89 protein-coding genes and 6 pseudogenes (1 of these 95 running past the window's edge) are annotated in these 115343 nt (G+C 71.0%); 58 read left to right on the top strand and 37 right to left on the bottom strand.

Annotated elements, in window-relative coordinates:
• Nucleotides 1–1005: 1005 nt before the first annotated feature.
• The 4 genes from OG764_RS37225 (at nucleotide 1006) to OG764_RS37210 (ending at nucleotide 2898) form a co-directional block, all read left to right on the top strand.
• A complete protein-coding gene (locus OG764_RS37225; protein ID WP_328972754.1) occupies nucleotides 1006–1197 on the top strand; it encodes a tyrosine-type recombinase/integrase in 192 nt (63 codons plus the stop codon).
• A complete protein-coding gene (locus OG764_RS37220) occupies nucleotides 1194–1523 on the top strand; it encodes a helix-turn-helix domain-containing protein (protein ID WP_328972753.1) in 330 nt (109 codons plus the stop codon). Before OG764_RS37225 ends, OG764_RS37220 begins: the two co-directional genes overlap by 4 nt.
• A 78-nt stretch (nucleotides 1524–1601) precedes the next feature.
• The gene (locus OG764_RS37215; protein ID WP_328972752.1) at nucleotides 1602–2150 is read left to right on the top strand and encodes a hypothetical protein; all 549 of its coding nucleotides are present in this window, start codon (nucleotides 1602–1604) and stop codon (nucleotides 2148–2150) included.
• Between the two features lie 10 nt (nucleotides 2151–2160).
• On the top strand, nucleotides 2161–2898 hold the full coding sequence (locus OG764_RS37210) for a hypothetical protein (RefSeq protein WP_328972751.1): 738 nt from the start codon (nucleotides 2161–2163) through the stop codon (nucleotides 2896–2898).
• An 82-nt stretch (nucleotides 2899–2980) separates the two neighbouring features.
• Here the strand turns inward: OG764_RS37210 and OG764_RS37205 are convergent, their stop codons facing one another.
• Entirely contained in the window at nucleotides 2981–3763 is a 783-nt protein-coding gene (locus OG764_RS37205) for a hypothetical protein (RefSeq protein WP_328972750.1), read from the bottom strand.
• A 646-nt stretch (nucleotides 3764–4409) separates the two neighbouring features.
• Here OG764_RS37205 and OG764_RS37200 point away from each other — a divergent pair.
• Nucleotides 4410–4994: pseudogene (locus OG764_RS37200) on the top strand (pectate lyase family protein); the annotation flags it as partial.
• Nucleotides 4995–5861: 867 nt separating this feature from the next.
• Here the strand turns inward: OG764_RS37200 and OG764_RS37195 are convergent.
• Entirely contained in the window at nucleotides 5862–6473 is a 612-nt protein-coding gene (locus tag OG764_RS37195) for a TetR/AcrR family transcriptional regulator (protein ID WP_328972749.1), read from the bottom strand.
• 125 nt (nucleotides 6474–6598) lie between these two features.
• Here OG764_RS37195 and OG764_RS37190 point away from each other — a divergent pair, with 125 nt between their 5' ends.
• From OG764_RS37190 to OG764_RS37180, 3 genes are all read left to right on the top strand, one after another.
• Nucleotides 6599–7291: an SDR family oxidoreductase gene (locus OG764_RS37190; protein ID WP_328972748.1), complete on the top strand. Its 693-nt coding sequence runs from the start codon at nucleotides 6599–6601 to the stop codon at nucleotides 7289–7291.
• A 60-nt stretch (nucleotides 7292–7351) separates the two neighbouring features.
• Nucleotides 7352–7675 (top strand): hypothetical protein, encoded by a 324-nt coding sequence (locus OG764_RS41865; RefSeq protein WP_443056167.1) that lies wholly within the window; start codon nucleotides 7352–7354, stop codon nucleotides 7673–7675.
• 170 nt (nucleotides 7676–7845) lie between these two features.
• Nucleotides 7846–8850 (top strand): NADP-dependent oxidoreductase, encoded by a 1005-nt coding sequence (locus tag OG764_RS37180; RefSeq protein ID WP_328973293.1) that lies wholly within the window; start codon nucleotides 7846–7848, stop codon nucleotides 8848–8850.
• 479 nt (nucleotides 8851–9329) lie between these two features.
• Here OG764_RS37180 and OG764_RS37175 read toward each other — a convergent pair whose 3' ends face one another.
• A complete protein-coding gene (locus OG764_RS37175; RefSeq protein ID WP_328972747.1) occupies nucleotides 9330–9464 on the bottom strand; it encodes a hypothetical protein in 135 nt (44 codons plus the stop codon).
• Nucleotides 9465–9600: 136 nt separating this feature from the next.
• Here OG764_RS37175 and OG764_RS37170 point away from each other — a divergent pair, with 136 nt between their 5' ends.
• Nucleotides 9601–10602, top strand: a complete 1002-nt coding sequence (locus OG764_RS37170) for a magnesium and cobalt transport protein CorA (protein WP_328972746.1) — start codon at nucleotides 9601–9603, stop codon at nucleotides 10600–10602.
• A gap of 165 nt (nucleotides 10603–10767) precedes the next feature.
• Here OG764_RS37170 and OG764_RS37165 read toward each other — a convergent pair whose 3' ends face one another.
• The 6 genes from OG764_RS37165 to OG764_RS37140 form a co-directional block, all read right to left on the bottom strand.
• Nucleotides 10768–11262, bottom strand: a complete 495-nt coding sequence (locus tag OG764_RS37165) for a GNAT family N-acetyltransferase (protein WP_328972745.1) — start codon at nucleotides 11260–11262, stop codon at nucleotides 10768–10770.
• Between the two features lie 127 nt (nucleotides 11263–11389).
• Nucleotides 11390–11701, bottom strand: a complete 312-nt coding sequence (locus OG764_RS37160; protein ID WP_328972744.1) for a hypothetical protein — start codon at nucleotides 11699–11701, stop codon at nucleotides 11390–11392.
• Between the two features lie 68 nt (nucleotides 11702–11769).
• Nucleotides 11770–12036 (bottom strand): DUF4235 domain-containing protein, encoded by a 267-nt coding sequence (locus OG764_RS37155; RefSeq protein ID WP_328972743.1) that lies wholly within the window; start codon nucleotides 12034–12036, stop codon nucleotides 11770–11772.
• On the bottom strand, nucleotides 12033–12500 hold the full coding sequence (locus tag OG764_RS37150; protein WP_328972742.1) for a DUF3618 domain-containing protein: 468 nt from the start codon (nucleotides 12498–12500) through the stop codon (nucleotides 12033–12035). Before OG764_RS37150 ends, OG764_RS37155 begins: the two co-directional genes overlap by 4 nt.
• Nucleotides 12497–12919 carry a phage holin family protein gene (locus OG764_RS37145; RefSeq protein ID WP_328972741.1) on the bottom strand — a complete coding sequence of 141 codons (423 nt, stop codon included), beginning with the start codon at nucleotides 12917–12919 and terminating at the stop codon, nucleotides 12497–12499. Before OG764_RS37145 ends, OG764_RS37150 begins: the two co-directional genes overlap by 4 nt.
• Before the next feature lie 101 nt (nucleotides 12920–13020).
• Nucleotides 13021–13206, bottom strand: a complete 186-nt coding sequence (locus OG764_RS37140) for a YegP family protein (RefSeq protein ID WP_328972740.1) — start codon at nucleotides 13204–13206, stop codon at nucleotides 13021–13023.
• 601 nt (nucleotides 13207–13807) lie between these two features.
• Between OG764_RS37140 and OG764_RS37135 the strand changes: the two are divergent.
• Together OG764_RS37135 and OG764_RS37130 are read left to right on the top strand one after the other, a co-directional pair.
• Nucleotides 13808–14452 (top strand): annotated as a pseudogene (locus tag OG764_RS37135) (zinc-binding dehydrogenase); the annotation flags it as partial.
• Nucleotides 14453–15820: 1368 nt separating this feature from the next.
• Nucleotides 15821–17023 carry an IS110 family transposase gene (locus OG764_RS37130; RefSeq protein WP_443056166.1) on the top strand — a complete coding sequence of 401 codons (1203 nt, stop codon included), beginning with the start codon at nucleotides 15821–15823 and terminating at the stop codon, nucleotides 17021–17023.
• A gap of 15 nt (nucleotides 17024–17038) precedes the next feature.
• Here the strand turns inward: OG764_RS37130 and OG764_RS37125 are convergent, their stop codons facing one another.
• The 5 genes from OG764_RS37125 to OG764_RS37105 all read right to left on the bottom strand — a co-directional run bounded on the left by OG764_RS37125 (nucleotide 17039) and on the right by OG764_RS37105 (nucleotide 21603).
• Nucleotides 17039–17374, bottom strand: coding sequence for an ankyrin repeat domain-containing protein (locus OG764_RS37125; protein ID WP_328973291.1), 336 nt, complete (start codon nucleotides 17372–17374; stop codon nucleotides 17039–17041).
• Between the two features lie 325 nt (nucleotides 17375–17699).
• Entirely contained in the window at nucleotides 17700–18977 is a 1278-nt protein-coding gene (locus OG764_RS37120; RefSeq protein ID WP_328972739.1) for a hypothetical protein, read from the bottom strand.
• A gap of 1 nt (nucleotide 18978) precedes the next feature.
• Nucleotides 18979–19797 carry a C39 family peptidase gene (locus tag OG764_RS37115; RefSeq protein ID WP_328972738.1) on the bottom strand — a complete coding sequence of 273 codons (819 nt, stop codon included), beginning with the start codon at nucleotides 19795–19797 and terminating at the stop codon, nucleotides 18979–18981.
• Between the two features lie 846 nt (nucleotides 19798–20643).
• Nucleotides 20644–21072 carry an ankyrin repeat domain-containing protein gene (locus tag OG764_RS37110; RefSeq protein WP_328973290.1) on the bottom strand — a complete coding sequence of 143 codons (429 nt, stop codon included), beginning with the start codon at nucleotides 21070–21072 and terminating at the stop codon, nucleotides 20644–20646.
• A 156-nt stretch (nucleotides 21073–21228) separates the two neighbouring features.
• Nucleotides 21229–21603: a carboxymuconolactone decarboxylase family protein gene (locus OG764_RS37105; protein ID WP_328972737.1), complete on the bottom strand. Its 375-nt coding sequence runs from the start codon at nucleotides 21601–21603 to the stop codon at nucleotides 21229–21231.
• A gap of 115 nt (nucleotides 21604–21718) precedes the next feature.
• Between OG764_RS37105 and OG764_RS37100 the strand changes: the two genes are divergently transcribed.
• Complete coding sequence (locus OG764_RS37100; protein ID WP_328972736.1) at nucleotides 21719–22666, top strand: LysR family transcriptional regulator; 948 nt, start codon at nucleotides 21719–21721, stop codon at nucleotides 22664–22666.
• 157 nt (nucleotides 22667–22823) lie between these two features.
• On the opposite strand, the gene OG764_RS37095 is transcribed toward OG764_RS37100, so the two are convergent.
• The 4 genes from OG764_RS37095 to OG764_RS37075 all read right to left on the bottom strand — a co-directional run bounded on the left by OG764_RS37095 (nucleotide 22824) and on the right by OG764_RS37075 (nucleotide 26328).
• Nucleotides 22824–23111 carry a hypothetical protein gene (locus OG764_RS37095; protein ID WP_328972735.1) on the bottom strand — a complete coding sequence of 96 codons (288 nt, stop codon included), beginning with the start codon at nucleotides 23109–23111 and terminating at the stop codon, nucleotides 22824–22826.
• Nucleotides 23112–24354: 1243 nt separating this feature from the next.
• A complete protein-coding gene (locus tag OG764_RS37085) occupies nucleotides 24355–24618 on the bottom strand; it encodes a DUF6087 family protein (RefSeq protein WP_328972734.1) in 264 nt (87 codons plus the stop codon).
• Between the two features lie 12 nt (nucleotides 24619–24630).
• Nucleotides 24631–25830 (bottom strand): protein-L-isoaspartate O-methyltransferase family protein, encoded by a 1200-nt coding sequence (locus tag OG764_RS37080; protein ID WP_328972733.1) that lies wholly within the window; start codon nucleotides 25828–25830, stop codon nucleotides 24631–24633.
• A gap of 249 nt (nucleotides 25831–26079) precedes the next feature.
• Nucleotides 26080–26328, bottom strand: coding sequence for a hypothetical protein (locus OG764_RS37075; RefSeq protein WP_328972732.1), 249 nt, complete (start codon nucleotides 26326–26328; stop codon nucleotides 26080–26082).
• A gap of 238 nt (nucleotides 26329–26566) precedes the next feature.
• Between OG764_RS37075 and OG764_RS37070 the strand changes: the two genes are divergently transcribed.
• From OG764_RS37070 to OG764_RS37055, 4 genes and pseudogenes are all read left to right on the top strand, one after another.
• Nucleotides 26567–27877: a hypothetical protein gene (locus OG764_RS37070; protein ID WP_328972731.1), complete on the top strand. Its 1311-nt coding sequence runs from the start codon at nucleotides 26567–26569 to the stop codon at nucleotides 27875–27877.
• A gap of 15 nt (nucleotides 27878–27892) precedes the next feature.
• A complete protein-coding gene (locus OG764_RS37065; protein ID WP_328972730.1) occupies nucleotides 27893–28429 on the top strand; it encodes a GNAT family N-acetyltransferase in 537 nt (178 codons plus the stop codon).
• Between the two features lie 855 nt (nucleotides 28430–29284).
• A complete protein-coding gene (locus OG764_RS37060; protein WP_443056164.1) occupies nucleotides 29285–29755 on the top strand; it encodes a hypothetical protein in 471 nt (156 codons plus the stop codon).
• Nucleotides 29731–30144: pseudogene (locus OG764_RS37055) on the top strand (ATP nucleotide 3'-pyrophosphokinase); the annotation flags it as partial. The gene OG764_RS37060 and the pseudogene OG764_RS37055, both read left to right, overlap by 25 nt.
• An 85-nt stretch (nucleotides 30145–30229) precedes the next feature.
• Here the strand turns inward: OG764_RS37055 and OG764_RS37050 are convergent.
• The 3 genes from OG764_RS37050 to OG764_RS37040 are packed head-to-tail and all read right to left on the bottom strand — an operon-like array spanning nucleotide 30230 to nucleotide 32855.
• Nucleotides 30230–30988, bottom strand: a complete 759-nt coding sequence (locus OG764_RS37050; protein WP_328972728.1) for a DUF4097 family beta strand repeat-containing protein — start codon at nucleotides 30986–30988, stop codon at nucleotides 30230–30232.
• Nucleotides 30989–30993: 5 nt separating this feature from the next.
• On the bottom strand, nucleotides 30994–31638 hold the full coding sequence (locus OG764_RS37045; RefSeq protein ID WP_328972727.1) for a response regulator transcription factor: 645 nt from the start codon (nucleotides 31636–31638) through the stop codon (nucleotides 30994–30996).
• Nucleotides 31629–32855, bottom strand: a complete 1227-nt coding sequence (locus OG764_RS37040; protein ID WP_328972726.1) for a sensor histidine kinase — start codon at nucleotides 32853–32855, stop codon at nucleotides 31629–31631. The genes OG764_RS37045 and OG764_RS37040 overlap by 10 nt, the downstream gene beginning before the upstream one ends.
• A gap of 299 nt (nucleotides 32856–33154) precedes the next feature.
• On the opposite strand from OG764_RS37040, the gene OG764_RS37035 reads away from it, so the two are divergent.
• A complete protein-coding gene (locus tag OG764_RS37035; protein ID WP_328972725.1) occupies nucleotides 33155–33484 on the top strand; it encodes a hypothetical protein in 330 nt (109 codons plus the stop codon).
• 918 nt (nucleotides 33485–34402) lie between these two features.
• Here OG764_RS37035 and OG764_RS37030 read toward each other — a convergent pair.
• The gene (locus OG764_RS37030; RefSeq protein ID WP_328972724.1) at nucleotides 34403–35437 is read right to left on the bottom strand and encodes a hypothetical protein; all 1035 of its coding nucleotides are present in this window, start codon (nucleotides 35435–35437) and stop codon (nucleotides 34403–34405) included.
• Between the two features lie 34 nt (nucleotides 35438–35471).
• Here OG764_RS37030 and OG764_RS37025 point away from each other — a divergent pair, with 34 nt between their 5' ends.
• Nucleotides 35472–35723: a hypothetical protein gene (locus OG764_RS37025; protein WP_328972723.1), complete on the top strand. Its 252-nt coding sequence runs from the start codon at nucleotides 35472–35474 to the stop codon at nucleotides 35721–35723.
• A gap of 102 nt (nucleotides 35724–35825) precedes the next feature.
• Here the strand turns inward: OG764_RS37025 and OG764_RS37020 are convergent, their stop codons facing one another.
• On the bottom strand, nucleotides 35826–41696 hold the full coding sequence (locus OG764_RS37020) for an RHS repeat domain-containing protein (protein ID WP_328972722.1): 5871 nt from the start codon (nucleotides 41694–41696) through the stop codon (nucleotides 35826–35828).
• A 944-nt stretch (nucleotides 41697–42640) separates the two neighbouring features.
• On the opposite strand from OG764_RS37020, the pseudogene OG764_RS41860 reads away from it, so the two are divergent.
• The 12 genes and pseudogenes from OG764_RS41860 to OG764_RS36960 form a co-directional block, all read left to right on the top strand.
• Nucleotides 42641–42843: pseudogene (locus tag OG764_RS41860) on the top strand (IS630 family transposase); the annotation flags it as partial.
• 561 nt (nucleotides 42844–43404) lie between these two features.
• On the top strand, nucleotides 43405–45102 hold the full coding sequence (locus OG764_RS37010; RefSeq protein ID WP_328972720.1) for a hypothetical protein: 1698 nt from the start codon (nucleotides 43405–43407) through the stop codon (nucleotides 45100–45102).
• A gap of 188 nt (nucleotides 45103–45290) precedes the next feature.
• The gene (locus OG764_RS37005; protein ID WP_328972719.1) at nucleotides 45291–45569 is read left to right on the top strand and encodes a hypothetical protein; all 279 of its coding nucleotides are present in this window, start codon (nucleotides 45291–45293) and stop codon (nucleotides 45567–45569) included.
• Between the two features lie 121 nt (nucleotides 45570–45690).
• Nucleotides 45691–46497 (top strand): hypothetical protein, encoded by an 807-nt coding sequence (locus OG764_RS37000; protein ID WP_328972718.1) that lies wholly within the window; start codon nucleotides 45691–45693, stop codon nucleotides 46495–46497.
• Between the two features lie 34 nt (nucleotides 46498–46531).
• Nucleotides 46532–46708, top strand: coding sequence for a hypothetical protein (locus OG764_RS36995; protein WP_328972717.1), 177 nt, complete (start codon nucleotides 46532–46534; stop codon nucleotides 46706–46708).
• A gap of 896 nt (nucleotides 46709–47604) precedes the next feature.
• A complete protein-coding gene (locus OG764_RS36990) occupies nucleotides 47605–48882 on the top strand; it encodes a M20 family metallo-hydrolase (protein ID WP_328972716.1) in 1278 nt (425 codons plus the stop codon).
• A 27-nt stretch (nucleotides 48883–48909) separates the two neighbouring features.
• The gene (locus OG764_RS36985) at nucleotides 48910–49764 is read left to right on the top strand and encodes a formyltransferase family protein (RefSeq protein ID WP_328972715.1); all 855 of its coding nucleotides are present in this window, start codon (nucleotides 48910–48912) and stop codon (nucleotides 49762–49764) included.
• Between the two features lie 287 nt (nucleotides 49765–50051).
• Nucleotides 50052–55733 carry an SDR family NAD(P)-dependent oxidoreductase gene (locus tag OG764_RS36980; protein WP_328972714.1) on the top strand — a complete coding sequence of 1894 codons (5682 nt, stop codon included), beginning with the start codon at nucleotides 50052–50054 and terminating at the stop codon, nucleotides 55731–55733.
• On the top strand, nucleotides 55730–60796 hold the full coding sequence (locus OG764_RS36975) for a non-ribosomal peptide synthetase (RefSeq protein WP_328972713.1): 5067 nt from the start codon (nucleotides 55730–55732) through the stop codon (nucleotides 60794–60796). Before OG764_RS36980 ends, OG764_RS36975 begins: the two co-directional genes overlap by 4 nt.
• Nucleotides 60793–62154 carry a hypothetical protein gene (locus OG764_RS36970; RefSeq protein WP_328972712.1) on the top strand — a complete coding sequence of 454 codons (1362 nt, stop codon included), beginning with the start codon at nucleotides 60793–60795 and terminating at the stop codon, nucleotides 62152–62154. Before OG764_RS36975 ends, OG764_RS36970 begins: the two co-directional genes overlap by 4 nt.
• A 177-nt stretch (nucleotides 62155–62331) precedes the next feature.
• The gene (locus OG764_RS36965; RefSeq protein ID WP_328972711.1) at nucleotides 62332–63306 is read left to right on the top strand and encodes a helix-turn-helix domain-containing protein; all 975 of its coding nucleotides are present in this window, start codon (nucleotides 62332–62334) and stop codon (nucleotides 63304–63306) included.
• Nucleotides 63307–63402: 96 nt separating this feature from the next.
• Nucleotides 63403–63717: a hypothetical protein gene (locus OG764_RS36960; protein ID WP_328972710.1), complete on the top strand. Its 315-nt coding sequence runs from the start codon at nucleotides 63403–63405 to the stop codon at nucleotides 63715–63717.
• Between the two features lie 114 nt (nucleotides 63718–63831).
• On the opposite strand, the gene OG764_RS36955 is transcribed toward OG764_RS36960, so the two are convergent.
• Nucleotides 63832–65394 carry an aldehyde dehydrogenase family protein gene (locus OG764_RS36955; protein ID WP_328972709.1) on the bottom strand — a complete coding sequence of 521 codons (1563 nt, stop codon included), beginning with the start codon at nucleotides 65392–65394 and terminating at the stop codon, nucleotides 63832–63834.
• Complete coding sequence (lat, locus tag OG764_RS36950) at nucleotides 65391–66770, bottom strand: L-lysine 6-transaminase (RefSeq protein WP_328972708.1); 1380 nt, start codon at nucleotides 66768–66770, stop codon at nucleotides 65391–65393. Before lat ends, OG764_RS36955 begins: the two co-directional genes overlap by 4 nt.
• Nucleotides 66771–67158: 388 nt before the next feature.
• Between lat and OG764_RS36945 the strand changes: the two genes are divergently transcribed.
• From OG764_RS36945 to OG764_RS36915, 7 genes are all read left to right on the top strand, one after another.
• Entirely contained in the window at nucleotides 67159–68187 is a 1029-nt protein-coding gene (locus OG764_RS36945; protein WP_328972707.1) for a TauD/TfdA family dioxygenase, read from the top strand.
• Nucleotides 68184–71174, top strand: coding sequence for an AMP-binding protein (locus OG764_RS36940; protein ID WP_328972706.1), 2991 nt, complete (start codon nucleotides 68184–68186; stop codon nucleotides 71172–71174). Before OG764_RS36945 ends, OG764_RS36940 begins: the two co-directional genes overlap by 4 nt.
• A gap of 60 nt (nucleotides 71175–71234) precedes the next feature.
• A complete protein-coding gene (locus OG764_RS36935; protein ID WP_328972705.1) occupies nucleotides 71235–72179 on the top strand; it encodes a thioesterase domain-containing protein in 945 nt (314 codons plus the stop codon).
• A complete protein-coding gene (locus OG764_RS36930) occupies nucleotides 72155–73378 on the top strand; it encodes an MFS transporter (protein WP_328972704.1) in 1224 nt (407 codons plus the stop codon). Before OG764_RS36935 ends, OG764_RS36930 begins: the two co-directional genes overlap by 25 nt.
• The gene (locus tag OG764_RS36925; RefSeq protein WP_328972703.1) at nucleotides 73365–74738 is read left to right on the top strand and encodes a hypothetical protein; all 1374 of its coding nucleotides are present in this window, start codon (nucleotides 73365–73367) and stop codon (nucleotides 74736–74738) included. The genes OG764_RS36930 and OG764_RS36925 overlap by 14 nt, the downstream gene beginning before the upstream one ends.
• 35 nt (nucleotides 74739–74773) lie before the next feature.
• The gene (locus OG764_RS36920; RefSeq protein WP_328972702.1) at nucleotides 74774–76096 is read left to right on the top strand and encodes a hypothetical protein; all 1323 of its coding nucleotides are present in this window, start codon (nucleotides 74774–74776) and stop codon (nucleotides 76094–76096) included.
• Nucleotides 76097–76161: 65 nt separating this feature from the next.
• Nucleotides 76162–77214, top strand: a complete 1053-nt coding sequence (locus OG764_RS36915; protein WP_328972701.1) for a hypothetical protein — start codon at nucleotides 76162–76164, stop codon at nucleotides 77212–77214.
• Here OG764_RS36915 and OG764_RS36910 read toward each other — a convergent pair.
• Nucleotides 77188–78234 carry a helix-turn-helix transcriptional regulator gene (locus tag OG764_RS36910; RefSeq protein WP_328972700.1) on the bottom strand — a complete coding sequence of 349 codons (1047 nt, stop codon included), beginning with the start codon at nucleotides 78232–78234 and terminating at the stop codon, nucleotides 77188–77190. The two genes, OG764_RS36915 and OG764_RS36910, sit on opposite strands and share 27 nt — an antisense overlap.
• 151 nt (nucleotides 78235–78385) lie before the next feature.
• Here OG764_RS36910 and OG764_RS36905 point away from each other — a divergent pair, with 151 nt between their 5' ends.
• The 3 genes from OG764_RS36905 (at nucleotide 78386) to sbnA (ending at nucleotide 80733) form a co-directional block, all read left to right on the top strand.
• Nucleotides 78386–78613 carry a hypothetical protein gene (locus tag OG764_RS36905; RefSeq protein ID WP_328972699.1) on the top strand — a complete coding sequence of 76 codons (228 nt, stop codon included), beginning with the start codon at nucleotides 78386–78388 and terminating at the stop codon, nucleotides 78611–78613.
• 82 nt (nucleotides 78614–78695) lie between these two features.
• Nucleotides 78696–79733 carry an ornithine cyclodeaminase gene (locus OG764_RS36900; protein ID WP_328972698.1) on the top strand — a complete coding sequence of 346 codons (1038 nt, stop codon included), beginning with the start codon at nucleotides 78696–78698 and terminating at the stop codon, nucleotides 79731–79733.
• Nucleotides 79734–79749: 16 nt separating this feature from the next.
• A complete protein-coding gene (sbnA, locus tag OG764_RS36895) occupies nucleotides 79750–80733 on the top strand; it encodes a 2,3-diaminopropionate biosynthesis protein SbnA (RefSeq protein ID WP_328972697.1) in 984 nt (327 codons plus the stop codon).
• Nucleotides 80734–80786: 53 nt separating this feature from the next.
• Here the strand turns inward: sbnA and OG764_RS36890 are convergent, their stop codons facing one another.
• On the bottom strand, nucleotides 80787–81341 hold the full coding sequence (locus OG764_RS36890) for a GNAT family N-acetyltransferase (RefSeq protein WP_328972696.1): 555 nt from the start codon (nucleotides 81339–81341) through the stop codon (nucleotides 80787–80789).
• 1019 nt (nucleotides 81342–82360) lie between these two features.
• Between OG764_RS36890 and OG764_RS36885 the strand changes: the two genes are divergently transcribed.
• The 3 genes and pseudogenes from OG764_RS36885 to OG764_RS36875 form a co-directional block, all read left to right on the top strand.
• Nucleotides 82361–83164 carry an SGNH/GDSL hydrolase family protein gene (locus tag OG764_RS36885; protein ID WP_328972695.1) on the top strand — a complete coding sequence of 268 codons (804 nt, stop codon included), beginning with the start codon at nucleotides 82361–82363 and terminating at the stop codon, nucleotides 83162–83164.
• A gap of 130 nt (nucleotides 83165–83294) precedes the next feature.
• Entirely contained in the window at nucleotides 83295–83870 is a 576-nt protein-coding gene (locus OG764_RS36880; protein ID WP_328972694.1) for a hypothetical protein, read from the top strand.
• 156 nt (nucleotides 83871–84026) lie between these two features.
• Nucleotides 84027–84122, top strand: a pseudogene (locus OG764_RS36875) (IS5/IS1182 family transposase); the annotation flags it as partial.
• 68 nt (nucleotides 84123–84190) lie between these two features.
• On the opposite strand, the gene OG764_RS36870 reads toward OG764_RS36875, so the two are convergent.
• Nucleotides 84191–85114, bottom strand: a complete 924-nt coding sequence (locus tag OG764_RS36870) for an RNA polymerase sigma-70 factor (protein ID WP_328972693.1) — start codon at nucleotides 85112–85114, stop codon at nucleotides 84191–84193.
• Between the two features lie 154 nt (nucleotides 85115–85268).
• Nucleotides 85269–85742, bottom strand: coding sequence for a carboxymuconolactone decarboxylase family protein (locus tag OG764_RS36865; protein ID WP_328972692.1), 474 nt, complete (start codon nucleotides 85740–85742; stop codon nucleotides 85269–85271).
• 514 nt (nucleotides 85743–86256) lie between these two features.
• On the opposite strand from OG764_RS36865, the gene OG764_RS36860 reads away from it, so the two are divergent.
• The 3 genes from OG764_RS36860 to OG764_RS36850 all read left to right on the top strand — a co-directional run bounded on the left by OG764_RS36860 (nucleotide 86257) and on the right by OG764_RS36850 (nucleotide 89181).
• Nucleotides 86257–87057 carry a maleylpyruvate isomerase family mycothiol-dependent enzyme gene (locus OG764_RS36860; RefSeq protein WP_328972691.1) on the top strand — a complete coding sequence of 267 codons (801 nt, stop codon included), beginning with the start codon at nucleotides 86257–86259 and terminating at the stop codon, nucleotides 87055–87057.
• 571 nt (nucleotides 87058–87628) lie between these two features.
• A complete protein-coding gene (locus tag OG764_RS36855; protein ID WP_328972690.1) occupies nucleotides 87629–88549 on the top strand; it encodes a hypothetical protein in 921 nt (306 codons plus the stop codon).
• On the top strand, nucleotides 88546–89181 hold the full coding sequence (locus tag OG764_RS36850) for a hypothetical protein (RefSeq protein WP_328972689.1): 636 nt from the start codon (nucleotides 88546–88548) through the stop codon (nucleotides 89179–89181). Before OG764_RS36855 ends, OG764_RS36850 begins: the two co-directional genes overlap by 4 nt.
• Before the next feature lie 197 nt (nucleotides 89182–89378).
• On the opposite strand, the gene OG764_RS36845 is transcribed toward OG764_RS36850, so the two are convergent.
• On the bottom strand, nucleotides 89379–93704 hold the full coding sequence (locus OG764_RS36845) for an AAA family ATPase (RefSeq protein ID WP_328972688.1): 4326 nt from the start codon (nucleotides 93702–93704) through the stop codon (nucleotides 89379–89381).
• Nucleotides 93705–94099: 395 nt separating this feature from the next.
• Nucleotides 94100–94963: a DNA/RNA non-specific endonuclease gene (locus tag OG764_RS36840; RefSeq protein ID WP_328972687.1), complete on the bottom strand. Its 864-nt coding sequence runs from the start codon at nucleotides 94961–94963 to the stop codon at nucleotides 94100–94102.
• A 174-nt stretch (nucleotides 94964–95137) separates the two neighbouring features.
• Between OG764_RS36840 and OG764_RS36835 the strand changes: the two genes are divergently transcribed.
• From OG764_RS36835 to OG764_RS36820, 4 genes and pseudogenes are all read left to right on the top strand, one after another.
• Nucleotides 95138–95893: a caspase family protein gene (locus OG764_RS36835; protein WP_328972686.1), complete on the top strand. Its 756-nt coding sequence runs from the start codon at nucleotides 95138–95140 to the stop codon at nucleotides 95891–95893.
• A gap of 107 nt (nucleotides 95894–96000) precedes the next feature.
• Entirely contained in the window at nucleotides 96001–96399 is a 399-nt protein-coding gene (locus OG764_RS36830; RefSeq protein ID WP_328972685.1) for a hypothetical protein, read from the top strand.
• A 455-nt stretch (nucleotides 96400–96854) separates the two neighbouring features.
• Nucleotides 96855–97812: pseudogene (locus tag OG764_RS36825) on the top strand (transposase).
• A 49-nt stretch (nucleotides 97813–97861) separates the two neighbouring features.
• Complete coding sequence (locus OG764_RS36820) at nucleotides 97862–98188, top strand: hypothetical protein (RefSeq protein WP_328972684.1); 327 nt, start codon at nucleotides 97862–97864, stop codon at nucleotides 98186–98188.
• A 390-nt stretch (nucleotides 98189–98578) separates the two neighbouring features.
• Here the strand turns inward: OG764_RS36820 and OG764_RS36815 are convergent, their stop codons facing one another.
• On the bottom strand, nucleotides 98579–99778 hold the full coding sequence (locus OG764_RS36815; protein ID WP_328972683.1) for an RCC1 domain-containing protein: 1200 nt from the start codon (nucleotides 99776–99778) through the stop codon (nucleotides 98579–98581).
• Nucleotides 99779–100200: 422 nt separating this feature from the next.
• Between OG764_RS36815 and OG764_RS36810 the strand changes: the two genes are divergently transcribed.
• Both OG764_RS36810 and OG764_RS36805 read left to right on the top strand, forming a co-directional pair.
• Nucleotides 100201–100413 (top strand): hypothetical protein, encoded by a 213-nt coding sequence (locus tag OG764_RS36810; RefSeq protein ID WP_328972682.1) that lies wholly within the window; start codon nucleotides 100201–100203, stop codon nucleotides 100411–100413.
• Nucleotides 100400–100864 (top strand): hypothetical protein, encoded by a 465-nt coding sequence (locus OG764_RS36805; protein ID WP_328972681.1) that lies wholly within the window; start codon nucleotides 100400–100402, stop codon nucleotides 100862–100864. Before OG764_RS36810 ends, OG764_RS36805 begins: the two co-directional genes overlap by 14 nt.
• A 354-nt stretch (nucleotides 100865–101218) precedes the next feature.
• On the opposite strand, the gene OG764_RS36800 is transcribed toward OG764_RS36805, so the two are convergent.
• Complete coding sequence (locus tag OG764_RS36800) at nucleotides 101219–102502, bottom strand: cation:proton antiporter (protein ID WP_328972680.1); 1284 nt, start codon at nucleotides 102500–102502, stop codon at nucleotides 101219–101221.
• Nucleotides 102503–103077: 575 nt separating this feature from the next.
• Between OG764_RS36800 and OG764_RS36795 the strand changes: the two genes are divergently transcribed.
• The 4 genes from OG764_RS36795 (at nucleotide 103078) to OG764_RS36780 (ending at nucleotide 109325) form a co-directional block, all read left to right on the top strand.
• Nucleotides 103078–105219 carry an MMPL family transporter gene (locus OG764_RS36795; protein ID WP_328972679.1) on the top strand — a complete coding sequence of 714 codons (2142 nt, stop codon included), beginning with the start codon at nucleotides 103078–103080 and terminating at the stop codon, nucleotides 105217–105219.
• Complete coding sequence (locus OG764_RS36790; protein WP_328972678.1) at nucleotides 105216–105383, top strand: hypothetical protein; 168 nt, start codon at nucleotides 105216–105218, stop codon at nucleotides 105381–105383. The genes OG764_RS36795 and OG764_RS36790 overlap by 4 nt, the downstream gene beginning before the upstream one ends.
• 58 nt (nucleotides 105384–105441) lie before the next feature.
• Nucleotides 105442–105726: a hypothetical protein gene (locus tag OG764_RS36785; RefSeq protein ID WP_328972677.1), complete on the top strand. Its 285-nt coding sequence runs from the start codon at nucleotides 105442–105444 to the stop codon at nucleotides 105724–105726.
• Nucleotides 105727–105998: 272 nt separating this feature from the next.
• On the top strand, nucleotides 105999–109325 hold the full coding sequence (locus OG764_RS36780; RefSeq protein ID WP_328972676.1) for a S8 family peptidase: 3327 nt from the start codon (nucleotides 105999–106001) through the stop codon (nucleotides 109323–109325).
• Between the two features lie 514 nt (nucleotides 109326–109839).
• Here OG764_RS36780 and OG764_RS36775 read toward each other — a convergent pair.
• Nucleotides 109840–110103: a hypothetical protein gene (locus tag OG764_RS36775; protein ID WP_328972675.1), complete on the bottom strand. Its 264-nt coding sequence runs from the start codon at nucleotides 110101–110103 to the stop codon at nucleotides 109840–109842.
• 11 nt (nucleotides 110104–110114) lie between these two features.
• On the bottom strand, nucleotides 110115–111365 hold the full coding sequence (locus OG764_RS36770; protein WP_328972674.1) for an MFS transporter: 1251 nt from the start codon (nucleotides 111363–111365) through the stop codon (nucleotides 110115–110117).
• 303 nt (nucleotides 111366–111668) lie between these two features.
• On the opposite strand from OG764_RS36770, the gene OG764_RS36765 reads away from it, so the two are divergent.
• A complete protein-coding gene (locus tag OG764_RS36765) occupies nucleotides 111669–112385 on the top strand; it encodes a hypothetical protein (RefSeq protein ID WP_328972673.1) in 717 nt (238 codons plus the stop codon).
• A gap of 717 nt (nucleotides 112386–113102) precedes the next feature.
• Here OG764_RS36765 and OG764_RS36760 read toward each other — a convergent pair.
• Together OG764_RS36760 and OG764_RS36755 are read right to left on the bottom strand one after the other, a co-directional pair.
• Nucleotides 113103–113765, bottom strand: coding sequence for a response regulator transcription factor (locus OG764_RS36760; protein WP_328972672.1), 663 nt, complete (start codon nucleotides 113763–113765; stop codon nucleotides 113103–113105).
• A complete protein-coding gene (locus OG764_RS36755) occupies nucleotides 113740–114912 on the bottom strand; it encodes a sensor histidine kinase (RefSeq protein WP_328972671.1) in 1173 nt (390 codons plus the stop codon). The genes OG764_RS36760 and OG764_RS36755 overlap by 26 nt, the downstream gene beginning before the upstream one ends.
• A 175-nt stretch (nucleotides 114913–115087) precedes the next feature.
• On the opposite strand from OG764_RS36755, the gene OG764_RS36750 reads away from it, so the two are divergent.
• A protein-coding gene (locus OG764_RS36750) for an MMPL family transporter (protein ID WP_328972670.1) crosses the window boundary here: on the top strand, nucleotides 115088–115343 show its start. Its footprint extends 2009 nt past the window's final position; only the first 256 of its 2265 coding nucleotides appear in the window; its start codon is at nucleotides 115088–115090; its stop codon lies off the right edge, out of view.

Raw genomic sequence — 115343 nt, 5'->3', positions numbered from 1 at the left:
CACTCTGCCGCGGGGAGCCACGGCACGGACGACGTCCCCCACAACGGCCGAGCCGCCCGCCCGTCACGGATGATGAGCCAAACCGGTGAGCTCGAGAAACGTCCGCTCAGCCTGACCCGGGCCGCGACCGCCCGAGCCGGCATCCGCGCCGCCACCGCCCTGCGGCCCTGGCTCCGCGGGCAGGGCGTCGACTCGCGCGATGCACCCACGGCCGGGCATCCATCCCGTCCAGTCCGGACCTCCGCCCTGATGGGACTCTCCACTCAACCGCATCAGCCTCCAGGAGCTGCGAACTCTCCTTCCCGCGAAGGGACAGAAGCACGACTCGGCCGTCCCGCCCACGGCTCGGCGAGGTGTTCACCCACGTTCAGAACGCTCGTCTGTGCGACATCCCGTGAGTTCCCCTGAGCCCCGCCGAGTCCTTGTCCCCGTGGTCAGGGTGTTCTATCTCCTTGGGGTGTTCTTCGAGCTGGTGACGTAACTTCAGGATTCTCGAAGCGTTCTCACTTTGTCCGGTTGATCTGCGATCGGGGTGAAGGGGAGGAGGCTCCGGTTGGCGCTGGCGGCCGTACGCGACCTGCGCGGGTTCCGTGGTCCGGTCTCGGCGGAGGAGTTGGAGCAGTTCGAAACCGACGTGCTCGCCGGGTTCGTTCTCGCGCGGGCCTCGGCGGGCCTGGCGGACGGCACCCTCCGCGGGGACGTCGGGCACCTGGAGCAGATGCGGGCCTGGTTCGGCCGACCGCTGTGGGATATGGAGCCGACTGACGCCGACGGGTACTTCGGGAAGGTGCTGCGGGGTTCGCCGAGTGGCACCCGGCTGGCTCGCGCGCAGGCACTGACCACGTACTTCCTGTTCCTGGAGCTGCGGCACAAGGTCGAGATCCACCGGATGACCGGGAGGGTCGTCGAGTGCCCGATCGACGAGATGAACCGGCCGCGGGGGGCCAAGGACGCGGCGCGGCGAGGACTCATCTGCCTGGCTGGGACGACACGCTCACGCCGCACGTGCTGCGGCACTTCTGCGCGTCCGAGCTCCACCTCGGTGGTCTTGATCTGCTCGGGATCCAGGAGGTCCTCGGTCACTCCTGGATCGCCACCACGATGCGGTACATCCACGTCCAGCAGACCCGGGTCGAGGACGCCTGGGTGTCCGGGCAGCAGCGGGCTGCGAAGCGGCTGGAAGGACCGATGGGATGAAGTGGAACCTGCGGCTGACCGCCGCCAACAAAGGCGTCTGGAAGGCGTCCGAACTCCAGCGGAGCCTGGCCGAACACGGCTTGGTGATCTCGGCCGGGAAAATGTCCGGTCTGTGGTCCGGCCAGCCGGTCTCCCTGAAACTGGAGGACCTGGACGTGATCTGTGTCGTGCTCGGCTGTGAGGTCGGCGATCTGCTGATTCCCGAGCCCGGGAAGGTCCGGCTCCCAGGTCAGCAGGCTGGCGTCCAGGAGGCCACGACTGGCTCGGTGGTGGTCCCGGCCGTCGTGCCCAAGCGCCGCGACGGCCGTTCCCTGCCGCCGATGTGACCTGGTCACCATCACCATGGGGAAAATCAGCGAGAACAAGCCGGCGGCTTCCTGCTCAGGCTGTTCGCCTGGGGGCAGTTGCCCGGCCGGTTCTGCCGCGGCTGCTACACCTACGGCCGGCAACACGCCGTCGGCGAATGCGTCGGCTGCCGGCGGCAGGTCCCGGTCGATGACAAGTACGGCTGCTGCCGTCTCTGCCGGGCTCAGGCGACCTGGGCGATCAAGGCAAGCGGCAAGGCTTCGGTGATCGAGCCGTACCTACGGCGGGTGACCCGCCAGCAGTTGTTCTTCGCGAACCTCGAGCGGCCCGAGAACGGCGGGCCGCGAGTCGGCAAGGCCGGACGGCGCGTGATGAAGCCAACGCCGTTTCCCGACCCGCCTCGCGTGACCACGACAGCAACGCAACTGACGCTGTTCACTGCCACTCGGGACTTCCGCCGGTTCGACCGGGAACTCCACGCCGACCTGGCCAATCCCTGGCCGGTCCGGGCCCAGCAGGCCGCCCGAGCGCTGGGAGAGGCGGCCCGCGGCTGGAGCCGCTCGATCACCAGCGACGTGAACCGAGCACTGGTGTGGCCCGCGGTCCGAGCCTCGCTCCCGGCATACGGCATGGGCCTACCTGGGTGAGCCCCAGCCGGTGCTGCTGGAGTGGTCCAGCCGCTACGACCACCTGCGAGAGGTCACCCGGGAGGACATCATCGCCGCCCGGGACGCTGTCACCGGCAAACAGCGCGAAAGCCGGATCGTCGCGCTGCGGTCGCTGTTCCGGCACGGGAAGAAGAACGGCCAGATCTTCCGCAACCCCACAATCCGCGTCCTTGTCCCCCGGCAGACCGGCGGCGTCCTCCAGGTCCTGGTCCAGGCGGACATCGACGAGGCCATCGCCACCGCCACCACCCCAGACATCGGGCTCATCATCGCCTTGGCCGCCGTCCACGCGGCACGGCCGGAGATGATCCGCACCATGCAGCTGGACGACGTCGACCTGGGCAACCGGCGCATCACCGTCGGCAGCCACGTCCGCCCACGCGACGAGCTCACCCGCCGTGCCGTCCTGGCCTGGCTCGACCACCGCCGCAGCCTCCGGTCGAACACGGCCAACCCCCACCTGCTGATCACCCAGAAGACCACAGTCGAACGGCCCGACCGGCAAGCTCTGGACCACCCGGGCCACCCGCAACCTCACCGCCACCCTCGAACGGCTCCGCGTCGACCGCCAGCTCGAAGAGGCCCTCACCCACGGTGCCGACCCGCTCCACCTCGCCCTCGTTTTCGGCATCGACGAGAAGACCGCCATCCGCTACGCGGACTCAGCACGGCGGCTTCTCCGGACCGACCCGACCGACCTCGAAACCGGTCCAGCGTGACTGTGTAACCGAAGGTGGGAGTCGTTCGACGTGGCTACGGGGGTCACCCTCTCACCATGTTGCGATGGCGGTTCCCTGCTCCGGCGGCGGTCATGCGACGCCGGTGATGATCTTCCAGCCCGCGCTGAGTTGTCCGTCGGCGAGTCCTGTGAAGATGCCGTTGGTGCCGATGCGGCCAGTGGCGATCTGGCCGTTGCCGGAGCGGTAGTACAAGAGTTCGCGGCCGAGGGCGTTGATGTGGGTCCAGCCCGCGCTGAGTTGTCCGTCGGCGAGCTGGGTGAAGATGCCGTTGGTGTCGATGCGGCCAGTGGCGATCTTGCCGTTGTCGGAGCGGTAGTACTGGAGCTCACGGCCGAGGGTGTCGATGTGGGTCCAGCCCGCGCTGAGCTGTCCGTCGGCGAGCTGGGTGAAGATGCCGTTGGTGTCGATGCGGCCAGTGGCGATCTTGCCGTTGCCGGAGCGGTAGAACTGGAGCTCACGGCCGAGGGCGTCGATGTGGGTCCAGCCCGCGCTGAGCTGTCCGTCGGCGAGCTGGGTGAAGATGCCGTTGCTGTTCAGTCGGCCGGTGGCGATGACACCGTTGTCGGCCCGGAAGAACAAGAGCTCGCGGCCGAGGGCGACGATGTGGGTCCAGCTGTCGCTGAGCTTCCCGTCGGCGAGGCCGGTGAAGATGCCGTCGCTGCCCAGCCGGCCGGTGGCGATGACGCCGTTGTCACTGCGGTAGAAGAGCAGTTCTCGTCCTATCGCCACGATATGGGTCCAGTCCTCGCTGAGCTGTCCGTCCGCGAGCTGGGTGAAGATGCCGTCGCTCTCCAGTCGGCCGGTGGCGATGACGCCGTTGTCACTGCGGTAGAAGAGCAGTTCCCCGGACACGGTGACTCCTCGGGTTGTCGGGAAGTGTCGCTCTCCCGCGCCCCCGGAATTCCGCCGACTCGGCTGCCGTCACGGGAGAAGGAGACGCCCGCTGCTGCCCACGGGTGGACAAATCAGCATGGATGCCTCATCCACGACGCTACTCTCCGGCCCCTGCGACGGCATTCCGGGGCCCCTTCGGCAGGGGGAAGGTTCCGCTTTCAACGGGGGAAGGTTCAACTGAAAGAGCAGGATCTTTTGGGCGGTCGTCATGACCCGAGGACGTCCAGGCCGACGTCACAGAGCCCTCCGGATCGCTCAGCATCCTCGCGTTTCGCCCGAACCCACGGATGCATCGGCCTAACGCACACCAGTGGACCCGTGGGTTCGCGCTGAAGGACCTTCGGTTTCCCTGAACCCACGGGGATCTTGGCCCTGTTCTCCCGAAGCTACGACGAAGTGGTACTCGGTCGGGGAAAGCGGGGCGGGGTCCGGGGACTTCTCCGAGCTGGGGTGCCCGGTAAGAACCGTGTCACCAGCCGCAAACGGCGGTGCTCGGGCGGCCCGGCCCCGCGCGTGTGGGAATCGGCGGGAGTGCGGCAACCTTTTCGCCTGCGGCGGCAACTGGCTCGTGTACACCCCCCAGCCATCCCCGAGGACAGTGAAAATGGACACCGCTCAGCCCAAAGCACGGCACCGCAGGCGCAGACTCGGCCTGACTGTCGGCATCCCGTTGGCCACGGCCACCGCAGTGGGCGTGTCGTACGGCGGAGCCTTCGGAGTGTTCGGCGAGGACGCCCGGCCGAAGGCCGCGGCCGCGACAACGGGGCCGGCCTGGGCCCGTGAGGTCGCGGACGGCTTCGCCTCGGTCAACGCGCTGGGACAGGAGGGCACCTACGGCGGCCGGGACGGCGCGATCGTCACCGTGAAGACCCTGGCCGACCTGGAGAAGTACGCGACCGCCCCGAAGCCGTACGTCATCGTCGTGGCGGGCACGATCACCATGAACCCCAAGGGCAAGGAGATCAAGGTCGCCTCGGACAAGACCATCGTCGGCGCAGGCACCTCGGGACACATCGTCGGCGGAGGGTTCTTCCTGGGTCAGGGTGTCCACAATGTGATCATCAGGAACCTGACGATCCGTGATTCCTACGCCGGCACGTGGAACGACAAGGACCACGACTGGGACGCCATCCAGATGGACGGCGCCCACCACGTGTGGATCGACCACAACAACCTGCGGACCCGGGCTGCCGCGCCCGCCCGGGCACCGGGGTGGTGGATCACTTCAGCACGCCCGCGCCCGCACTGCGGGCGAGGGACGCGGGCAGGCCCGCCGCGGAGGACTCCAGTCCCCTTCCGAGGTGGGATTCCAGTAACTTCAGCAGGACGGCGAAGCCCAGCCGAGTCGCACCGCGCTTGCCGGACACAAGCACCTGCTCGTCCTTCAACAACGGCCAGTCTCGACCAGCTCATCCAGGTCCAACGGGGTACGGGCCACGGTCGTGGACCGTCCTCGCGCGGGCTCACACACCGCAGCCGTACGGCCTCGGGCTCACCCGCACGAGGGACACCAGACAAGATCACCACCGTTTGCGGCTGGTGACAGCGGTTCTTACCGGCACCCCGAGCTGGAGGGCGGCGAAGTCGGCGTGGTCCTGGTCGACGGCTTCGGGGCTCGCCTGGCGCTTGGCGTGTTCGGCGAGCGCTCGGTACATGCCGGCGACGGAGGGGCATTAGCGCCAAGCACTTGATCAAGGTCGGGTTGGCTACATCTCGAACGTGAGCAGTCCGGAGGCTTCGAGCGCTGCAAGGCGGGCTTCGGCCCGGGTGCGGGGGTGGTGGTCCTGGTCGTAGCGCAGGTGGCAACCCTGGCACATCGCGCGGAGATTGTCGGGCTCACAGTCTTCGCGCGTGTGGTCGAGGTGAGCGATCGTCAGGATGACACGGGAGTGAGCCTGAGCACGATAGGTGTCGCATTTGCACGACAACTGCCGTAGGGAGCACGGAACCACGCCAGACCGATCGGGCCGCGAGCACGGAAGCCTCGGACCCCGCGTCACCTCGCGGGTGCGGCCGGTGCACACACACCGCGCGGCGCCCGATGCCGGGCCCCCGGTCAGCCGGCTTCCGTCAGGGCCGCGTGCGCGGCGGCGAGGATCTCCTCGGAGAGCGGGGAGCCCTGGGTGGCCCGGGACAGGACCAGAGCACCGACCAGGGTGCACAGCCGGGCGAGGCCGCCCCCGACGGCCTCGCCGCCCTCGGCGCCCCCGACGGCCTCGCCGCCCGCGACGGCCTCGGCGGGGGCAAGGAACGCGGCGAAGTCGGCCACGCCCTCCGCGTAGGTACGGCGCGCCTCGCGGCCTTCGGGTCCGCGCGCGATATCGGTGGCGAGAGCCGCGACCGGGCAGCCGTCCGCCGCGTTGTCACGGTGCTCGACGGAGAGGTAGGCGTCGATCAGGGCCCGCTGAGCGGCACCCCGCTGCCCGTCGTGCCGCTCGAGCCCGGCCGCATTGCGCCGTGCGATCTCATCGAAGACGTGGGCGGTGACCTCATCGACGAGCGATTCCTTGGAGGCGAACTGCTTGTAGAAGGCGCCGTGGGTGAGGCCGGCCGCCTTCATGAGATCGGCGACGCTGACGTGGGTGCCCTGCTCCCGGAACAGCCGCGACGCGGTGTCCACCACCCGCCTGCGATTTTCCTCCGCCTGCGCCTGCGATACGCGGCCCATGGCCACCTCCTGCACGATCCAGTTTGGATGTCGATTGGCATCTATCTTAGTCACGTGTTTAGATTGTGGTCGCAATCTAATTGACGCGGGTGCTCCGACGGCGCCTGCGAAGGACAGGAGCGAGCATGGAACTCAAGAACGCGGTCGCGGTGGTCACCGGCGCCAACCGGGGCCTCGGGCGGCACCTGGCCGCCCAGCTCGTGGAGCATGGCGCCAAGGTCTACGCGGCGGCCCGCCGTCCCGAAACGGTCGACCTGCCGGGCGTCCGCCCACTGCGCCTCGACGTGACGGACCAGGAGTCGATAAGGGAGGCCGCCCGCATCGCGTCGGACGCGACGCTTCTGATCAACAACGCGGGCATCTCCACCGGCGCGACGCTGGTCCGCGGCGACCTGGACGAGGTACGTCGCGAGATGGAGACCAACTTCTTCGGCCCGCTCGTCGCCACACGAGCCTTCGCTCCCGTCATCGAGGGCAACGGCGGCGGCGCCGTCCTCAACGTCCTGTCCGCCCTGTCCTGGTTCCACCCGGCAGGCCTCGGCTCCTACGCGGCTTCCAAGGCCGCCGCCTGGGCACTGAGCGACGCGAGTCGCGAGGAACTGGCGCCCCGCGGGATCACCGTCTCGGCGCTGCACGTCGGCTACATGGACACCGACATGGCCGCCGGCGTGCCCGCCGAGCAGAAGGTCGCCGCCGCCGACGTCGCCGCCCAGGCCCTGTACGGCATCGAGACCGGCCTGCTCGAGATCCTCGCCGACGAGACCAGCAGGTACGTCAAGCAGAGCCTGTCCGCGGCGCCCCAGCCGAACGCAGGCTGACGCTCACCCCCTCCACCACGGCACGACGGCCTTCCAGGCCCCCTTGCGCAAGGACTTCTCATGCGGTACACGGCCTTCGGCCACAGGACCGGACTGCGCGTCTCCGAGTACGCGCTCGGCACCGGCTGGGGCGCCGGCGCCGAGCCCGACGAGGCACGCCGGATCTTCGACCGGTTCGCCGAGGCCGGCAGCACCTTCCTCGACAGCGGCGACAGCTACCTCGCAGCCCTCGACGTCCAGCTCACCGACGAGCAGTACGCGCGCCTCGACAAGGTCAGCGCCATGCCGCTCGGCGTACCGCACGAGGGCGTCGCGGGCTCGCTGGGCCGCCTCCAGGGCGGCGACGCGGGCAGCGTCATCGCCCCGGTCGTGCCGGTGGCCTGAGCCCGGAAACACGGCCGCCGCAGGGCTCTCCGCGCAGGCACTGGCCACTGCCGTGCCGACGCGGAGCCCGCGGACCAGAAGGCACCACAAACGGTCTCGTAACGAGACAAACCCCTCACGGACAGAACACCCTCCCGCTTGGACGGGAGACCACACGAACGGAGATGACGATGAAGGCCTTCATGGTCGAGAAGTACGGTGGCGCGTCCAACATGCGTGCCGCCGAGATACCCGACCCCCAGGTGGGCACCGACGACGTCCTGGTCAGGATCGACGCGGCGAGTGTCAACCCACTGGACATGAAGATCCGCGACGGTGACCTCAAGCAGATCCTGTCCTACCGTCTCCCGCTCGTCCTGGGCAACGACCTCGCCGGGACCGTCGTCCGCGTCGGATCGTCCGTCACCCGCTTCGCGGTGGGCGACGAGGTCTGGGCGCGGCCCGACAAGGACCGCATCGGCACCTTCGCCGAACTCCTCGCCGTCCACCAGGACGACCTGGCGGCCAAGCCCGCCACGCTCACCATGACCGAGGCCGCCTCCCTCCCCCTGGTCGCGCTGACCGCCTGGCAGGCCCTGGTCGAGCGGGCGAACGTCCAGCCGGGCCAGAAGGTCCTCATCCACGCGGGCGCCGGCGGCCTGGGATCCATCACCATCCAACTGGCCAAGGCACTGGGTGCGCACGTGGCCGCCACCGCGAGCACCGCCAAGATCGACCTCGTCAAGGACCTCGGCGCGGACGAGGTCATCGACTACCGCACCCAGGACTTCTCCGAACTCCTCACCGGCTACGACCTCGTCCTGGACTCCCTCGGCGGCGAGAACCTCGCCAAGTCCCTGCGCATCCTCAAGCCCGGCGGCCTGGCCATCTCCGTCGCTGGCCCGCCCGACACGGCCACCGCCCGCGAACTCGGCTCGAACCTGGTGCTCCGCCTGGGCATCGCCGCGCTCAGCGCCAAGATCCGGCGCCAGGCCAAGCGTCTCGGTGTCACGTACTCCTTCCTGTTCATGAAGGCCAGTGGCGACCAGCTGCGCGAACTCACCCCCCTCATCGACGCCGGGAAGATCCGCCCCGTCGTCGACCAGGTATTCCCCTTCGACGAGACCCTTCAGGCCATGGAGTACGTCGAGAAAGGCCGCGCGAAGGCCGGCAAGGTCGTCGTCTCCATGACGTGAACCCAGGGCAACGGCTCCCTGGCGGGCGTATGAGGCGTCCAAGCTGGCCAACGCGGTCTTCGCGGTAGAGCTCGGCCGGCGTCTGGCGCTCACGGGTGCGGGCACGTTGAGTATTGGCGCGCATCCGGGTATCGCCGCCGCTGATTTGGGCACATCAGGGCCGACTCGGCGGGCGGAGCCTGCCCGCCGCGCCGACCGCATGGGGCCTGCGCCGGGCGGGTCAGAGCCCGGCAGTGGGCTGCGGCCCGATTCTGCGGGCGGCGACCGATCCAGACGCGGTCGGTGGAAGCTGCTACGGCCCGCAGGGCATTGCCGAGTTGCGGGGAGAGCCGGGCCCGGTGTCCTTCGGCGACTGGCGCATGACGAGCGGCTCGGACAGCAGCTGTGGTCGGAGTCGGAGCGGCTCACCGGCGTGACCTACCCCTGCTGAGGGCAGCCATCGGCTGGCTCGCAGCGCCGACTCAAGCACACGTTTCCCTTCAGGCGCACCAGGTCACGGACTGCACGGCTCCGGTGAAGATGACGAGTGCTCCGGCGGCTTCGATCGCGTGAACGAGCCCCCCGATCACGTCCCGCACCGTGGACTCGGACAGCAGTTCTCCCGGCAGTGTCATGCGGCCCGTCTACCCGCCCTGCGGCCGTCGTACCGGTGCGCCGCAGGCTGCGCAGGTGGGAGCAGCCAGGCGAAGCCAGTGGGATGCGTGACAGCCGGTGCTGCATGAAATCGGCATATCGAAGCATGCGCAGGGGATGGAATGTGTGATGTACGAGGAGCGGTCGGGCCGGTCGGAGTCGGTGGAATGCGGCATGGAAGAGGAAGCCTGCCAGCCGGTACTGAAGCGGCTGCGAGGGCTGGGTGAGGGCGAGTTCGCCTGGGTGCGCCTGTTCGACCCGGCCGAGGCGGAGCTGACGCGGCTTGCGGAGGAGCTGGGACTACATCCTCTGGCGGTCGAGGATGCGGTCCAGGCGCAGCAGCGCCCCAAGCGTGAGCGTTTCGGCGATGTCCTGGCCGTCGCGCTCAAGACGCTCTGGTACGTCGACGCCGAGATGTCGGTGGAGACCGGGGAGCTGATGGTCTTCGTCGGCCCCCGCTACGTCCTCACCGTGCGGCACGGGCCGGCCGACCCTGCCACTGAAGCCGCCCGCCGGTTCGAAGCCGACCCCGACATGCTGCGCTTCGGCCCGCTGTCCGTGCTGCACGCCGTCCTCGACGTCGTCGTGGACGCCTACACCGACGCCGCGGACAAGGTGCGAGCCGCGCTCACCAAACTGGAGGACCGCGTCTTCTCCACCTCCCGCGTCGACCACACCGAGCAGATCTACTCCCTCAAGCGCGAGGTGCGGGAGTTCCGTGACGCCGTACAGCCCCTCGTCCCCGTCCTGCAGTCGATCCTGACCGGGCCGGGCCGGGACGGGCAGGGGCATCCGCCGAAGGTACTGCCGTACTTCCGTGACGTGGCGGACCATCTGAACCGCACCGACACCGAGGTCCGGTCGCTGGACGAGCTTTTGAACTCGGTCCTGGACGCCCAGCAGGCACGGGTGGGGACCTGGCAGAACGACGACATGCGCCGTATCTCGGCCTGGGCGGCGATCTTCGCCATTCCCACCATGGTCGCCGGTGTCTACGGGATGAACTTCGAGCACATGCCCGAACTCGGCTGGAGTTACGGCTATCCGCTCGCGCTCGGGCTCATGGCGCTGGCGTCCGGGCTCCTCTACCGCGCCTTCCGCCGCAACGGCTGGCTCTAGGTCAGAACCGGCTTCAAGGTGCAGCCAGTGTTGTTGCTGCCAGTGCCCGAGGCCAGCCAGATAGGCACTTTCGAACGTGGTTGAACGATGGAGTGCGGCCGGGAGCCGACGGCAGCTTCTGTCGGAGGTGACAGAGCTGGCCTACGGGCGGAAGTCGCGGCGCTGTCAGCCGCTGGCGAGCGCCGGGTCCGGCAGCCCCGGCGTGTGGGGACAGTGCGTGTCAGCCGTGATCGTGGGAATGCGCATCCGGCGCAGGAGATCGCGGGTGGTGCGCATGCTCAGCGTGCTGCGCCAGGCGAGGCCCGGGTGGCGGGAGCGCAGGTGCGAAAGCGCCCGGGTGCCCAGCCCGGTGCTCTGGAAACGCTCGTCGATAGCGATGGCGGTGATGACGCCCTGGGTGCAGTGGGTGCAGATCCGGTAGTGGACCTGGCCGACCACCTGGCGGATGTGGACGAGGAGCAGGCATTCCTCGCCGGGTCCGGCGTGGTCCGGGATGTGTGTGGAGAGGAAGTCGATTGCGCGGTAGGCGAGGATCCGGCGGCGCAGGCGGCCGGTGATCCGGCCGCGGCGTGCGTGCTTGGCGCCGGCGGGCGGTGGCGTCTGTGCTGTGGGGGTCGGGCCGAACAGAGTGCTCGTGGGACGCGCATGTTGTCCGTGCATGCGTTTCGTCTGCCCCGAGCAGCGAGCGATACCCGCCCCAGCGGTCCGCGCTGTGGGTTGACCGTCCGTCGGCTGCGGTGAGGGGCTGCGGCGCGACTCGGTGACGGGACTGCGTGGGGCGCGGTTTCTACCTGTGCCGACGCTCGCCGTCGCGGTGCGGGTACAGGGCGGTGAGCTTGTTCCAGTACTGCTCGAGGTGGGCGTCGGTTTCCTTCAGGGCCGGGTCCAGGAAGGAGGCATGCAACTCGGCCACACGGTCGGAGACCGACTCTCCGGCCGGCGGGTGCACTGCGCGCCGCCACGGTGCTCTTGCAGCGCTGGCACCGTGGGCGTCGCGGACCGCGCGGGTTGCCCACCAGCGGGCGAGGAGCACGGCGGTGGTGAGAGCGGCGGCTGCCAGGGTGTGCAGCCCGGGGTGCGCGGCCACGACTTCCTCCATCGTTTTCGGGCTACAGGGGTCTGGCGGCGTCGGTCCTCAAGGCGAGGCCGACGCCGCCCTTGGGCGGTTCAGCCGGGCCACGTGCCGGTCAGGCGCCGGGTGGTGGCGGCTCCTCCTCGGTCGACGGCGGCCTTGACGACCGCGAAGATCGCGCCCTGCAAGGCTGCGGCGATCAGGACTTCCTGCCAGGTGCGGTGCTCGTCGGTGGCGTCGGGGGCGTCGTCGTCGTGACCGATCATCTTCCACGCCTGCTTGAACGCCGCGCCGGCGATCATGCCGCTCGTGGCGCCGAGCGCCAGACCGACCGGCTTGTAGGCGATCTTGGATGCCTTCACCGGCACCTCCGGTTGCGGCGCAGGAGCAGGAAGACGATGAACGCGACGGCCGCGGCGATCAAGGGGGTGCGGTTGGCCTTCGCCATGGTCGCGGCTTGCTCGGCCTTCTCACGGACCGGGTCCGGGGTCTTCTCGGCGGCGAGCTGCCCGGCCCGGCTCGCGGTGTCGCGTACCTGCGCTGCGGCGTGGGTGGCCTTGTCCAGGACCGGGTCGGGGGTCTTGTCCTTGACCAGCTGGGCTGCGTGGGCTGCCTTGTCCCGGATCTGGTCGCCGACGAGGGTGGCCTTCTCGGCGGCCTGTTCCTTGATCTCGGCCGCCTTCTCCTTGGCCTGCGCCTTGACGTCGGCCTTGGCCGCCAGCGCCTCCACGGTCTGGCCGAGCTCGTCGCGGGTGTGCTCGAGCTGCTCGCGCAGCTCCTCGGGAGTGGGCGCGGCGTCCTTGTCGCCGTGGGAAGGGGTGCTCATCGGTGTACTGCCTCCTTGATTTCGGCCACGTCGGCCTTGACGCTGTCGATGGCCTGCTCGGGTGCGGGTGTGCCGGCTTTGGCGATCTGCTTCTTCCCCGCCGCGGCCATTACTGCCGCGACGGCCGCCAGCAGGGCGGCGATGATCAGAGCCGAGGCCCAGACCGGCAGGAGCAGGGCGAGGGCCGCGATCATGGCGCCGACCAGGGCCTGTGCGGCGAGGATGCCGACCAGGCCAGCCCCGCCGAACAGGCCGCCGCCCACACCGAAGCGTTTGCCCTTCTGGGACATCTCAGCCCGGGCCAGCTGCAACTCTTCGCGGACCAGCTCCGAAATCTGCTGCGACGCCCGCGATACGAGCTCGCCCACAGATTCCTCGGTACGGCTGCCATGGTTCGGGTGCCGTTCAACGGCGCTCATCTGTTCTTCACCTTCTCCGCATGCTTGGTGCGTTATGGCGCGACGGCTGCACGATGGCCGCCACCTGTGTCGCCGGTGGGGTGCCGCGCCGGTCAGCGGCCCTAATTCGTACCGGTGGTGTCCTGGATGGGGGCGTCGGCATTGCGCTTGACGGAGTCGATGCCGTTCAAGCAGGACCGGTGGCTCTCGTAGTGCTCACTTGTCGCGATCACCTGCCCCTTCGTTGCGATCAGAACGAAGTGATAGCCCTTACCGGTCTGCCGGGCCTCGAAGCGAGCCGCCGCCATGGCGAGCCCCTCCCTGGTTGATGTGCACGCTGCTGTCACGGCGCGCCTACCCCGCGCCCCCGGCCGTCACTCGCCAGCCAGCCGGATCACCCCAAGCGGCGCAGAAGGAGGCGGGACGGCGTGGACCCCCGCGTCGCCATCGGTCACTCCACAGCCGGGCCCCCGCCGAAGCGGGGCACGTCGTCGACGGACGCGTCCGGGCGCAGGCGTACGTACCGGATCGGGTGCCGGTAGACGCCGCCGCGGTCGACGGAGGGGTCGGCGCCGACCTCCGCGACGAGGTCGGGCTGGACGAGGGTGGTGTCGAGGACGTCGCGGGTGCCCCAGGCAGAGGAGAACTTCGCACCGGTCCATGGATGGCCGGGACCGGCCGGGGTGAGGTGCTCGGCGAGCGAGCGGGCCGCATCGGGGCGCAGGAGGACGGTGCGGCCGACGGGGCGGAGGCATCCGGTCGCATCGTGGCGGCCGAGGACGAGGACGAGGAGTTGGGGGCGGGTGAGGGTGCCGGTACTGGCCCCGATGATCGCCGGCCTATTGCGGTGAACCCGCGCCTACGGGCCCCTGCCGGCAGCGGCAATCCCGCGCGGCAGAAGGCTCACCCGCCGTATCTCTGCCCGATCACCTCAGCGACGAGCTGGGGGCGAGCCTGGGCATCCCCGGCATCACCGCCCACCGCACCGTCTTCGCCGACGGCCCGGTCGACGGCCGACTGGTCCTGGTCCACGGAGTCCTCGGCGGCGTCGGCTCTCTGGCCGCCCAGCTCGCCCACTGGGCCGGCGCCACCGTAATCGCCACCGTCCGCCGCACCGCGGACCTCCACCACGTCGACCCGGCCGTCGTCTCCCACGCCGTCGCCCTGGACACTGGCGACCCCGCCGCGGCCATCCGCTCGTACGCGCCACGGGGCGTCGACCGGATCATCGAAGTCGCGCTGTCCGACAACGCCGATCTCGACAACGCCGTCGCCGCCAACAACGCCGTCATCGCCGCCTACGCCACCCGCACGGACCGCACCGAGATCCCCTTCTGGCCGCTGCTGTTCAACAACGTCACCCTGCGGCTGCTCGGCAGCGACGACTTCCCAGGCGAGGCCAAGGGCCAGGCCGCCCGCGACCTCACCTCCGCCGTCGGCGCCCTCACCGTCGCCGTCGGCGACCGTCACCCGCTGGACGACATCGCCAAGGCCCATGACCACGTCGACGCCGGCGGTGGCCACGGCCGCATCCTGGTCGCCATCCCCCAATAGCGCAGACTCGGAACACTGCCCTGCCCCACTGCCTAAATCTGCGGGGCGGCCCGTCGCGCTGCCGAGTCTTGGGACCCCGCCACGCTCCGGCCGGGGTGGGCAAGCCGCCCTAACGGGTGGCTTGCCCAGGCTCTCCTTGGGCTTGCCCAGCGTGCGTTGCGGTCAGCTGCGGCGGCGGAAGAGGCGGCGGCTGGGTCTGTCCGGCTCCTGGTCGGTGTCCGGGGGCGGCGGCACGGCAACGGTTTGGAGGCGGGCGGCTTCCTCGCGAACGAGGTCGTCGGTGTGGCAGGTGCCGCACACGGTCAGGCCCCCGGCCGTCCAGCCGCCGCCGCGCGCGGTGGTCTCCTCCCAGCGCTGGTCGGTGAACGCCGGACAGCTCCACTCGCGCGGTGAAGCCGATGTCGCCGGGCCGGGTGAGGGAGAGGAAGGCGTCGGGGCGGTTGAGGGGTACGAGGTGGCCGACGGGATCGACGTGGGTCCCGTGGAGGAAGGCGAGGGCGTGCCACATGTCCCCCGGGACGCTCGGTACGAGCCCGGCGTTGTTCTGCTGGTGTCGTCTCATGACTCCGTCGTACGACCGCCGAGGAGGCGTAGGGCGGCTCCGGGCCTCCGCATCCCGGACGGTGACGCCACGACTTCGGGAGCCGTCCCGCCACGTGATCCGGACGCTGGGCAAGCCCTCCGAGTCGAGGGTTTGCCCAGCAGACAGGTGACCGGTCGGCAGGCCGGCTGTGACCGATCCATCTCCCGCGATCGGTCAAACAGCACGTCAGCGCCGTGACCCGCCCATGCAACTCCCGACCGAGGCGACGACCGGTCATCGGTCACCCTGCACCGGCCAGGGGCCCTCGCCGGGAAGACCGGGGTGGCCGTGACCGATGGCCCGGCCGGAGCGCCTCCGGCCCGGGTGGGCAAGGCCGTCCCAGGCGGACGTCGGAGGCCGTGGACAGCAGTGTCACTCTGTTCTCGCGCCGCCGACCTCCACCTTGCGGTCGCTGTCGGTCGGCGCGGCCGGCAGGGGCCAGCCGGGCGAGGGGGGTCGTCTGCGCCTGGGCAGCCGAGGTCGGCACACACCGCCGAGCACGCCCTCTTCGGGCTGGATGCCTTTGAGAACGCCCTCTTCCCCCCCGTTACCTTCTTCGTGGCTCTGCAATGGGGCCTCCGGCCTTCGGGTCCGGCATGACTTCCCCCCCTTGTAGCGGTTGATGATCCGGGGGGTGGTGTCACCGGGCCCGGAGGCATCGACGGACCGCTAATGAGGGGCTTGAGCACCGGCTTCACCCGAGCCGGAAGAGCTCTCCGTAACGTGGATGTGGCAGCTCGGTGCCCTGGCAAGGCCGGACGAAAGCGTGATGGAGGGGCCTGCACGTGATCGACACCGGCGACATCGACGTCTTCCTCGGCCTGGACGTCGGCAAGGGCGAACACCACGCCACCGCCGTCACCACGGCCGGCAAGAAGGCCTTCGACAAGCGGTTACCCAACACCGAACCCAAGCTCCGCGAGCTGTTCTCCAAGCTGCAGGCCAAGCACGGAACGGTGCTGGTCGTGGTCGACCAGCCGGCCTCGATCGGCGCCCTGCCGCTGGCGGTCGCCAGGGACATGGGCTGCCCGGTCGCCTACCTGCCCGGGCTGACGATGCGGCGGATCGCCGACCTCTACCCCGGTGTGGCGAAGACCGACGCGAAGGACGCGTTCATCATCGCGGACGCGGCCCGCGCGATGCCCCACACGCTGCGGGCCATCGACGGCGAGGACGAGACGATCGCCGAACTGGAGATGATCGTCGGGTTCGACGACGACCTGGCCGCCGAGGCCACCCGGGTCGCCAACCGGCTGCACGGCCTGCTGACCCAGATCCATCCGTCGCTGGAACGGGTGCTGGGACCGCGGTTGCAGCACCCGGCCGTCCTCACGCTGCTGGAACGGTTCGGATCACCGGCTCAGATCCGCAAGGCGGGACGTCGGCGGCTGGTCACTCTGCTGCGGCCGAAGGCGCCGAGAATGGCCGAGCGGCTGGTCCAGGAGATATTCGCCGCGTTGGACGAGCAGACCGTGACGGTCCCGGGGACGGAGGCGGCCGCGCTGATCGTCCCCAGTCTGGTCGCTTCGCTGACGGCCGTGCTCGACCAGCGGAAACTGCTGGCCGGGCGGATCGAGGAACTGCTGGAGGGCCACCCTCTTTCGAAGGTCCTGACCTCGATGCCGGGGGTCGGCGTCAGGACCGGAGCCCGGATCCTGATCGAGGTCGGCGACGGCAGCACCTTCCCGACCGCCGGCCACCTCGCCGCCTACGCCGGACTCGCACCCGCGACCCGAAGCTCGGGCTCCTCGATCCGCGGCGAACAGCCCTCCCGGAGAGGAAACAAGCAGCTCAAACGGGCCTTCTTCCTCTCCGCGTTCGCCGCTCTGGGTGACCCGGCTTCCCGGGCCTACTACGACAAGAAGATCGCGCAGGGCAATCACCACACCCAAGCCCTGCTCTGCCTCGCCCGACGAAAGGCCGACGTCCTCTTCGCGATGCTCCGCGACGGAACCTTCTACGAACCCCAGGCCGCCAAGGCAGCATGACCTGCAGAAATTGCACTACAAGGAAGGACGTTCCCCGAGATGCATCACGACATCTGAACCAACACGCCAGCCGGCAAGACGCCGCGGGCTCACCCCATGAAGGTTGACCCTGTCCGGATCGGCACCGGCCTTGACCAGCAGCGACAACACCGCGCCATCGCCCCTATACGTGAACACGGCCTGCCACAACGGCGTATTGCCCTGCCCATCGGGTGCATCCACCTCCGCACCCTCCGCCAGGAGAGAGCCGACAGCCGCGGCATCCTGCTCATCCGCCGCGAAGTGCAGCTGCGTCCACCCCTGGCGGCTCTCACGACTCAAGCCCTGATCCTCATCCATGCCCATCATCATCACGATCACTTGACGAAGGAGATAGGGGCACCCCCCCGACGAGGGGCCGTGATTGGCAGAGGCGACGTCCGGTGAGCGCGGTACACCGACACCCCGGGATACACGCGAACGGAGTGAGACGGTGAAGGGGTGTCTCTCCGTGAGAGACACCCCTTCTGAACTGTCAGTTCTCTAACCTGGCGGTGGGTGTGGGATTTGAACCCACGGTGACATCGCTGGGCCAGTCGGCTTGTTCGGGGCGAGGGCGGTCCTGCGAGGCCCGGCGAAATATGCGTCCGCTACGTGGTCGCTGTGTTGCGGCCCGTCAGCGGGGCCAGGGTGTGTGCTACTTCAGGTCGGCGACTTCGTAGGTCGCCTTCGCGTCCGGGGCGGTGTCGGGGATTGCGGCCCAGGCGATGTGGTCGCCCTTGGCGTGGACGACGCTGTATCCCTCTTCGGATCCCAGGCGCCACAGCTTCCCGGTGTCGAGCGCGTACAGGTACTGGCCGGCGTCCCCGGCGGCGCTGCCGCTGCCCCAGATGAGGTGGGTGTCGGTGGACCGCAGGTGCATCGTTGACGGCCCAGGGTGGTGGAGCTTGACGGACACGGCCTTGTTCGCGGCCAGGTCCAGGGAGTAGAGGGTGGAGGTCTCACCGTCGGAGTTGGCGATCACCCACGTTGTCCTGGTGGCTGTGGCCGAGAGCGCGGAGACCGTCTGGCCCTCGGCCAGACGCCCGGACGCGACGACGCCGTCGCCTTGGGCGCTGCGCTTTCGGATCTCGAAACGGTGCGCGTCGAAGCCGGGTGCGATGTCGGCGGAGCGGACGTAGAAGAGGGTGTCGCCGACTGCTTGGGGCAGCTTGGCCCTGTCGACGGCCGTTTCGAGCTGCCCGCCTCCGTTGATCCCGCGTGCGACGATCTTGACTCCGAATTCCGGCTTCTTGCCGGGGGTGGGGTAGGCGGTCGCCCAGAACGCGTGGGAGGTGCCGACCGTGACGGCGGACGTGCCGGGCGGCTCCGGCATGCCTTCCTTCGGCCCGATGGTGGCCGAGTCGCCGAGCAGCGCGGAGGTCTTCGACTGCGGGTTGTAGGCGAAGACACACCAGTCGACGGCGAAAAGGTTGGTGCTGGCCGACTCAGTCCACACCACCGTGTCCTGCTGCTCATCGGCGTAGATCGCCTGGCGCCGTGTGTTCTGGCACTTGCCGTTGTGCGCCGGCGGGAAGGGCTTGAACGCGGTGGCGTCCTGGATGCCCACGCGGCTCTGTTCGATCTGGACCACCCCGTCCACGGACTTCGCGTCGGGGCTGCCGGCCACGACGAGCCGGCCGTCGCCGGTGATGTCCAGGACGTTGGCGGTCAGTCCCGAAGCCACGGTCGTGGCAGGGGTGTAGCGGTGGGTGTACTGCGTGCCGGCGCGGGCTTGGACGGCGGCGTCGGTGTCGAGGGCCGCCGATATCGTGAACGACGAGCCGTTGCCGGCGCCTGGCGCCGACGGTGCCGAGGCGCCGGGCTTTGCGGGCGGGGTGGCCCCCGCCGTGGAGCGGGGGCCACCTTCTGCGCTGGTGCAGGCGGTCAGCCCGACGAGCAGGATCGCGAATGGCAGTGCCGGGCTGATGCGCATGTTAGTAGGCGTATCCGTTCGTCTGGAGGAAGTAGCTGGCGAAGTTCCGGGTGTTGTAGGGGAACGTCTTGCTCACTCCGGACCACACGGTCGTGGACGGATCGGCCCACTTGCTGGTTGCGCCGCTGGACGAGTATCCGTACGCGGTGATCCAGTGGCCGATCGTCCTGTTGGTCGGGTGGCCGTTGTAGTGCCGGCCCTGGGCGAACTCGACTGTGTCGGCCGCGATGGGCATGCCGTTCTCGCCGATGCTGTGGAGCATCGTCTTCACTGCGAGCGTGGGCGTGGGCCTGGGCACCTGGACGTACCAGTTCTCGCCCCGCCACCGGTTGATACCGGTAACGAATTTCTTGGTGCCCCAGTCGGTCATGCCTTGGCGCGTGGTGTCCATGTGGGCGCTGTTGGCGAGGTTCTGCTGGGTGAACGCGTTGCCGTTGTACCGGCTCTTGATAGATCCGTTGACGCTCTTGATCATCATGGCGGCGGTGGCCGGACCGCAGTAGTAGCCGGTTGCCTGCCCGTAGTGCGTCAGACGCAGCGTACGGCTGGTGGGCGCCAACGCCGCGTTGGTGGAGAACGCACCCTTCTTCTGCAGCTTGTACTTCCGCAGGTACGACTTCTCCAGCGCGGTGTAGTCCGCCTGGCTGAGGCGTCCGTCCTGTGCACGGGCCCAGGCCTCGGTGAGCGCGATCTTGTCCTTGGCCTGCGCCGTGAGCGGCTCCGCCTCGGGTCCCGAGACGTTGGCTCCGGTGTAGTTGCCGAGGATCCCGCCACGGGGCCCTTCTTCAGCGTGGGCGGACGAGGCAAGGCCTGTGGCCATTCCAGCCACGGTCATGGTGCACACACTGGCGATAATGCCAGCCCGCACCCGATTGCTGATCTTCATTCGGAGTATCCCCCTCCTTGGATTTCCACAACTCCCACCTCTCCGGCGCAGGAAAGACCGATCCGGCACCAATGAACCCCCTGGCACCTCCTGCACCCCGAGGGGCTTCCGCAAAGCAAACACATTGCACGCGTGCACCGTCAACGGCTTTGAATGCTCAGGATGTCGCCCTCAGTGGGCAGCTGAGCAAATTTGCTGAAAATGATCGACTGAACGGAACGCCCCGTTCAGTCAAGATCCGCAGGACGTTATGGATGAATCACCCCTGGAACGCTCGAATCCGATTGACCGCGCATCGATATTCGGCCGCTCGGCCTGGTACTCAATATCGGACACTACTTGTCTCAAAGGCGCCCGGAGCCTAGCGGCTGAACTGATGGATCTGGCCTCCTCGCAGTGGCCCTGCTCCTGGAGCCGACCTACTGCAGATCGGCGATCTTCAGAAGTGGCATCGACGGCGACGACTTCCACGGCGAGCCGGCTTGCGTCCCTGACGTTGGACTGGCCGACCCAGTACGGCGTCGGCGCCAAGCCGGCGTGAGTGCGCGGCGGGTGCGCTTCGTGTCTGCAGGAGGCCGAGCGCGGGGCATCCGGGCCATTCATGCCAGCGGACTCGGCCAAGTGGTTGGTGTCCTGGCACGGTTGCGCTGTCTGGCCGAAGCTGGCCTGGGCACACAGGCGGCTGCTCTGCCTCGCCCGACGCCGGGCAGACGTCCTCTTCGCGATGCTCCGCGACGGAACCTTCTACGAGCCCCGTCCGGTCACGGCAGTCGGCGGAGCCTAGAAGGAGGTCCCGTCCCCGCCCGGAAAGTGGGCAGCCACGTCATACTTGGCGATCCGTCCCGCCAGTGCCCGCGGACTCACACCATGAGCGTTAACCCGGTCGGGGTCGGCACCGGCTTCCAGCAGCAGCCGGATCGCCGCCCCCTCGCCCTGCGAACAGAACACCGCCCGCCACAACGGTGTATTGCCGTGGCCATCCACGGCATCGACCGACGCACCCGCGGCCAGGAGAACCTCGATGACCGATGACGCTTGGGCCTGAGCCGCAAAATGCAGCGGCGTCCAGCCGGCGGCATCGGCTGCCTCATGGGCGGCGCCCCCGGCCAACAGCACCCTCAGGCCTTCAACGTCCCCGTCGATAGCCGCATAGTGCACTGCCGTCCGCCCCAACCGATCCCGATCCGTCATGTCGCCATCCTGACCCACGACCTTGACCAAAGAGATAGGGGCACCCCCCCCCGCGGGCGGAACACCCCGGCGGCTCCGACGCGGAAGACCTCTGACCCCTTACCTCCCGGCACCGGCCAGGGCTGCCTCGCCGGAATGCTGGTCCCGTTGCCGGAGCGCCGGACCGGTGGGCCGTCAGCCGGAGGGGGTGGTCTCGCTCGCGGAGGTGGCGGACGGGTGGTGGTGGCCGTGCTGTTCGTAGAGGCGGTCGGCGAGGAGGGCATGGGCGAGGGTTCCGCCGGCCCGGACCGAGGCGGTGACGAACGCGGTCTCGGCGAGTTCCTCGGCGGTGACGCCGTGCCTGCGGGCGGCCGCGGTGTGGACGTCGAGGCAGTACGCGCACTGGGTGACGAGGGCCACGGCCACGGAGATCAGCTCGCGGTAACGGCGGGGGACGGCGCCGTCCTCGCGGTCGACCGCGTTCTGGAAGGCGAGCCAGGCCGCGAACTCGGGCGCCGCGGCGGCGCCCACGGAGCGGGCGCGGTGGAGGTCGTCGGGGTGCGCGTACATGGTACTCCTCGGGAAGTCGATGGTGGTGGGACGTCTCCACCTCATCCCGGACCCCGCCCCCGCGTCCAAGACCGGTTCCGCAGGGGCGGTGCCGTTGTCGGTATCGTGGCCGGTCATGGACTTGAGGGCGTTGCGCTGTTTCGTCGCGGTCGCGGAGGAGGGCCACTTCGGCCGTGCCGCCGTGCGACTCCACCTCGCCCAGCCGCCCCTCAGTCGCCGGATCCGCGATCTGGAGGCGGACCTGGGGTGCCGTCTGTTCGACCGGATCCCGACCGGTGCGCGCCTGACGGCGGCAGGAAAGGTCCTGCTCCCGGAGGCCCGCGACCTGCTGGCCCGGGCCGAGCGCGCCCGCGAGCGGGTGCGGGCCGCGGAGTCCGTACGCGAGGTCGTCCTGGGCGCTGTCGCCGGCGCCGGCCTGGACTCCTGCCCCGCGGCGCTCGCGGTACTGCGCGACACCCGCCCCGGACTGCGTCTGAGGCTGCACGAGGCGCCCGTGACCGATCCGACGGGCGGGCTGCGCGAGCGTCGGGCCGACCTGGCACTGACCCGTCTCCCCTTCGACACTTCGGGACTGACGGTACGTCAGCTCGGCGTCGAGCCTCTGGTGGCGGCGCTGCCCGCGGACGACGCACTCGCCGCGCGGTCGCGGCTGCACGTGCGGGAACTCGCGGGGAGGCCGCGCTTCCGGCTGCCGGCCGGGACGGACGCGCGGTGGCGCGCGTACTGGCTCGCCGCTGACGAGGACACTCCCGGCCCGGTGGTGGCGTCCGTCGAGGAATGCCTGCACGCGGTGGTGTGGGACGGGGTAACCGGGATACTTCCGGCCGGCGCCGCGCGCCGGCACGCGCGCCCCGGCCTCGCGTTCGTCCCGGTCGACGGCCATCCGCCGAGCCGCCTGGTGCTGGCCCGCCGCGCGGACGCCCCCGACCCGCTGGTGGACGCGGTGGCCGCCGCCCTGGCGGACGCCCACGCTTCGGCGGACCCTCTGGTCGGTGTCCACCCCGTCGTTCCGGTCGCGCACCCGGCGGCCGTCGCCGGTGCCGAAGCCTCCCGCCCGGCCTGAGCGAAGAGCCGCACGGCATCCTCGGATTCCGGAGGGACGGCCTCCGGATGCCGCAGCACCGGCGCCTGGGTGGTGTGAAGGGGCCACCCGGGATGATCAGTTCCCTCGGACCGCGGTCCTCGGAAAGCCACGTGGTCGTGGCCCGGCTGCGGGGCTCTCAGCACCCCTTGACCAGGTCGGGCCCCGCTCCGGCTCGGGCTGCCGGGTGCTGCTGGCGTACGTCATGGTCGAGCTCCTCACGCGAGTGGCGCGGGACTCTGGACAGAGTCCCGCATTCACCTGCTCGATTCAGATCAGCGCCACCGGGGAGCTCGACGAGGGTGCGGGAGAAGTGCTCCAGCACGCGCTGGACCACGTGACCATGGACGAGCACGACCTCCTGCTGGACTTGCACGCTGTTGCGGCCATGAACGTCGACGGCCTGCTCCACCTCCTGAGCCTGCACCGCCGCGACGAGGCATGCGCCTACGGGTGCTGGTCACCGGCTGGCAACCCCAGCCCCCAGCCCCAGCAGTGCATGGCCACCGTGGCCGGCATCCCCGGGCCCAGAGCGGCCACCGGGGAGCGCTACGCCCTGGCAGGCTTCCGCCGACTCCTCGAAGAGAAGGCGCAGCGCGCACGGGAGCGCTCCGACTTCGCCGATGGCCGGCTGCCCCGCGTCCAGCAAAACCCTGGCGTCGCCGCCGCTCGGCGGGGAGCAGCATGTCCGCCGGTGCGGAGGGTGCTTCAGGGGGAGGGGTCCCACGCCTCGGGGCCGGCGCCTAGCCATTCCACGAAGTCGGGGTCGGTGAGGTCTACGTCCTCGGCGTTGTCCAGCCCGGCATCGGCGAGGAAGACCCGGATGTCGGACGGGGGTCTGCCGCTCGTCGTCGGTCGCCTCGACCGCCAGTGCCACCGTCTCCCAGTCGGTGGCATCGAACCCGTAGCCCACGTAGTGCGACAGCAACTCCAGGAACGACCGCAGGTTGCGCTCCCAGATCCAACCACCGACATCTGCCATTGCTCCCCCTCGGTGCTCAGAAGGGACAGCCTGTCATGGAGAGACCTCAGTGATCACCCTGCAGCAACAGGAGGGGGAACCGCGACCGCTTCATCGAAGGGGACGCGTGCCAGGAGCCAGTGGTGCAGCTGCCCGAGCATGCGGTTGAACAGGTGCCGCAGTGCCGGCATGTTCCAGTCCCCAGTGGTCCGTCGTCGCCGGAAGTGAGCGTCGGTGCCAGCGAGCCTCCGAGGGAAGCGAAGGCCCAGAGGCCGGCCCACACAACAACTTGGGCCAGACCCCGGAGCAACCCGTCGCGAAATGCTGCGATCCGTACAACACCACAAGCTGGCTGAGGGGCTGGGCATGAGTGAAGCCGTGGTGACGTCGTTAGCGCCACAGGGTCCTCAGCTGCGAGGTGAGAGGGCCTCAAGTACGGGTCCGGTCTGTGTAATCGCCACACGCGTGCGGCCATGTCGGGTACCCCTGCGGGGACACGGTCAGGCCCTCCAGCCAGTCTTCTTGTGCGGCGTGTACGTGGTCGCCGCAGGCGTAGACGATGCGGGCGAGGGCGCCGCGTGGCCCGTAACCCTCCACCACCCTTGTGGCCCTCTCCCCGCAGTCGCCATGCTTTCCGTACCGCATGATCAGCGGTTCCTTTCGTGGGGTCCGCGAACGGTGATTTCGGGGGCGTGCCCGCCGGTACCGGTCAGCCGGCCAGAAAGGCGGCGGCTTCACGGGCGTCTGCAGCGAGCCCGACAGGGATCCATTGACCCGTCGTGTCGTCCAGTTCGAGGAGCACGCGGGGGGCGTCGGGTGAGAGGTGGGCGGCGCGGCCGCGGGCTGCCGGGTCGAGTGGTTCGGCCCGGCGGCGGCCGGTGATCTGCCGGTCGGAGGCGCGTCGGCGGTCGCGCTTGCGTGCCCACTCCACCAGCGATTCCTCTGATTGCTCTGATTCCTCGCGGTCGCCCATGTGCATGTCCTCCTAGCGCCATTGCGCCCCGGCCACCGGGGTTCCCGGGTCGTCCAGCCACGGTGTCTCGCCGTCGGGAGTGACAGTGAGGCCGAATCGGCTGAGGGGTGGCCGGCCTTCGCCTTCCCACCACAGGCAGGCGGCTTCGACCGCGTCCCACAGGCGGCGTGGACCGCTCTGGTAGACGATGCCCGGCCCGTCCTCGTCCGGCCAGCGTACGGCGGCCCAGGACCGGTCCGTGAGGGAGTAGAACCACGCCACCGGGGCGCCGTCGTGGTCGGTGTGGGTGGTGTGCGCGAGGTGGGGAACGGCGAGGCGGACCGCGTGGTGTGCGTCGTCGAGGTGGTCGGGCCGGACGGCGGTCCCGGTGGAGCCGGGCCAGTCGGTGACGTACGCGGCATGGTCCGGCCACTCGGTCCGCTGCTGCCGCGCCTTCATGAACTCGACCTCGTGGAGGAACGGGCCCGATGCGGTGCCATCGCCGTGGGCGGTGAGGCGGAGTACGGCGTCACGGCTGCTGTAGTGGGTTCCGTAGGGGACGACGATCAGCCCGCCGCGGCGGACCTGCTGGAGCCACGCGCCGGGCACGGACCGGGCGCCAAACGTGCACAACAGGCGGTCGAACGACGTGCCCGGGCGACCGGCGAGGGCGTCACCGGTGACGGCGTCCGCGTACAGGCCGAGCGCGCACAGCCGTTCCCGGGCCGCGGCCGAGACGGCCGGGTCGACGTCGATGGTGACGACGTTCCCCCTCCCGCACCGGTGGGTGAGCAGTCCTGCGGTCTCGCCCGTGCCGGTGCCGGCGTCCAGGACGGTCATTCCCGTGTCCGCGTCCAGGGCGGCGAGCAGCCGGTAGACGACGGAGGGCTGCGAGCTCGACGACGTCGCCACCGTGCCGGGGTCGGTGCCGCGGTGCCGGCCGTCGTCCCATTGTGTGACGATCGAAAGGTCGGAGTCGGCGTACCCGTACCAACTGCGGGAGTCGGCCGCCCTGTCCACGGGAACGGACCGGGCGGCGGAGGGGGCGCCGTCGGCGTGCTCGTACTCCTGCCAGTCGGCCGGAATGAACGGCCACATGACCTGGGGGAGGAAGTGCGCGCGGTCGACGGCGGCGAAAGTGGGCGTCCAGTCGGAGGCGAGGGCGCCGGATTCGATGAGGCAGCGCCCCAGCTCGGTACGGCTGGGGCGCTCCTGGCGTGCGGTGGCGGTCATGACTTACCGGTGCTTCCCGCCGCCGGGGGGCGTGCTGGTGTCCGGGCTGGGCGGGGGCGGCGGGGGCGGGGTGCTGATGGGCGCGGATCCGCCGCCGTGGCTCCCTCCTCCGCCGCCGCTTCCGTCCTCGTTTCCGCTCCCGCTACCGCTTCCGCTGTTCGCCATGAGGTGCTCCTCCTTCGCTTCGGTGGTGCCGGGTTGACCGGTCGGGCAGGTGCCGGCCGGAGTCTCGGTGGTCGATCCGGACGCTCAGGGGTCGGTGATCCGGTCCGCGCGGCGCCGGACCACTGTGAGGCCGTCGGGCTGGTCGGTCTCCCAGCGGGAGGTTCCGCCGGCGACCGGGCGCAGGACCCACACGGTGCCGCCCCGGATGTCGGTGACGATGGCCCTGAACCCCTGGGCGTCGGTGACCTGATCACCGACACCCGCGAGGGCGCCGATCACCGGGGCCTCGGCCGCGGCGGATTGAGCTCGCCTGGATCGGTCGTCCCTGATCAAGTTCGTACCTCCTGCCTGGCCGCGACAGCTCGGGGCCGGAGTGCGTCCCGGCTGTTTCTCCGGGACGCACTCCCGTGGGGGTGTGCAGTGGGTAGTCAACCCCCAGCGGCCGGGACCGGTCGTGGGGTGTGCCGGACTTTCCGGCGGACTTTCCGGCCTCGGTCCGACTTAATATTCCGGGCGGTGTGGCTCTACCGTGCGGGAGGGGGCACAAGGCCGTGAGGCGAAGGGTATCCGGGTGTCCGAACAGGCAGAGATGACAACGCTGTTCGCCGAGCTCGTGGACGGCTTCGGGTGGCGTTCGCCCTCGATGTTCATCCGCGCGTACGCGGCGGTGGCGGCGCGGATCGGCGAGCGTGAGGACGTCACCGACCGGCAGGTGCGCCGATGGCGGGCGCCGTCCCCGCCGTGTCCGCAGCCCGGCCGCCAGCGAGTCTTGGAAGCGATGCTGGGGGTACCGCTCGAACAGGCCGGATTCCAGGTCCCCGAGCACCGTCGCAACCCGGTGGTGGCCCCGGTGCCGGTGCTGGATCCCATTCCCGAACTACGTGAGAGGAGGCCTGATCCTGTGGAACGCCGTACCTTCCTTGCCGCGGCGGGCGGCACGGCCCTCGGAATAGCCGGGGTGGCAGCGCCTGCGGCTGCGTTCGACGGGCCTCGTGTCGGCACGGACACCGTGACCGACCTCCGGGCGGGTCTTGGCTCGTTGTACGGGCTCGACGACCGGTTCGGCGGGGCGACGGTCGGACCCCTCGCGGCCGCACACCTCTCCCGCGTGCAGCGGCTCATCGACACCGGCACGTACCCGGAAACGATCGGCCGGCAGCTGCGACTCATCTCCGGGGAGACCGCCGAGCACGTCGGCTGGCTCGCCTTCGACGCCGGCGACCACGGCCGAGCCCGCCGCTTCTGGTCGCGGGCGCGGGACACCGCGACGGAACTGCGTGACGACTCCCTGGCGGTGCTGGTGCTGGCCTCGCTGTCGCTCCTGGAATTACGCGAGGACAGGCCGCGGGCCGGCCTGGACCACGCCCGGCAGGCGGCCTCACTCGCCGCCCCGTGGGCACCGCCGTCGCTGCTGTCCATCCTCGCCACCCGCGAGGCACGGGCGCTCGCGATGCTGGGCGACTCCGCTTCGGCACGCACCACTCTCGCGTCGGCGGCCCGTCTGTACGAGAAGGACCGCGGGAGCCGGCCCGCTCCGGAGTGGACGCAGTTCCACGGGCCGGCGGAGCTGGCGGCCGCGCAGGCCGAACTGTTCACGGCTGCCGGCCATCACAAGGCCGCCGTCCAGTGGCTCCGCCGCTCTCTGGAGCGGCAGGAGGCCACGTACGCCAGAAACGAAGCGTTACAACGCGCCGGCCTCGCCGGGGCCCTGGCCCGCTCCGGCGAGGTCGAGGAAGCCGTGCACCACATCGAACAGGGCGAGGCCCTGCTGACCGAGGTGTCGTCGGGCCGTGCGCGTGAGGGCCTGGCACTGGCCCGCCGCGAGCTGGACCGAATCCATCCCCAGCCGCACCCCCATCCTCATCCCCATCCCCCACGCTGAGCATCAAGGAGATACGTGGACTACACCCTGGTCACCGACCCGGCCGCCGCCCGGGCCGCGCTGGACGACATGGCGCCGGTGTACGAGGCCGTATTCGCGGAACCGCCCTACCTGGAGGGGCCGCGGGACGTCGCCGGGTTCCTGGAGGGGTACCAGCGTGAGCACAAGATCCCCGGCTTCCGGCTGGTCTTGGCCCGTGACGGTGATGAGCTGGTGGGGTTCGCGTACAGCCTGCCGCTGGCCTCCAACACCGGATGGTGGGGCGGGTTCTTGGATACGTCGGCGCTGAGCGAGGAGTTCACGAGGGAGGACGGCCACCGCACCGTCGTCATCAGAGAGCTCGCCGTCCTGGCCGCCTGGCGCGGAAAGGGCGTCGGCCGGAAGCTCCACACCACACTGCTGGACGGAGTCGCGGCGGAGCGAGTGACGCTCACCGTCCGCCCGGAGGCCGCGGCGTCCGCCTGGTACGACCGGCTCGGGTACGAGTGCGTCGGCCTCACCCAGCCGTGGGACGGCGCCCCGGTCTACCGGACCTTGGTCAAGGCGCTGTAGCCCTGAGGGCCGCCCGGCGTGCGGCCCTCTCGGTGCTACTGGGGATTCCTCGGCGGCGGTGCCGCGAACCAGGCGCTGTCGTGGGGGCCGTTCGTGGACGCCGGCGTCTCCATGGCCCCACGGAGATGGGCAACGGGGGCCACGGCGGCAGCGCGCAGCCCCTCGTCGTCGGATTCGCAGGCGGTCGCGCCGAGAAGGACGATGGCGGCTTGCAATGCACCGACACGGACGGGCACTGCGGAAAGCCCCGCAAGTGCGGCGGCGGCCTGTTCCGCGGGGGCAGCTGCTGCGGGCTGGGGGATCAGGTGGTATGGGCGAACCTGGAACAAGCCCGGTCCACATAGTGCTCAGCAACGGGTCCTGGCCGAGGTGCGGCTGTGGGCAGAAAGAGCGATCCCTGGGTGATGCGGCATCCGCAAAGTGCCCCGGCTGGCCATGAGCCCGTGGGCGTTGCCCGCTCGCCGTTCGCCGTGTCGGCGGACGTGGCAAAGTCCAGGTGTGCGGCCAGTTGCGTCCCGGGTGATGGCCACCAGAAATCCAGGTGGATGGCCCGTCCGGCCCTCGGTGTTCCTGATCGCTTCCTTGTCTGAAGGGGACCCCTCCGTCCGGTTTGCTGTTGTTTGCGAAGCATCAGCGAACTGGTCGAAAAGGCGGTGCCGGCGCCGGTGATCCCGCTCGACCCGGCGGGCGGTGAACACGGCGAAGACCCCGTGGAAGGCGGGCAAACGCCGGACCTACCGGCCCTGGATCCCGGAGCCGGGTCGATGGCTGCAGGTCGACTGGGGAGTAGGGCCCCGTATCGGCGGGCGTCGGGCCTGGCTGTTCTGCGCGTGGCTGGCGAGGTCGCGATTCAGAGTGGTCATTCCGGTCTGGGACTGCACCCTGGGCACGCTGGTGGCTTGCCTGGACACCGCCTTGCCCTGGATCGGCGGGGCGCCGCCCCACGTACTGACCGACAACGCGAGGACGGTCACCGTCGAGCACATCGCCGGGATGCCGGTCCGGCACCCGCAGATGGTCGCCGCAAGCCAGCACTACGGTTGCCAGGTGGTCAGGTGCGTCCCCTGCGGCCCCGAGTCCAAGGGTGGTGCGGAGGCCACGGTCCGTATCGCGAAGGGCGACTTGGTGCCCACGGACGCGAACCTGCTGCCCGCCTACGACACCTTCGCCGAGCTCGCGGACGCCTGCCTGACCCGGTGTGATGTGGTGAACTCCCGCCGCCACCGGGCGGCCGGACAGATACCCGCCGACCGTCTGGACATCGAACGCACCACGCTACACGTCCTCCCGCTGGAGCCGCTACCGACGACGTGCTGGCGCGCCTGAGTGACGCGGTGCGCTACACCCTCCTATGGCCTGACCACCGCTACGTCACCGGTGTCACCATCGCCTCGGAGGTTTTGTCCGCCTGGGGCAGCGACACCACGAAGTGGTCCAACACCTGGGGCCGCGAGAAGGGCTACAAGGGCCTCAACACGGGCTGGCGCGCGCCCGCTTCGCGGCAGCTGTTTGAGGTGCAGTTCCACACCCCGGCGAGCAAGTTCGCTCAGGAGGAGACGCACAAGCTGTACGAGGAGCAGCGGCTGCCGTCGACCAGTCCCGAGCGCAAGAAGGAGCTACAGGGCCAGCAGGACGCGATCTTCGCCGCAGTACCCGTCCCGGACGGCGCTCCCGCCCTGGCTTCACCCGCCACCCGTCTGGCGCCGGCAGCCTGACGCCACCGCGCAGCGCCGGCCGCCTGCCCGGGGCTGCCCTCAGCCCCCCGCGCCAACATTTCCGGTGTATTCCGGTTGGCTTCCATCAATGGTGGATGTCGATACCGCCGTTGTCCGTCTTCACCGTCACGGTGTGGTTGGCCTTGCGGTCGACCGGGATGTCGATCTGGGGGTTGCTGTTGGCACTGGTGGCCTGGATGTAGTAGCCGGAGGAAGGCAGGGTGAGGTCGACGCCGCCGTCGCCGGTGGTCACGTTCGCCATTGTGGGGGCAGTGCGGAATGCGGCCCTGACCTCGCCGTCCGTCGTCGTGGCCTCGAACCGGTCGGACGTGGCGCCGGCCACATGTATCTGGCCGGTGGTGCTGTTCAGGGCGAGCGCCCCGGAGAGGTCGGTGAGGTCGATGCCCCCCGAGCGCGTCCTGATGTCGAGACTGCCGGCGAGGCCTCGCGCGGTGGTCCCCCCGTCGACGGTGGTCACCTTCACCGCGAGCTTTTCCGGCAGCGAGATGTCGAGACGGAAATCGTCGCAGTCGCCGGAGCACGACTGGGACACGGTGATGGTCGCGCCGGCCGTGCTGGTCGTCAGCTTCGGCGGGGTGCTGCCGGTGTACTTGCCGGTGGCGGAGACATGCACGAAGGAGTCGCTGCTCGCCTTCAGTGAGACGCCCGCGTGCGCGGTGTCGATGCTCAGCAGGGTGGCGGCGGACGCGTCGGCCTGGTCGGTTGCGGAGAAGCTGTCGCGGGCTTTCATTACGTTGACCACGGACCAGGCGCCCACGGCGACGACGACGAGCAGGACGATCAGGCCGCTGCTGATGATGAACCGGCTCTTGACAGAGGACATTGTTTTCAAGCTCCCAAGTAGCGCAGGACTGCGCGGACCCGGCGGTTCTTGCCGTCCTCCGGGTGCAGTCCGAACTTCGCGAAAATGTTGCTGATGTGTTTTTCGACTGCGGCGGGACCGATGACCAGTTGTGCGGCGATCCCCGAGTTCGAACGGCCTTCGGCCATGCCTGACAGGACGTCCTTCTCCCGGGGGGACAGCGCGGCGAGCGGGTCCCGCTTGCGGGTGCGCGCCAGCACCTGCTTGACCACCTCGGGGTCGAGGACGGTGTCCCCCAGCGTGATCCGCTTCAGGGCCTCGACGAAGTCGTCGACGTCGGAGACCCGGTCCTTGAGCAGATAGCCGACCCCTCTGGTGTCGTCGGCGATCAAGTCGATGGCGTAGCTCTCCTCGACGTACTGGGAGAGGACGAGCACGCCGACCTCGGGCCAGCGGTTGCGGATGACCAATGCGGCGCGCAGACCCTCGTCGACGAAGGTCGGCGGCATGCGTACGTCGACAACGCACACGTCGGGATGGTGCTCGGCGACGGCTCTCAGCAAGGCTTCGCCGTCGCCGACCGCGTCCACCACCTCGATGCCCTGCTCCTCCAGGAGCAGCACGATCCCCTGCCGCAACAGCGTGGAATCCTCGGCGATCACTACGCGCATTTCATGTCCACTTCGATGAGGGTCGGCCCGCCGACCGGGCTGGAGACCGTCAGCTTGCCGTCGACCCCGGAGACCCGGTCAGCGAGGCCGCTCAGGCCACTGCCCCGCCCGAGGGTCGCCCCGCCGATACCGTTGTCGCCGATCGTCACCGTCAGCCGGTCGTCCATGCGGCGGATCGTCACCCAGGCGGTGCTCGCCGCGGCGTGCTTGGCCACGTTGGTCAGGGCCTCGCTCACCACGAAGTAGGCGATGCCCTCGACCGTGGTGGACGGCCTCGGTACGGCATCGAAGTCGATCGTGACCGGGATCGGGGAACGGGCGGCCACCGCGGACAGCGCGGCGTCCAGCCCCCGGTCGGTGAGGACCGGCGGGTGTAGTCCCCGGGTGAGGTCGCGCAGTTCGTTGATGGCCTGGCGGGCTTCACTGCGGGCACTCTCGATCAGCTCCACGGTTTCGGGGTGTCCCGCGCCCTTGAGCCGTGAGCTGGCCCGGCCCAGAGTCATCGCCATGGCGACGAGACGCTGCTGCGCACCGTCGTGCAGATCGCGCTCGATCCGCCGCCGCTCGGCCTCCGCGGCGTCGACCACCCGGGCCCGGCTGGCCGTCAGGTACGCGACCTGCTGGGTGAGTCGGGTGTCCCGGGAGGGGGCGAACAGAGTGCGGGCGAGGAAGATGTCCAGGGCCCGCAGGGTGCGTACCACCACCGGTGACACCGTCAGGCCGGCGAGCACTCCGACCGCCGCGACGGCCAGGGCCGTGCCCGTGTTGTCGATGTTCAGCGGACCGATAGCGGCCCGCCCCAGGGGCAGCTCCGCGTAGTAGAAGGGCAGCAGGGCCAGCATCGTCGGGCCGGCCCAGGCCAGGGCGACCGCGACCACGTTCAGGGCAGACACCGGGATCAGCAGCGCGAAGTAGCAGACCTGCCGCCACGTGGAGCGGCTGGTCAGCACGGTGAGCGTGGACCGCAGCAGGTTCACGGACAGTTCCGGAGCCGACTGTGCGGGAATCTCCAGCCCGCACAGGGTGGCGTACCGGTCGCGCTCGGCATCCGCGAGCCGGTGCAGCAGCCAGGCCGCCGCGATCACCAGGGGTGCGCCGATGAGGGCGGCCGGCAACAGGCAGATTCCGGTCACCAGCAGCATCAGCACGGCGAAGCCGGCGAGCGCGGATACGCCGTCGGCCGCCAAGTGCGCGGACGCCAACCACAGCTGGGGCAATTTCAGAGCCCGCACAGGATTGCGCGGCAGGACCTGGCCCGCGGTCCCCGTCTGCGAACTCGGTTTCCCAGTCACCTGATCCGGCCCGCACCACCTGTCGGGGCCGGCATCCCGGCTCCTGTACTCGTCCATCGTGGTCCCATGCTTCTCGATTCATCCCCTGACTCCTAAAACACTAGGCGGGTGGCCCGCGCCAGCGGCACGCGGACAACCCACGAGTTCGAGGTAGGGAAAACCCGCCGCCGGTCCGTGGGCAGGCAGGACTGGCAGCGGAGGCTTTGACGGACAGAGTTGTGGCCATGGCAGCGAACCAGTTGATGATGGAGGACAGGTCGATGACCACCACTCGGGTGTCCTGCGGCGATCCGCTTCTCTTCGAGGGCCGCTTCGGCGACCTCATCGACGACCGTGTGGCCGAGGCTCTCGACGAGCTCCTCGGCGAGAGCCTCGACGGGGAGCTCGCCGCGCGGCTCGGGCGGTACCGAAAGTGGGACTGGCCCTTGATGGTGTTGCTGGTCGCGGTGGTGTCCGGCCTGTCCGTGGTGCTGGTGGACCACCCCGGCGCTGTGGCGACGCTGTGGGTGGCCGCGGCAATCATCTGCGCCTGCCGGGCGCAGCCCGGCCGCTGACGACCTGCGTGCTGAGCTCGCCGCGATGGCCTCACGGGCCCGACCTGTCTACGACACATGGATCGGCCGGCCCGCAGCGGCGGACAAGGCCGGCCCGGGCCAGCCGTGAGCACCGCGGGCCCCGCGGGTGGGCAGGGTCCGCCGGGCAGCGCGCGGGCGCGACGGGACCGGTGCCCGCGGCGCAGCGCCGGGACGGGCCGGCGGCCGGCGGTGAACCAGGCTCCGGCCAGGGCCGGGTGGTACGGCGCCGGTCGCCCGCTGCAAGGCTGCGCGGCCCGCACGCCACTACAGGGACAACCCCATGGAGGTGATCACCTTCGATGGTGACAATCCCGCCGAACGACCGGGACCGAGCCCTGACGTCGTGTCCCGTCAGAATGACGGGTGGCCACCGTCAGATCGTCGGGGAGGTGAGCGTCGAAATGGCGGACAAACCCCCAGGGGAACCCTCACTGAACCCCCAAGGCCCCTGGCTGATGGCAGTCCTCGTCCACCGGCAGTAGAGGGCCGGTGAGCGTGAGCGACTCACCAGCGGGTGCCGACGGACCGGGCAAGGGCGCACTGCGCACGGAACTGCCGTCCGACACGCGGCCACCGCCCACGTACGCGCATCGATGCCTGGCGCCGAACCTGCAGCCGTCCACGCCGCGGTCGATGCCCGGATGCGCGCCCACCACCACGCCAGACACGCAGCACACGCAGCAGCAGGCACCTTCGGGGAACGCGCCGCGTGCACCGGATGCGGAGCCCGCTGGCCACATGGCACCCCCACCCCCGCCGACCGGCTCTGCCGGCCCTGCCGGGACGATGCCGACCGCTACGGACGGGCAGGCACACGGTCAGCATGAGGTCGGTCTCGGGCAGGAGCACGTGCAGGCCGAAGCCGCAGGCCAAGCGTACGGCTCATGTCACCAGCGACTATGCGTCGCGATACCTGCGCAGCCGGGGACCGCGTATGGCAGGCAGCTCGACCAGCGTGTTCGCGAAGGCGTAGCGGTGGGGGGACAGCGGGTACGGGGGGTGCTCCGGCAGAGGGTAGTCGTCGCGCAGGACGCCCTCCGGAAGCACCCCGGTGGCGGGCTGCGGCGAGGTCTCGCCCGGGTGGGCGAGGTACGCCCAGACACCGCTGTCCAGCGGCACCACGGCGCCCTCGTCGCCGGGCGGGCGCCAGGGCTCGCCCGTGAGGGGGTGGCGGGGGACGAGGAGGACGTCGGGTCGGGGCCGGGGCATGCGGATCCCCGGGCCGGCCAGCTCGACGGACCGGGCCCCAGGGCCAGCGGGGAGACACCGGCCGATGGCATGGCCGAGCAACTCGGCGACGGGACCGGCGGGGAGGGTCACCGAGCGGTCCTCGGTGACCGCCACGAGGTGAGCCAGCGCGACCCCGACCGCCGCCTCCCAGCGGCGGCTCCACGACCCGTCCGGTTCGACGGGCGGGACGCGGTGCTCGGCGCGCTCCAGGTCGTGCCAGTCAGGAGACGGACCGGCCGGGAGCCCCGAGGGACGGCGTACGACCGCATCGGGCTCCAGCCACACCGTCTGCCACAGTCCGCAGTCGTCCATGCGTGTCGCCACGGCCCGCCCGCACCCCTCGCACGCCAGGTTGGGGCCGGCCCGGCCGTCCACACCCCGGCAGTAGCCCTCGCACCTCTCGGGAATCAGGACCATGGACCGGGAGTCGCCGGGGGCGATGACGATCCTGTTCCGCGCACCGAAGGAGACCCGGTACACCGGGGCGTATACGCCCTGCCGGGCAGCCGCGTCCTCGCCGGTCTCCTCCCACAACCGCCAGGGAGGTCCGGTGGGCCGCGGGTCGACAGCGTACGTGGCAGCCTCCATCAGCGGTGGATGGAGTTCCTCCCACGCCCCGTGATGGGTGTGAACGGGCAGAGCGACCCGGGACACCGGCGCCGTCAGCTCCGTGCCGCAGCCGGCACACACGAACACGTCCAAACAAGCTCTCCCTCGCCCCGGTACCCCCGCCGGATTGTGCCTCGCCCTCAGCGGAGGATCCACCGGATTCCACACCGCGAACCCGGCCACTGCTGCCGCGGCGACCGGCAGCGAACTCACCAGGCTCGCCGCCCTGTACCACTCCTCCCTCGACTGGGACGACCCGGCCGGCCCCTCCCCCTGGCCCCGTGAACAGCAGGAAGCGTTCCGGCGGGAGGCCGACACCGCGCTGCGGACGCTGCGCCGCGAACTCGGGGACGGCTGGGCGGTCGAGGACCGGAGGTAGTGACCACCGGCCGGTGCGCCAGGCCGCGGGTGACCACCGCAGCGGCGGGCGCCGACGGCCAGGGGCCGCCGGCGCTCGCCGTCCCGCTGCGCGCAGCTCGCGTCAGTCGATGGTCACCCCCCGGTCCGTCACGGTGACCGTGAAGAAGTAGTGCTGGGCCACCGTGGCGCCGGGCGTCCCCGGGCTGACGTTGGGCAGGAAATGGGTCAGCGAGTTGATGCCGGTGGCGTTGTAGATGCCCACCGCCACTTGGACGTGGTCTTTGCTCTTGTCGATGGTCTGCACGACCATGTTGTAGGAGCCGAGGACGTCCTCCGGATGGGACGTGCCGATGGTGCCGTGGGTGAGCATGCCGAGCACGTCGCTGGCGAACGACTTCCAGTTCTTGCCGCCGTTGTGGTCCACGGGCCCGCCGATCGTGGCGCCGCCGCCGAACTGCTGGGTGACGTTGAAGACCTCCCGGAGGGCGTTGTTGGCTCCGCCCGTGCGCGCGATCTGCTTCACCACCTCGTCCTTCCCCGTGTAGACGAAGCTCCCGCCGTTCCCGGAGATCCACTGTGCGAGGAGTTCGTCCATGCCGTCCGCGGAGCCCGGCAGGTCCGACTTCTCCATGCAGCCCGCCCGCATGCCCGGGCCGGCGCCGCTCACTTCGCACGGCTTCAGGCCCGCGCGGACCTCGATGTACGTCTTCACCTCGATGGCGAGCTTGCTGTTCTTGTCCTTCGTGTGGTTCAGCAGGTCCTGGAGGCGGTCCTGGCACCAGCTGTTGCAGCCGTGCTTCGGCTTCCTGGGACCCGCGGTGGGCATCCCGGCCGGGGCGTCGCCCCCGCAGACGAAACCGTTGGCATCGCAGTCGGGCGTGGGGTTCACGCTGTTGGGGCCGCTGCCGCCATCGCCGATCGTGCCGCCCTTCGGATCCGCGCAGTCACCCGTCTCGTAGCAGGGGATCCCCCAGATCTTCCCGGTCGGGTCGCTGTACGTCACCGGGTTGGCGTTGGAGTACCCGTAGCCGTGCATCTGCTGCGGGTCGGCGAGGTCCATCAGCGGATCGGTGCTGATGAACCGGCCCAGCGCGGGGTCGTACTCGCGGGCGCCGATGTGGGTCAGGCCCGAGGCGTCCTGCGGCATGCCCAGGAAGCCCTTGTCGTCCTGCCACACCGCCGGTGCGGGTCCGCGGGCCTCTCCGTACGGCTTCTGCGCGCGGCGCGTGATGGCCAGGGTCCCGGTGTCCAGGGCGGTACCGGCCGTGCCGTGGTGGTCGTCGGCGACGTAGGACAGGGTGGTCGGCGTGCGGACGATCGAGGGGCCGCCGCCGAATCCGGGGTAGGTCCGGGTGGCGGTGAGCTTGCCCGTCGCCGTGGTGAGGGTCAGTTCGTCGGCGCCGAGGTAGAGGGTGACGCGGCCGCCCTCGCGACGCAGCATCCGGTTTCCCTGGGCGTCGTACAGGTATGTGCTCGCGCCGTTGGTGGCGAGTCGGCCTTCGGGATCCCAGGTGAGGTTCTGATTGCCGGGGCGGGTGAGGGTGTTGCCGGCAGGGTCGTAGGTGTAGGTGGCGTTGGTGGTGCCGGTGGGGCCGGTGGTGCGGGTGGAGGTGACGCTGTGGGGGCGGTCGGATCCGGTGGGGGGTGAGGTGTAGGTGGTGGTGGTGTCCTTGGTGCCGGTGGGGTCGGTGGGGTCGTGGTCGATGAGTTTGGTGCGGTTGCCGGTGGCGTCGAAGGTGTAGGTCTGCCAGTAGGGGGCGGGGCCGCCGATGTCGGTGGCTTTGGGGGTGGCGGCGCAGGTGGTGCCCTTGTCGGTCCAGGCCTCGGTCATGCGGCTGAGGTGGTCGTAGGCGAAGCACTGCCGGTCGGTGGTGAACTCGGCGGGCCCGTCGTCGCGGCGGGTGCTGATCGAGGTGATGTTGCCGGCCGGCTGGTAGCCGTGGCTGGTGGCGTCGACGGAGCCGGTGACCTGGGTGTCGCCGGGGGCGCGCTGCCGGTCGAGGGCGGTCGCGGTCAGGCGGCCGGTGGCCTCGTCGAACTGCGGCGTGTACGCGACCTGCCGGGGCACGTCCCCGTACACGGTCCGCCGTATCCGCCCGAACGGGTCGTAGGCGGTCCGGTTGATGTAGTTCGACTCCTCGCTCCACAGGCTGACCGGCAGGCCGTTGTCGGTGAGGCCGGTGGTGACGGTCTCGGCCGGCAGGCCGCCGATCGCGGGGAAGGCACTGGTGAGGGGCTTGCCGGTGACAGGGGTGTACGTGGTGCCGGTGGTGTAGGTGCCGGCCAGCTTCCCCTCCGCGGCCGGGATGGTCACCTTGACGCCGAGCGGCCGGTACGCACCGTCGAGAGCGGTGATCTGAGACGTGTACGCCGCTCCGGCCCTGCCCCCGGTGTACCGGGTCGAGCCGTCCGCCTGCCCGCGGGCCAGCCGGTCGTAGGACCAGGAGGCCAGCAGGTTCTCGTCCGCAACCGCGTCCTTGTACAGCCCGGTCTTGCGGGACAGCTTGTCGTAGGTGGTGTGCAGGATCCGGCCGCGCGCGTCCTTGGTCCACGCGACCCGGCCCACCGCGTCGTAGTGGGTTTCGGTACGCCCCTTGTCCGGGTCGGAGTCGACCGTCCGCCGTCCGAGCAGGTCGTAACCGTACGTCCAGACGTTGCCCGCCGCGTCCGTCACCTTCTGCAGCTGCCCGCGCGGGTCATACGCGTAACGGGTCGCGGTGTACGTGCCCGCGCCGTCGCTGCCCGCGTCACCACGGCTCGTGTACTGGCGCAGTTCCGCGGTCCTGCCCCGGGCGTCGTTGACCACCAGGGTGGCCGTGCCGCCCACCGGAGGCACCGTGGTCACCCGGTCCGCCCCGCCGTACGTCGTGGTGGTCCGCCACTGCTCCACGGCGTGCGAGGACAGGGTTTCGGCGGTCTTGCGGCCCTGGCCGTCGTAGAACACGCCGTTCTGGGCGGGGATTTCGGTGTCGTTGGCGAGGAACCGGCTGCCGGAAGGCCCGGCGCTCTTGTCCCAGTAGGCCTCGTTGGTCTTCACGACCCGGCCCAGCGAGTCGTAGAAGGTGTCGGTCAGGATCCGGCCCGGCGACTCGTCCACCGGGGCGGCTTGCGTCTGGCGGACCTGGAGGAACGCATCCAGGATCTGGTACGAGTTCCGGTACGTGCCGTCGTCGCGCAGGGTCCTCGTGGTCACCGTGCTCGGCCCGGTCTTGCTCGCGGCGTACACGAACTCCGAGTTCGGGCTCTGCGAGGCCCGGCTGCGTCCCGGCTGCCACACCCGGGTCAGGCGCCCCAGCGGATCGTAGGCCATCTCGGCCACCCGGTTGTTGACGTCGGTGGTCTTCACCGCCAGGTGCCGCGGCCCGGCGTAGTCGGTGCTGACGGTCCAGCCGGCACCCATCGGCCCGGTCACCGCCACCCGCGCGGGCAGCCCGCCCACATCCGGCGTGAACGCCGTCGTGGTGGTGCCCTCCGACGGGTCGGTAACCTTCACCGTGCGCCCGTAGCCGTCGTACTCGGTCACGGTGTCCAGCGTGTGCGAGGGCGCGGCCCCGTCGTACGCGTCCACCACCTGGGCCGTGGTCGGGGCGCCCACCGCGCCCACCTGGCCGAAAGGCAGCCCGTCGTACAGGGTGCGCGTGTGGGTGTAGGTGGTGGCCGCGCCGGGCGCGGTGCCGCAGCCGCCGACCACCGCGTACGTCTCGACCGGCACGGCCATGATGTTGGCGGCCGCGTTGGAGGCGTAGGAGGTCGTCGTGCAGTAGTCGGGCAGCCCCGCGGCACTGTCCAGCTCGGTGAGTACCGCGCCCGACACCGGATCGTACGTATTGGTCTTGGAGGTGGTGCGCCGGCTGCCGTCGGACAGCAGCACGCTCGTGGCGCTCTTCGCGGTACGCACCGACTGGGCGACCGCGTCCGGCAGCCCCGGGCCGCGGGTGTGCCGGGCGGTGACCGGCCCGCTCCAGGGGTCGTTGACGGTCGACGCCACCAGCGCCCCGCCGCTCTCTGCGAACACGCGGGTCTCACGGGCGAAGCCGGCGAACACCTCCGCGTCGGAGGCCGTGCCGCCCGGGATGGCGACCACGCGCTTCGACCCGTCGGCCTTGCGGTCGCCGTCCATGCCGCGCAGGTACACGGTGGAGGTCTGGGTGGTCTTGTCGGCGGCGTTGGCCTGGGTGTTGCCCTTGCGGACGACGACCTCGCCGTAGCCGCGGAACTGGTTCCACGTGCGGAACGCGGATTCGGTGAGCTCGCTGTCGTCGCGGTGCCAGGCGGCGCCGCCGACGTACTCGTAGCGGGTGGTGCGGGTCGGGGACGGGCCGGCTCCGGCGGAGGTGGCATCCACCTCGGAGATGCCGGCGACCACGTACTTGTGGAACCAGTCGAGGGTGGGATCCATGGAGGTCCCCGCGTCGGGGTTCCAGAACACCGGCTGGCAGCGTCGGGTGTTGGCGTCGGGCGCGGGGAACTGGCCGGCTGCGCAGTCGGGGGCCGCGTAGTCCACGGCGATGCGAAGGCCTGACTCGGTGGTGATGGCCGTCATGCGGCGGCGGTTGAGCGGCGGACGGTTGTCGGCGGCGGCGTCCACCCGGTTGGGCAGGAACTGCCCGGCGAAGTCGGTGGACGGCTGGTCGAGGGAGGCCGCCCCGTCATACGCCCTGCGGGCGATCGAGGCCATCCACAGGGAGGGAGTGGTGCCGTCCTGGGGGCTGGGGTACTGGTGGTTCAGGGTCCACTCGTCCACGGTGGCGGGGGTGCCGCCGGTGAGGACCTGGGTGGTGATCTTCGCGAGCCGCTTGGTGCTCCAGAAGGTCGGTGAGTAGTTCTTGCACTCCTTGACGGGGGCGCCGGCGTCACAGTTCTGATCGAACGGGACGTCGGGCCAGGCCGCCGCGGTCGCCTTGGTGGGCGGCTTGGAGCAGTCGGCCTGGGCGTTGACCGCCGGGTCGCAGCGCTCGGCGGAGGTGAACAGCACGCGGGCGGTCGGGCCGCCGGCGTCGGTGAGCCGGGAGCCGTAGCCGATCTCGGTGAGGACACCGCCGCGGGTGTAGGGGGTCAGGGTGCCGTCGGGGTGCGCGGCATCCGGATTGCGGGCGTACTGGTTGGACTCGCCCTCGTACGCGTACGAGACCAGCCCGCCGCGGGTGTCGACCACGTAGTCGAGGTTCCAGCGCCAGGCCTGCTGGCACCAGGCCCCCGCGAAGTCGGCCTGGTAGCAGGGCTCACCGGGATCATTTGCGAAGACCGGACGGGTCCAGGTCGCGTGGGAGAACGGCCCCGTGGTCGTGCCCGGCTTCGCCTCGGCCCCGAAGTAGTAGCGGGTGCCGTCCGCCGTGGTGATCTTCCAGTACTCGCCGTCGTTGTCGCCGTTGCCGACCCCCGCGGGCAGCTTGACCAGCTCGACACGGTTCTGGGAACCGTCGGCCGTGCGCCACGACTTGTCCGTGTCGTCCTGGACGAGCATCAGCGTGGAGCCGTTCAACGACATGACCACCTGCTGCTTCCCGCTCCAGCAGACCTCCCCCGTGCCCTCCTTCCCGTCCTGCTTGCAGCTCGGGAAGGTGCGCTCCACGTAGCCGGGGCTGTAGTCCCAGCCGTCCCCGATCCAGGACGACTGCGCATTGCGGCTCACCGTGCGCCCGTCGACACTCGCCGAGTCGTACGCCAGCGCCACCGAGGGCGCGGCATTGCCGAGGGCCGGGGGCAGCGTGAGCGGATACGACCAGTGGAAGGACCCCGCATTGCCGCCCGCCGACCAGGAGCCGGTCGGGGAGAGGGAAGTCGCCGTGAAGTCGCCGGCAGAACCGACGGGCCCGGCCGTGGCGGCGAGAACCGTCGCGGCGGAGGCGGATGCGGAGGCCGTAGGGGCGGATGGTGCGGCAGCGACAGCGGCACCGCCGTGCGCGGAGGCGGAAGCGCGCCCGGAGGCGGAGGACGACGCCCCGGGAGGAGCCGCGAGGACCACCTCGGCCGTGAGCCGGGCGGACCCCACGGCATTACGGGCTCCCCGCACCGGCGTCCGCGTACGGCAACGTGCCACCCACGGAGTGGTCAGCGCACAGGCAGGCAGCGACACCAGCCTCATCCGCGAGGCCCAACCGCCGCCGTAGGCATCGCGGATCGCAGAATAGTCCAAGCCCACGCGCACCCGGCCCGAGGCGCCCGCGCTCCGAGGTACGAGCGAGACCAACAGCCCCTCCACCCCCGCCCGACGAGCCGCCTCACGATCGGCGACCGAGACACCGACCCGCCCGCCCACGGCGGCAGCACCGGCCCCGCGGCCCACCGCACCGTCCGCCGACTGCGCACCGGGCACGGCGGACACCGATACCGGGAGCGCCCTCGCACCGCGGCCGACGCCCGCCGCACCTGCACCTGCCGTTCCCGCGGCACCTGCGGCACCCGCCGGAGCTCGGGCGAGGAGCACCTCGGCCGAGCCCGCCGCCGGCCACCGGCTCGGGCCGGGTTTCCAGCGCGGAGCGCGGTCCCCCGGAGGTGCGGCGGGCAGCGCTCCGGGCGCGGGACGGCCGTGCACCGACCGAAGCCCGTCCAGCGCGCGGGGCGACCATGGGGAGGCCCCCCTCGGGCTCAGACCTCCACCCGGTTCCGCGGCGGCCGCCGCGGGCACCAGCAGCGCCAGCGCCGTGACGGCGGCCGCCAAGGCCCATCCGATGGGCAGGCGGGGCGGGCGCGGGGCCGGGTGACCAGCGCCCGACGGAAACGATCGTGTGGTTCGCAACGAAACCCCCCAGGGTCGACGGCGAGGTGTCCGCCCGTACGGACCCGGCGGAACCGCCGCGCGAGAACGCGTGCGGACCCGCCCGGCGGTCAACGATCGGTCGGACGCGACAGAACGGCTTGCCTACCGCTCGATGAAGCAGTGAGATCCTGTCGACAGCCGCTCGACGTCCCCTCAAAATGCGCTCGACCCCCACCAGGCTGTCGGCGGCCGGGCTGATCGCGATGCGGCCCGGTTCCAGAACCCGGCTGTGCCACCGTCTGCAGAGCCATCCTGCAGGGAAGGCGCACGTCACAGGGTGGGCGAGCGGGACTTCATCGCGCTGATCGACGGCGTCCACCAGCTGGTCAAGGCGCCGATCGTGCTGGTCTGGGACCGCCTGAACACCCGCATCTCCCGCCGGAGCGGGCCCCGTACACATCCCTGAGACCGCCGGCTCCGGACGCTGCTTCGGCCGCTGCCCCGCGAGGGGCTGCGCAAGGGGCGTGGGGCTGGTTTTGATGTCGCCTGTCTGTTTTTTCGACACGTCAGCAGCGATTGATCCCCATCGAGGGTCTGGCTCGATGAGTCAGGCCGGGAGGATGGGCGAGCAGGCCTGTCCGACCCCGAACGCGACGTGGGGTGCGTCCAGCCCCATCACACTGCCCACTACAGCCAGGAATTCGGCTGTCTGCTTGGCCGTTGGCGTTGGAAGAATCCTTGGATTCGGTCGGGATCCTCGGACCTGTCCGAGGTCGAACATGACGCACAGAACTGTGATGATCTGAGGGCAAAGACCATGCCGGGCCGCGTCGGTCGACCTGGTCCGATCCGCGATAGAGGAGGGTCACCGCACAGTGCGCATCCCGTTCCGATCCGACCGGCTCCGACAGGCCCTCTTTGGGCAGGCCATCGCGTGATCATGAAGGTCAAGCGCCGAACAGCCGCGATAGAAGCGCTACTTGACACGGCGACCAGGCCCGTGGTGATCAACCTGACGGGTCCTGTCGGCAGCGGGAAGTCGGCGATCCTGGCCGAACTCGCCACTGTCGTACCCGTGGTGGACGACATCCGCAGCGAGGACGACCTCGCGCGGCTCGCGCTCCCGGCCGGGGGTCCGGTCGTGGTGGCCAGCCGTCGTCCGCTGCCGTCGTACCGCGCGTGGCGTCCGGGGGTCGAGGTGATCCCCGTCGAAGCCGAGCCGTGGCCGGATGAAGAAATCGGCCTCATGGTCGACGGACTCGGGATCACCCATCCGCACCTGCGTGACGGCGTGCTGCGGCTCGCGGGCGGCAACGTACTGCTCGCCTCGGCTCTCTGCCGAGCCCTGCACACCGCGCCGGGGGACGTACCAGGCGCACTCGACGCCGCAGCCGACGCCGCGGCGCGCGAGGTATGCGAGCGGCTCGGGGACGAGGTGGCCGGGATCGAGCGGGCGCTGATGCTGGTCGCGGCCGTGGGGCAGTGCGACGCGGAGCTGCTCACCCAACTCGGTGAGGACGGGACGCTGTTCGGCCGTCTACGTGCGTGCAGCGTGGTCGTCCCGGGTGCGCTCGGACTGGCCGTGGCCGAGCCGTTTCGCACCGTCTTCGACCAGGCCCTGCGCTGGCGCACGCCCGTGGCGTACCGCTCGGCGCGGACCTTGGCCGCCGCGCACCACACGAGGCTGATACCCGCCGAGCACACCGGCGCCGCTCGAGGCGACCGGATGGCGGGATCGCTGTTCGCGTCATTGGACGGGCCGGTGCGGCGGTTGTTCAGCCCGGTGACGACACCCGTGCACGTCCGTCCGGCCCGCGCCGACGATGCGTCCGACGTCGGCCGGCTGGTGCGCGTGTGGGCGGAGCGCGGTGGCATGGACGTCCGGCGCTCCGAGCGGCTGCTCGGCTCGGTGCTCCACGCCGTACCCGAAGGCGTGTACGTCGTGTGCGACCGGGAGGACCGACCGGTCGGACTCAGCAGCACCGCGCCGATTCACGACGCGACCGTGGCGGTCCTCGAACCGCTGCTCCAGCAGCACGCGGACGCCGCGTCCGGCGGTGGGCTCTTCATCGGACTCGCGGTGTACGAGGAGCGGCAGGAGGCGGCCCGGTCGGCGCTCTTCCGGCATCTGCTGTCCTCAGCCATCGGCCGGGGCCGGCTGGTCACCTCGACACCCTCCCCCGAGTACCAGGCGCTCTACGAGCACGTGGGGGTCCGCGCACACGGTCAGCTCCGCCACGACGTGTACGGCGGGGGCTCCGCCTGCCGGGTGTATTCACAGGACTTCGCCGGCGAAGGCGGCGTGCCGCCCTGGCTGGAGCGGCTGAGACCCCCGGCTCCGGCCCCGGTGCTGCCCGACGACGCGGCCTGGCTCAGCCGCCGCATCCGTGAGGCCCTGGACGGCCTGCACCGCCCGCAGCTGCTGGCCTGCAGCCCGCTGCTGCCCGTGGCCGGTGACCCAGCCACACTGCGCGAACTCCTCGAATCCGGCGTGCAGCACCTGCTGAAGAGCACTGTCGCGACGGAGGTGGAAGCCGGGCGCATCCTGTCGCAGTACTACGTGGAGCGGTGCGGCGGGCATGAGTTCATCGCGATCCGGCTGCACCTGAGTCGGGCCACGTACTTCCGCAGACTCAACCAAGGCCTCGCCCTGCTCGCCACCGTCGTCCTCTCCAGGTGCAGGCCGGTGACGAGCTGAGATCGACAGGGCGTCCGCCAGCCCCTCCTGAGGGCCGGCGGACACCCTGTCCGTCTCGTCAGACGGGCAGGACCCACTGCTGGTTGGTGAAGCCGTTGCAGTCCCCACTCCCGCCCTCCCCGCCCCAGCCACCGGTTCCGGAGCCGGTCCCGCATGAGTGCCGCCGCGCCCCGTGCCTCCGAGGCCCGGTGCCGCGCCCGCCTGGCCCCCGCAGGCAGCCGACCCGTAGTACTCCCGGGGCCACCGCGTGGAAGCTCGGCGAGGCCGCCCTCGATCCCACCCGCTTCGACCTGGCCGACCTGCACACGGCGGCGAGCAGGGCCTACATCGCCAATTGGACCGACGGGCAGCTGATCGCGGTCGACCTGCCGGACGGGCAGAAGACCACGATCGCCACCGGCCTGGGGCAGGGCATCGCGGGGGTGGCACTGGACGGGAGGGGCAAGGCGTACGTCGGCCAGCTTTGAGCCGGTCGTGCCCCGCCGCGTGGGCGGCGGGGCACGACCGGCTCGGAGTACGGCGCGCGAGCGGGGACCGGGCAGGCCGACGGCAGCCGGTCAGACCTTCTTGATGCTGTACCGGACGCCGGTGACGCACATGCTGCTCTGGCTCGAGCTCGTGACCACCCACCCGGCGGGGATCGGAGAGTCGGAACACACTTGGAGGGCGATCTGCGTGGTCACCTTCGTGATGCTGTACCGGACGCCGGTGACGCACATGCTGCTCTGGCTCGAGCTCGTGATCACCCACCCGGCGGGGATCGGAGAGTTGGAACACGCCTGGAGGGCGATCTGCGTGGTCACCTTCGTGATGCTGTACCGGACCCCGGTGACACACATGCTGCTCTGGCTCGAGCTCGTGACCACCCACCCGGCGGGGATCGGAGAGTCGGAACACACTTGGAGGGCGACCTCCGTGGTCACGCTCGTGATGCTGTACCGGACGCCGGTGACGCACTCGCTGCTGCGGTACGAGCTCGTGACCACCCACCCGTCCGGGATCGGGGAGTTGGAGCAGATTTGCGCCGTGGTCGACCACACTGGAGTGACCTGGGCTGCTGCCTCGCCGGTCGCTCTGCTGCGCGGTGCGTCGCCGACGCCCGGGGAGTGCTTCGCTGTGGCGGAGACCGGGGCGGTCGCGGCACGGACCGCCGCCGGGGCGGCGGCTGCGGTCGCGGAGGCCGCTGCCGGTCCGGCGACGAACGCGGCGAGGGCGAGGAAGGTCGCGGCTGCGGTCGGCAGCCATCGGGTGAACTTCACGAGGAGCCCTTTCAGAGAGGGACGGAAGGAGTGGACCGCCGGGCCCGCGGTGGTCACGACCCTAGCCCCGAGGCGCCGCACCGGAGTCTCACAGAGGTATCAACTACGGCCTGCGAACGTCTTGTTACGGCCGTAACGTGAAGTGAGCGCGCTGGGTACGGTCCGGGACCGTGGAAACCCCTGATGATCTCGCCCGGCTACAGGCCGAGGTGGAATCGCATCCCCTGGTGAACCTGACCGGTGGGCTCGGCAGCGGAAAGAGCCGGCCGGCGCGGCGGCCGGCGGTGGCGGCGGTCGTGGACCTCGCAGACGGCTTCCTCGGATCGCGGCCCGGAAAGAGGTACTGAGACGGCGAGGTTCTCGGCACGGAGCACGGCCTCCGCACGGAGCTCGGCCTCGGCACGGAGGACATCAGCAACTGGGACGGCCGGCTCGGCAGGCTGCGGCGGCTCGCGGCGCAGCCGGGCGGCCTGCGCGGTCCCCGCCGACGCGGGGGTGTTCCGCGAAACAGCGGCCACCACACCGCTACGCCGTCGCGATCTGCATGTTCACGTCGGGACCCAGCCAGGTTGGCGGGCGAGTAGGCGATCCGTACCGCGCATGCCGGTGCAGCGGTGACGGCCACCTGGAGAACCGCAGCCGAGCAACTCGGCGAGCCGGCCGCCGTCGTCTCCTCGTACCCCTGCCGTGTGGACAGGCAAACGCTTCCGCATTCGGCCGACATCGCCGGCGTCCTCGCCTCCAGCACCTCGGGCGATTCGATCTCGGTATGGGCGGTCCCGCTCACCTGGTCACTGGTGGTTCGCGGCGTACTGCTGCGCTGCGGTGTCGGTGTATCCGAACCCACGGGCGCACACGCGCCATCGCCACTGCCCTGGCCGCTCTGGCCGCCACAGCGACCGGCTGCTGACCCCGCCCGCCGTCGCCACCACCCCGCCCGACCGCTCGAGTTCGCAGAGTCCAGCGCTCGCCGCGCCGCTTCGCGACGGGGGCTCCCGTGTGGTCACCACCTGGGATCCGCCGAACCCGACCCCGGCTGTCGCGAGGACTTGGCAGGTCCGCCCCCGTCGTGGCGCGTGCTGGCCGCCATCGGGCGGTGCTCAGGTTGCTGCCGTGCACGTTACTGATCCGTTGTGCCGGTGGAGTCGTCCCGGCCGGGTCGACATGATCGGAAGGGCCCGCTGCGGAGACGCACTGCGCGGATGATCCGACCCCTGACACCCCCTTGGCACTGAGGAGAACCATGCCCCGTGACGTACCCGAGCGCGTCGCCGTCGACGGTGACCGGTTGTGGCGGTCCCTGATGGAGCTCGCGAAGATCGGCGCTTACGACGACGCGCAGACGGGGCTGCGGGGTGTGAGCCGGCTGGCGCTGACCGATGCCGACGCGGACGGCCGCCGTCTGCTCGTGTCCTGGATGAAGGCGGCAGGCCTCACCGTGCGGGTGGACGCCGTGGGCAACATCTACGGGCGCCGGGCCGGGTCGGAACAGGACGCCCGTCCAGTCCTGATCGGCTCGCACATCGACAGCGTGGCCTCTGCGGGTGCCTTCGACGGGTGTCTGGGCGTCCTGGGAGGCCTTGAGATCATCCGGACGCTGAACGAGCGCGGTGTCACCACGCGCCGCCCACTGGAGATCGTCGCGTTCAGTGACGAGGAAGGCGTACGGTTCGGCACGGACATGCTCGGCAGTGCCGTGGCGGCGGGCCGGATCGCGCTGGAGGACGCCTACGCCCTCAAGGACGCGGACGGCCTGTCGTTCGGCGAGGAGCTGACGCGGATCGGGTTCGCGGGTCCGCACGGGGTACGGCTCAACCCGCCGCCGCACGCCTATCTGGAGTGCCACATCGAGCAGGGCCCCCTGCTCGTCCGGTCCGGAACGGACGTCGGCGTGGTGACCGGCACGCAGGGCATCTCCTGGCAGGAGATCCTCGTCTACGGGCGCGCTGCCCACGCCGGGGCCACTCCCACCGAGATGCGCATCGACGCCGGGCTCTTCGCCGCCGAGATCGTGCGCCATCTCCGGGACATGGTGGAAAGCGGTGACTTCGGGAAGCTCCGGGCGACCGTCGGTCACCTGAGCCTGCACCCCGGAGACACCAACATCGTCCCCGCCCGGGCGAGGCTCACGGTCGACCTGCGCAATCCGGACGAGGATGAGATGGTCCGCGCCGAAGAACACCTGGCCCGCTACCTCGACGGGCTGCAGGGCGTGCAGGACGGGCTGCGCATCACCGCGCGCCGCATGGCCCGTACCTCACCGGTCGCCTTCAACGCACGGCTGCAGGCGATCGTGACCCGCGAGGCCGATTCCCTCGGCCTGACCCACGCCGTGCTGATGTCCGGCGCGGGGCACGACGCACAGGAGATGGCCGCCGTCTGCCCGGCGGTCATGATCTTCGCCCGCGGTGAGTACGACGGCATCAGCCACAGCCCGCGCGAGTACTCCACTGCGGAGTCCTGCGCCCGGGCCATCGACCTCCTCGCGGCCACGGCGTTGAAGCTCGCCGACGAGGAATGACAATGCAATGACAGAGGAGATCCAACCGTGGAGTCCACGTGTGTCCTGATGTCGGAGGGAAGCTTCCACGCTGCCTATCTGATGTCCCTGTGGCTTGAGGAGTTCGACACCACCCCGTCGTTCGGCGGCATCTTCGTGCGGGACGACCCGGGGCGTCGCGGACTCTACCGGCAGCGGGTCTCCTTCCACCGGGCCCATGCCGGGAAGCGGGACCTCACCGCCGGGGAGTGGGAGCAGCTGCGCTGTCTGTACCCCGACCTCGGCGAGACGGACGAGTCCATGGTCGGCATGTACGGCGTGCCGTCGCTGCCGGCAGATCTGACGGAGCGTCTCGGGTTTCTGGGCGAGAACCTCAACTCGGAGGAAGTCCGTTCCTGGGCCGAGGGGCTGTCCGATGCCGGTCCGGTCCCCTACTTCTTCGTGTTCCTCGACCAGTTGCTGGCCCCGTGGTGGATCGAGCTCGCGCCGGGCCGGATCGTCAACGCACACTCCGCCGTGCTTCCGCACGCACGCGGCATGTACGCCACGGAACAGGTCGCGGCGCTGCACGACATGGAGCGGTTCCGGCAGTGCGCCGGTGCCACCGTCCACTTCGTGGATGCCGGAGTGGACACCGGGCCGGTGATCCGGGCCGACCGGCTGCGCGACCCCTTCGCGTTCAAGTCCGTCTGGGAGTGCAAGGGCGCGTCGTTCCGGACGGCATTCGATCTGCTGGCGGGTGTGGCGCGTGATGTCAGCCTGCGCAGTGGCACGCTGCCCGCCGGTCTGCGGGTCGTCCGGCCGGACGACCGCGACTTCCGGGGCAAGGACTTCACCACCGCGCGCAGGGCGGCGGCCGTGGCCGGCTACGCCAGGATGAAACAGCACGCCACAGCGGGCTAGACCGCCTTCCGGATCTTGCCCGACCTGCATGCCGCACCAGCCCTCCGGGCCCGGTACGCGGCGCCTTTCCGTTCATCGAATCCAGCGGCTGCCCATCTCCCCCGACAGGTGCGCCTTGCAGCCTCCTGTCCGGCCACCGCCCTTCGCACACTGCGGGAGGCGGTGGCCGTACGCCCGCGCGGGCCGGGGACGCCCTCGTGCGCGCGGGCGGCCGCCCACCCGTCCCGGCCGTACGCCCGTTCCCGCGGTGTCCCCGGCCCGGGCCTTACGCAGGAGCGAGCCACATCATGAATGCAGCACACGAGGGCTTCACACCGATAGCCGTGATCGGCATGGCAGGACGGTTCCCCCGGTCACCGGACATCGAGCGGTTCTGGGCCCACTGCATGGCCGGTGACGACTGTGTGACCCGATGGGGCACAGGGACCGGGGAGGACGGCCGCGTACGGGCATCGGGCCTGCTGGAGGACGTCGATGCCTTCGACGCGGAACTCTTCGGCGTCTCGTCCGCGGAGGCGGAGCTCCTGGATCCGCAGCATCGCGTCTTCCTCGAACTGGCCTGGCAGGCGCTGGAGTCGGCGGCCGTGGCGCCCGGCACGGAGGAGGCGGTGTCCGTCTACGCGGCGGCCGCCCCCAGCCGCTACCAGCCCGCGATGTCCGGCGGCGGTTCGGAGAACGAGCGCTACCAGCGGATGATCGCGAACAGTACGGACTTCCTCGCCACACGCGTCGCGTACCTCCTCGACCTGCACGGCGAGGCGATCTCCGTCCAGACCGGTTGCTCCTCCTCCCTGGTCGCCGTACACCTGGCCGCCCAGAGCCTGTGCTCGGGCCTGACCGATGTCGCGCTCGCCGGAGGCATCTCCCTCGACCCGGACCAGCACAGCGGATACGTCTACCAGGAAGGGATGATCGCCTCTCCGGACGGCAGGTGCCTGCCCTTCGACGCGCGCAGCAACGGCACGGTGCCGGCAAACGGTGCCGGCGTGGTGGTGCTCCAGCGGCTTGAGGACGCACTTGCGCAGGGGCGGCCGGTGCACGCCGTGATCCGCGCGACCGCCGCGAACAACGACGGCCGTGTCAAGAGCAGCTTCATGGCCCCCGCGGTGCGGGGTCAGAGCGAGGTCATCGCGACGGCGCTCGCGCTGGCGGACCTGGAAGCGGACAGCATCGGCTACTACGAGGCCCACGGCACCGGCACCCGGCTGGGCGACCCCATCGAGATCGAGGCAGCCCGCCGCGCGTACGAACTCTTCACCGAGCGGACCGGCTTCGCCGCGCTGGGGTCACTGAAGGCCAACTTCGGCCACCTGGACCGGGCCGCCGGCGTGGCCGGCCTGATCAAGGCGGTGTGCGCGGTGCGGGACGGAATCCGCCCGCCCCTGGCCGGCTTCCACGAGCCGAATCCGGACCTCCAACTGGAGAGCTCCCCGTTCCGGGTGCCACTCACGGCCGAACCCTGGCCGGAGGCCAACCGCCGAGCCGCGGTCAGCTCCTTCGGTGTGGGTGGCACCAACGCCCATGCGATCGTGGAAAGGTACCGCCCCGAGGCAGCGGCGCCCGCGCCGGCCGACGGTGCGGCCCTGGTCCTACCGGTGAGCGCTCACAGCACCGGAGCCCTGGCACGTCGTACGGAAGCGCTGGCCGGCCTGCTGAGCGGCGCCGAGGCCCCTGCGCTCGGTCCGGTGGCCCACACGCTCGCCGCCGGGCGTGGCGTACACGCCGCCCGCACGGCGGTCGTCGCCCGCACGGCCGAGGAAGCGGCGGCGCTGCTGCGCGGGGCGCCCGAGGGGCGGCAGAGTGACGGGGACCGCACGGACGGCCCCGTCGTGCTCACCTTCCCGGGCCAGGCGGGGCGCGGCGACACGGAGGTGCGGGGCATCTACGACCGGTTCCCCGAGTTCCGTGCGGAGATCGACGCCTGTGCGGCGGCGCTCGGGCTGCCGGGGACCGAGCTCCTGTCGGGTCTGACCGGGCCGGTACCGGCCGATGCCGGCGCCCCGACCACGGGCAATCCCTACCAGCCCACCCTGGTGGCCGTGGAGATCGCCCACGCTCGGCTGCTTGCGGCCACCGGAGTGCAGGTGGCTGCCGTCACGGGCAGCAGCCTCGGCGAGTTCGCCGCCGCCTACCAGGCCGGGATTTTCGACCGGGACGGCCTGATGCACCTGCTGCACGAGCGTGACCGGCTCATGCGCGCCACCCCGGAGGGCGCGATGACCGCCGTGGCCTGCAGCGCCGGGGCCGTGGGCGCCCTCCTCGGGCCGGAGCTGTCGCTGGCCGGCGAGAACGCACCCGACCGCGTGGTCCTGGCCGGCACGCCCGAGGCCGTCGAGCGCGCCGAAGCGGCCCTGGCCGCCGCGGGCCACCGCTGCCGGCGTCTGCCCGGGGCCATCGCCTTCCACTCGCCGCTCATGGAGTCGGTGACGGGGCCGTTCCGGGAGGCCGTGCGGCAGGCAGCACCGCGCGTTCCCCGCCTTCCGGTCGTCTCCGCCGTCACCGGGCGGTGGCTGTCGCCCGAGGAAGCGGTCGATCCCGAGTACTGGGTCCGGCACCTGCGCGAACCCATCCGGCTCGTCGGCGCCTTCGGCACGCTCCTCGGTGCCGGTCACCTCCGCTTCGTCGAAGCCGGACCGGGCACCGCCCTCACGGGTCTGCTGCGGCGCAATGGCGCCGGTGTGCAGCCGCTGGGCGTGAGCGTGTCCGGGAGCGACGGAGCGGGCGGCTTCAGCGGCCTCGCGACGGCCCTCGCCGCCCTGTGGGAGGACGGCGTCACCATCGACTGGGACGCGGTCAACGGGACGGCGAAGCAGGTCCTCGCCGCGATCCCCGGGCACGTCTTCGACCGGCGCGCCCGGTACTGGAACCACCGGCCCGATGCGGTGGGGCCCGGGTCCCCGGCGGACCGGCGTCCGGTGAGCCTGGACATCCCCGAATGGCGGGTTTCCCCGCGGGCGGGCGCGATCGGCGGCCTGCCCTCCAGGGTCGCTCTCCTGACCCGTGGCGGGGCACTGGCCGACGCCGTCGCGGGCCTGCTCGCCGAGGCGGGAACCACCCTCGTGGCCGGGCACGGCACGGAACCGGCCGACGCCGTCGTGGACCTGCGGTGGGCGGAGACCGGCGCGGTCCCAGAGCGGGCACTGCTGGAGGATGCGGACGTCGACGCATGGCTCGCCGAAGGCCTCTGGAACCCGGCCCGCGACCTGCTCTCCCATAGGCCGCTGCCCGCCACGTACCTGGTGGTCACCCGTGGGCTGAGCACCGTCCTGCCGGACGAGGAGCCCTGCACCGGGGCCGCCGCCGCACTGGGTCTGGTGCGATGCCTTCCGCACGAATTCCCCGGCATGCGCGCGCATCTGGTGGACCTGGGGGGCGGCGGCGCCGCGGCCGCCGAGGCCGTGCTCGCGGAACTCGCCATGCCAGATCCCCGTGACGTGGCCTACCGCGACGGCATCCGGTTCACCACACACCACCGGACCGCGCCCCTGCAGGAACGCACCGCGGTCAAGGAGGGCGGCACCTATCTCGTGCTGGGCGGCACGGGCCGGCTCGGCGCCGTGGTGGCGGACGCACTCAGCCGGGAGGCTCCGGTGACGCTGCTGCTCGCCGGCCGTGACCCCGAGCGGCCGCTCGGCGCGGCGCAGCAGGCGATGGTGGACGCGGCCCGGCGCCGGGGCTGCACCGTGCGAAATGTCCGTCTCGATGTCACCAGCGAGCAGGAGCTGCGCTCCGTACTCGCCGAGGCGGAGCGCGAGTTCGGTGCCGTGGACGGGTTCTTCCACCTCGCCGGCCACACGGACACCGAGGATTTCCCGCTGCTGGAGCAGGCCCTGGAAGCACCCTCCTCCGACGTCGCCGCCGCCAAGGTGCGCGGCGCGGCCGTCCTCGCGGCGGTGCTGCGCGAGCGGCCGTGCTCGTTCGTCGTCCTGTTCTCGTCGATCTCGACCGTCCTCGGCGGCCTGGGTTTCGGCCCCTACGTCAGCGCGAACGCCTTCCTCGATGCCCTCGCGGTGCGCGAAACAGCGCGTACCGGGGTGCCGTGGACCAGTGTCTGCTGGGACGGCTGGAGCGCAAACCTGCAGCCTGCCGACGGGGCGCTGGACGGCGTCGAGGGCAGCCGCCTGCTGCGCCGGGCGCTGCGCACGCCCGCGCCGTTGGTGGTCGCGGCGGTCACGGACACCGAGACGCGCCGCGCGGGAGTCCTCGCGGGGCTGGCACGCGTCGCCCGCGAGGCTGCGGTGAGCAGTGCCGGCGGGGGCGGGGTGGGCGAGCCGGGGCAGGTGCTGGGCACCGTACTGAAGATCGTCGAGCAGGTGCTGGGCGATGCTCCGGGAGATCCGGACAGGAGCTTGCGCATGTTGGGTGCGGACTCGCTGCAGATGATGCAGATCGCGGCACAGCTCCAGGCATCGCTCGGGGTGGAGGTACCGCTGGCCGCCCTGCTCCGGGCCCGTTCGGTGCGGGAGCTCGAAACGGTCTGCGCCGGGGCGCGCCGGCCTGCGGAGAACGCGGTTCCGGCCGGGTCTGCCGACGTCGGCGGTGCGCTGGCCAGCGTGCAGCAGCGGTTGTGGTACCTGTGGCAGCTTGACCCTCGGGAAGTCAACTACAACGTTCCCTTCGGCTGGGAGTTCCCGGGTGTGGCGCCGGAGCGGGCGGCGGCGGGGCTCCGTGCGCTGCTGGAGCGTCATGCCGGCCTGAGGACGGCCTACGAGGTCGACGCGACGGGGACACCCCGCCGGCGCATCACGGGCACCGGTGACGTGGACATCGAGCTGGTCGAGCTGACGGCCGCCGACGGCCCGGATCTCGACTCCGAGTTCCTGACGCACACCGAGGCGTTCATCGGTCGGCCGTTCGATCTGACGCGTGCCTCCGTACGGGTCCTGGTGGCCGGCTCCGGCAAGGACCCCGGGGCACGGAGCAGCCGTGTGCTGATGGTGTGCCATCACATCGCGATCGACGCATGGTCGGTGGAACTGATCCGCCGGGACCTGGAGCAGCTGCTCGCTCCCCGGGGCGCGGTGGAGCTGCCGGAGCCCCCGGCCTCGTACGACGCCTTCGTCGTGGCGGAGCAGAGGTTCCGCGAGTCGCCCGCTTACGAACGGCAGGTGGCGTACTGGACGGAGGCGACTCGAGGCGTGGAGCCCGTCGCACCTCCCGAGGACGCGTCGGCGGAACCGGACGGCCCGCGGACCGCGGGCGAGGCGAGGGGGGCGCTGTCCCCCGATGTGCTGGCGTCGCTGCGGGCTCTCGCCGCGCAGGCGGACACCACGCTCTACACGCTGGCGCTGACCGCGCTGAGCGTCGCGCTGGGCGAATGGTGCGGCAGGGAGGAAGTGGTAATCGGAACCAACCTGGCCAACCGCAGTCTTCCCGGTCTCGATTCCGTGGTGGGCATGTTCGTGGACCCCGTCATGCTACGGGTCCGGCCGCGCCCGGAAACCGGCGACGGGACCCTCGGCGACTCCCTGGCGGGGGTGCGCGACACGTTCCTGGCCGCGCTGGACCACAGCGAGCTGCCGTACCAGGACGTCGTCCGGCTCTCCGGACTCGGCGGACGAGGTGCGGAGAACCCTCTCTTCTCGGTCATCGCCACCATGTTCGACGGACAGTCCGGTCCCCGTCCCGATGGCGCACCGGAGATGCGTGCGCTGCGGCTGCCGCGGCAGTCGCGGGTCAAGTTCCGCCTCAGCGTGGAATTCCTCCCCGGTCCGGACGGCCTCGAGCTCCAGGTGCTCTACCCCACCGAGCACTACCTGCCCGCGACCGTGCAGCGGTTCGCCGACCGCGTCACGGGGCTGCTGGAGGGGCTGGCCCGCGACGGGCTCTCCGCGGTGGCGGCGCCCCCGCTGCCGGCTGCCGCGACGACGGCCCGCCGGCGCTTCTCGGACCGTTTCGCCCGGACCGCGCCCGCCACGGCCGCGGACACCCGACCCCACGCCCTGCCGACCGAAAGTGACAACCGATGAGCCTGCAGCACGAGACCCTGGCCGCCGGCGTTGTGGAAGAGGCGCGGCTGGTGCCGGAGCGGATCGCCGTACACGACGCCACCGGGAGCTGGACCTACGGCCGACTGCTGGCCACGGCCGACGCCGTCGCCGCCGCCCTGCACGGGGTCGGTCTGCGCAACGAGGACACGGTCGCCGTGGTGGGCGGCCGGTCCGCCCGGACGGTCCTGGCCCTGGTCGGTGTCCTACACGCGGGCGGCGCGTACTGCGTCGTGGATCCCGGCCTGCCGCCCGCCCGGCAGGCACTCATTCTGGAGGACCTCGCACCGCGGGCCGTCCTCCTCGTGGATCCGTCCGCCACTCCCCCGGCCGGTGTTCCCGGTGACGTCCCGGTGCTGCGGCTGGAGGAGATCGCGCCCCCGGGGCCCGGGGGCCTCGCCTCGTCCCCGGATGCAGGCGCCGCACCGCGTGCCGTGGAGCCGTCGGACCTCGCCTACGTCATGTTCACGTCGGGCTCCACCGGGCGGCCGAAGGGCGTGCAGATCGAGCACGGCTCGGTCCTCAACATGCTCCGCGGGTACGAGCAGCTCGCGCCGGTCCGGGACAGGCCGGTCGGGGCCCTCGTCGCGTCACCGTCGTTCGACGTGACCGTCTGGGAGATCTTCACGACGCTCACCCGGGGCGGAACTCTGTACGTGCCGCCGACGGACCTGCTCACCGATCCCGAACTGCTCTGGAAGGCCCTGTGCACCCAGGGGGTGACCAGCGCCTACATTCCCCCGGCGCTACTGCCCGGGCTCGTCGACGCCGCTCAGCGGGACGGCGGCAGGTCGGCGCTCGACCGGGTCCTGGTGGGCGTGGAGCCGCTCCCGCGGGAACTGCTCACTCGTTTCGCCCGCGCGGTCCCGGGGCTCCGCGTGGTCAACGGCTACGGGCCGACGGAGACCACCGTCGTCGCGACGCTATACCTCGTCGACGCCGGTCAGGAGGAGGAGCCGTGGCGGCGGGCACCGATCGGACGTGCCCCGGCGAACACGCACGTGGCCGTGGTGGACGCGGGCCTGCGGCCGGTCGCCGACGGGGAGGTCGGGGAGCTCGTCGTCGCCGGCGCGGGTCTGGCCCGCGGGTACCACCGGAGGCCTGGTCTGGCTGAGGGCAGGTTCACCGTCGATCCGGTGGCGGGCCACCGCATCTACCGCACGGGCGACCACGCCCGCGTGCTGCCGAGCGGGGACATCGAATTCGTGGGCCGTGTGGACGGCCAGGTCAAGATCGGCGGCTTCCGCATCGAGACGAGTGAGATCGAGTCGGTGCTGGCCGCGCAGACCGGGGTGCGCAGGGCCGTGGTCTTCACTCAGGAAACGGAGGCCGGCCGCCGCCTGTGGGCCGCCGCGGAGTGTCCTGCAGACGACGGCCGGGACCGGGTGGACGCCTCGCACCTGCGCGAGGCCCTCGCCCGGCACCTGCCCGCCTACATGCTCCCGCACCGCATCCTCGTCGTGGATGCGCTGCCGGTGACGTCCAACGGCAAGGTGGACCAGGAGGCACTGCTCGGCGGTGCCACCACCCGGCCCGAGGGGCTGGGTGTCCGGGTGACGCCGGACGGGGCCCGGGAGGAACTCCTGACCGCCATCTGGCGCGAGGTCCTCGACGCCCCCTGGCTCGGGGTCACGGACGACTTCCACCGGTGCGGCGGTTCGTCGCTGGCCGCGATGCGGATCGCAACCCGGATCCGCGCGGCCGGGCTGGCCGCGACAGCCGCCGACGTCCTGTCGGCGGGAAACGTCAGGGAGCTCACCCGGCGCTGCGGGAACCGGCCGGCGCCGGTGTCCGCAGCGGTCTCCGGCACGGACGCCGTGACCGGCGGCGCGGAAGCGTTCCCGCTGTCGCCGTCACAGCAGGGCCTGTGGGCTTGGCGGGAGCTGCACCCGCAGAGCGCGGACACCACCGTCCTGCACGCGGTGCGCCTGGACGGGCCGCTCGACGAGGGCCGGCTCCGCGCCGCCCTGCAGAAGGTGACCGACCGTCACCCCGCCCTGCGGACCGTGGTCCGAGCCAATGCCTCCGGTGACCCCGAGCAGCACGTCCGCATCTCGGCCGACGCCCCGTGGTCCGTACGGAAGGTGGACTCGCCCGCCGAGGTGGCTGCCGGCCTCGAACAGTGGCGCAGCCACCGGTTCGACATCGCGGTCCGGGCGTGGGACGCGGAGCTGCTGCGTGCCGCGGACTTCGCCGTGCTCCTCGTCGCAGCCGATCACATCGTCTTCGACGGCTGGTCGGCCAATATCCTGGACGCCGAGTTGGCGCGTGCCTACGCCGACCCGGACGCCGAGGACGCGTTGCCCGCGGCCGGGCCGGGCCCGGCCGCCCGGGCCCAGCGGTCCTGGCTCGACGGAGCGGGCAGTTCGGCAGCCCGCGCCTTCTGGAGCCGCGAGCTTGACGGATTCACCGATCAGATGGTCCTTCCTGGGCCCCTGACCCGTCCCGCCTCGCAGGCTCCGCGCCGTACCGCGCAATCGACGGCAGGCGTGCCGGACCGGACCACCGCGGCCCTGCGGAACGTCGCAGCCACGGAGGGAAGCACCCTGTTCACCACGGTGCTCGCCGCGTTCAAGGCGTTCCTGTCGCTCCGCGGACTGGGGCCCGACAACACCGTGTGCGTGGCACATTCCGGCCGCGACGACGCCGGTGCGCACGACGCGGTCGGCTATTTCGTCAACCTCGTTCCGGTCAGGGACCGTGTGGCGCAGGACGCGGCGTTCCGCGCCTACCACAGGAGCGTGTCCGAGCGAACCGCGCCGGCGTTCCGGCACGCGAGCCTCCCGTTCGAGGAAATGCTCCGGACCCTGCCCCGCGGAGGAGGGAGTGGAGTCGCGGCTCCTGCTCGCATCGTGGTGGCCCAAGAGGTGGGCGACCGCGATCCGTTGCACGCGGCCGGCCTGGTGCTGTCCCGGTGGCCTGACATTCCGATGAACGCCGTGTACGACCTGACGCTCTTCGTGGACGAAACAGACGGACTGCGGCTGCGCTGGGTGTGTGACGATGCCGCGTTCCTGGAAGGCGAGCGGCAGCGCCTGACGGACGGTTTCCTGGAGTTCCTCGAAGCGGTGGCGGCGGACCCGGACCTCGCGATCGGGCTCCTTCCGGCGACCGGACCTCGGGAGCGACAGCTGCTGGAGGAGTCCGCACGGCCCGTACCGGGGACGGCAAGGCACGACACGACCGTCCTCGCGCTGTTCGACCGGCAGGTGGCCGAGCAGCCCGGCGCGAGCGCCGTGCTCCGGACAGGACAACCGCCGGTGACCTACCAGCAGTTGTCCCGGCGCGCGGACGCGCTGGCCGCGGTCTGCGCGCCCCTGGCCGGAGGCAGCCGCGCTCCCGTGGTCGTCGTCCTCGATAAGTCCACCGACCTGGTCGCAGCCCTGGTGGCGACGGCCCGGCTGGGCCGTCCCTACCTTCCGCTGGACCCCGGACACGCACGCACCCGGCTGCCCGGCCTGGCCGAGCGCTCGGGAGCTGCGGTGGTCCTCAGCCGTACGGGGCTGCTGGAGGGGATCGAACTTCCCGAGGGGGTCGCCACCGTTCTGGTGGACGATGTGACGGGAGAGCCTCCCCGCATCGCCGGGGAGGACCCGGCAGGGCCGGGGGACCTGCTCTACGTGATGCCGACCTCAGGCACCAGCGGCACAGCCAAACTGGTGGGCGTACCGCACCGTGCGGTGGTACGGCTCGTCCACGGCAGCACCACTCTGCCCATGGACCGCAACGACCGCACCATGCTGGTGGCCAACTCCTCGTTCGACGCGGCCACCCTGGAACTGTGGGGGCCACTCGTCAACGGCGGTTCCGTGGTCGTCCCGGAGCCGGCAGACCTCGCCGATCCGGGCCTGCTCTGCACGGCGATCGCCGCCCACGGCGTGACCGTCGGCTTCTTCACTGTCACCCTGTTCGCCCGCATGATCGAGGCCGAGCCCTGGAAATTGGCCGGCATGCGGCACCTCTTGGTGGGGGGCGAGGCAGTACCCCCCGCACTGTTCGCGCAGGCCGAGGAGCACATCCCGCGCGCCGCGCTGGTCAACGGGTACGGCCCCACGGAGAACACGACCTTCTCTTGCTGCCACCGGCTGGACCGTGATCCCGGGACCCTGCGGTCCGTCCCCGTCGGCCGATCCGTGAGCGGGTCCACCGCACAGGTCATGGACGAACGGCTCGTCCCGCTGCCGGTCGGCGCCGTCGGCGAGATCGTGGTGGGCGGCGCCGGGCTCGCCGTGGGCTACCTCAACGACCCCGGGCTCACCGCGGAGAAGTTCGTTACCCGTTCCGACGGCGCAGACGGCCGGCTCTACCGGACGGGGGACATGGGACGGCTGCTGCCCGACGGAGCCATCGAGTACCTCGGCCGCCGCGACGGGCAGGTCAAGATCCGCGGTTTTCGTGTGGAGACCGGCGAGGTGGAGCACGCACTCACGGCGCACCCCGCCGTCCGCCGGGCCCTGGCGCTGACCACACCCGACCCGGCTGGCGGCCGGCGGCTCGTCGCCGCCGTGGAGGCGGCACCGGCGCCGGAGCAGCCGGACGAGCAAGCATTGCGCGGCTGGCTCCGCGACCGGGTGCCCGGCTACCTCGTCCCGGCGCAGATTGCGGTCTTCGACCGGCTGCCGCTCACGGCGAACGGCAAGATCGATCAGGCCGCAGTGCTGGTGGCCGCCGCGCACGCGCAGGGGCTGGGGCGGCAGGCGATGACACACGTCGAGCGCGAGGTGGCCCAGGAATGGGAGGAGGTGCTCGGCCGGAACCCGGTCGGGCTCGACGACGACTTCTTCGCGCTCGGGGGCGATTCCATGGCCGTCTTGACCGTGTGCAGCCGTCTGGCCCGCCGACTGGGCCGCCCCGTCCCTTCACACCTCGTCTTCGAGTACCCGTCCGTCAGAAGTCTCGCGGAGCGGCTCAGTCCGCCCACCGCGGAAGCTCCGTCCGGCGCCCGCACCGGCGGCGCCGACCGCGAGGCACTGCTGCGCCGGGTCCGGCGGGTTCGCGGCCTGGGCGCCCGCTCCACGGCCCCCGCCGTACGGGAGCAGGGGTGACGCGGCCGGACGTGGCCACCACGGCATGGCAGCAGGAGCTGGCGCGTCCCGAGGAGGAGGCCGCGGGCCTGCGCGCGGCGATGCACGGCCATCCGTTCGCGGACGCCGAGGGCTGGATGCCCGCCCGCCCGCTCCTCACCGGACGCGGTGAACTCCGGACGTGGGTTGCGGAATTCCGTGCCCTGACGGAGCTGATCCGCGAGGAGGCACTGCGGCGCTGCGACGGGGACCCGGGCCGGCTCGCCGCGCTCGCCGGTCTACAGCACCGTCCCGTGGCATCCGCAACCCCCGGCATCGGGCAGTGGGCCGACTCCGTCCGCGCCGATGTCGTCCTGGGAACTTCGGGGTGGCGGGTCTGCGAGGTCAACGTGGACAGCGCGCTCGGCGGTGCGGGCGCGATGGCCGCTGCGGCGCGGGCCCATCTCGGGGGCCCGGCCGCCCGCCGGCTGCGGTCGAAAGGACTGCGGCTGACCGCCCCCGACTACTACGCCCGCAAGTCCGCGGTCCTGCGGGCGTGGGCCCCGGCCCCGGCCGGAGCGGCGCCCACTACCGCCGTCCTCGGTGTCACGGAGCCCGGCGAGCCCTACCCGGACGCCGTGTTCGACGACGAGGTGCGGATGCTCCGGCACCACGGGATCGCGGCGATCCGCGCGGATCCCCGTGACGGGCTGGACGTGACGGCCGGCCGGCTGAACGACGGCGCGGGCAACCGGTTCGACCTCGCCGTGCGCTACTACGTGCCCAGGGTCGCCGAGCGGCTGGGGGCTCCGGCCGCCCTGCTGGACCGGATCGAGGGGGCGCAGCGCACGGTCACGTTCGTCCCCCGCACGGCCTTCGGGTTCGCCAGCAAGCGGATCCTGGCCTGGCTGTGGGAGGGGGCCCTGGCCGGCCGGCCGGGCCACGAGGTGGTGCGACGGCGCGTGCCGTACACCGTCCTGGTGTCCGACAGGACGGTGGACCTGCCGGACGGCGGCCGGGAGCACCTGCCCGCCCACCTGGTGCGCGAGCAGGCCGGCTACCTGCTGAAGCCGGCGTTCGAGATGGGCGGCCGCGGGGTGTTGCTGGGGCGCACCACGGACGAGCGCGATTGGCGGCTCGCCGTCGACGAGGCGCTGTCGGGAGCGTTCCCCATGGTCGCGCAGCGCTATGTCGCGCCACGTCCACTCGACGTGCCGGTCCTCCGCGGTGACGAGGTACGGATGCGCCGCGTCACCGCTGTGGTATCGCCCTTCCTGCTGGGCGGGGCGTACGCAGGCAGCTTCTGCCGGCTGGCCCCGGCCGACCGGTCCCCCCTCGTCAACTGGGAGGAGGACCTGCTGTACACCACTCTGGTCTCGGTCAGCCGTGACATGACCTGAAAATCCTGCCGGCCTTGGCCGCCTTCCCGCTTCCCGCTTCCCGCTTCCCGCTTCCCGCTTCCCGCTGCTCAGCATGGTGAGTTGCATGTTCCTGACCCCGGCGCCCGTCCGTACGGCGGGGCCGCGCGCTGCAAGCTGAGGGAAGCGGAGGAACGGCAACACGGGAGGGCGACAACGATGCTGGAGGTACTCGGGCTCGACGAGCGCACGAGCCGCGTCTACGAGGCCATGGTCTCGCAGCCGGAGTCGACGGTGAGCGAGATCGCCGCCCACCTCGCGGTGGCCCCGGACGAGGTCCGGGGCTCCCTCGACACCCTGGCCCGCATGTCGCTGCTGCGTCCCGCCGACGATCAGCCGGAGCGGCTGCGCGTGGTCAATCCCGCCGTCGGACTGTCGGCGCTGCTCGCCGGGCAGGAGGCCGAGCTTGCCGAACAGCACGCCCAGTTCGCCCGGACGCGCAGGGAAGCCGCTCGGCTGGCTTCACGCTGGACGGCCAGCCACGCGCCACACGGGTCGGTCGAGCTCCTGGAGGGCGCGGAGGAACTCCGGCGTCGCCAGGCCGAGCTGACCCAGGAGGCGAAGCACGGTCTGGTGTGGCTCCTGCCGGGTGGCTCCCAGGACGCGGATGTGCTGGCCGCAGGCCGGGACACGGCCGAGCAGTGCCTGCTCCGCGGTGTGCGGATCCGTGCCATGTTCACCACCAGCGCCGTGAACGACCCTGCGACCAGCGCGCACGCGCACTGGCTCGCGGCAGCAGGCGCGGCGGTCCGCCTGGCCCCCGCCCTGCCGACCCGCCTGACCGTCTGGGACGACCGGGCCGCCCTGGTCCCCGCCGAGTCGGGAGCAGATCTGCGGACGGGCCTGGTCCTGACTGCCCCCGGTCTCGTCACCGCCCTCGCCGCCCTCTTCGAGGCCGTGTGGGACGATGCGGAGCCGCTGGCGCTGCACACCGCCGAGGTCCGCAGCGCCGACCCGCAGGACCTTCAGCTCGTACGCTTCCTGCGGTCCGGACTCACCGACGAGGCGATGTCGCGCCAGCTCGGCGTCTCCGTGCGCACTACGCGCCGGATGCTGGCCGGTCTCTACACCCGCCTCAACGCCCGCTGCCGCTTCGAAGCCGGTTACGAGGCCGCCCGGCGGGGCTGGTTGTAGACCACGAGCTGCCGCGGCTGGCATTTCGCTGCCTTGGCAGCAAGCCCGCGCCGCCGGAACGAGACACGGCACGCCCACAGGCGTCACCCTCTTGGCATGTACTCCATTCTCATCCGGCTGCGCCGCCCCCTCTGCACCGGCGGGCGTGCCCGGAGCGCCGACGTCCTCCGACGGCGATTGATGACCGCTCCCGTTCCGGGGGTGGAACACGTCAGTCTGGAGCCGGTCTCCGACGGGGCCGACGGCATCGTCTTCGTCTGCGCGCCGGACATCCCCGAGGCAGTGCGGACCGCGCGCATCCTGTGCGAATCCGTACTGGCTGCAGAGGGCTTCAGCGATTGGCGGCTGACGACATGCCAGGCGGATGTACTCAACGTCAGCGGACTGTGGCTGCCCGCGCACGCGGGATGAGCGCGCAAGACAGAGGCCGTCAGGGGCAGGTCGTCTCGGCCGGCCGGAGGCCGCACATGCAACGAGGCCGCAGCCCATGGGGCTGCGGCCTCGTCCGTCCCTACCTCCGGCGCATCAGCCGGGCAGCCGGTAGTCGAGGTCGGCCACCGTCTCGGCGGTGTCCATCTGTGCCTTCTGAAGCCGGCCGGAATAGTCCCAGTTCATGGACTGCCACCGGGTGAACTGATCGAGCACCCAGATGCCCGACTGCCTCGACCCGTTGCCGGACCGGCCGTTGCCCCCGAAGGGCAGGTGGGCCTCGGCACCCGAAGTCGAGTTGTTCACGCTGATCATTCCGGCCCGGACACGGCGCCGGAAGGTGAAGGCAGTGCGCGCGTCGTTCGTGTAGACGGCCGCCGACAGGCCGTAGCCCGGTGCGTTGGCCAGCTCCACCGCCTCGTCGAACTCCCGGTAGGTGGTCACGCCCACCAGCGGCCCGAACGTCTCCTCGCGGAAGATCCTGTCGTCGGGACGGACACCCGAGACCACGACGGGGTGGTAGTACAGTCCCGCCTGCGCGTCCCCGGCAAAGCCGGCGCGGGGGTTCTCCGCCGTGATGCGACCCGGCCGACCAGTGCCGTGCAGGGTGTGGTGGGGGCGGATCCAGCCGAGGTACTCCTCGAAGCGGTCGGCGAAGCGCCGGTCGAGCAGGGGCCCGTACAGCACCGGTCCGGTAGGGTCGCCGACCACCGCGGCGTCCACCGCCGCAGTGAACCTGCGGAGGAACTCCTCCGCGACGGACTCGTGGACGATCACGCTGCCCAGAGATGTGCAGCGCTGGCCTGCGGAACCGAAGCCCGAGAACAGCGCGCCTTCGACGGCCAGATCGAGGTCGGCATCGGGGGCCACCACCAGGGGGTTCTTGCCCCCAAGTTCCAGGCAGGGCGACTGGAGGTGACGACCGGCCAGCTCCCCGATGCGGACACCGACCTCGGACGAGCCCGTGAAGCCGATCTTGTCCACGGTGCCCTCGGCGAGGGCCTTCTCAAGTCCGGCGAAGGTCTGCTCGCCGTCGGCGTGCACGATGTTGAGCACGCCCTCGGGCAGGCCCGCCCGGCTCAGCAGTTCGTAGAGCGCCGCCGCGCTGGCCGCCGCGTATTCGGCCGGCTTCCACACCACCGCGTTGCCGCACAACAGGGCCGGCACGATGTACCAGGCGGGGACCGCCACCGGGAAGTTGCCCGCGGTGACGACGGCGACCACACCCACCGGTTCCCGGAAGGTGAGCAGCTGCTTGTCGGGCATCTCGCTGGGCACGGTCTGTCCGTACAGGCGTCGTCCCTCGCCGAGGAAGAAGTCACAGGTGTCGACGATCTCCCGGACCTCGCCCAGGGCTTCGGCGTAAGGCTTGCCGATCTCCCGGGTGACCAGTCCGGCCAGCCGTTCGGCGTTGGCCTCCACGAGGCGCCCGGCGGCGGCGATGGTACGGCCGCGCACGGGTGCGGGGGTGTCGGCCCACGCGCGCTGTCCGGCTGCGGCGGCGGTGCAGGCCGCGGCGAAGCCTGCTGCGTCGGCGAGCTCGACCTCGGCCACGGCATCGGCGAGCCGGGCCGGGTTGCACGAGGTGCGGGTTCCTGCCGTGCGCTCGCGCGGCAGCGGCCTGCCGGCCACGACGGAAGCGACGGTGCTGGTGCTCACAGCTGTCCCTCCGAAGCCATCCGGGCGAGGGTCCGGTCCAGAGCGGAGACCGCGAGGTCGAGTTCGGCCCGCGAGATGTTCAGCGCCGGCCTCGCCCGCACCGTCCGTTCGCCGCTGGGCAGCACCAGGACCCGCTCCTCTTCGCGCATACGGCGGACGACTTCGTCACGCAGCTCGCGGGTGGGCACGTCGAAGGCACACATCAGGCCGCGTCCGCGCACGTTGTCCATGGCTCCCGGGTGGCCGAGGGCGACCCTCCGGAGCCCGGTGACGAAGTGCTCGCCGGCCTCGGTCGCGCGCGGTATGAGGCAATCGCGTTCGATGACCTCAAGGAGCCGGGTGGAGCGGACCATGTCGACGAGCCCGCCACCCCAGGTGGAACTGATACGGCTGCCGACCCGGAAGACGTTGTCCGGCACGTCGTCGACGCGGCGGCCGGCCATGATGCCACCGACCTGGGTCTTCTTCGAGAAGGCGACGACGTCGGGCTTGAGGCCCAGCTGCTGGTAGGCCCACGGGGTGCCGGTCAGCCCGGCCCCGGTCTGTACCTCGTCGACGACGAAGAGCGCGTCGTGGCGGTGACAGAGTTCCTGCATCGCCTGCAGGAACTCCGGCCGCATGTGGTTGTCACCGCCTTCACCCTGGATGGGCTCCGCGATGAAGCAGGCAATGTCGTGCGGGTGGGCGTGGAACGCCGCTTCGGCCTGGGCGAGGGCGCGGCGCTCCGCCGCCTCCACCTCGGCCAGGTGCTCGGCGAGCGGGAACCGTACGGCCGGCACCTCGATCCGCGGCCAGTCGAAGGCCGGGAAACGATCCGTCTTGCTGGGATCGGTGTTGGTCAGGGACATCGTGTAGCCGCTGCGGCCGTGGAAGGCCTGCGTCAGGTGAAGCACCCGTTGGCCGAGCCGGGGCGAACGGCCGTGTGCCTCGTTGTGGCGGCTCTTCCAGTCGAACGCGCACTTCAGCGCATTCTCGACGGCGAGGGCGCCACCCTCGACGAAGAATAGGTGCGGCAGCTCGGGGTCTCCGAGCACACGCTTGAACGTCTCGACGAACTCGACCAGGTACGTGGTGTAGGTGTCGCAGTTGGCCGGTTTGTTGACACCCACCCGGGCGAGGCGGTCCATCATCTCCGGGTCCTCGACCACATCAGGCGGATTGATCCCCAGCGGGCTCGACGCGAAGAACGTGTACATGTCGAGGTATGCCTCGCCGTTCACGGCGTCCACGAGCCAGCTTCCGTGACTGCGTGCCAGGTCGAGGACCATCGGGAAGCCGTCCACGAGCATGTGTTCGGCGAGCCGGGCGTGCACGTCGGCCGGCCGGATCTCCGCGGCACTGACGGGCGCTGTTGCGAAGGGGGTCGCATCAAGCATGAACGTTCCTCCAGAAATGGGCCGCCCCGCGGAGCGGGTCACGGATGCAGGGGGGTCGGACGGCGCCGACGGCGGGCCGCGGGGATTCCCGGCACGGCTCCGGTCTGCCGCCGACCGTAGCCCAGGGGCGAACCGGCCCGGCCGGGTACGCGATGGCATTCCGCTGCCCTGGCAGAGGGCGGCCACCGAGAAGTGATGACGCCCGGCGACGAAGCACGGCACAGTCTGACGACGAGACGAAGCGACCCGCTTCGAGGAGCCGCTCCGGCGACGGTGATCCCTCCGGATCCGGCTCCCGCTCGGTCCCCCCGACCGCCCGTCCCGGCCAGAGCCGACGGGCGGAGGCGGAGGCGGACCGCCCAGGACATCCGTGAAGGAGAGCAAACCCGTGCCCATCGGCAAGTTCGCCCGGCTCGAATCCGGGTCACCCGGCGGAGCGACCGCAACGGACCTCGTGCGTCGCACGGCCTACAACGAGCGGCAGCTGCCGCTGGCCTTCGAGGCAGACGCCGATGTCGACCTGGCCGCCTGGGTCCGTGAGCACCGTGAGGAGCTCCGGGCCGACCTGCACCGCCACGGCGCGCTGCTGTTCCGCTCGCCGTCGAAGCCCGACTTCAACGCCGTGGTCGAGGCGTTCAGCGGCCGACTGGTCGACTACCAGGGCGGTGCCGCCATCCGCAGCCGCGTCGGCAAGACCACGTACACCGCGAGCGAGTACCCCGAGGAACTCGACATCCGGCAGCACAGCGAGTTCTGTTACTCGCACGACTGGCCGATGCTCCTGTTCTTCCAGTGCGACATCGAGCCACGCGACCGGGGGCAGACGCCCCTCACCGACAACCGCGCGCTGATGCGGGCCATCCCCGAGGACATCAGGCGGCAGTTCGCCGAGCGCGAGCTGCTCTACGTACGCGGTTACGGTTACAACCGCACGTGGCAGCGTTCGTACGAGACGGAGAGCCGCTCGGCGGTCGAAGAGCTCTGCCGCGCGGAGGGCCGCACGGTCGAGTGGATCGGCGACGACCAGCTGCGGACCTCCGAGCGCCGGCCTGCGGTCGCCCGCCACCCCGTGACGGGTGACGAGGTGTGGTTCAACTACGCCCACGGTTTCCACATTTCGCGCATGGACAGCGGCATCCGGGAGGCCCTGTCGACCGCGCCGGACGACACCGACGAACAGCTGTGGCCCAACAACGTGTTCTGGGGCGACGGCTCGGAGATCGACGCGGACACCATCACGGTGGTCAACGACGTCGTCGAGGAGCACACCGTTCAATTCGACTGGAGGGAGGGCGACATCCTCATCGTGGACAACATGCTCGCCGCACACGGCCGTCGTCCCTTCAGCGGCCCCCGCCGCATCCTCCTGAAGATCGCCGAATCGTACGCCGAGACCATGCACGGAGCACAGGCATGACCATCACCGACACCTCTACGGCCCAGGTCTACGACCTCAGTCCCCTGCAGCGCTCGGCTCTCGGCGCGGGCGACCGCCGCCTTACGCTGCGCGTGCGGGTGCCCGCCGCCTCCGCTGCGCTCCTGGCTGAGGCGCTCAGCGCGGCCCTGGCCGCGGCGCCGGTGCTCACTGCCCTCCCCTTCGACGTCCCCGGACTGCGCGTACCGCGGCAGCAGAGCGCCGGCTCCCCGCAGTGGACGACGACGGCCGACGGCGTGCGGGAGCTGGAGGGCGGAACGTTCCGTGCATCCGTGGCCCACTCCTGGGACGGACCGCTGCTGACCCTCTCGTGCAGCGCGCTGTTCGCAGATCCGGCCTCGCTGTCACTGCTTCTGGCGGACGTCGCGAGCCGACTGGCCGGTACCCCGGCCGGCACCACAGGGGATCTCGACTTCCTGACGGTGGCCCAGGGGCACAGCGCCATGCAGCGCGAGGGCGAGCTGCGCGAGGAGGCCCGCTTCTGGTCCGCCCGTCGCCATGCCGCGCCGACGGACGTCCCGACCCTCACCGAGGTCTTCCCCTCGGCAGGCCCCACCACCGGCACGGGCGGCAGCGGCGACATGGCCAGGGAGCGGATCCTGGACCCGGAAGAGTGCGCGCTGCTGCGGGAGCTCTCGGAGCGGGCCGGGACCGGCGTCGCCGAGGTGGCCCATCTGGCGCTCGACACCGTGGTGCAGCGACTCGGGCTCGGCGCACACGCCCTCGGCCTGCGCTGCGACGCCCGCGAGGTCATGGGCGTCGGCACCCTGACCGGACCGCTCACCCAGACCGTCGTCACCGGTTGGACGCTCGACCTTCGGCAGCCGGCGAGCGCCGTGCTGCGCGAACGCGGGGACGACCGCGCCGAGTTGTCGGAGATGCTCGGCGGACCGGCCCTGACCGGTGACGCTCCCCGGCCCGCCCTGGTCTTCGACCCGGTCGGTGTGCCGGAACTGCCGGACGGCTGGTACCTGGACCGGTGGTCCGCGCCCGTCGACGGTGAGGTCACCCTGTCCCTGCGCACCCACGGGGCAGCCTGGCGGCTGCACGCCGAGTCCTGCGCCCCGAAGAGCGCCGGGCAGCTGCTCGACATGCTGATCACCCTGTGGGCCGGGGTCCTCCAGGACCTCGCGCACCGGCCCGCGCAGCCGCTCGGATCCCTGCACCTGGTGCCGCGCAAAGAGGCCGCCGCGATCGCCGAAGGCCTCGGCGACCGCAGTGCACCGGACACCCCCGCCTCCCTGGCCGCCAGCCTCATGGTCCATCTGCGCGAGCAGCCGGACGCTCCGGCGTTCCGGCACGGCGACCGTACGTTCACGTACGGCGAACTGGGGGCCCGTGTCGCGGCGCTGTCGGCGGCGCTGCACGACGTGTCCGCCGGCGACGTGGTCGCCGTGCTGGCCGACCACGAATTCGACCTGCCGGCCGCGAAGCTGGCCTCCCTGTGGCGCGGTGCGGCGTTCCTGCCGCTGTCCCCGCAGGAGCCGACCGCTCGGCTGGCGGACGCTCTGGAGTGGTCGCAGGCCACCGTGGTCCTGACCGGCGCGGGCGCGCCGCAGGTGGCCCTGCCGCACGGCTGTCGGGCGGTGCCGATGGCAGATGTCGCCACGGCGCCCGAGGGCGTCCCGGGCGATCCGCTGCCGGTCGATGCCGACGCGGCCGCATATCTGCTGCGCACCTCGGGCTCGACCGGGCTGCCCAAGCTCGTCCAGGTGAGTCGGTCGAGCCTGGACAACTACCTGTCGGCGATGGCCGGTACCTTCCTGGCGGACGAAGCGCCGCTGCCCGTGCTGTCCAGCCCGGTCTTCGACGCAAGCTTCAAGCAGACCCTCGGCGTCCTGTACCGCGGCGGGTGCGTCTGGCTCCCGGCGGCGGACCGTCTGGACCTCTCGGCGGTCCGTGCCGAGCTGGCCTCCGCCGGTGCACCGATCTCGCTCAACTGCGTGCCCAGCTACGTGTCCGCCCTGCTCGACGGCGGCGACGCCGCGGCGGAGGGCACGGAGCCACTGCGCGTGGGCCGCTTCCTCCTGGGAGGCGAAGCACTCGACGAGCAGCTCGTGCGGCGCATCTGGCAGCGGTTCCCGCAAGCCGAAATCTGGAATCTGTACGGACCGACCGAGGCGACCGCCACGGCGACCGCCGGCCGCCTTGAGCCCGGCGGGGACATCCACGTCGGCGAGCCGATCGCGGGGGCCGGGCTCGTGGTGGTCGACTCCGCGGGCGCGGTTCTGCCGCGCGGAGTGCGCGGCGAGGTGGCAATCACCGGGCCGGGGCTGGCGCTCGGCTATCTGACGGGGCACGAGGGCGCGTCCCCGTTCACCGAGGTGGAGCTGGCGGGCCGGCGCTTCGCCGCCTACCGCACGGGGGACATCGGGCACCTCGACAGCACCGGCACGCTGCGGGTGGCCGGCCGCCGCGACAGTCAGGTCAAGCTCAACGGCTGGCGCATCGACCTGCGGGAGATCGAGCGGGTCGCGCTGCGCGCCGAGGGCGTGCTCGATGCGGCGGCCGTGGTCGACCGGCGGGACGCCGAGCACCGCCTGCGGCTGTTCGTGAGGGGGGCGGTGGAGGCCGACACCGTCTCGCGGGTCCTGCACGAGAGCCTGCCCCGCCCAATGGTCCCAGAGTCCGTCACCGTGCTCGACCGCTTCGTGGCCACGGTCTCCGGCAAGGTGGACCGGCAGGGGCTGCTGGCCTTCGCCACCACGGGCACGGAAGCGGACCCTGCGGCCTACGACCCCGAGGAGCTGCTGGTCGCGACGGCCTGGAAGCGGCTCGTCGGCAGCGGATGGCCGCACCCCGAGGAGGAGTTCTTCGCCTCGGGCGGGCATTCGCTGCTGCTCGCGCGCCTGGTCAACCAGCTGCGCTCGCAGGGCCACGACGCCCTGTCGCTCCGCCAGGTCGTTCGGCGGCCGACCGTGGCATCGATCGCCGCGCTGATGCGGGCCGGGTCCGCGGTCCCGGCCTGAACCGCTCCCGCCCCGTGGGCCGGACCGCCGTCCGGCCCACGGCGGGCCACCGACGAGGAAATGACGACTGTGCTCGTAGACACCATCAATGCTGCGCCGGCCGGGACCCTCCCGGACACAGGGAACCTCCTGCCGCTGCGGGACATCGGGCGGGGCCGGACGATCGTCTTCGTCCACCCGGCGGGGGGCGGGGCGGGCGGGTTCCGCAGACTGCTTCCCCATCTGGACCCGTCCTGGAACGTGTTCGCCTACGAGGCGCTCGAACCGGGTCCGCCGGACCGGTGCTCCCTCCCCGCGATCGCCGAGGACTACCTCGCCGCACTGGACCGGGTGGCCTCGCCGGCCGGTGCGGTGCTGGCCGGCTGGTCCTTCGGCGGCGCGGTCGCCATGGAGATGAGCCGTCGGGCGGAGGCCGCCGGCTGCCCGCCCGACGCGGTGGTCCTGATCGACAGCGCCACCCCCGACGTGCTCGCCGGCCGGGACCGGTCCGCGCACGCCGAGATCGCCGGGCTGTTCGGCGTGGAGCTGGCGGACGCCGCCGGGGCGGACGAGGAGTCGGCCCTGGCCGAGGTCGCCGCCGCCTTCAACCGGGCCACGCCCGGTGCACGGATATCGGCGACGGACCTGGGTCCGTTCGTCGACGTGTTCCGCTGGCACCTCGACGCCGTGCGGCGGGAGTGGCCCGATGCGGGCTGCACCGCCCCCTGTTTCCTGGTGCGCGCGGCGGACGAGAAGGGCTGGGCGGCGACGGGAGCTCCCGAGGACCTCGGCTGGAGCCGTCTGCTGGCCCGAGAGGTGACGTACCGGAGTTCCCCCGGGACGCACCACTCGGTGTTCTCCGAGGCGAACGCTCCCGTGCTGGCCGGCGTCCTGCAGGACATCGTTGCGGGACTGGGCGGCGGGGCTCGCAGGCGCCGGGCGGCCGACTTCTCCCGGCTGCTCGCCGGGCCGGCCGGGACACCCGACGGGAGGCCCGGCCAGTGCGCCCGTTCCGCATCCTGCTGACCTCGTTCTCCTTCTCCACCTTGGCCGACGGTCTGACCGCCGTGCTGCTACCGCTCATGGCGGCCGCGGCCTCCCGGTCGCCGCTGGACGTGGCGCTGGTGTCCGTGGGCCGCGCGCTGCCATGGACCCTGCTCGCGCCGGTGGTGGGCGTGTGGGTGGAGCGCGTTTCCGTCCGCACGGTACTGCTGTGGGCCAGCGCGTGCCGGATGGCGGTGCTCGGTTCCCTGCTGCTCGTCTTGGCGGCCTCCGGGCCCCGTATTCCGGCGCTGGTCGTCGCGGCCGCCGCGCTGGGAGTCCTTGAGGCCTTCTACGAAGTGGCTGCCCAGAGTTCCACGCCGTCGATGGTCGGGCCCGATGGCTTGGTGGCGGCCAACGCCAAGCTGACGGCAACCGAACTGATCATGAGGAGCTTCCTCGGGCCCTCCGCCGCCGGCGTGGTCGCCGCCCTCAGCCTGCTGACCGTCACCGGTGCCGGCGCCGCGCTGTACGGAGTGACGGCGCTGGTCATGCTGGCACTGCCGGCGATCCCCGCAGCCGCGTCCGGGCCGCGGCGCGACATCCGCGGCGAGGTCGTCGAGGGCATGCGCTTCCTGCGGCGCGATCCCCTGCTGGTGCGCTTCGTCGCCATGACCGCCTGCAGCGCGGTGGCGTACGCCGGCTGGATGCCCGTCTTCACCTTGTACGCACTCGCCCCGGGCCCGGTCGGGCTGACCGGCGCGGGCTTCGGCCTCGCCATGTCCGCCGCCTCGCTCGGCGGTCTGGCAGCCACGGCCCTCACCCCGCGGCTGCCGGACCGACTGGCCCCGATGCGGGTCCTCACCGGCACCGTCGTCCTGGGCACGCTCGCCCTGGCGGTGCCCGTCGTGACGGCCCGTCCGGTCCCCAATGCCTGCGCACTGATGGTGTACAGCGCGTCCGTGGTGACCTGGAACATCATCACCGTCTCCTACCGGCAGCGCGCCGCACCGGCCGGGATGCTCGGCAGGATCAACGCCTCGTACCGGGCCCTCGCCTGGTTCCTGGTTCCGCTGGGCCCGCTCGTCTCCGGGCTCGTGGGCACGCTGCTCGGGCTGCGCGCGGCACTGCTGCTCTGCGCGGCCGTCTCCGGCGCGGCCCTGTTCTTCGTACCCGGCACGCTCAGGAACGCCGGCGCTCTGAACCGCTCCGCCCCTCGGAAGGACATCCATGACCTTGTATGACCGCTTCGCACGTTCCTGGGACGAACGGCTCCTGGCCGACCGGGGTGCTGCCGGCCGGCCGGCAGCCATTGCCCGGGGCCTCGAGGAACGACTCGCCGACAGCATGTACCGGCATCCCCAAGGGCCGGTGCCCCTGCGTCCCGTCCTGCTGCCGACGGCGCTGGCAGAGGAGATGCGCACCGTCGGTCTCCGGCTGCTGGAGATCCTGCGACGGGTCGCCGCGGCCCGCACGAGCAGCGTCTTCGAGCTGGCGGACCTGCTCGGCTACCGCCGCCCGGGGGTCTGCATGCTCACTGAGGACGCGGCCTGGAACGCCTCCGCATTCCAGATGGCGCGCCCCGACATCGTGGTGAGCGCAGGCGTCGTCCGCGTCGTGGAGTGCAACATCATGAGCGCTGTCGCCGGCCCCGAGCAGGTGACGCGGATCGACCGGTACTTCCGTGAGGTGTACGGCCCCGGCGACCCCGTCGCCGACACGTCGGCACTGCTGGTCCCCGAGGTGATGCGGCCACGTCGCGAGGTGGTCCGCGAGGTGGCCCGCGACCGCGGTGTGGAGCGTCCGCGGGTGGCGGTCCTGGGCTGGGACCGGGGCACTGGTTTCGGCTCCGCGCAGTACTTCGGTGATGTGGTGGAGGACTTCGAGCGCAACGGCATGGCCGCCGAGTTCGCCGTGCCCAACGACCTGGAGTCGGATGGCACTTCCCTCCGGCACCAGGGCCGGAGGATCGACGTGGCACTGCGGATGTTCGTGTCCGCGGATGCTCCGCGGGCCGACCTGGACATGTCCGCCCTGCACCACGCCATGCTCGCCGACAGCGCCATCACGCTGTCGCCTGAAGTGGCGGACGTCTATTCCAGCAAGAAGCTGCTGGCCTGGGCTTCGGAGGCGGCCGAAGAGATGCCGTCGGCCGACCGGGACTTCCTGGACCGGCACCTGCCGTGGACCAGGCTGCTCGTCGACGGCAAGGTCAACCGGCAGGGCCGCACGCACGGTCTGCTCGACCTGCTGATCGACGAGCGGGAACGGTTCGTCATCAAGCCCTCCGACCAGCACGGCGGGGAGGGCATGACGGCGGGGGCGGACACGGATGCCAATGCGTGGGCCGCGGCGGTGGAGCGGGCGGTGCAGGACGGCTCGTACATCGTGCAGGAGTTCATGCGTCCGGACCCGCTCCCGGTTCCCGTCCTGCGTGCCGCGGACCAGTCGGTCGAAGTCGCCCGCGTCGCCTCGGTCTTCGGTCCGATGCTCATGGGCGGTCAACTCGGCGGCATCCTGGCCCGCCACACCGACCGCGCCGACACGACCATGGTCAACGCCATCGGCGGAGGCGTCATGAACACCTGCTGGATGACCCCGTGAGCCGGACCGGCTCCGCGCGCCGTGAGGAGATCACCATGCTGGACACCTGGGACGAGGTGGCCGACGACCGCGACAGGGCCCGTGTACGGAACGAGCCCGGCGATGTCGCGCGGCGGATCCGGCACGCGCTGCGCGGGCTGCCCTTCACTCCGGACGAGGTCCTCACCCCTGTGCAGCCGATCGCCCTCGCGGACGGTGCACGACACCGGATGGAGCAGGCAGCCGTGGGCCTGGTACGGCTGATCGAGAAAGTCTGCTGGTCCCTGTCCGAGGACCCAGTGGTGCTGCGGGACCTGGTCGGGCTGACATCTGGGCAGGTGCCCCTCCTCAACGCCGGCGGCGCCGGGGCGGAGCGGTCCCGCGCAGGCCTGCTGGCCCGGCCCGACGTCGTGTTCGAGAACGGGCGGCCCCGGTTCCTGGAGTGCAACTTCGGGACGGCGGACATCGGCCCGGTGGTCGCGCGCCACCTCACGTCGGTGTACCGGTCGCTCTACCGGACGGCCGAGGCCCGGCTCGGGCGGCCCGGCACGCACGAGCCGTACGCGGGCAGGGCGCGCCTGTTCCGGCGGCTGTGCGAGGAGCGCGGCATGCCCCCGAAGGTCGCCGTCGTCGGCACCATGCGGGAGGAGAACGTCGGCGACTCACGGTACTTCGAGACCGAGGCGCGCTACCTGCGGGATCACGGCTTCGCCTCCGAGTTCTTCGAACCGGAGGAATTGGAGGGCAGCGGGGCCGAATGGCCGGTGGTCGTCAACCACTTCATCGCGGCCGAATGGCAGCGGATGGGCATCTCTCTGGAGGTCGTGCAGCGGCTGCATCAGGAGTCCGTGGTGATCGCCCCGGATGCCGGCATGCTGCTGTCGAGCAAGCTGGTGCTGGCCTGGCTGTCGGCCGGCCGGTTCCGGCTCACCGCCGAGGAGGAGGCTCTCGTCGCGGAGTCCGTGCCGTGGACCCGGCGCCTGGAGCCGGGTGCCGTCGTACACGACGGACGTGAGCAAAGCCTCCCCGAGCTGGCCGTCCGCCGGCGCGCGGAGCTGGTCCTGAAGCCGGTGGGTGCCTTCGGGGGACGGGACGTCGTACTCGGCCGCTCGGTCGACCCGGCCCAGTGGCGGTCCCTGATCGAGGCGGCAGTGACGGCGGGGACGCACATAGTCCAGGAACTGGTGCGGCCGGATCCGATGACCGTGGCCTTCCACGACGCGGCCACGGACCGGCTGGTTCGCCGCCCGGTGTCCTACGTCCTGGGCCCCTACGTGGTGGATGGCGCACCCGCCGGATACATGGTGCGGCACGCCCCTTCCGAATCGCCCTCGGTGGTGAACTTCGCCCGTGGCGCCTCGTTCAACCTCGGCCTGTGAACCCTCCCGCCGAGCGAGGGGAGCAAGAAGGGAGCACGGAATCAATACGGAAACGAGGAGGTGGCATGCAATCGGCGCCCTCGTTCGCGTGGCTGGACGAGTTCCGGCAGCTCGGGCCCGGTCAGCTGCAGGACATGACGGGCCGGCTGGCCGCCGTGGAGCCCCCGCTGTCGCCGGAGGGCCCTGATCCGGGCCTGCCGCTGCGGCCGATCCTCATGCGGCGGCGGCATCTGAGGGAGCAGGAGCGCATCGGCAGCACGCTCATCCGGCTGTTGGTGGCCGTTGCTCACCGGCGTGCCGCCGGTGACCCAGGGCGGCTGGGCGAGCTGTTGGACGAGGAGCCGCTGCCGGGGGCGGCCCTGGGCGCCGCCCGGGAGGGCGGCTGGTGTGCGGCGGCCCTCCCCCACGAGGGGGTGTGGCAGTTCACCGGATTCGAGCAGCGGCCGTCCGGTTCCGCCGTGGAGGCAGTGGGAGCGGTCGGCACGGCCCACGCCTCCTGCGTGGTGGCCGACCGGCTGAAGTCGAAGGGTGCTTCGATCGGATGCCCGGACCCTGCCCGGATCGGGGCGGGTGCGGTTCCGCGTACGTCCGGGACGGCGCAGGGGCGCTGGTACTCCAACCGCCTGCTGCTCGCCTGGCTGCACGAGGAGCGCACCGCTTTCGGGCCCCACCACGCACAACTGGTGGAGCGGCATGTCCCGGCGACGTACCCGGTGGCGGACCGCACCGTCCTGATCGGGGGCACCGTCACACCGCTGCTGGCACATCTCGTGGCCGAGCGGACCGGATACCTGCTCAAGAGCGCGCGCCCCGGTGCCCGGCCGGGCACCGTGCTCGGCCGGGCGACCAGTCCCGGCGCCTGGCACCGGGCGCTGGAAGACGCGGTCAGCGGGCGCACCCGGCTGGTGGCGCAGCGGCTGGCACCCTCGGGGCGGGTGGCCGTGCCGGTCGGGCGGGCCGACGGGACCTGGCGGCTCGAGGCCCTCCAGGCCCGGGTCGAGGCTCACTACTGCCGCGCCCGGTACGCCGGTTCACTGGTGCGCCTCCTTGGGCCCCCCGATGCGACGGGGGGCGGTGCGGCAGCCGGCCTGTCAGCCGTCCTCAGTCTCGACCCCTGACGGGCCGCCTTCCTGGTCAGAGCTGTCGAGCAGGTGGAGCCGGTGTGCGATGTAGCCGCCCTGGAACCGGCTGGTGGCTCCGAACTGAAGCATGATGGCGGCGATGTGCTTGCGGCAGGTGCGGACCGACATGCCGAGCCGACGGGCTATGACCTCGTCCTTGAGCCCTTCGGCGAGCAGTTTGAGGATGCTCAGCTTCACGTCGCCCGAGATGCCGCGGCCGGAATCCCTGTCGTTGCTGCCGGTGTCGAAGTCCTCGGCCGCCTGCCAGCTGCGTTCGAACACCTCGAGGAGGAAGGCGACGATGGACGGTTCGCGGACCACCACCGCAGCCAGCGGGTCGGCGTGGTCCGGTATGAAGGCGGTCTCGCGGTCGAAGATGATGAGCCGGTTGAACAGCTCGTTGGAGGTCCGCACTTCGGCACCGAGGCGGGTGACCTCTTCGACATACGCACGGGCCGGCTGGTTGTAGCGGGTGGTGCGCTGGTAGAGGGTGCGCATGGCAACGCCCCGTTCCAGCATGCGGCGGTCGCGCGGCAGGGCTTCGGCCAGGATTTCGGGGCTCCGCGCACCGCCCGGCTGCGCCGTGAGCACCTCGAAGCGACAGCGTTCCGCGGTCTCCTCCAGGAGCAGGCGGATCTTGTGCAGGTCCTTGAGCCGGTGGACACCGCCCGCTGCGGCGGCCATGCCCTCGGTGTAGCGGGCGACCAAGGCCTCTTTGCCCTCGGCGATGCGCGCGATGGCCTGCTGTCGCAGGGACACTTCTCCGACCAGGACACTGGTGAGTTCGGCCGCGGCGGTCTGCGGCGCCACCGACACGAACGTCCCCGGTTCGGTCGCGGATGCCCTGAGCAGCCGCATCTCCAGGAGTTTGGCAACGCTCCGTTCGACCTCCTGCGGAGTCATGCCGTCCGGACTCAGGTCATGAGTGGTCGGCAGGCCGCCTTTGCGGATGGCCAGGTCGTAAACAGCGAGATCCTGAGGTTCGAGATCGTCGAACCCTATGTCTATTTTATTCATATTGAGGCGCTTTGATAGGTGCTCACCTTACTGCGCTGCACGTTGGTGTGTGATCAACACTCTGTACCGAGCATAGGTGACCGGACAGGCTCGTCCTCATGGAGCCCGCCCCCTCGGCGAGGCTCGCACCTCGCCCGAAGGATGCACCGACATGCGCGCTGTCCCCTGCCCGTGGACCCGGTCGACCGCCCTGCGACTCGCGGGAGTGATCGCCGCGGCCTCGATCGCAGTTGTTGCCCACCCGAGCCCGTCCGCCTCCAACTCCGCACTTCAGACGGCGGTTTCGCACACGACGGACGCTCCGGGAGACGACACCGGCTGGGGGGTGGCGCCGCAGCAGTCGCCCGGCGACACCGGCTGGGGCCACCCCTCCATCTGACGGTCACCCGCACCTGTGGGGGCCCGGATCCGACGCCGGCGCCTCTCCCCCACCACAGCACAATCAACCCAAGGAATATGTCATGTCACCCCAGGCAAGGTCCGAACTCTTCTATCTGCCGCGAGCGGATGTGGCCCGGGCACTGAGCCACATCGACCCGGTTGCCGTCGCAACGGACGTGCTGAAGGCGCACGCACGCGGCGAGACCGACGTGCCGGACGAGGGCTATCTCGGCTGGACCACTCCCCAAGGACACAGCGCCCGCAGCCTCAACATGCCGGGCCTGATCCGAGGGCTCGAGCCCGTGGCAGGCACCAAGATCATCAACGCCTCGCTGGGCAACACGGCCCGGGGCGTACCACGCGCGGACGGCCTGACCTTCCTGTTCGACCCCGAGACCGCCCACCCTTACGCGATGATGGACGCCGCCCTGATCAGCGCCACGCGGACGGCCGCGGTGTCGGCCGTCGCCGTCGGGCTGCGCACCCGCCCCGCCCACCGACTGGCCTTCCTGGGATGCGGTGCGCAGGCGGACGCCCACTTCGGCCTCCTGCTGCCCCGGCTTGCGGGCCTCACCGAACTGACCGTGTACGACCGGGACCCCGCCGGCGCGGACGCGTTCCTGGCCCGGCACCGCACAACGGCCGAAGCAGCAGGGGTGCGGCTGACGGTGGCGGGGGCAGCGGAGGACGCGGTCCGGGGTTCGGACGTGGTGGTACCGCTCACTACCGTGACTGAGGGGTACATCCGCTCCGACTGGCTGCTGCCCACCGCCACCGTCGTCCACGTTTCACTGGACGACCTGGTGGCGGAGGTCGTGCTGGGTGCCGCGCAGGTCGTGGTCGACGACTGGCAGCTCGTCCGTACCGATCCGCGTCGTCTCCTGGGGCGAATGTACCGCGAGGGGCTGCTGTACGGCCAGGACGAGCCGGCGCCCCCGGGACCGGCGAAGCAGGTCGACGGGACCTTGGGCGAACTCCTGCTGAAGCAGGAACCGCTGGACGAAAGCGGTCTGACGGTGGTGAACCCGTTCGGCATGTCCGTCCAGGACGTGGCACTCGCGCACCGGGTGTTCACCGCTGCAACGGAGCTGGGCCTCGGCTCGCGGTTGCCCCGATGAGCCCTCTGGAGACGGCATGATCCACGACAGCATTGCCGGAGCTGTGGGCAACACCCCCGTCGTCCGCCTGGAACGGCTGTTCCGGGACCAACCGCTCGACGTCATGGCCAAGCTGGAATACCTCAACCCGCTGGGCAGCATGAAGGACCGGGCCGCTCGCCACGTCATCGAGAGCTGGCTCGCCGATGGCACGGTCCGTCCCGGCTCGCGGCTCGTGGAGAGTTCCTCCGGCAACTTCGGCATCGCCCTGGCCGCCCTCGCCCCGCTCTACGGACTGCGGCTGACCTGCGTACTCGACCCGAACACCTCCGCGACGAACCTCGCCATCCTGGACAACCTCGGGGCGGACATCGACATGGTGTGGGAGCAGGACACCTGCGGCGGCTACCTGGAGACCAGACTCGCCCGGGTGCGGCAGATCGTGGCCCGCGACCCGGACGTCGTCTGGGTCAACCAGTACGCCAACGACCTGTGCTGGCAAGCCCATTACGAACAGACCGCGACGGAAGTCCTCACTCAGATCCCCGGGGGGATCGACGTCCTGATGGCGGCGGTCAGCACCACTGCGACCCTCCAGGGCCTCGCGCGCCGGCTGCGCGCCCATTGGCCCACCCTGCGGGTGGTCGCCGTCGACGCGTTCGGCTCGGTCATCTTCGGCGGGCCGGCGGCGCCCCGGCGGCTTCCCGGGCACGGGTCGAGCCGGGTCCCGGAACTGGCCGCCACCCTCGAACACGACGACGTGGTCCTCGTACGCGACGAGGAGGCGGTCGCGGGCTGCCATGCTCTCCTGCGCAGCGAGGGGATCCTTGCCGGGGCGTCGTCGGGAGCGGTGGTCAGTGCGCTGCAGCGCATCGGGCCGTCTTTGCCGGACGGCAGCCGGGTGCTCACGCTCTTCGCCGATCGCGGGGAACGGTACATGGACCTCGTCTACGCCACCGGGGCGGCCACTGCCGACACTGCGCGGCCCGCGCACCTGAGGGAGCCCGTCGACGTCCACTGACCGGCTGGACTGGCACGCTCCGTGCAGCCGGGGCCGGCAGGGGTGCCTCTGCGTCAGCCGGTCCCGGCGGTGAGCATCGAGTAGACGAACATGTCGCGGCGCTCGTCACCCACTTGCTGCCAGCTGCGCAGCAGCCCCTCCCGGACGAATCCGGCGTCCTCGGCCGTCCGGCAGGACGCCGTGTTCCACGGCTCGACGAAAAGCTGGAGGCGGGGGATCCGGAGGTCGGCGAGGGCCCAGGTGCTGACCGCGCGCAAGGCCGCCGACGCCGCCCCGTGCCCGCGCGCGGAGCCCGCCACCCAGTAGCCGAGTGTGGCACGCCCCTGCGCGACCTCGCCGACCCACAGTCCGATCGTGCCCATCGGGCGGTCGTCGTGCCCACGCGCGATGACGAACGGATATCCGGTGCCGTGGACCGTGCGGTCCCACTGCCGCCGGACGAACGCCACCCCCTCGTCGTATGAGTAGACGGCGGGGACGGTGGTGATCAGCGGAATGTACGGATCGGTCGAGGCCTCGCGCACCAGGTCGAGGTCGTCGAGCCGCCAGGGGCGCAGCACCAGGGCGTCACCCGCGCTGATCCGCGGAACATCGGAAGGAAGGTCCATGCCCCCATCCTGCCCTCCCCCGCCCGGTGGTGCGGAGGGCAGGTCCCTCCGCACCACCGGGCGGGGGTCGTACCCAGACGACACGGGCGCAACATGCCGCCGGTCGCCAACGGCCGCCCCCTCTGCACCTGTTCCCTGGGCCGCCCACGTCGAGAACACCGGCCTCACTGCCGGCGGCCGGTTCGACTGGAGCCCGCCCCGGTTCCGGCAACTTCGAAGTCACGCTGGTGAATCGGGGCTCAGTACACCGTTCCGTTGGCGCGCTGGCCGGGCGAGCTGGACAGCGAGCTGATGGTGTTGTGCTTGACCCAGCCGCCGGTGGCCGAGCCGTCAGGGCTTCGGTTGTCGTGGGCGCCGAAGGCATTGATGCGTTACCGGTGCCGACCGTGGCGGTCACTTGTGAAATCGCTTTCGCGCCACACTCGGCTCGGGCCCCGCCACCTGGGTGGAGTTCCCCGGCCACGCGATGGCCCGGCCGCTGTTCGGGGATGCCGGCGCGTTCCCCGACATGGCGCACCGCCGGCGCTCGCCGGAGGCCTTCTACGCCGGCCCGGTCCGGCGGGAGCACCGCGATGCGGCCAACGCCACGTGGTCGACAGCGACAACGTCCTGCTGCTGCGCGGCCCGGGGTTCACGCCTCCGCCCGGCGCCGGTGAAGTGCTGCCCGACGTCGGAGCCGAGCACACCGGCATCATCTGGGGCGCCACGCGAGACGGCCCGGGAACTGGGCCCCTTTCGCAGGCTTCTGACAGGCCGACGCGAGGGCCTGCCCGACGGCTGCTCCGGCGGTGTGCCGCATGGCGCTGCGGCGGTGCCCCAGTTCCAGCAGGTGACAGGCGCTCCGGCGGGCGGCGCGGGAGGCGGGTTTGCCCGCGCAGGGCATGGGTCACCATCGCCCTTCAGTGGAGCGCACAGAAACAAACCGGTTCGCGCACCTATCGCGAGGGCGTCGAGCACTGCTACAAGAGTGACGCTTCAACAACTCCTGATCCCCACAACACGCCAAGGAGTTACTTGTCATGCACACGTCTAGCTTGGGACGGGTTTTGCCCGCCTTGCTGGCTCTGGTCGCCGCGACCCTGGGACTGACCCAGCACGCCTCCGCCGCCACGGCAGCAGGCGAGCGCTACGTCGCTCTCGGCGATTCCTACTCTTCAGGGGTGGGCGCCGGAAGCTACCTGTCCGACAGCGGCAACTGCCAGCGCAGCAGCAAGGCCTACCCCTCCCTGTGGGCGGCTGCCAACGCCCCGGCCTCGTTCTCCTTCACCGCCTGTTCAGGAGCGACGACCAGTACGGTCAAGAGCAGCCAGTTGACCCCGCTCAACAGCTCCACCACCCTGGTCAGCGTCACCGCCGGCGGCAACGACGTCGGCTTCGCGAACGTCATGCAGACCTGCGTCCTGCAGAGCGAGGCGACCTGCGTCAACGCGGTGAACAACGCCATCGCACAGGTCAACAACACCCTCCCCGGAAGCCTTTCGTCCCTCTACGGCACCATCCGCAGCAAGGCGCCGCAGGCTCACGTCGTCGTGCTCGGCTACCCGCGCTTCTACCGGCTGAACGGCAGCTGCATCGCCGGCCTGAGCGAAACCGAGCGTGCGGCGATCAACCGGGGCAGCGACGCACTCAACGGCATGCTCGCGAAGCAGGCCGCCAACGCGGGATTCTCCTACTCCAGCGTCGTGGACGAGTTCACCGGCCACGAGATCTGCTCGGGCGACGCCTGGCTGCACAGCGTCTCGGTGCCCGTCTCCAACAGCTACCACCCCACGGCCACAGGCCACTCCGGCGGATACCTGCCGGCCTTCCGCTCCGCCGTCTGATCTCCCCCGCCTGCAATCCCGGGACCATCCGCGCCCGGGAGTCGACGCGGGTAGACCGCAAGGGCGACCGCTCAGCACGCCCGCACACCTTCGCACCCATCCGCCGAAATCCGCACCAGGAGGAAAGCTCATGAAGTCTCCCGCGGGCCCCACCGGTCCCCAGGCCAGCGGCACGGCCACAAGTACCACACGACGGAACACACTCCGCTCCGTCCTCACCGCCCTCGCCCTCGTCCTCGGCGCGCTCTTCGCCCCCGGTGTCGGCGTCCTCGGCGGCGCCACCGCGGCCCACGCAGCCACCAAGATCAGCCACGCCACCGCGACCTCCAAGTTCCGCGCGTCCGGGATCACCTGGTCCTCGTCCGGCGGCTGCTCGGACCGCAACAACCCGACCTGTACGTCCTTCGAGCAGCTCAACCTCGCCACGGCGCAGGGCGCCCAAACCCTCAAGAGCGCCAGCGGCTGCGCGCTGAACATCACCGGCGGCACCGAGACCGGCCACGCCGGCGGCACCTACTCGCACTGGAACGGCTACAAGCTCGACTTCAGCAAGTACACCTGCCTCGGGAACTACATCAAGAACACATTCAGCTACATCGGGGTGCGCGGTGACGGCGCCCCGCAGTGGAAGTCCGGGGCCGGCAACGTCTACGCCGACGAAGGCAACCACTGGGACGTGACGTTCTACAACTGCGGCGGCTGCTGAGCCGGAGCCCGCTGCGTAGAGGGTGGGCGCTCTGCCCGGGCCTCCGGTTCGGGCAGAGCGCACGGACGCTCACGAAGGCACGCACGGGTACGGGCCGCGACTCGCTCGTCGGCGATGGCGCCGACGGTGCGGTCGGGGTTGAACATCAGGTGACCCTGGAAGATCTTGCGCGACTGCCGCCTCCACGGCGACGGTGTGCACCACGCGATGCGCGGCATAGCCCGCCTGCGCAACCTCAACCTCGCCGGATAGGCGCCGGCCACCTGGCGGCCGCTGACATGAGCTGCTGGTGGACGAGCCGGCCCACCCCAGTCCCGAGGTCATTTCGTCTGCGGGCGGGCCTGCTTCACCTCGCGGTCGACAGCCCAGGCGTCAGCGACCGGCCCGAGGTGGCCGAGCTTGTCGGGGTTGATCACCGAGCGGATCGTCTGGATCTGCCCGTCGAGCACCTCGAGGGCCAAGGTGTGGAGCACCTTGCCGTCACGGTCGCGGAAGATCGCTCCGGGCTGGCCGTTGACCTCGTGCGGCTCGAAGGTCACGTCGATCCGGGCCATCCGGGGGAAGACGGAGGCGAGCAGCCGGGCCACGTTCTCGGCGCCGATGACGGCTCTGGCCAGCTGCGGGGCCTTGCCGCCGCCGTCCCCGACCATCGACACGTCGGCGGCGAGTAGATCCCGCAGGCCGACGACATTGCCTTCGCGGAGGGCGTCGAAGAATCGCGTCGCCAGTTCCTGCCGCTCCTGACGGTCCGCTTCGAACCGTGGCCGTCCGGCCTGCATGTGCCGCCGCGCCCGTACCAGCAGCTGCCGGCACGCCGCCTCCGACCGCTCCACCGCCGCGGCGACCTCGTCGAAGCCGAAGCCGAACACCTCCCGCAGCACGAACACCGACCGCTCCAGCGGGCTGAGCCGCTCCAGGAGCAGCAGCGCCGCCATGGACACAGAGTCGGCCAGTTCCGCTGAGCGTGCCGGATCCTGATAGGGATCCGTGAGCAGCGGCTCGGGGAACCACGGCCCGACGTACTCCTCCCGCCTCACCCGCGCGGAGCGCAGCACGTCGATCGAGATCCGCGTCACCGTGGCGGACAGGAAGGCCTTGGTCGACGTGGGCCGGGTCGCCGAGCCGTCGAAGCGCAGCCAGGTCTCCTGTACTGCGTCCTCGGCCTCTCCCACGCTGCCCAGAATCCGGTAGGCGATCGAGAACAGCAGCGACCGCAGCTCCTCGAACTCCTCGACCTTGCTCACGCCGATTCCCCCTTGTAGTCCTCCCGCCCGGCCGTACTCGTCGGCGCGGGCATCTTCTGGTGATCATCCGGTCCACCGACGGCGCAGAGCAAGGCCCCCACGGCCGGGAACGCAGAGCCCGCGGCCCGGGCCCGGGCCGGTGACCGACGACCGTTCAGTGGAACTGCCCGACCTCGTAGTCGCCGGCCGGCTGCTGGGTGATGATGTTCAGCCGGTTCACCGTGTTCATGAAGGACACCAGGATCACCAGGGCGGTGAGCTGCTCCTCGTCGTAGTGCTCGGCGGCACGCGCCCAGACCTCGTCGCTGACCCCGCCGGCCGCGTCCGCGACCCGGGTCCCCTGCTCCGCCAGCTCCAGCGCGACACGTTCGGCCTCGGTGAAGACCCTGGCCTCCCGCCACGCCGCCACCAGGTTCAGCCGCACCGAGGCCTCCCCGGCAGCGGCGGCCTCCTTTGTGTGCATGTCGATGCAGACGGCGCAGCCGTTGATCTGGCTCACGCGCAGTGCCACCAACTCCTGCGTCGCGGCCGGCAGCGGGGATTCCTTGAGCGCCCTGCCCGCCGACATGAGGTGCTTGAGGGCCTTGCCGGGGTTCGGGCCGGCGAAGTAGTTCAGTCGCGCGTCCATCGTGTGCTCCTCCGTGGTCGTCAGTGGCTACACCCCCTGAGACGAGGTAGCCCCACGCCCTGTGACACGGACGCGTGTGACCCACGTCTCCCTGCTGCCGGAGTGTTCGGCGATGCACAGGCGGGGTTGCTGCCTCGCCACAGGGGTGCGGGCAATCCTCGATCAAGTGGCTGTTGTTGTTCCGAACTTGAGGACTGCTGGTCGAACGGGAGTCACCTGAACTCCCGACCCGACCGGTCCTCCCCCGCCATCGTGACGTCCGCGCCCATCACATCGAGCGGCAGCATGACCCCGCGCACCGGGTGGACGTCACGTCGCGAGGTGCCCCCGGCCGCACGGCGAGGCCAGAGCACCCACAGGCACGACGCTTGGGGTACCGCCACCACCAGCGTCCTCGCAGCAGTGCGCAGCTTGTCACCCGAGCGGTGGGAGGTGAGAACGCCCGCAATGGCCATCCGGCGGCGACTGTGAAAATCGTTGTCCGATCACGGAAGCACGGTGATAGACATCCGGCGTGGAAAAGAATCTTGAGTTCCCTGACCTGTTGCGACTGATCGATGAACGGTCGACCGCCTTCCGCGCCGTGGTCGCCGCCGCGCCCGGTCTCGACGCGCAGGTGCCGACCTGCCCCGGGTGGACGCTGTTCGATCTGGTGAAGCACCTGGGTGGGGGAGACCGTTTCTGGGCCGCCATCGTCGGCGCGGGGTCTGCCGACGCTCCCCCGGCCGAGGCCGTCGCCGCGCGCGCCGCGCTGGAAGTGCCGCAGGAACGTGAGGCCCTGCTGGCCTGGCTGGACGCGTCGACGCAGCTTCTGCTGGGCGCCCTGCACGCGGCGGGACCGGAGAGCGGCTGCTGGACGTGGTGGCCCGCGTCGCAGTCACCGCAGACCGCCGGCGGCACCGCCCGGCACCGGGTCCAGGAGACCGCGGTGCACACCTACGACGCCCAGCTCGCCGGGGGCTCCCCGCAGCCGCTGCCGGTCGAGCTGGCACTCGACGGTGTGGAGGAGTTCCTGTTCACCGTCTGCGCAACGCCGAGTGCCTGGCCGCACAAGCCCACGGCCTTCGACTTCCACGCCGCCGAGGGCCGCTCCTGGCGCCTCACCGTCGACGGCGACGGCGCACGCATCACCCGTATCCCCGCGCCCACCGCCGCGACCGGCGAAGACTCGGACGCAGCCGGCGCCTCCGTCCACGGCACGGCCAGTGAGCTGGTCCTCTACCTGTACGACCGGATCCAGGCCGAATCCTTGCACGTTGACGGAAACGCAGGGCTGCTCGACCTGCTCCGCGCCTGGGAGCCGGAGGAGAAGTAGGACGTAGGGGGGCGGTTGGCCGCGCCTCGAGCCGGTAGGACACGACTCTTCGCCAGGTTCGCCAGTCGCGGCACCGGGCTCAAACCCGCGAGGCGGCCTCGGGGCGTCACCAAGCCGACGCGTCGGCCGCAGGCTGCCGGGTCCGTGCGGGGGCCGGTGCGGCGGAAATCCCCGTTGGACCGGTCCGAGCACCATTGCGCCACCGGCGTTGTGGAGGCCGAAGACGTCGGGGCGGTGCGCCCATCGGGAACCGTCCGCTGGGCAGGGCGGCGAGCGGGCTCCCGGAACGCGGAGGAGAATGGGAAGCAGCTCACGGAGGGTCATGTTTGCCGTTGTGCGTCTAGCCCGCTCGCTGACCGCGGTGTTCTTGAGCACGGTGATCGCGTGGGGTACTGCTGTTGCCGCGGCCGCTCCCCCGGTGCAGGCGCGAGTCGCGGAAGAGCCCGCGATCGTGCTCACTCCGGCAGAGGGCCTGCCCGGAATCCGGGTGGGCGTCTACGGTTCCGGGTTCGGCGGATGCCATACGGAACCGGACGACGATGCCGCCCCCGTGACCGCCGGTACGGTAAGCGTGACCTGGGAGGGCGGCGGCCCCAGTGTCGTGGAGCCGGACCTCGACACGGGCATCATCGAGACGGACGTGACCGCTCCGTCCGACGCCTCCCCCGGCACTTACACCGTGACGGCCACCTGTAGCCTCGACGCATCGATCACCGCCTCGGCAACGTTCACGGTGCTGACAGGGTCGGAGAACCCGGGCGGAACCACCGAGTACTACCCGGCCGTGGAGCTGGACCCGGCCGAGGGTCCGGCCGGTACATCGCCCGTCTCCGTAGCCGGTTCCGAATTCAACTGTTTGGGTGTGGACTTGCTGTGGGACGGCGAACCACTGGATGCCGCCGCGGCCACGGACGGCGGCGAGTTCGCCACGCAGGTCGCGGTGCCGACCGATGCCGCAGAGGGGCAATACACAGTTCGGGCGCAGTGCGCGGCGGATCCGGGCACGGGAGCGGAAGCGACCTTCACCGTGACGGGCGCGGGCGAGGTCCCAGGGACGGTCACGGAACCGGGCGTCACAGACCCCGGTGACACCGACCCGGGCATCACAGACCCCGGCGACACCGACCCGGGCATCACAGACCCCGGCGACACCGACCCGGGCATCACAGACCCCGATGACACAGACCCCGGTGACACCAACCCGGACGGCCGGAACCCACCCACCACGACGACCGCCACGCCCGTCGGCTGGGTCGTCGGCCCGAGTGCCGTCGGTGTGCTGCTGCTGGCAGCCCTCGGCTTCGGGCTGCTCCGCCACGGTCACCGCGGCCCGCGCTGGGTGCACGAGCACATCAGCGCCCGGCTGCGCCCCGCCGCCGGTTCGGCGGACGTGGCCGAACCGCCGGACCCCGGCCCGGCGACCCATACCGTACGACTGGAACCACACCCGGACAATGCGGGCGTGCAGAGCATCGAGGAGGAACCCAGATGACCACGGCTCTCGATGTCCAGCCCCTCACCGTCCGGGCCGTCCTGTTCGGCGGCGAGGCGGAGCACGGCGTCGGCGCGCTCGTCGACACCCTGCACGAACGCAACGCGGCCGCGGGACTCCTGCCGGGAGTGCGCGGCCTGTCCGACGCGGCCGACCGGGCCGTCATCACGGCACTTGCCACCGCCGTCGAGGGGTTCCTCGGCCTGGACCTCGTCTCCCTGATCGGCGCGGGCTGGTCGAAACACGCGGCGCTCGGCGCTGCCGCCCGGCGAACCCGCCGCCACCCGGGCAGCGAGGAGATCGTGGCGCTGGCCACCCACACCGTCACGTCCGCCCACCACCCCCAGGTGGACGTCCTGGTGGACGGCGTCCGGGCCGCGACCGTCGACGTGGACCTCACCCTCGTGTTCCGGATCACCGGACTGGTGGCGGTGGTCCGCGACGGCAGGCTCACCGCCGTCCGGGCCGGGGACTGCGCAGTCGAGGCCACTCTCGCGGTCCGGCAGATCGTGGTGGCGGCGCGGCACGGCCGGGTGGACCTGCCTGCGACCCTGCGCCTGCGCGCCCCCGTGGAGCTGCTGCCGCCGGCGCCCGGAACGGCAGACGCCGCCGGCCACCCGGGCCGGTCGTGACCCGTGCGGGCGGCGCGGCGGCGACGACGACGACGCCATGGCCTACGGCAACTTCAGCCCCCGCGGGGGCTGAAGCCCGCGCTCAGCCGGCCCTGAAGGCTGTCGGCTTGGACCCGAGCGAGCGGATGATCGCCGTGGCCCGTCGCCGGTGGCCCCTGTTCGCCCCTCCGGTGATCAGGTGTTCGCCCCTCCGGTGATCAGGCCGCTTGCGGGCCGTTCCCTTCGAGCGCTGGAGGGGCCGTCGGCCCGGTGTCCGGTCCGGCGCCGGCGCCGGCGCCGGCGCCCGGGGTTCCCACAGGCCGGACGGGGCGGCTCTCTTCCGGTCCGGGCGCGGGCGTACCCGCGCCCATTGCCGCGGCCACCCCGGAGAGCAGCTCCCCGCTCTGGTCCTTGACCTGCAGCAGCCGCCGGGCCAGCTCGTCGAGGGTGCCGCGCCGCTGGGCCTCGCGCAGGATTCCGGCCGTCCCGGTGGGTGGCGCATCCGCCGTCGGCGTGGCACCCGCCTCCCCGGGTTCCGGCGGACCGGCCGCGCTTTTCAGGATCGCCAGCAAGGGCTCGTGCAGCTGCGGCTGGTCGGCGGCCGCCCGCCGGATGGCCTCGGCGAGGGTGTCCCTTACGACGTCCTCGGACGCGGGCAGACCCACCACCTCCAGGGTGTGCTCCAGTACCTTCGGGTCCTGCTCGGACACCTGGGCGGCGGCCAGGCGAACGAGCGCGGAGTACCGGTTCAGCTGTTCGGCGGGCATGGAACGCAGCTGCCGGGCCAGCTTGGCGCCGGCCTCCGTGTTCGCCTCGGGCGATGCGGCGTTGAGCTTGGCACGAGCCAGCAGCGCGCCCATCGCCTCAAAATTGCGGCCGATCCGGGTGGCCACGTCCTCGGCCTCCGCGAGGGCGAACTGGGCTTCGCGGATGTCCCCGTCCTCCTCGGCCAGGCGTGCGGACAGCAGCAGCAGCTCCAACTGCAGCTCGGGCTGCCTCCCCTCCTCCGCCCGGTCCACGGCGGCCTCCGCCTCGGCACGGGCCTCCGTGCGGCGCCCCTGCCGGGCCAGAGTCTCCACCAGCAGCGGGTGCAGCCGGCTGCCCGGCGTCCACGGGCGACGCTCGGCCAGCCGGACCGCGGCCGCGTCGACGAAGCCCTGGGCCAGCAGGTCCTCGACCTCGCGGGCCGCGAGCTGCTCCCAGTCCTCCTGATCGGCCTGGGCCAGATCCGTCTCCGGGATGTGCCCGCCCATGCGCGCGGTGAGGAAGGCGGCCGACCGGGGCGCCATGTCCTTGCTCGCCCCGGTCAGGAAGCGTTCGACTCCGGGCAGCCAGCGCTGCTCGACCTCCCGCGGGCTCTCGTTGCGCCGCAGCCGGTGGTAGATCTCCTCGGCGCGGGCCTCCAGCCCCCCGAGCTGCCGGTAGTACGTCACCGCAAGCCGGTCGACCGTCTTCATCAGCTGGATCTCGTTCTGGTCGGCGAGGCGCAGCATGATGCAGCGCAGGTCCGCACGGTGACGGACGGCCCCCGGCCCGGCCGGCTCCACGAGGTCGAGCCGGGACAGCAGGCCGAGCAGGTGGCGGGCGTGTTCCGGGCCCGCCACCTCGATCTCGCAGGCCTCGGCGAGCACGTCCTGGATCAGCTCCGGGGTGACGGTCCGCAGGGCCAGCGCCGCCTCGGCGAGCCGGCGCACCTCGTCGTCGACGATGTGGCGGAGGATGCGGTCGTACAGGAATCCCTGGACCAGCATCTGGTCGACTGCGTGGTAGAGGCCGCCGCGCCGGGCGGGGAGTTCCCCGATCAGCTTGGCCATCGACCCGGCCTCGTCGCCCGTGAGGACGGCGGCCCGCGCGGCCAGCGTCAGGCTGAGCGGATGGCCGCCCACCCGCTCCACGAGGGTCCGGGCCACGGCCTCGTCCTCGACCCCGTTGGAGACGAGGAGTTCCACGGCCGCGTCCGGATCCAGGTCGCCCAGCTCCATGGTCCACAGCTCGTCCAGGCGCCCCGGGTGCGGGACCGGCGCACTCCCGGAAACGATGAACCGCAGCCGCGGGTACACCTCCTGCAGTGCGGCCCAGACGGCCCACATCCGGCCGATCATCGGGGAACCGCGGTACTGGGCCTCCTCGAAGGAGTCCACCGCGATCACCAGGGGCGGGCCGGGTTCGCCCGCGGGGACGGCCACCGCCTCGGCGACCAGGGCGGCGACCCGCCGTACGAGTTCCGTCTCCCGGGCACTCGACTGCGTGTGGAACTCGGCGGACGAGGACCGTCCGAGGGTCCAGCGGGTGGCGGACAGCCCGTACAGTTCCTGGATCTCTTCCTCCTCCTCGCGCAGGGCACCGACCGTCTCCTCACATTCCCGGGCGAGCGCGTCGAAGGCGTCCCGGTGGTGCGGGAACTGGATGCCGAACTGCCGGGCGATCTCCGCGATCAGGGTGGCCGGCTCGTTGATGGAGATGGTCGGGCGGTCGAAGTCGACGTACGCGAAGGGGAAGCTGGGGCCGTAGTCGCGCAGGCTGCTCAGCAGGAACTTCGCGAGCAGGGTGCTCTTGCCGACGCCGGCGAGGCCGTGGATCAGCAGCGGGGGCTCGGGGTCCAGGACGCGTGCGCGGACGAAATCCTGTGGTCCGGTGGGCCCCCTCGGCCTCCCGGGCTTCCTGGCCCCCACCGGTCCGTCCGGTTCCTGGCCCGGATCCACCGGCCCGCGGTGCGGTTCCTCGGCGGGCAGGCCGACGTAGGCGCGTAGCTCGTCCAGCTCCGCGGTCCGCCCGTGGAGGGGGGCTCGGAGGAGCTGTTCCAAGGGCTGTAGCAGCCGGGTCCGCTCCATGAGCTGCTGCACGTCATCGGGATCGGGGAGCCCGGTCATGCCGGGCACCTGCGAAAGCCACAGCACGGCCTGCAGGGTGTCGGTGAGCTCGGTGGTGCGCTGGCCCTCCAGGGGCGGCGGGCTGCCCGCGAGGTAGGCGAGGGCCCGGGCCTCCGTGTCGCGGGTGCCCAGCCGGGCAGCCGGTTCGCCCGGGGGTGGACTGAAGTGGTCCCGCTGGAGTTCCCGTTCCGTGGCGCCTTGGACGAGGGCCTGTACTGCGTCGGGGGAAAGGTTCGCGGCCAGTGCCCGGAGAGCGGCCTCGGGGCCGGAGAGCCCGCGCAACGTTGCCTCGCGCACCTCGGGCTTGAGCACCCAGAGGGGATGCTCACCCATGCCGACCGTCCGGCAGTCGTCGACCAGTTCCAGCCGGGCGTTCCCACTGGGTGCGGTCTCGTCCGGCAGCAGCAGCCGTCCGGGGTCGAAGTGGGTCAACAGACAGGCCGCCTCGCGGTACGCCTGCCGCAACTCCGATATGAGTATGGGCTGTTGAGTCTGCTCTGCTTGCAGCTCCGCGCGCAGCCGTGGGATGAACTGCTCGTCGGCGTCGAGGGATTCGTAGACGCGTACAGCCGCCTCCGCTGCCGTGCAGATCCGCTGCATGTAGCTGCCCTCCCCCGGCCCCTGGGCGGCCCGCAGGGCCTCGGACACGGCGGCGTCCACGAGCGCGGCAACGCCCTCGAAGTCCGAGGGCGGGCCGGGCGGCTCCGGGGACCCGGTGAACAACTCGTTGAAGAATCCCCGCAGATCCTTCTCCTCCAGCACCCGCGCGGTGTCCCAGCACTGGTAGTTGCGTATTTCGTGGGGGAGGTGGGGCATCGACGGGGAGTAGCCGAGCAGCACCAAACGGGGCGCGGACTCCGGGCGGGCATTGCCGTAGATGGCTCGCGCGAGCTTTCCTATGCAGTCCCAGACGTCGGAGTTCACGTCCAGCCGGTCACATTCGTCGAAGACCAGCCAGAACCGCTCTTCCGAGGCGGTCGCCCAGCGCACCACGCTGTTCGCGTCGTTCTGGAGCCTGGCCTGTGGATCGTTCAACTGTGTTGCGTTCAACGTCGCAAGTCCGGTGCGGTGGTCGGTCGTGTCGGGGGCGACCCAGGTGGCCAGTTCCTGGAGCACCTCGGCGGCTGTGGACGTTCGCGAGAGCACCACCCGCACCGGGGTGAATTCGCAGTGCTGCGCGAGGTGCCGGATGTAGGAAAAGGTGTACGAGCGTCCGCTGTCCGGTGCGCCGTCGACCAGCAGCACCATTCCTCTCGGATCGTCGACGAGTTTCCGAACGCTCTTGCGGAGTTCCGCGCGGTCGATGAAGACCTCGGCTCCTCCGAGGACGGTGCTGAGGTAGTGGTCCTCGGAGCTTTTTTGCTCCAGGTCCTTCTGCAGGATTTCCCGGAACTCCCTGGCCATGGGCTCGGTCTCAGCCAGCATGCCCACCTTGGTATGGCGGATCAGGGTGTCGACCAGCAGGAACTGATCACGGATCTTCGGCTTCTTCCGCGTGATGGCCGTGACGACCTCGACCGCGTTCTCGCCTGATCTCCATGTGAGCGAGACGGATTTGATGAATGTTTCATCAAATCCGTAGGCTCGGAGGGTGGAATGGGGGTCGATGTTGTTCAGGAGATACGAACCCACCCATTCGGTGACGATGTCCCACTGGGGTTCGGTGAGCGGCATTCCGCACCTGCCCGGCCGCCCATCGAGGGCAGGGAGAGGACCGGCTGACACATTTCATGGAATCACTCGGTCTGTTCCGTCGCAAGACGGCTGATCAGGGTCCCGTCCGGGTCTCGTCCGGGTCGCGTACCGGACCGGCGGCCAGGCACTCGCGGATGCCGTGGTGGTTCGGGGTCCACCGGGCGCCGTTCCCGTCGACGACGCCCGGCCCGCCCTCCCTCGAAGCGCTCTGCTGTCCGGCAGCGGGTCGGCGTACCGGACCGGGGCTCAGTACGCCATGCGGGAGGCTCTGCCCATGTCCGTGCCGAACAGCACCCGGTCCCACCGGGAGGCGAGTGGTTCTCTACGGACCTCGTCCCCGTTGCCGTGGGCACAGACGCCCGTGGGCTCCACCGTCAGTTCCGCATCATGATGTCGTCGTAGCTCTCCAGGCGGTGCCAGCGGTCGCCGGGGGCGCGGACCGGAGGCATCAGGTCCACGTCGGGGAGCGGGCCGAGGTCGAGGCCGGTCACCTCGGCGATGTCCGCCACCGGCACCTGGAAGGTCCGGAAGGGGCCCAGCGGTGGCGGGCCGGCCTTGGCCCCCGCCATGGCCCGCTCGCGGTCCCGGCTGAGGTCGGGGCTCTGGTCGAGGATGTACGCCGTGGACGCGAGGTTGCCGTCCTGCATGAAGGCCGCCACCTTCCAGAACCGCAGCGGTACCTGGATACCGCGGTAGGGCGGGTCAGAGTCGTGCAGCACCGGTCCGGTGAACACGCTCAGCTTCCGGTCGAACTTGGCCGCGTGGTCGAGGAGGAAGTTCTCCAGCCCCAGCCACAGCTTCTTGCCCTGGTTGAACGTGTTCTGCTGCGGGGCCGCGTTGGTGAAGTGGAAGGTGTCGGCGTTGGCCTTGTTGGCCTCGGTGGTCGTGCCCCACACCGGGTCCAGCCGGCGCACCAGATGTCCCCTGTCCAGGTCGTTGTCGGCGTAGATCGCCTGGCCGGCCTGCTGGTTCGCCGGGATGCGCGGGTCGAGGTCCCAGTCGTCCTCCCGGTCCACGTTCGCCACCAGCTTCGAGCCGTCGATGCAGACGGCCGTGGAGGCCGCGAACCGGCGGTCGGGGCGGTGGACAACCGTGAAGTGGGTGTACGGCAGAACGATCGTCGGAATGCCGTCGCCGGGCACGGGCAGGGGCACGACCTTGCCCAGGAAGGCTTCGTCGTAGCCGGTGCGATCGTCCAGCGGACCGCGCGAGGCCGCGGCCTCGGATGAAGTGTTCATAGGATGGAAGTACCTCGCTGCGGCGATCACTCACGGTGTCGGCCGCCAAGCCACCCGAACAGAGGCCACGCCCGAGGGAGCCCTCGGGACTGCCGGAAGGGGCCCGATCGGGGGCACAGGCACACTCCCGGTTCAGCCGGGGTCCGGCCACGGAACACATGAGGTGACTCCCCCGTGACACCCGTGACCCGCGCCCTGCGCCGCCCGCCGCGCCGAAGGAGACCCTCCGTACCCACTGGCCTGTCCATCCACATCGGACTCAGCTCGGTCGACCCCGTCAAGTGCGGCGGCTGGGACGGCCAGCTGAACGCCTGCGAGAACGATGCGCGCGACATGGCGGCCATCGCCCGCGCCAACGGCTTCGGCGAGACGGTGATCCTGACCCCCGACGGAACCGTCGAGAACATCACCGCCGCCCTGCGCGACGCCGCCGGCGGGCTGACCGCAGGGGACATCCTGCTCTTCACGTACTCGGGCCACGGCGCCCAGGTGGACGACACCACCGAAGACGAACCCGACACGCTCACCCCAGAGGCGCTCGAATCGCAGTTCCAGACCAGGGATCCGGCCAAGGTGGAGACCGCCTCCCGGCTGATGCCGCCGCTCAAGCAGCAGGAGGTCTTCGTCCGCGACCGGGAGTCCTACGCCGGGCCGCAGCGCGAGCCGAAGAACGCACAGGACGCGGCAGGTGAGCCCGACGCACTCCGCATTTCGGCCTGTCAGGACAATCACCTGGCCTCGGACGGAGGCGCCAACGGCCTGTTCACCGCGGGCCTGCTCAAGGTCCGGAACGACGGGCCGTTCGAGGACGGGTACCGCTCCTTCCACCGCGCGATCCAGCGCCGCGTGCCCGTCATCCAGAGCCCCAACCTCTACCTGACAGGGGAGCCGGCGGCGAGTTTCCTCCCTCGGAAGCCCTTCACGGTGTGAGCATGCGGGGCTCCCGGGACCGGCCTAGCCTGGGACAGGGAGGCGCATCTTGCCCTTCCATGCCTTCAGACGGCCGGCCAAGGGCCGCCGTGACGAAGGAGGTTGAAATGAATACGGACATACGCCGGTGGCTCGGCCGGTCGGCCGTAACCCTGGTGCTGGCGGGCGGCCTGCTCGGCGCCGTGGCCCCGGCGGGCTCCGCTAGCCCGGCGAGCGACCCATACGGACCGTTCACCTGCAAACAGGGTTATGTGTGGCGCGAGGCGTACACCGGTGACGTGGTGTGCGTGACCCCGGACATCCGGGACCAGTCGGCCCGTGAGAACCAGCTCGGCCCGTCCCGCAAGCAGCCCGGCGGCGGCGCCTACGGCCCGGACACCTGCAAGCCGGGTTACGTCTGGCGCGAGGCTGCACCGTGGGACACGGTGTGCGTCCCGCCGGACAGCCGGGACCAGGCCAAGGCGGACAACGCCGCGGCCGTATCCCGGCTGGCCTCCACCCCGTGAGCCGAACCCAGTGAGTCGCACCCCGTGATACGCACGCCGTGATACGCAGGCCGTGAAGGTCCGCGGAAGGACACGGTCTCAGCTTGCCGTTTGACCTGCGGTCCGGGGGGCCTGCTCTCCGGCAGGGATGAAGATCGCTACGTACTGCTCGAACCCCTCGCGGAGACCCCATTCCTCGCGGTCCATTGCGGCTTCGTACCGGGCTCGGGAGTCCTCTCGGCCCCAGGCGTAGACGTGAACCGTGTAGTTCGTCGATGGGAGAAGCGTCAGGGTGGGGGCGTCCCCTGGCTACCCGGCAGCCAGCCCAGCGCCGGTACGGCAGGGCCGGTGGTGGGGCCTGAGATTCCCATCAGGCCTGTGCTGACGGGCCGGTACGACCAGGAACCAAGCGATTGCCACTGTTCCGTCTGCTGCACAGGCTCGGCCTCGGCAACCATGAGAGTGACCCAGGCATCGTGTTCCTGGACGCAACTGACGATGGTGAGCATGCCGGGTGTAACGATCACGGGCTCGTCGGTACGAAAATCCGGCAGATCGTCGACCCCCTCCTCAACATGCTCGGCAATGTAGAAGTGCGAGTACGCGACACCGACGACTCCGCTGTCCGCGAGGTCATCGAACGCCTGATCGGGGCCGGCCAGTGGCGGGACGGTGACCTGGACGTCCTGGTCGTGCTGGACGCCGGATACGACGCACCCCGCATCGCCCACCTCCTGGCTGACCTGCCGATCGAGGTTCTGGGCCGGCTCCGTTCGGACCGAGTGATGCGCAAGCCGGTCCCGGTGCCGTGGATCTGGCCGCCGCAGGGCGGGCGCCCGCCCAAGCACGGCGGTGAGTTCGTCTTCGGCCGCCCCGAGACCTGGGGCGAGGTGGCGGTGGTGACCGTGACCGACACCGAGCGGTACGGGACAGCGACCACGCAGGCATGGGACCGGCTCCACCCTCGACTGACCCGCCGGGCGGCATGGGGTGATCACGAAGGCCCCTTGCCCATCATCGAGAGCACCGTGATCAGGTTGACGGTAGCGCAACTGCCCAGCGGCGGGGTGAACAAGTCCGTCTGGCTGTGGTGTTCCCGCACCGGAGCCCGCCCCGAGGACGTCGACCGATACTGGCATGCCTTCCTGCGAAGGTTCGACGTGGAGCACACCTTCCGCCTGCTCAAGCAGACGCTCGGCTGGACCCGCCCGAGTGCGCCGGGGGTTCAGGAACCTGCGCGTGAAGGCTGGCACACCAGCTCGTGCACCGAAACCCACCCGGCCCAGCCCCGGCCGCCCACCGGGCTCGAAAAACCGGCGGGCCGCCACCCGCTACGAGGTCGGACGAGTCCTCGCCACCGGCGAGTCCTACACCAGACCAGCACACCACAAGGCCGGCACCAAACCCCGGAGAACTGGTCAAATGGCGAGCTGAGCTGCCAGCCAATCTCATTGCCGTGGCCCCGACGATGTTGGATAGCCGCATGGTGAGACGTAAGAAGGAGAAGAAGAAGCGGCCCGATTGGGGCATTCCGAAGGGGATCGTTCTGTTGGCGACGCCAGAGGGCTGGCGCCACAGCATCCTCACCATGGAAGGCGGCACGCTCTGTGGGCGCCTGGACATTCCAATCAACACTGACCCACAAGACGCGCGGGCCGCCGCAGCCCGGATGGTGACGGAACTCGCGCACGACTTTCACGACGCCAACGTCCAGGTGAGCTGGGATCCGCCCCAGGAGCCCTGGTCATGGACCGCTCAAGTCGCCCTTGTCGCCGGGGACGCACCTGCTTCGTCGGACACCGAAGGCTAAACGGCAAGCTGACCAGGCAGGATGCCCAAGATCACGAAAGGGAGGGTCCCACTCCCGGCCACACCTCCGGTGCAATCCCTAGTGCACCTCTACGTGCAACCCTCCAGACCCCTTCCGGTGCAACCCTCCGCCCGGGCCGACGCGGGATGCGGAACGCGTGGGCAAGCCTCTTCGAGGCCGGCTTGCCCACGATCACCGAGGCTTGCCCGACCCGGCCACCAAGAGGCTTGCCCGAGGGACCGGGAGGCTTGCCTGGCCCGGCCATCAGGGCTTGCCCAGGGAGCAGGAGGCTTGCCCGAGGGCGAGGGCCAGGCTCAACGGGGCGCATCGCCCGGGGTAGCGCGGCGGGGGGCTGGCCGCCTGGGGCCGGATCCCGGCGAGGAGTGAGACTCAGGCCGCCAGGCTGTACTCATCGCCCGCGGCGATGTGGGTGATGGTGCCGATCCCGGTGCGCACCGTGACGGGGGTGCCGCTGTTGGTGGTGCTGCCGTTGCCCAGTTGCCCAGCGTTGTTGCCGCCCCAGGATCTGAGAGTGCCGGCGGACAGGTACGCCAGGCTGTGGTTGCCGCCGGCGGCGATGTCCCGGACTCCGGTGAGGTTGGTGACGGTGACGGGGGTGCCGCTGGCCCCGCCGGTGCTGCCGTTCCCGAGCTGCCCGACGCTGTTGCTGCCCCAGGCTCGGACCGTGGACGGCAGGATGAGGCTGGACAGCAGGGCGAGGCTGTGGTTGGCGCCGGCGGCGATGTCCCGGGCTCCGGTGACGTTGGCGACGGTGACGGGGGTGCCGCTGGCCCCGCCGGTGCTGCCGTTCCCGAGCTGCCCGACGCTGTTGCTGCCCCACGCTCGGACCGTGCCGTTGGACATCAGGGCGAGGCTGTGGGAGTTCCCGCCGTCAAGCTCCCGGACGCCGCTGAGGGGGGCGCTGGGGTTGCCGGGGGCGATGACGGTGACGGGGGTGCCGCTCATGCCGCTGGTGCTGCCGTTGCCGAGCTGCCCGAGGTCGTTCAAGCCCCAGGCTCGGACCGTGCCGTTGGACAGCAGGGCAAGACTGTGGTCGCAGCCCGCGGCGATCGCGGTCACGCCGCTGAGGGGGGCGCTGGGGTTGCTGGGGTCGATGACGGTGACGGGGGTGCTGTTGCTGATCGAGCCGGTGGTGCCGTTGCCGAGCTGGCCGGCGAAGTTGTTGCCCCAGGCCTTGACGGTGCCGTTGGACAGCAGGGCGAGGCTGTGGGTGCAGCCGGCGGCGACCGCGGTCACACCGCTCAGCTCGCGTACCGTGCCGGGGGTGAGGTGGTCGGGGGTTTCAAGGGTGGAGGTGGTGCCGTCGCCGAGTTGCCCGGCGTTGTTGGCACCCCAGGCCTTGACCGTGCCGTTGGACAGCACGGCCAGGCCATGAGTTCCGCCTGCGACGAGGCTGGTGGCGTTGGCGACGGTCAGTCCAGCCACGGTGACCGGGGTGTGCCGTGTGTAGGTAGTGCCGTCGCCGAGCTGCCCGAAGCCGTTGGCACCCCATGACTCGACGCGCTGCACCTGGGCGGCGGCCGGCGGCGCGGCGGGCAGCGCCCACGCAGCCAGGGCGGTCAGCAGCACCAGCAGTCTCGTCGGCAGGGTGGTTCTTGGTCGAGGCCGTCTTGTCTGGAGCAGTTGCATGTTTCACCTCGGGTGTGGGGGTACGCGGCCGTCTTTCGCTCTTACATCGAGTGACGATTGTGATTCATCCAGTGACAGCAGGTACGGGGCGACACCGGCACCGGGGGCCGGATTGCGGCAGATGACCGATCGGAGGCCGCGATCGACGAGGCGTACGCTGCGGAGCAGCAGCCTTGGCGTTGCCGGCCCTCTCCGAACCCAGACAGCGGGCCCGGCAGCTACAAGCACAGGAGACCGTCGATCGAGGTTCAACACCTCCCAGCGGGCTGCGGTCCCGCCTTCCTGCGCACCCCCGAAGAACTCGCCGCTCACGAAGCCCGGTATCGCTCAGCCGGCGGCGATGTCACTGGATCGGTGCACCGATGCGCGGACAGGACGCCGCCCTGGAGCGGCTCCGCGTCGACCGACAACTCGAAGAAGCCCTGACCCACGGGTCCGACCCGCTCCACCTCGCCGAGGTGTTCGGGCTCGATGAGAAGACCGCCATGCGTTACGCAGACTCCGCACGACGCCTCCTGGAAACCAATGCCGAATCGTGGAACGTCGTGACAGCATCGACGGATGATCAACGCTGAGGACCTGGTTGGCAGGCACGTCCTGAAGGTGACGACGTCCTGGCATCACCACCAAGACACCAAGCCCTCCCTTCTGCACATGTGGCTGCACATGGACGGCCTCGGCCCTGTCCGGTTCCACACACCGGGCGACGGGTTGTCCCTGGAGATCGACCAGCCTCACGGCCCCTACGACATGGACGAATACGGCCACACCACGGTCGAGGACGACCTGCCCGGCTTCCCCATGACCCGGTTCGTAGGCCAGCGGATCCTCTCCGTCCGGGAGATCCGCTACCAGCACGGCAACTACGACTTCGCCATCGGTATCAACGTCCAATTTCCCGGTGGCACCATCCGCATCCTCAACCTCGCGGACGAGATCGTCCTGGCCCATGACCGGCATCTGGGTCCGGTGGAGGCGCATCTCCACGAATCGACGACGCCCACGATCCAGGACACCTCGCCGTGAGTCGGCACGAACTCGGAGGTCGACCCCCACAAAGCACAGCATCCGACCCACGGGTTCCCGCTGAAGAGCCTTCAGTTTCCCTGAACCCACGGGGCTCTTCGGGTGTGAATAGTTGCGCTACGGAAAGTGCCGTTGAGATTGATCATGGTCTGGCTGGCGTCGGGGTGACCGGGTCGTCCGGCCGCCGGATGCGGACTCGGCGGGGGCGGGGATGTCGTCGGTGTCCTGGAGGTCGGTGAAGTCGGCGGGCGCCTGGGCGAAGGCTTGGGGGTACGCCTCTTGCTTCCCGTGCTCGGTGAGCGCCCGGTACTTGCTCGCGGCGCTCGGGACCTCCCCGGAAGGCCGCTGACCCCATCAGCGTGGGCCGTCGTGCTGCGCGAGGGCGTTCTCCCGCAGGTTCGGTTCCTTGCGGAGTGTCCTGGTGAACCATGAGCCGTAGCGGTCGCCCAGGATCGGAGCTGATGCTCCGTGGAGGATGACGCTCAGGCCCACGGTCACGGCGATGACGTCGCTCAGCAGGGTTCCCCCGGGCAGATGTTCTTCGAGGGCGAGCAGGCCGAACACGAGGGACGCGAGCCCCCGCGGGCCGAACCAGCCGATGTACGCGATGGAGGGTGGGCGCAGGCCGGTGCCGGCCAGGGCGAGTGCGACGGGCAGCATCCGGATGACGGTCAGGCTGAACAGCGCGTAGAGGACCATGCGCCAGTTCAGGTGCTGGAGTGTCGGTCCCAGGATGACGGCGCCGAAGACGAGGAAGCTCAGTGAGGCGAGGAGGAGGCCGAGGCGTTCGGTGAACCTGGTGCTCTGCGCGGGGTCCGAGTCCTGGGGCGGGATGTCCAGGTCGGCGGGGGTGCGGCGCAGGTGGATGCCGAAGGCCAGGCCGGCGACCCAGGCGCCGATGAAGCCGCTGCCCTCGACCATGGCGCACAGGACGTACGCGATGACGGGGACGGCGAGGACCAGGAACTGCCGCCAGTCGGAGCTGCTCCACCCCCGGGCGAGCGACCAGCGCAACAGGCTCGCCCCGGTCCAGCCGGCCGCGATTCCGATCGCGCTGCTCAGCAGCAGCGCGCGCAGAAACGTCTCGGCCACGCTCGGATGGTCGTGGCCCTCACCCGCCGCCGCGAGTGCCAGGACGAAGAACGGAAGGGCCAGGCCGTCGTTCAGACCGGATTCGATGGTCAGGCCGCCGCGGACCAGCGGGGGCACCCGCTTGTTGGAAAAGGCCTGCTGCCCGAGCGCGGCGTCCGTCGGCGCGAGGATGACGGCGGCCAGGGCCAGCTCCCACACGCTCAGGCCGGGCAGCAGCGGCCAGGCCACCAGCAGGCCCAGAGCCATCGTGACCGGCAGGCCGACCACGAGCAGCCGCAGCGGCAGGAACTCCTCCCGGCGCAGGTCCCGGTCCCTGATCCCCGCCGCGTCCGCGAACAGAAGGAGCACCAGCGCGCTCTCCAGGAGCGTCCGCGTGACCTCGGTATCCTTCGCCCGGTCCAGCAGGTCCAGTCCCAGCGGGCCGATCGCCAGACCGGCGAGCATGAAGACCAGCGGTCCCGAGAGCACCGTGGTCGACAAACGACGTGAGAGCGCCCCATAGCCGACGAACACACCCCCGGCGATCACGACGGCCCAGCCGTTCATCCGCACTCCTCAGGCCCGCCCCGCGCAGAGAGGCGAGGTCCCACCCTAGGGCGGCGCCGGTCAGATCTGCGGGAACCGTGCTCCGAACGCCCCCGGCTCGGCCCGGTCGGCCCAACGCGGCCGCTTGGAAAGGAACGATGCACGCCGCTCACATGATCAGGTATGAGCAGTGAGGTACGGGAAATCCCGGTGAGAACGGTCCTGCTGGGGTTCGCCCACCTCGTGCGAGCCTCGAGCTGGCGGGGGACAGCGCAAGCGCAGGTCGGGAATGCCGGCCGCCAGGGGTGGTGGTGTCCTGGTTCGCGAACAGGACCTCCAAGCGTCGGCGGCGCTCCTGGTAGGGCAGGGCCGGCAACTCGAGGCCGTTGGCCTGGAGGATGTCGAAGCGATGAAGAACGCGGGGGTCTTCGGCACTCACGGAGCACTCGTCCCCAGCAAGGCCTGACACGGATCCGACACGCGGCGATCCCGCAGGATCGCCGTGGTAACGATGAATCCACGCAGCCTCCGGAACCCGAAGACCCGACGGGACCCGAAGAGCCGGGAACCTCCGGGACCCGAGATTCAGGAGCATCATGAACCGCACACCCCGCCTGGCCCGGTGGCTCGTGCCGGCCCTCCTCCTCGTGGCATGGCTCGGCATAGGCGGCGTACTGGGCCCCTACGCCGGCAAGCTCGGCGAGGTCGCCACCAACGACCAGGCCGCCTTCCTGCCGAGGAGCGCCGAGTCCACGAAGGCAGCCCGGGCGCTGGCCGCCTTCCGCGAGGACGAGACCCTGCCCGCGATCGTGCTCTGGACGCGTACCGGCTCCGGCCCGGTGACGGCAGACCAACAGGCGGGGGCGGCCGCGGCACTCGCACCGTTGCGCGCGCAACCCGCCTCCGCCGGCGCCCCGTCCCCCGTGCTCCGCTCCGAGGACGGCAAGGCGCTGCAGGCGGTCGTACCCCTGCGCCCGGACCTGGAGGACGAACTCCTGACAGCCCTCGCCCAGATCCGCGACGCGGCCTCCGAGGTCGACGGCACCCGCGTCCACGTGACCGGACCGGCCGCCACCCGGGCGGACCTGTCCGACGCGTTCGCCGGCATCGACGGCCTGCTCCTGGGGGTCGCACTGGCCACCGTGCTCGTCATCCTGCTGCTCGTCTACCGGAGCGTGCTCCTGCCCCTGCTCATCATCATCGGCGCCGTGTTCGCCCTCGCGGCGGCCTGCGCTGTCGTCTACGCGCTGGCCGGCGAGGGCCTGGTGCGCGTGGACGGACAGGTACAGGGCATCCTCTCGATCCTGGTGATCGGAGCCGCGACCGACTACGCCCTGCTCCTGACCGCCCGCTACCGCGAGGAACTCGGAGACGCGGACGCGGACCACGGAGGCGACCGCTTCCAGGCCATGAGGGCCGCGCTGCGCCGGTCGGCGGGACCGATCACGGCCAGCGCCGGCACGGTGGCACTGGGCCTGCTGGCCCTCTTCCTCAGCGACCTCACCAACAACCGCGCGCTGGGCCCGGTCGGCGCGATCGGCATCGTCTGCGCCGTCATCAGCGCCCTCACCTTCCTGCCCGCCGCGCTGGTCCTCCTCGGCCGGGCCGCGTATTGGCCCGCCAAAGTGCGTACGAGGGACGCCTCGCACGGCATCTGGGCGCGGACCGCCGCACTCGTCGACCGGGCCCCGCGCAAGGTATGGGCAGCGGTACTGGCCGCACTCCTCGCTTGCTCGGCCTTCGCACCGACCCTCCACTCCGGCGGCGTGCCCCTGGAGGAGATCTTCGTCAACGAGGCGCCCTCGGTGGCAGGACAGCGGGAGCTGAGCCGGCACTTCCCCGGCGGCTCGGGCAACCCGGCCGTCGTCATCGCGAACGCGAACCGCCTCGACCGCGTACGCGCGGCCGCGTCGCAGACCGACGGCGTCGCCTCGGTATCCGTCGCCGCGGTGGCCGCCGAACGAGGGGCGGCGACGCCCGGCGCCCCCCTGGTCGTGGACGGGCGGGTGCGCATCGACGCCACCCTGAAGGACCCGGCGGACACCGCGGCGGCCAAGGCGACCGTGGCCCGGCTGCGCACCGCGGTGCATGCGGTACCGGACGCCGACGCACTGGTGGGCGGCTACACCGCGCAGGCGTACGACACCCAGAAGGCCGCCGAGCACGACCGCGGACTCATCGTCCCGGTCGTCCTGGCCATCATCCTCATCATCCTCGTGGCACTGCTGCGCTCCCTCGTGATGCCGCTGCTGCTGGTCGCCACCGTCGCCCTGAACTTCTTCGCCACCTTGGGCGTTTCGGCGCTGGTCTTCCGGCACGTGTTCGGATTCAGCGGCACCGACTCCTCGGTCCCGCTCTACGGATTCGTATTCCTCGTGGCCCTGGGCGTCGACTACAACATCTTCCTGATGTCACGCGTACGGGAGGAATCACTGCGCCACGGAGTCCGGGAAGGCGTTACGCGGGGGTTGACGGCGACCGGCGGAGTGATCACGTCGGCGGGCGTCGTCCTCGCGGCCACCTTCGCGGCACTCGTCGTCATCCCGCTGGCGTTCCTGGTGCAGATCGCCTTCATCGTGGCCTTCGGCGTACTGCTGGACACGCTGCTGGTGCGCTCCCTGCTGGTGCCCGCACTGGTCCTGGACATCGGACCGAAGGCCTGGTGGCCGGGGCGGCTGAGCCGCTCTCGCTCCCGGCAGGGAGCGAATGACGGAGTGGCTGGCACGATGCCCCGGTGAGCTGCTTCTCGTACGTGAGCATCGGTTCCGGCAGTCATGACCCGCAGGACCTCCCGCAGTCCCAGCCGGCCGAACCCGGCCAGTGGCCCAAGCCGGAGGCCGCGCTCGCCGTGGTCAACCGCGACCTGGCGGCGCCCCTGCCCGGCCAGGACCCGCTGGACTGATGGTCGCCCCTTCCTGGGATCCCCCGCCCTGGGCAGGCCCGGCAGGGGCCACGTCTACGTGGCACTGCCCGACGGCCGCTGGCGCGGCAACCAGGTGAACACGTGCGTCCCAGAGAAGGGCGACCCCCTGGAGCCGGACGACGCGGCGGAGGCCCTGGCCGTGGTCGCCGACGACGCGGCGCAGTCGACGATCACGAAGGTGCACTGGCAGGTCTGGCCGCTCTGCGCGGAACACGCGGAACACAGGATCGGAGTCCACCCCCGTCCCGCAGGAACCGCCAAGACTGGCACCCGGCCGAGTCCTGATGCCGGGGCGGCCGAGACGGCACGTGCCATGACCTAGCCCCGGTAGGCGAGTTGGAAGCCTCCATGCCGACGGCAAAGCGGTCCCGCCCACGGCAGCAGCGCAAGGAACCCATACGAGATGGCCGCCGATATCCGCGGGGGCGAGACCCGGGTCCCGGGGACCTGGACCGGGGACCGGAAGTCGCAAGGTGCGGTGCGTCCCATGATCCACAGAATTGCCGAACGGGAGAACCGCAGGTGCTCCGGGCGCGTGATACGGGGGGGAAGTCTTGGCATGCGCATGAGAGCGGGGGATCACAGGTGGTACCTGTGTCGAAAGTGAGGACGGCGGCGCTCGCCGCCGCGGTGGCGGCGTCGTTGATCGCGGGGACGGCGGCGGCCGCGGGGCAGCCGCCGGCGGCTGGGCCCGCCGCCCACCAGGGGAAGAAGGCACCGGCCGCGCCGGCGGCGAACGTCACGCTGGTCACCGGTGACCGGGTGGCCGTGGCCGCGGACGGTTCGGTCGTGCGGATCGACCGCGCCAAGGGCCGTGAGGGCACGCCCTTTTCGATCCGGCGAACGCCCGGGCACACGTACGTCATCCCGCAGGACGCGCTGCGCCTGCTGGACGAAGGGGTCCTGGACCGGCGGCTGTTCGAGGTCGCCGGGCTGGTCGCGGCCGAGTACGACGATGCGCGCCGTGGCACCCTGCCGCTGATCGTTTCGTACCGCCGGGACGGCGCCGGGGCCAGGGTTCCCAGCGCCTTCGGCGAGGCGCTGGCCGACTCCGCGCGGGACCGGCGGGCGCTGCCCGCCGTCGACGGGGAGGCGTTCGAGTCGCCCAAGTCCGGTGCCGGGGGCCTGTGGTCGCTGCTGGTGGGCCGGACTCCTGCCGGGGCCGCGGCCCGGTCCGCGGCGCCCGTGACCCGGTTGTGGCTGGACGGCAGGGTCCGCGCGGCCCTGGACAAGAGCGTCGCGCAGATCGGCGCGCCCTCGATGTGGCAGGCCGGCTACACCGGCAAGGGCGTCAAGGTCGCGGTGCTCGACACCGGTGTCGACCAGACCCACCCCGACCTCAAGGGCGTGGAGATAGCCGAGAAGAACTTCAGCAGCTCGCCCGACAGCAAGGACCGCCACGGCCACGGCACGCACGTGGGCTCCACCGTCGCCGGCTCGGGTGCCAAGTCGGGCGGCACGTACAAGGGCGTCGCCCCCGGCGCCCGGCTGCTGGACGGAAAGGTCCTCGGTGACGACGGCTTCGGCAGCGAGTCCGAGATCGTCGCCGGTATGCAGTGGGCCACGGACCAGGGCGCGCAGATCGTCAACATGAGCATCGTCGGCGGCGACGGACCCGAGGTCGACCCGATGGAGACGGCGGTCGCGAAGCTCTCCGGCAAGGCCCTGTTCGTGATCGCGGCCGGCAACAACGGCGCCAAGCCCGGCACGATCACCTCGCCCGGCAGCGCCCCGGCGGCACTGACCGTCGGCGCGGTGGACAAGCAGGACCGGATCGCGGACTTCTCCAGCCGGGGTCCGACCGCCGCCGGCCTGTCCAAGCCCGACCTCACGGCCCCGGGCGTCGACATCGTCGCCGCCGCCAGCACCCAGGGCGGGGCGACCGGCGGCAACGGCTACGTCGCCATGTCCGGCACCTCCATGGCCACCCCGCACGTGGCGGGCGCGGCCGCCCTGCTGCTCCAGCAGCATCCCGGCTGGGGCGGTGCCCACCTCAAGTCGCTGCTGACCGGTTCGGCCACGCCGCGTCCCGAGCTGAACGCCCATCAGCAGGGTGCCGGCCGGGTCGACCTGAACCGCGCGCGGACCGCCTCCGTCGTCTCGGAGCCCGGCTCGCTCGACTTCGGCACCCAGCTGTGGCCGCACGCCGACGACAAGCCGGTGGCCAAGACCCTCACCTATCGCAACCAGGGCACCACGGCCGTCACCCTTGCCCTGACCGCGGCCGGCACCGACGCGGCGGGCCGCCCGGCCCCCGCCGGGATGTTCACCGTCAAGGACGCCAAGCTCACCGTCCCGGCCGGCGGCACCGCGAAGACCACCGTCACCGTCGACACCCGCAAGGGCACCAAGGACGGCTCCTTCGGCGGCACCGTCCTGGCGTCCGGCGGCGGCCAGTCCGTACGGACCGGCCTGGCCGTCCTGCGCGAGATCGAGTCGTACGACGTGACCGTGCGGCACCTCGACGACGCCGGCAAGCCGGCTTCCGGCTACTCCACCCAGCTCACCAAGGCGGGCAGCGACGGACAGGAGCGCCTGGCGGTGCCGTACAAGGAGTCCGGCACGGCCGTCCTGCGGCTGCCCAAGGGCGACTACCAGCTGGAGGGCCTGGTCATGAGCCCGGGCAGTGGGAACCGCATGGCGGTCCTCGTCCAGCCGGTCCTGCAGGTGGCCGCGAAGAGCACCGTCACCCTCGATGCCCGCGCGGCCAAGCCGTTCGCCGTCACCGCGCCCGACCGCAACGCCAAGCTGGTCAGCGCCACGGTCGGCTACTACGACAAGAACGCGATCGTGAGCGGCAGCTGGGTGTTCGACAGCACGACGCAGTTCCGCACCGCCGCGCTCGGCCCGGCCGGCGGCGGCATGCAGTCCCAGCTGTCCGGCGTCTGGCGGTCGCCCGCCGCGCCGACCACCGACTACCGGCTCGCCTTCCACCGCACCGGCAGCTGGTTCACCGGCCTCACCCGCACGGTCGCCCTCGCCGACCTCGCCGAGCTGAAGTTCGGCTTCGGGGCGTCCGTCTCCGGCACCACGGGCCTGGTGCAGATCACCGCCTCGACACCGGACGGTTTCAGCGCCGGCCCGATCTCCACGATGCAGCGGGCCCTGCCGCTGTCCGGCACCCAGTACATGAGCACCACCGGCGTGCACTGGAACTGGACGGTCACACAGGCCGACCCGCAGGGCGAGGCGCGCGTCATCTACAACGAGGGACCCGTGTCCTACAAGCCGGCCGGGCGCTACACCCTGGAGTTCAACAAGGCCGTGATCGGCCCCGACCTGGCCGCCACCCCCGACCGGCAGGGGGCCAACCGCTACGGCAACACCATCGACGCCAACGTGCTGCTGTTCGTCGACGGCGCCGGTCACGCGGGCGAGCCCGTCCTGGCCGGGGGCTTCACCCGGCTGGAATCCGGCGGGCGGACCCTCGCGCAGACGGGCCCCAACGAGTGGCTCACCGCCGAGGTCCCGGCCGCCTCCGCCGTCTACAAGCTGACCAAGGAGGCGACCCGGTCCACCAAGGACACCACCACCAGCACGAAGGTGGCCGGTGTCTGGACGTTCACCTCGGCCAAGGCCCCCGACCAGGGCGTCCGGCTCCCCCTGTCGACCGTACGGCTCTCCCCGCAGCTCACCCTGAACGGGACGGCGAAGACCGGCAGCACCCTGAAGGTGCCGCTGCACGTGGCCGGTGCCGCCGCCGCGTCCGGACAGCTCGCTGCGCTCACCGTGCACGTCTCGTACGACGACGGCCGGACCTGGCAGCCGCTGACCGTGGCCACCGACGCGAAGGGTGCGCGCTCGGCGACCGTCAAGCACCCCGCGACCGCCGGAGGCGTCTCCTTCCGGGTGGATCTGAAGGACAAGCAGGGCAACACAGCCCGGCAGACGATCACCAACGCCTACCGGCTCGTACGGTGACCTGAACACCAGGCCACACCCCACCGAAGGGCCCGGCCCCGCACACCGGGCCCTTCGCCTTGGCGCCGGCGCTCTGCGGAGACCGACCGGCACCATCTCCCGCGCCCGGCAGGTTCCCCTCCATCTTCCGTGCGCAGGCCCGGGCGAGCCGGTCGGCCGCCGGCCGGTAAGCCGCCGGCCAGTCGACGCACACCCCGCTGCGGATCATGCGGGCGAGGGCGACACTCTGATCGGCGGGCGGCGGACGCCTGCATGTGGTGCCTCAGAGCGCGGCTGACTCCGTCGGGGAGCTCCGCATCCCCGTGCGCCGGGAGCCTGAAGGATGCGGATCGCGTAGGCGAGAAGGTCCACGCCGCCCGCGCCGATGACGGAGACGGTCGCAGCGTAGTGCCGGCAGTTGATTGCGCCGTGGCTGAACAGGCGAGTCGGAGATGCCGCCCGATGTAGCACGCCGGGAGTTCGCCAGCCCTGGGCCGGGGCGGGTTCACCAGTTGCCGCGCTCAGAGCCGCCAACTCAAGCACTCGCCCACCGGGTGAAGCGCACGGTCACACAACGTACGTGTGCCCGAGCTTTGTAGTTGTCCAGGGAGACGGCGACGTTGCCGTCGTTCAGCAGGAGCGCACGGCTGACGACCGCTCGGCTGTCGTTCATGGAGAACAGTTCGTGTCCGACGATGTCCGCGTCAGCGGCGAGCAGCTTGCCGTATCGCCAGGACACGCAGGTCCAGGACGTTGTCGCCGGGCCGGGTCCGGTGGCGATGGCGGATGCTACTGACACCTACTCCCTGGTCATCCCTTCGCTTCCGCAGCAACACCCGCCTGCGGCCGGGTGCGCATGCCCCAGCGGGCAAGCGACGGGCCGGCAGCGCCCAGCGCCGCGAAGAACACCGCCAGCAGCATCCAGCCCGCCGTGCCGAGGCCGAGCACCACCGTGGTGAGGATCGCGGGGGCAAGTGCCTGGCCCGCGCTGAAGCCGAGGCCGAGGACACCTTGGTACTGGCCCTGCGCATGGTCGGGGGCAAGACCGAAGCCCAGGGCGAAGCCCGCCGAGGACTCCCAGACCTCCCCCAGGCTGTGCACGAAGATCGCCGCCAGCACCAGTCCCGCTGCCGCCCAGACCGGGGTGTACGCCGCCAGCGCCATCATCGGGCAGCTGACGAGGAAGAGCAGTCCCGCGGTGCGAAACGCCCTGCCGCCGTCGTGCGGCGTTTCGATACGGGAGCCGATCCTGGTCTGCATCAGTACGCAGAAGGCGGCATTGACGGCGAACAGTGCGGCCACCGTCCAGCGCGGCGCTTCGGTGTGTTCGGAGATCCAGATCGGCAAGAGCAGGGAGACCACCGGGTATTGCAGTCCCATGGCCCCGTAGAGGGCGGTGAACGTCAGGAACGGGCGGTCCGTGAAAGCGAGCCAGCGACGCTGATGCGGCGGTGCTGCCAGCACCGGATAGTGGGGCAGCAGGAGCAAGAGCACCGCGCACAGGGCGAAGCTCGCTGCGTTGCCGAGGATCAGCGTGACATAGGCGCCACGGGTGTCCGCGGCCAGCGCCAGCCCGGCACCCACCGTTCCGAGAATGACGCCCAGGTTGACGAACGTGCGCAACTTTGCCCGGAACAGGGCCGGGCGATCGCCCCCGACCCGGACCACCAGAGCGCCCCAGGCCGCCCCGCCCACCGCTGCGGCGATCTGGTCGACCGTCGCGATGATCGTGAGCGCGGCCCAGCTCTCGACGAGGACGAGGGCCGCCATCGACATCGCCTGGACCGCGAGGGCCAGCATCATGATCGTGCGCGCCCCGCGCCGGTCGGCGAGATGCCCTCCGGGTATCCCCGCGCACAGGCCGATCACTCCGGCGATGGTGAGCGCGGCGCCGACCTGCACCGCGGGCAGGCCCACGACCAGGGTGAAGTAGAGCGCCGACGCCGCGTTGAACAGACCGTTGCCGACCCGGTTGACGAAACTGGCGGCGATCAGCACGCGCTCCGGCCTGCTGTCCCCCACCATGCTGCCTATTCGACGTGCCGGGTTGCTCTTGATCATGGACTGCAGGCTAGCAGCGGTCACAGAACCCGCTGAGGACGTTCATTCGTACCGTGCTGGGGCCTTCCCTTCGTACGCCGACATATGGGCTCACAACCTCCGCGCCCAGGCCTTCTGCGCCGTCCACGACTGGCACTCGGACCCGTGGCGCGCCGTACGGGTTGCCACGCGACACTGTGGCTGATTGTGACGCCCGTGGCGCAATAAGCCCCGTGGTTCCCCCGGAACATCGCAGTTTCGTTTCTGTAGAAAACGCCGGCGGAAATGCGCACGGAAATCCCGGGGAAGGGGAAGGAAGGGGCCATGAGTCAGCCGTCCGACGAGACCTCTCCGGGAACGCCCCGCACCGCTCAGGGGGTCCCGCCCGCCCACCGAGCCGCGCAGATCGGGGCTGTCGCCGCAGTGGTGGCGGCCCTGATCGGGGCTGCCGCGGCCCTCGTCGTCCCCTTGCTGGAAGACCGCCCACCAGACGACGACCGCGGTCACGAAACCATAACCTCACACACGCCGGAGGAGCCCCGGACCACACCATCCCGGACGCCCTCCCGCGAGGCGTCGCCGTCCCCGTCCGGGGACCCACCCGTCGACCCGCTGTCCTCCCCTTCCCTGGCCCCCGCTTCGAAGGTCCGTTGGAAAGGGGTCGTCACCCTCCCCCTTTCCATCAACCAGAATTCCGACGTCGGTGCGGAACTCGACGGAAAGCGTCCCGGGCAACTGGTCGGCGTGGACGACGATCTGCGGGGCGACTACAGCGCCTCGGCGGCCATCATGGTGATGAGCGGCCGCGCCGCGGAGGCTCCGGGCGAGGCCGAGGACCTCGACCGTGCGGAATGCGAGCGCCGGTTGCCGTCACTGCCGACGGCGCGCAACCCCGCGTGGGTCGACGTCTTCCGCAGCTACGGCCCCGGCGGCACGTACTGCATGACCACCACTCGGGGTACCGTCGCCGCCTTTACGGTCGTCGCCGCCGAGCAGCCGCTGCCCCCGTCCGTAACGGTAAAGGTCGTGCTGTGGGACTGAGGCCGCCGGTATGAGGGGAGCCACAGAATAGCGCGAGGCAGCGGGCGTTCGGCAGGCGTCGCGGAGGCGACCCCTCCGGAACACCGTCCTTCACGGACGGCTGCCAGCAGAACACCGGCCGGTTGATGAGTGACTGGATGTCACGTGGTAAAGGCCGCAAGCAGGGAGGCGGCCCCGCTCCCTTGGCATGGTTCTCGTCCGCGTACACCGGGACAGTAAGACGGCCTGGCTGGACGAGAAGGTGCCGGAGCGCCTTGCGGGGCTTAGGGGTGCTGGACTGCGCGCCGCGCGGGCCGGGTTGCGGGCGGTCCGGGAGCGGCTGCGGGCGAGCCGCCGGCACCGTACGGACCGGGTCCGCGCGCTGGCGCCTGCCTGCGCTGCGTGCCGGACTCGACGAGCGGGGGCGGCTGCGGAAGTGGGAGCCCGTCCCCGAAGACCCACCCTGCTCCGGACAGCCTTACGGCGGCACCGGACCCGGCGCCGGACGCAGGTCACCGACCGGCTCTGCATCGCCCTCGCAGACGCCCTGTGGGAGCCGCTGCACCACGGGGTCTGCTGGAGCCGTCACCGTCCCCGTCGAACACGCGGAACGCGCCGCGCCGGTCCTCCAACTGATCGCTGTCGAGCCGCACTTCGCACACAGAACAGCATCCACTTCAGGGCCAGACCCGCCTCGTAAGTCGTCAGGCTCTCAGGGGACACAGCCCGGCACCCGGCTCAGGTTCCGGGGAGGATACGGCGCGTTTCGTAGGCCCACATCGCGATCTCGACCCGGTTGCGGGCGCCGAGTTTGGCCATCAGGCTGGCCAGATGCGTCTTCACCGTGCTGAGGCTGATGTGCAGCGCATCGGCGATCTCGGTGTTGGTCAGCCCGCGAGCGACGGCCAGGAGCACCTGCTCCTCGCGGGCGGTGACAGGGGAGACCGGCTGGGCTACCGGCCGGCCGGCGGGCAGGTCCGCGAATGCCTGGAGCAGACGGACGGTGACGCTGGGCGCAATGAGCGCCTCACCCTCGGACGCCGACCGTACGGCCTGGGCCAGAAGGTCTGGTCCCGTGTCCTTGAGGAGGAATCCGCGGGCGCCGGCACGCAGCGCGCCGTAGACGTACTCGTCGAGGTCGAACGTGGTGATGACGACCACGGCCAGCGGGTCGGCGACCCCCGGGCCGGCGACCAGCCGGGTGGCCTCGAGCCCGTCGAGTACGGGCATGCGTATGTCGAACAGGCAGACATCGGGGCGTAGTTCGCGGGCCAGACGTACCGCTTGCAGCCCGTCGGCGGCCTCGCCGACCACCTCGATGCCGGGCTGGGCGTTCAGCATGATCCGCAACCCGGTGCGGATGATCGTCTGGTCGTCAGCGACGAGGACGCGAACGGACACCGCTCTCGCTCCTCGCTCTCGGCAGTTCGGCTTCGACATGCCAGCCCCGGTCGACACCCGGGCCGACTCGTAGTCTGCCGCCGAGCAGGGTCGCGCGCTCGCGCAGTCCGGTAAGTCCGTATCCGTCGCGACCCCGGCCGGTGCGCCGGCCGTTGTCGCGCACGCTCACCCGTACCGTGTGCCGTTCGGCGGCGACCCGGACGACGACCTCGGTCGCGTCGACCGCATGGCGCATCGCGTTGGTCACCGACTCCTGCACAATGCGGTAGACGGCCGCGTCCACGGCCGGGGGCAGCGCGTCCAGCTCGCCGTCGAGTCCCAGGTCCACCCTGAGGCGGCCACCCGGGGTCCGCACCAGGCGCTCCAGATCCGCGACGCCGGCAGGCGGCGCCAGTTCGGCGCCGACCCCGCGGTCGCGCAGCGCGGCGACCATGGCGCGCATGTCCTCCAGCGTGCGCGCCCCTTCCTCCTCGACCCCCTCCAGCGCCTCGACGGCGGCGGACGGATCGGCACCCGCGAGCACCCGGCCCGCCTGGGCGATGATCACCATCGCCGACACGTGGTGGGCCACCGTGTCGTGCAGTTCCCGGGCGAGCTGCTCGCGCTCGCGGGAGCGCACCTGGTCCAACTGCCGCTCGCGAGCGGTCACCCGGAACCGCACGGCAGCCCCGACCACTCCGGGCAGCAGCAGGAAGACGAGGCCCACGACGTTCTCGACGGCCGGGGTCTCGTCCGTGACGGAACACAGCGCGCAGGCCGCGAGGGTCACCGCGCCGCCCAGCACGATCTCGCGTCCCGATCCCCACCGTGGCAGCGCGTACACCAGCACGAGCACGACCGCGCCGGTGTACAGGCCGACGGGCTCGCGCGGTGCGGCGACGAGAGAGGCCACCTGAAGGAGGATCACCGAGCCGAAGGCCAGCGTCACCATCGCCAGTGGGCGGGTCCGGCGCCACAGGGGCAGCAGGCACAGCCATACGGCGAACACCACCGCCGTCGGCCGCCACACGACGTTCTCGCGCAGGGTGGCCTCCAGCACCACACCGACCAGGCACACGGCGAGCAGCGCCCAGTCCCGCCACACCCGGGCGGGCGCGTCGGGCGGCCGGGGTTCGGTCCACAGGGTTCGCAGGTCGTCTCGTAGCACGGTTCTCAGCTTAGGCACCGCGCCGTGCCGCGCATCGGCCGAAAGAACGGGGCGTCACTCCGCCCTGGGGCCGACGGATCCGCGGCCTGCGAGCCGATGCCGCAGAGCGCCGTGGCGAGGAGCCTCGGCATCGGAGGCCGTACAAGGACGGCCGACGAGGTGGTTGGAGGACCCGATGCTCTCGAAAGCCCTGTTGCGCCTGGGCGCAAGCGCCGCCCGCCATCCCTGGCGGGTGATCGCGGCATGGCTGATCGCCGCCACGCTTGCCGTCCTCGCCGCGATCGCCTTCGGCGGGCGGACCGCGGACTCGATGACCGCTCCGGGGCTGGACTCCCAACGGGCCGCGGAGCTGATCGAGCGGGCCGGCACCGGCCAGGAGGGGATGACCGCCCAAGTGGTCGTCACTCCCCTCGACGGCGGTGCGACGTTCT

Origin of the sequence: Streptomyces sp. NBC_00239 (assembly GCF_036194065.1) — a bacterium.
Lineage (GTDB): Bacteria > Actinomycetota > Actinomycetes > Streptomycetales > Streptomycetaceae > Streptomyces.
This window is presented reverse-complemented; position numbering and strand designations above follow the sequence as displayed.

What these genes read in the sequence shown, in the direction of transcription:
- OG764_RS36905 (WP_328972699.1), top strand. Translation starts at nt 78,386, where the DNA reads ATGCGCGCTGTCCCCTGCCCGTGGACCCGGTCGACCGCCCTGCGACTC.
- OG764_RS36800 (WP_328972680.1), bottom strand. Translation starts at nt 102,502, where the DNA reads ATGAACGGCTGGGCCGTCGTGATCGCCGGGGGTGTGTTCGTCGGCTAT.
- OG764_RS37045 (WP_328972727.1), bottom strand. Translation starts at nt 31,638, where the DNA reads ATGCGCGTAGTGATCGCCGAGGATTCCACGCTGTTGCGGCAGGGGATC.
- OG764_RS37145 (WP_328972741.1), bottom strand. Translation starts at nt 12,919, where the DNA reads ATGAGCGCCGTTGAACGGCACCCGAACCATGGCAGCCGTACCGAGGAA.
- OG764_RS36795 (WP_328972679.1), top strand. Translation starts at nt 103,078, where the DNA reads ATGAACCGCACACCCCGCCTGGCCCGGTGGCTCGTGCCGGCCCTCCTC.
- OG764_RS37195 (WP_328972749.1), bottom strand. Translation starts at nt 6,473, where the DNA reads ATGGGCCGCGTATCGCAGGCGCAGGCGGAGGAAAATCGCAGGCGGGTG.
- OG764_RS36900 (WP_328972698.1), top strand. Translation starts at nt 78,696, where the DNA reads ATGTCACCCCAGGCAAGGTCCGAACTCTTCTATCTGCCGCGAGCGGAT.
- OG764_RS37035 (WP_328972725.1), top strand. Translation starts at nt 33,155, where the DNA reads ATGGCAGCGAACCAGTTGATGATGGAGGACAGGTCGATGACCACCACT.
- OG764_RS37160 (WP_328972744.1), bottom strand. Translation starts at nt 11,701, where the DNA reads ATGGAGGAAGTCGTGGCCGCGCACCCCGGGCTGCACACCCTGGCAGCC.
- OG764_RS36915 (WP_328972701.1), top strand. Translation starts at nt 76,162, where the DNA reads ATGCAATCGGCGCCCTCGTTCGCGTGGCTGGACGAGTTCCGGCAGCTC.
- OG764_RS36990 (WP_328972716.1), top strand. Translation starts at nt 47,605, where the DNA reads ATGCCCCGTGACGTACCCGAGCGCGTCGCCGTCGACGGTGACCGGTTG.
- OG764_RS37175 (WP_328972747.1), bottom strand. Translation starts at nt 9,464, where the DNA reads ATGACACTGCCGGGAGAACTGCTGTCCGAGTCCACGGTGCGGGACGTG.
- OG764_RS37115 (WP_328972738.1), bottom strand. Translation starts at nt 19,797, where the DNA reads ATGGCCACAGGCCTTGCCTCGTCCGCCCACGCTGAAGAAGGGCCCCGT.
- OG764_RS37150 (WP_328972742.1), bottom strand. Translation starts at nt 12,500, where the DNA reads ATGAGCACCCCTTCCCACGGCGACAAGGACGCCGCGCCCACTCCCGAG.
- OG764_RS37125 (WP_328973291.1), bottom strand. Translation starts at nt 17,374, where the DNA reads ATGATGATGGGCATGGATGAGGATCAGGGCTTGAGTCGTGAGAGCCGC.
- OG764_RS37100 (WP_328972736.1), top strand. Translation starts at nt 21,719, where the DNA reads ATGGACTTGAGGGCGTTGCGCTGTTTCGTCGCGGTCGCGGAGGAGGGC.
- OG764_RS37220 (WP_328972753.1), top strand. Translation starts at nt 1,194, where the DNA reads ATGAAGTGGAACCTGCGGCTGACCGCCGCCAACAAAGGCGTCTGGAAG.
- OG764_RS41865 (WP_443056167.1), top strand. Translation starts at nt 7,352, where the DNA reads ATGCGGTACACGGCCTTCGGCCACAGGACCGGACTGCGCGTCTCCGAG.
- OG764_RS37050 (WP_328972728.1), bottom strand. Translation starts at nt 30,988, where the DNA reads ATGTCCTCTGTCAAGAGCCGGTTCATCATCAGCAGCGGCCTGATCGTC.
- OG764_RS37140 (WP_328972740.1), bottom strand. Translation starts at nt 13,206, where the DNA reads ATGGCGGCGGCTCGCTTCGAGGCCCGGCAGACCGGTAAGGGCTATCAC.
- OG764_RS36935 (WP_328972705.1), top strand. Translation starts at nt 71,235, where the DNA reads ATGACGACTGTGCTCGTAGACACCATCAATGCTGCGCCGGCCGGGACC.
- OG764_RS36925 (WP_328972703.1), top strand. Translation starts at nt 73,365, where the DNA reads ATGACCTTGTATGACCGCTTCGCACGTTCCTGGGACGAACGGCTCCTG.
- OG764_RS36960 (WP_328972710.1), top strand. Translation starts at nt 63,403, where the DNA reads ATGTACTCCATTCTCATCCGGCTGCGCCGCCCCCTCTGCACCGGCGGG.
- lat (WP_328972708.1), bottom strand. Translation starts at nt 66,770, where the DNA reads ATGCTTGATGCGACCCCCTTCGCAACAGCGCCCGTCAGTGCCGCGGAG.
- OG764_RS36810 (WP_328972682.1), top strand. Translation starts at nt 100,201, where the DNA reads ATGCGCGGACAGGACGCCGCCCTGGAGCGGCTCCGCGTCGACCGACAA.
- OG764_RS36850 (WP_328972689.1), top strand. Translation starts at nt 88,546, where the DNA reads ATGACCACGGCTCTCGATGTCCAGCCCCTCACCGTCCGGGCCGTCCTG.
- OG764_RS37120 (WP_328972739.1), bottom strand. Translation starts at nt 18,977, where the DNA reads ATGCGCATCAGCCCGGCACTGCCATTCGCGATCCTGCTCGTCGGGCTG.
- OG764_RS36940 (WP_328972706.1), top strand. Translation starts at nt 68,184, where the DNA reads ATGACCATCACCGACACCTCTACGGCCCAGGTCTACGACCTCAGTCCC.
- OG764_RS36845 (WP_328972688.1), bottom strand. Translation starts at nt 93,704, where the DNA reads ATGCCGCTCACCGAACCCCAGTGGGACATCGTCACCGAATGGGTGGGT.
- OG764_RS36975 (WP_328972713.1), top strand. Translation starts at nt 55,730, where the DNA reads ATGAGCCTGCAGCACGAGACCCTGGCCGCCGGCGTTGTGGAAGAGGCG.
- OG764_RS36965 (WP_328972711.1), top strand. Translation starts at nt 62,332, where the DNA reads ATGCTGGAGGTACTCGGGCTCGACGAGCGCACGAGCCGCGTCTACGAG.
- OG764_RS37085 (WP_328972734.1), bottom strand. Translation starts at nt 24,618, where the DNA reads ATGGGCGACCGCGAGGAATCAGAGCAATCAGAGGAATCGCTGGTGGAG.
- OG764_RS36910 (WP_328972700.1), bottom strand. Translation starts at nt 78,234, where the DNA reads ATGAATAAAATAGACATAGGGTTCGACGATCTCGAACCTCAGGATCTC.
- OG764_RS37190 (WP_328972748.1), top strand. Translation starts at nt 6,599, where the DNA reads ATGGAACTCAAGAACGCGGTCGCGGTGGTCACCGGCGCCAACCGGGGC.
- OG764_RS36765 (WP_328972673.1), top strand. Translation starts at nt 111,669, where the DNA reads ATGAGTCAGCCGTCCGACGAGACCTCTCCGGGAACGCCCCGCACCGCT.
- OG764_RS36980 (WP_328972714.1), top strand. Translation starts at nt 50,052, where the DNA reads ATGAATGCAGCACACGAGGGCTTCACACCGATAGCCGTGATCGGCATG.
- OG764_RS36880 (WP_328972694.1), top strand. Translation starts at nt 83,295, where the DNA reads ATGAAGTCTCCCGCGGGCCCCACCGGTCCCCAGGCCAGCGGCACGGCC.
- OG764_RS36890 (WP_328972696.1), bottom strand. Translation starts at nt 81,341, where the DNA reads ATGGACCTTCCTTCCGATGTTCCGCGGATCAGCGCGGGTGACGCCCTG.
- OG764_RS37165 (WP_328972745.1), bottom strand. Translation starts at nt 11,262, where the DNA reads ATGCACGGACAACATGCGCGTCCCACGAGCACTCTGTTCGGCCCGACC.
- OG764_RS36885 (WP_328972695.1), top strand. Translation starts at nt 82,361, where the DNA reads ATGCACACGTCTAGCTTGGGACGGGTTTTGCCCGCCTTGCTGGCTCTG.
- sbnA (WP_328972697.1), top strand. Translation starts at nt 79,750, where the DNA reads ATGATCCACGACAGCATTGCCGGAGCTGTGGGCAACACCCCCGTCGTC.
- OG764_RS37170 (WP_328972746.1), top strand. Translation starts at nt 9,601, where the DNA reads ATGGAATGTGTGATGTACGAGGAGCGGTCGGGCCGGTCGGAGTCGGTG.
- OG764_RS36770 (WP_328972674.1), bottom strand. Translation starts at nt 111,365, where the DNA reads ATGATCAAGAGCAACCCGGCACGTCGAATAGGCAGCATGGTGGGGGAC.
- OG764_RS36840 (WP_328972687.1), bottom strand. Translation starts at nt 94,963, where the DNA reads ATGAACACTTCATCCGAGGCCGCGGCCTCGCGCGGTCCGCTGGACGAT.
- OG764_RS36920 (WP_328972702.1), top strand. Translation starts at nt 74,774, where the DNA reads ATGCTGGACACCTGGGACGAGGTGGCCGACGACCGCGACAGGGCCCGT.
- OG764_RS36805 (WP_328972681.1), top strand. Translation starts at nt 100,400, where the DNA reads ATGATCAACGCTGAGGACCTGGTTGGCAGGCACGTCCTGAAGGTGACG.
- OG764_RS36865 (WP_328972692.1), bottom strand. Translation starts at nt 85,742, where the DNA reads ATGGACGCGCGACTGAACTACTTCGCCGGCCCGAACCCCGGCAAGGCC.
- OG764_RS37180 (WP_328973293.1), top strand. Translation starts at nt 7,846, where the DNA reads ATGAAGGCCTTCATGGTCGAGAAGTACGGTGGCGCGTCCAACATGCGT.
- OG764_RS37080 (WP_328972733.1), bottom strand. Translation starts at nt 25,830, where the DNA reads ATGACCGCCACCGCACGCCAGGAGCGCCCCAGCCGTACCGAGCTGGGG.
- OG764_RS36820 (WP_328972684.1), top strand. Translation starts at nt 97,862, where the DNA reads ATGGTGAGACGTAAGAAGGAGAAGAAGAAGCGGCCCGATTGGGGCATT.
- OG764_RS37105 (WP_328972737.1), bottom strand. Translation starts at nt 21,603, where the DNA reads ATGTACGCGCACCCCGACGACCTCCACCGCGCCCGCTCCGTGGGCGCC.
- OG764_RS36830 (WP_328972685.1), top strand. Translation starts at nt 96,001, where the DNA reads ATGAATACGGACATACGCCGGTGGCTCGGCCGGTCGGCCGTAACCCTG.